The sequence below is a fragment of the Pseudomonas veronii genome, assembly GCF_002028325.1.
In the GTDB taxonomy this organism is placed as follows: Bacteria; Pseudomonadota; Gammaproteobacteria; order Pseudomonadales; family Pseudomonadaceae; genus Aquipseudomonas; species Aquipseudomonas veronii.
The window spans coordinates 5,251,374-5,363,890 of the sequence record NZ_CP018420.1; the positions used below are offsets into that span (position 1 = coordinate 5,251,374).

Consider the following 112,517-nt stretch of genomic DNA (forward strand, 5'->3'; position numbering starts at 1 on the left):
GGATCTTCGTGCGGTCCACGTTGACCCCGGCCAACAGCGCGGCTTCCGGGTTGCCGCCGATGGCCATGGTGTTGCGCCCGTAGGTGGTGTAGTTGAGCAGCCAGCCGAAGAACAGGAAGCAGACGATGGTGATCAGGATCGGCACCGGCACGCCCAATAACTGGCCGTTGCCGAACACGAAGAACTGATCCTGGGACACCCCCACCGCCTTGCCGTCGGCAAAGATATAGGCCAGGCCGCGTACGATCTGCATGGTCGCCAAGGTGGTGATCAGTGCATTGACCCGCAGCTTGGCGATGACGATGCCGTTGATCAGCCCGACAATCAGGCCCATCAGCAGCGCCGCGCCGATGCCCAGCATGACGCTGTCGGTGTCGCGCATCACAATCGCGGCCACCACCCCGGCGCAGGCGATCACCGAGCCCACCGACAAGTCGAAGTGCCCCGACGCCAGGCAGAACAGCATGGTGCAGGCGGCGATGCCCACGGTGGAAATCGCCAGGCCCAGCCCGCGCATGTTCAGCGGCGAGAGGAAGTTGTCGATCAGCAAGGCACACAGCAGGAAAATCGCCAGCGCCGCGAGCAGCATCGCCCAGTTGTCGAGCAGCGCGCGCAGGTCCAAGGGTTTGCGTGCCGTCGGCAACGCGTTGTGTTGGGTCGTCATAGTCGTCTCTCAGTTCGCCAGGCCACGCGGCAAGGCCAGTTGCAGCAAGTTGGATTCAGTGGCGTGTTCGCGCCGTTGTTCGCCGCGCAAAGCGCCTTCACACAGCACCAGAATGCGATCGGAAACCCCCATCACCTCCATCAAGTCGCTGGACACCACAATCACCGCGATACCGCTGGCCGCCAGGTCATGGATGATCTGGTAGATCTCCGACTTGGCGCCGATGTCGATGCCCCGCGTCGGCTCGTCCAGCAGCAGCACCTTCATCGGCATCGACAGCCAGCGGCCGAGAATGGCCTTCTGCTGATTGCCGCCGGACAGGTACATGATTTTCTGCGCGGCGCTCGGCGTCTTGACCTTCATCCCGCGGATTTGCTGCTCGGCGTTGCCCTGCTCCCAGCCCTCGCGCAGCAGCCAGCCGAACCGGGAATGGGCGCCGCGTGCGCTGATGTTGATGTTCTCCGCCACGCTGCCCAGCGGGATGATGCCTTCCTTCTTGCGGTCCTCCGGGCACAGCAGCACGCCGGCGGCAATGGCGTCGCGCGGCGAGCGCAATTGCAGCGCTTGCCCGCACAGTTCCAACTGCCCCGCCGTGGCGCGCTGCAAGCCGCTGAGCAGGCGAAACAGCTCGGTGCGCCCGGCGCCGACCAAGCCGAACAGGCCGAGGATCTCGCCCTTGCGCACCTCAAAGCTGACCGGTTCACGCAAGCCCGGGCCGAGCAAACCGTCGACCTTGAGCGCCACCTCGCCGTGCTCGCGCGGCCGATAGTCGTAAATGTCCTGGATATCGCGACCGACCATGCAGGTGACCAACTGGTCGTGACTCAGCGCACGCATGTCGTCGAAGGTACGCACGTAGCGGCCGTCCTTGAACACCGTGACCGCGTCGCAAATGCGGAACACTTCTTCCATGCGATGGGACACGTACAGCACCACTTTGCCCTCGTCGCGCAGGCGCGTGATGATCGCCATCAGCCGGTCGATCTCGCGAGCCGACAGGCTGCTGGTCGGTTCATCGAAGGCAATCACATGCGCGCCACGCGACAGCGCCTTGGCGATTTCCACCAGTTGGCGCTGGCCCAGGGACAGGCGCCCAAGCTTTTTCTGCGGGTCGATTTCATCGGCCAGGCCCTTGAGGCACGCCAGCGCCCGCTGGCGCAACTGGCCGCGGTTGACCACGCCGAAACGCGCCGGTAAATGCCCGAGGAACAGGTTCTCGGCGACGCTCATTTCCGGCACCAGATGCAGCTCCTGGTGGATCACCGCGACGCCGCTGGCAATGCTGTCGGCCGCGCATTTGAAGGCCATGGTCTGCGCGCCGATCTGCACGCTGCCGCTGCTCGGGATGTAGGCGCCGCCGAGGATCTTCAGCAGCGTCGACTTGCCCGCGCCGTTCTCGCCCATCAACGCGTGTACCTGCCCCGGGTGGGCAGTGAAACTGATGTTGTCCAGCGCCTTGACCCCGGGGAAGGTTTTGCCGATGCCGTCAAAGCGCAGTGCCGCTGCGGTCATTTCCACAGCCCGATCTTGGTCAGTTCTTCCTGGAAGTTGGCGCGGGTGATCAGCGTCACTTCGTCCATCGCGGTGTACTTCGGCGGTTCCTTACCGGTGGTGACCCACTCGTACATCATCAGCGCGGTGTTGTAGCCCTCGATGTGCGGGCTGGGCAGCATCGAACCGAAGAAGCCGCTGTTGGCTTTCTTCAACTCGCCGATGGCGTCGGTGCCGTTGATGCCGATGCCGATCACGTTGGCGGCTTTGAAGCCGGCGCTTTCGGTGGCGCGCACGCCGCCGAGCACGGTGTTGTCGTTCATGCCGCCGATGATCAGGTTCTTCGCGCCGCTGGGCAGCTTGACCAGCGCCGAGTTGGTGGCGTCCATGCTGCCGGGCACGTCGAGGGTCTTGAGCGCGGCGGTGAGGATATGGTCTTTGGGGATGCCGGCTTCTTCGAGGGATTTGATCGAACCGTCGGTGCGTTTTTTACCGGTGTCGAGTTCGTTGAAGGTGTTAATCACCGCGTAGGTGTCCTTCCAGTCCCAACCACGTTTCTTCGCCTCGGCGGCCATCGCCGCGCCTTGCTTCTGGCCGACTTCGAACGCGGCCATGCCCAGGTACGGCACGTCTTCCATGAAATTGCCCTTGGCGTCGACGAAGCGATCATCCACGGCCATGACTTTCAAGCCGTTGACCTTGGCCTTGGCGACAATGGCCGGGCCGAGGGACACGTCCGGCGGGCAGATCACAAAGCCCTTGGCGCCGTTGGCGGCCAGGCTGTCGATGGCTGAGAGGGTCTTCTCGCCGTCGGGCACGGCGATCTTGATCACAGTGAAACCATGTTCCTTGCCAGCCTTTTCGGCGAAGGCCCATTCGGTCTGGAACCAGGGTTCTTCGGCTTGTTTGACCAGGAAGCCGATTTTTACGGGTTCGGCAACGGCCAGGCTGCTGAAGCCGCTTAACGCAATGGCGGCGGCGAGTACGCGGAGTGTTTTTTTCATGAACGGCACCTCTTGTTGTTATTGGAGAGTGACAAGTTCTAGTCGTGGTACATCACCGACCGTCCGCCATCGATCATCAGGCAGGTGGCGTTGATAAAGGGCGCCTCATCGGTGGCCAGAAACAGCGCGCTCATCGCCACCTCCACAGGCTGGCCGATGCGCTTGGGCGGGTGCAGGTCGAATGCGCGCTGGCGCTCGGCGTGGGGGTCGGGGAAAGTGTTCCAGTAGTCAACGTTGAGTTGGGTTTCGATATAACCCGGGGCGATGGCATTTACGCGGATGCCCTTGGGCGCGTATTCGATGCCGAGGGCGCGGGTCAGGCCGAGCAGGCCGTGTTTGGCGACGGGGTAGGGAAAACAGCCGGGAATGATGTGGCTGGAATGGGTCGAGGCGATGTTGATGATGTTGCCGATGCCCTGCTCGATCATGTGCGGCAACACCGTGCGGCAGCCATACCAAGCGCCGTCGAGGTCGATGGCGAAGCAGCGCCGCCAGTCTTCGTCGGTCATCTGCAACGGGTCGCGGAACACGTTGACCCCGGCGCAGTTGACCAGCACATCGACACGGCCGAAGCGCTCGATGGCCAGGTTGACCAGCGCCTGCCATTGCGCCTGGGACGTGATGTCGACCGGTTGCGCGTAGATCTCGGCGCCGCGTTCGCGCCAGTGGGCGGCGACTTGCTCGACCTTTTCGCCCTGGATATCGGCGATCACCAAACGTGCCTGCTGCGCCTGGAAGCAGGCCACGATCGCCTCGCCAATGCCTTGGGCCGCGCCGGTGACGATCACCACCTTGTGCTTGAGCCGCTCGCCATAAGTCGGTTCGGGCACGGCGGGGAGTGACAGAGGTTGTGCCTGCATCGCTTCACCTGTTTTATTTTTGGTAGTGAGTGCTGATGCAGCCGACTATAAACCCAGACCTTGAAATATCTCAATATATAAATTTACATCCCATATAGTGAGAATACATATAAAAAAACCGGCGTCGGGACGCCGGTTTTCACCGGGTACCTGATCAGCCCTGGGCGAAATCCCGTAGCGCATCGCCCTCCATGCGGTAGCGCACCCACTCTTCCTGGGGCTGGGCGCCGATGGATTTGTAGAAGGCAATCGCCGGTTCGTTCCAATCCAGCACGCTCCATTCGAACCGCCCGCAACCGTTGTCGCAGGCGATCTTCGCCAGGTGGCGCAGCAACTTCTTGCCGGCCCCGCCGCCGCGTTGCTCGGGGTTGATGTAGAGGTCTTCGAGGTACAGGCAGTTGCTGCCCAGCCAGGTGGAATAGCTGAAAAAGAACACCGCGAAGCCGATGGGCAAACCGTCGCGCAGGCAGATCAGCCCATGGGCGGTGGCGCCTTCGCTGAACAGGCTGCGCTCGATATCCGCCACACTGGCGATCACTTCATGACGGGCTTTTTCAAACTCGGCAAGCTCGGTGATGAAAGTCAGGATCTGCGCAGCATCGCTGGGCACGGCGGGGCGAATCTCGATGGTCATGGGCGCGCCTTGGGCAAATTCAAAGGCCACATACTAAGACGGTTTGATGACAGATTGCAGTGCAATTTCGGGATCGCCAGGCCACCTTACTCCGTTGCGGGCTAAAGCAAGCACCAGCAACCACAGAACAATCCGCCCTGACACGCATGGTAGAACGTGGCCATAACTCCAATGATTCCAAGGCGTGCTCATGAACTCCACACCTCCGGTGGGCGGAAAACTATTCGTCCTGTTTTGCCTGGCCAGCTTCCTGTTGTCCTTGTCCTACGGCTCGACGTTTCTGCTGTCGTTGCTGATTCACTCGCGCGGTGGGAATGAGCATGACGCCGGCAGTGTGATTTCCACGGCGATGCTCAGTACCTTCGTCGCGGTAGTGCTCTCCGGGCATTTGGCCGATGCATTGGGCGCGGCACGGGCGATTGCGGGAATGGGCGTGTTGCTGGTGGTGGCCTGCCTCGGTTTTGCCCTGACACCGGGGTTTGGCCAAGGCTTGATGCTGTTCGGGCTGGCCCTCGGCTTGGGTTGGGGGGTGTTCTACACGCTGGGCCCGATCATCGTGACCTTGCTGGTCGAGCCCAGGCAGCGGGCCAAGTACTTTGCGCTGCTGTCGGGCAGCATGTTGAGCGGGATCGGTTCCGGGCCCTTGCTCGGACGAGCCACCAGTGCGCTGGACCTGCCCCTGACGACCGCCTTCTATATCGCTGGGGCGGCCAGCCTCGTTGGGGTGCTGATGTTCTGGCGACTGGGCGCACAACTCAAGCACCATGCGAATGCGCCGACGTCGAGGATTTCCCTGGCCGCCAGCCGCCGGGTGCTGTCGTCCAGGGCGGCGTTCGCCATCCTCATGGTCGGCCTGGGCGGTTGCGTGTTTGGCGGGCTTTCATCGTTCCAAACCAGCTACGCGGCCGCGCATGGGTTGGATTATTCGCTGTTCTTCGCGGGGTTCCTGAGCGCCGCGATCACCAGCCGTCTGTTGATCGCCGGCTTCGTGGTCAAGCGTGATGCCTACCGGGCCGCCTGTGTGTTGTCCGGGATCATGCTCGGCTCGATTGCACTGTTTGCTTTTGGTGTGAGCGGTAACCTCAGCTACCTGCTGGCGGCTGCCACGCTGGGGGTGGGTTACGGCCTGACGTATTCGGTGATCAATGGGCTGGTCGCGCACGAAGCGCCGTCCGGCACGACGTCCCAGGCGTTGCTGCTGTTCAGCCTGGCGTATTTTGTCGGCGTCTTCGGGTTTCCCTGGCTGGCAGGCAGGATCATCGTCGACTACGGCCTGTCGACATTGATGATGGGCGTACTGGCCATCGCTGCACTGAACTGGATGATCACCGTGGCACGCCTGATAGCGCGCCAGCTCTCGGCGCACAAAACCTTACAGGTGTCCTGATACCGCTCGTCGGCATCCAGGCGCGATCATCGACAACGGCGCCGACCCGCACATCGATAGCCAGGCGAACACCGCTCAAAATGCGGGGGCTTATCCAGCGAGGAATGCGTCGACTTCCGCGGCGCCGGGAGCAGTCGCCGGCCCCCAGCGCGTCACCGCCAGGGCTGCCGCCGCATTGGCACGGCGCGCCGCGTCGAGCGGTTTCAAACCATTGGCCAAACCGGCGATGAACACGCCGGCGTGGGCATCTCCCGCGCCATTGCTGTCGACCGCTTGCACCTTGAAGCCGGGCACAGGCTCAAGCGTATTCGCCCGCCCGACCCAGCAACCGTTCGGCCCGTCGCGCACCACCCGCAGTGTGTCGGCGGGCAGATACCGGTTGAGCTTGATCAGCGCCTCGGCCATATCCGCCGCGCCGGTGAATGCCAGGGCTTCCGGGCCGTTGCTGGTCCAGATGTCGATACGCGGCAGCAGCGCGCGCATCAACGCCGAGTCGGGCGCCTTGACCAGCGGGCCCGGGTCGAACACCACCGTAATCGCCCGTGGCAGCGCCAGTAGCCAGTCGATCAGCGCCTGGGCCTTGCCGTCGAGAAGCAGGCTGTAGCCACTCACGTACACGTAGTCATCGGCACGTGGCGCGACGTTGGCCAAGTCCCCGGCGCTCAGCTCGCCCTCGGCGCCCAGATGGGAGATGAAGGTGCGCTCGCTGCTGGCTTCGGTCAGCGCCACGCACAGGCCGGTGTCCTTGCCGGCGCTGGCGGGCAGCGCGATGTCGATGCCTTCGGCGTGCATCGCCGCACGGGCCAGGTCGCCGAAACGGCCGCTGCCGTGGCGCCCCAGGTAGACCACCGGCAGCCCGTTGCGCCGCGCCGCCGCCATCACATTAAAACCGCCGCCGGCTTCGAAACGGGCCGATTGCGCCAGCACGTCGCCGCCGCTCGCCGGCAATTGATCGAGGGCCATGACCAGGTCGACGATGACCTGGCCGGTGTGCAGCAACCTAGGCATTGGCACGCTCGACCAATGCCGGACGCCGGTCAGCCGCGCCGCCGAGCAACGCATATATTCCGCCGGCCACCACGAAAGTCACGATCCAGCCCAGGCCGTTGTGGCCCAACCAGGAATCGGACAACGGCCCGGCGAACCAGATGTTGTCGGCGGTGGTGCCGATGGTAGTGAAACTGAACCCCAGCCCGATCGCCACGGCCCACGCCCCCAACGCGCGCCATTCCACGCCGCCGCGATACCAGTAGGCGCTGCTTGGGCTGACGTTCAGCAGGTCGTCAGGGCTGTAGTAATGACGGTGAATCAGGTCGACCACGAAGATCCCCACCCACGCGGTGATCGGCACCGCCAGCAACGAGATGAAGGTGATGAACGGGCCGTAGAAACTGTCGGCGATCAGCATGAAGTAGATCGAACCGGCGAAGATCGCCACGATATCGACGATCACCGCGTACACGCGCTTGACCTTCAAACCGAGGGTCAAGGTAGTGAGGCCGGCCGAATACACCGACAGGTTATTCGACAGCAACAGCCCGCCAAACGCGGTGATCAGGTACGGCACGGCCATCCAGGTGGGCAGCATGTCGCGGATCGCGACGATCGGGTCGGTCGCCGCCGCCAGGTCGTTGTTGCCCACCGACAGCAGGCCGCCGAGGGTGATCAGCAGCACCAGTGGAATGCCCGCGCCAAACGCGGCAGACGCCACCAGGCGCACGGCCGTGACGCTGCGGTGTTGGTAGCGCGACATGTCGGCGCCGGCGTTGGCCCAGCCGATCCCGGTGCCGGCGGCCATGGTGCCGATGCCGATGAGCATCGCGCTCAAGGGCGCCGGGGTGGCGTTGAACACTGCGCTCCAGTCGATGGTGGCGCAGAGGAAGCCGCCGACCAGGAGATTCAAGGCGCCGAATACGTAGGTCGCCCACTTCTGGATCACCAGCAAAGTCGCATGCCCCAGGCCGGAAACGGCCAGGGTCAGCAGTACGAAAATGGCGATGAACAGCAGCGTCAGCAGCGGCGCACTTTTCGCCGCGACCGGGGTGTGGAACAGCAGCGTACACAACGACAGCAGCACGAACGCAGCAGTGGTGGTGTTGACGGTCTCCCAACCGAGCCGCGACATCAGCGACACCAACGTCGGCCCGATATTGCCGCGCACGCCGAAGATGGCACGGGACAGCGTCAGACTCGGCGCACGCCCGCGCCGCCCGGCGATCGAGATAATGCCCACCACCGCGAAGGAGCCGGCGGCACCGAGGATGGCGACGATGACCGCCTGCCAGATGGCCAGGCCGCGAAACGCAACCAGGGTGGCGCCCAGCGGCAACCCCAGGATGCTGATGTTCGCGGCGAACCACACCCAGAACAGTTGCAGCGGATGGCCGTGGCACTCGCCTTCGGGGACCGGTTCGATGCCGCGCGTTTCCAAGCGCCCGGCGCTTGGGCCGGAAGTGGACGTACTCATGTGCGGGTGCTCCTGGTGCCAGTATTGTTAGGGTTGTGGCAAATTCGCAAATCGCAATGTTGACTCGGTCAGTGCGCGAGCGCGCTGGCCTGTAGCGCCTGGCGCAAGCTGAGCAGCCCTTCAACCAACGGCTGCAGCGCCAGCCCGTTGACCCGCTGGACCTGTTCGATCATCGCCGCCGGCCAGCATTGCATCCCCAGGCACGCGCCCAGCATCGCGCCGAGGATCGCGGCGATGGTGTCGGTGTCGCCGCCCAGGCTGGCGGCCACGCACAAGGCCTCGAAGGCGTTCATCTCGCCCACCGCCACTTGCTGCGCGAGGGCGAACGACACCACCACCGATTCCTGGGAAGCGACCGAGGTGCCAATCAATTCATAGAGCAAGTCGGCGAACAGCGCCTTGTCGCCACTGGCGACGCTCAAGGTCCGCGCCCAACCGATGCGCGTGGCAATACGGCCGCCGGCCACCCAGTGTCCATGGCGTTCGGCCTGCTGGGCGATCTGGCTGCCGATGTTCAGCGCTGTGCCCAGGTCCGCGCCGTTGATCCCGGCCGAGACCACCGCCGCCACTGCCGCGGCACTGGAGATGCCCAGGCTGGTGTTGTGGGTCACCTGGCACGCCTGGATCACCGCACGGATGAACGGCGCGGGGTCGCTGACATCGGCGGCAATCCCCACCGGCGCGATACGCATCGCCGCGCCGTTGGTGGTGCCGTAGCGCCCGGACTCTTCAGGCGTATGCCCGGCGAGGATCATGTCGATGGCGCGCTTGGTCGACGGGCCCAGCAGGTCCTGGGAGCCTTTGGCGCGCATTCGCGCTTCCCAGTCGATCAGGCGTCGCGCAAGTACGCTCGGCTCGATCGTGCCCTGGCCTTCCACCAGCAACTCACCGACGAGGATCGCCTGCTCGGTGTCATCGGTGATGGAGCCGGCGGGCATGTTCGGTGCGATGGGTTGGTCGGCGTCGGCATCTTCCAGGCCGGTGATGGCACCGAAGCGCGCCCGGACCTGCTCGCGGCTCAAAGACTGGGTGGGCATGCCCAGGGCATCGCCCAACGCCAGACCGTAGAAGGCACCGAGGGCACGATTGTGCGCGCTCATTTCGTCGCGCCAAACTGCAAGTGCAGACGAAAATGCAGCGGGTCGAGCAGACTCTCCACGTATTCCATGAAGCGTTCGCGCCGGTCGTAAGTGGTGCGCGACGCCTTGAGAAACACCGTGCCCACCGGACGCTCGAGCAGCTCGGCGTCTTCATCGGTCAGAGGCTCGGCGCCGATCCATTGATCGCCTTCGGCGCCGACGTAACCGTAGGCGGCCAGGGTGATGGTCAGGGAGTTGTCGATCAGCCCGACCCGGGGCAAGCCTTCCAGGCCTCCGGAGGCCGGCATCAGCGAGCGCTCCAAAGACACGGCGCGGCCATCGGCGGCGCGGCGGCGACGGTCGAGGGCGATGAATTGGTCGCTGCCGAAGCGGCTGAACAGGTCTGGGCGGGTCACGGCTTCGAAGCGCAGGATGTCGGTGCTGACCAGGGCGCCGGTGTCGGCCAGGGCCTGGGCCCAGCCATTGCGTTGGTCGAGCACCATGCCGTCATAGGTGACGATGGAGCCGACGCCGCCCTGGGTGGCGATGTAGTTGCGGCGCTTGAGTTCGGCCAGGGCTTCGCGCAGCGTGCCGCGACTGACCGCAAACTCTTCGGCCAGTTGATGCTCACCCGGCAGCAGGAAACCATCGGCCATCACCCCACCTTCGATACGGCGGATGAGTTCGTCGACGACGCGTTTTTTCTTATCGAATCGGACATGTCTAATCATGTACAAATTGATAACCGAAAGCAGCCGTTTACAGCAAGCGAATTATTTCAGGGAGAGGAAAAAAAACCTTCTCAGGGCTCCAGGCCAATCGGGAAGAACGTCCCGCCGCTCCACACGCCGAGCCAGTTCTGACCGTCGATCGGACGGCTCACCGCCAGCTCGACCAATTGGTAGAACACATTGCGATGCACCAGGGCTTCGAGGTTGGCGCGCACGCGCAGATAGGGCGAAGGCTCCTCGGTGTCGGGGTCGATCACCACCCGCAGCGGGTGTTCAAGATCGGCCTCGACCTGCTCGTCGACTTGCGTGGTGAAGCGCAACCGCTGGCTTTCGCCCTGCCCTTCGACTTCCAGGGTGACCGCGACAAACGGCGCATCCTCGACGGTGATGCCGACCTTTTCCACGGGGGTGACCAGAAAGTACTCATCGCCATCGCGGCGGATGATGTTGGAGAACAACTTGACCATCGGCTTGCGCCCGATCGGCGTGCCCTGGTAATACCAGGTGCCGTCGCGGGCAATGTGCATGTCGATGTTGCCGCAGAAGTCCGGGTTCCACAGATGCACCGGCGCCGGCCCCTTGCCCTTGGGCAGTTGGGCCAATAGATCATTGGCCTTGGCGGAATCGGTCATGGGCTTCTCCTCTGGCTTACTGATCGCTCATGCCCAGCAGGCCTCGGGCGTACTGCGCCAGCGGGCGGGCGATCAGATCTTGGGGCGTATTGTCGTGGAACGTCAGTAAACCGCCACGACTGCGAATCCGTGCAGTATCAATCAAATACTGGGTGCTGGTCTCGATCAACATGATCTGGATAACGCCGCTGTCCAGGCCGACACGGTCGAGGGCCTGCTGATCGGTCCACTCATCGGCGTTGCCGATGCGGTCATCCGCCTTGGCGAAGCGGCAGTACAGCAAGTAGTGAGCGCCGGCCGCACGGGCTTCGGCCATGGCTTGTTCGAGGCTTTCGGGCTGGCGGGCGCGGCGCACCATGGGGAAGTATTCGACGAAGCCGTTGAAAGCTTCTTCGGCGACCACGTTCGGGCGCGGATAGGCGCTGCCGGGCGGCACGAAGGCGCCCTGGGCGATGAAGACAAAGGAGTCCGGCTGCACGCGAATCGACGCGGAGCGCCGGGTGTCGCTGTGGTCCAGCAACCCGGCGTCGCTCATCTGATAACGGGTGCCTTCGGCCATATCGCTGACGGTCATGCAACCACTCAGCGTCAACGACGCCAGCAACAAAACCAGACTACGCATCCTAATCCTCCAGAAGCCGGTGACGGAAAACCGGCGAATGGGCATGAGATGCAGAATCCGCGCCATTTGGGGAGGGGGCTTGCTCCCGATTGCGGCGAGTCGGTCAGATTATCTGGGACTGACACATTGCAATCGGGGGCAAGCCCCCTCCCACACTGGATTGTGCGCAATCTTGAAAACCGGGTTAGCCGCCGATGATTTTCATGATGGTCGCACCACCGGAGAACGCCACTTCCTGTTTGTCGCCCAGGGCCTTCATCAGCAAGCCTTGCAAGGCCGGCAGCGCCTGGTGGCGCGGTTTATCCAGCAGGTCGCCGACATAGTGACGATTGCTCGACGACAGGCAGCCATGCAACCAACCGGTGGACGACAGCCGCAACCGTGAACAGGTGCGGCAGAACGGCACGCTTTCGTTGGCGATCACCCCAAAGAAACCCTTGCCCGGCACTTCGTAGCGCACCGCCGTGGCGTCCACGGGAGCGTTGGCTTGCAGGTATTCGTGGTGTTCGCCGATCAGGCTCAGCAGTTGCTGAAGGCTGACGAATTGCTGCAGGAAGGCATTGGAGTCCTTGGCCAGGTGGCCCATTCGCATCAGTTCGATAAAGCGCAGCTCGTAGCCCCGTTCCAGGCAATAGTCGAGCAGCGGCATCACCTGATCGAGGTTCTGGCCGCGCAACGGCACCATATTCACCTTGATCTTGATCCCGGCCGCGCGCGCCTGATCCATGCCATCGAGCACCGTGGCCAGGTCGCCGCCACGGGCGATGCTGCGGAAGGCCTCGGCGTTCAGCGTGTCGAGGGACACGTTGATGCGCCGAATGCCGGCGTCCACCAGCAGCGGCAGTTTGCGCGCCAGCAGTTGGCCGTTGGTGGTCAGGCTGATCTCACTGAGGCCCATCCCGCCCACGGCGCCCATGAAGGCTTCCAGCTTGGGGCTGACCAACGGCTCACCACCGGTGATGCGCAGGCGCTCGATACCGGCGGCTTCGATCAGGTAAGCCACGCCACGGGCCATGGCCTCGGCCGAGAGTTCGTCCTGGGCAGCCACCAGCCGCTTGCCGTTAGGCACGCAATAGGTACACGCGTAATTGCAGGCTGAGGTCAGGCTGATCCGCAAATTGCGAAAACGCCTGCCTTGACGATCAACGATCATGGATCACTCCGGCAGAGGATAATTCAGACGCAGCAAAAGCCGACTCATAAATCAGCTTTTAGCAATAGCCTTACCTGAGTATATTCCTGGGTTACTGCACCTGGCAGCAAATCATTACGCGGCAGGCGTGCCAGCAGGTGCAGCGTCAACGGGTGGCAGCTCGCTGCTGTGCTTGCGCTTGTTGCCCATACGCACGCCGATGTCCATCAGGAACTGGAAGAAACCTTCCTGATCTTCCAATACATTGCTCCAGAACGGCGAGTGGTACAGCGCCACTGCGCCATGCACCAACGCCCAGGCGGCGCAGTAGTGGAAGTACGGCGGCACGTCTTCCAGCTTGCCTTCGCTGATGCGGCCCTTGATCAGCAGGGTCAGGCGTTCGAAGTTCGAGGCGCGGATCTTGTGCAACTCCTCGACCATTTCCGGCACCTGATGGCCCTTGACCACCTTCTCTTCCAGGCGGTCGAACAGGCGGTAGCGCTGCGGGTCACGCATGCGGAACTCGAAGTAGGCCCGCGACAGGGCCTCCTTGTCCTTGTCCACATCGGCCGAATGCAGCAGCTCGTTCAGGTCGCGCTCGTAGTCGAGCATCAGGCGCAGGTAGATCTCGGCCTTGGACTTGAAGTGCTTGTAGATGGTGCCTTTGCCGATACCTACGGCATCCGCGATCATCTCGACGGTAACGCTGTCTTCACCTTGTTCGAGGAACAACTTGAGGGCGGTGTCGAGAATTTCCTGCTCGCGGCGGCGAAACTCACGGACCTTACGGGGTTCTTTTTGCATGAGGAAAAGGTCTGCAGAGGTCGGTATAGGGAGGGTTGCGCAGGGCCAAGGAGACGTGGCGATACGATTTACCCGGTACGAGGGATTATCCCGACTGAACGGTCGTTGGGCAACGCTTATGTGAACCGCTCACACACATTACTTTCAGCATGCCGACGAATTCATGGCGTTCAGTCAGAAATAATACGTGACGTCTACGCCTGTACATCCGCTCAATGAGAACTCAAGCGAAGCGCGCGTATTCCAAATCTGTTTAAAAAACGACCAGACGCGACTGGACTGAATCGGATACTGATCAATACTTCAACTGTCGGCGCGACATCTCCCCCAAGTGAAGCGTCGACCTGGGTACCGACGGACTGCGTGCCCTTGTTTTACTCCTAATGGTCTTAACCCGGATTCCCCCCCCAGAACCCGGGTTTTTTTTGCCTCGGATTTGGTCGCGTCAACCCGCGACGTGCGCCAGCGGGAACAGGCGCTTGAAGTTCTCGGTGGTCTGTTCGGCAAAGCGTTCGTAGGACTCACCGCGTAGCATCGCCAGGTAATCCGCCACGTCACGCACATACTCCGGCAGGTTCGGCTTGCCGCGATGGGGAATCGGCGCCAGGTACGGCGAGTCGGTTTCCACCAGCAGCCGGTCGGCCGGCACTTGTCGCGCCACGTCACGCAGGGCGTCGGCATTGCGAAAGGTGACGATGCCCGACAGGGAAATATAGAACCCCAGGTCGAGGGCCGCCTTGGCCATGTCCCAGTCTTCGGTGAAGCAATGCAGCACGCCGGCCTGGGGCAATGCGGCTTCGCGCAGCAGGCTCAGGGTGTCGGCGCGGGCGCCGCGGGTGTGGACGATGACCGGTTTGCCGGTCTGCTCGGCGGCGTGCAGGTGCAGGCGGAACGACGCTTGCTGCAATAGCGCGGCTTCGGGCTCGTAGTGATAGTCCAGGCCGGTTTCACCAATCGCCACCACCCGTGGGTGGTTGAGTTCGCCGAGCAACCAGTCGAGGGCCGGAGCTTCGCCAGGCTTGAGGTCCAGCGGGTGGATACCCACCGAGCAATCCACGTCCGCGTAGCGATCCGCGAGGGCTTTGACGTCGGCCGCATTGTCGGCGCTGACGCCGATGCACAGGAAGTGCCCGACCCCACGCTGGCGGGCCGCTTCCAGGGCGGCGTCGAGGGAACCGCCGTGTTGGGCGAGGTCGAGGCGATCAAGGTGGCAATGGGAATCTACGAGCATAGGAAATGACAACTTCAATCACGGGAAGGGTCTGGCCGACGATACACCCGTCGGCCACGGAAATTAACGCCGGCCGAGCAAACCGACCCACTGCACCAGCAGCGCTTCGAGCAACAGCACGCGGTTGAGGTTGGCCTTGCCGAGGACCTTCTGGCGCTGGGCGAGAATCCAGTCCTGGATATTCAGCACCTTGTCCTGTGCGCTTTTCTGCGCGAGGTATTGCACGACCTTGCGCATGTCCGGCAGGCCCAGGCCATTTTCATCCTGGGTCAACTGGTAGCGCAGGATCAGGCTCGACCAGTCGCAGAACCAGTCGAACAGCAGCAGCAAGGGGATGTCCTTCCAGGCGGTTTCCGCCAACTGGGTGGCGGACAACTCCTGCTTGAGCAGCTTTTTCACCCCGTCCACCACCAGTGCGCGTTGCTCGCGCACGCCCTGGGCCTGCAGCTTCACGGCGGCCAGGGGGGAACCGGCGGCCAGGGTCAGCAACTCGACGCGTTCGGCTTCGGAACAGTCCGGCAAAGCCTGTTCCAGCCATTGCAGGCTCATCGCCTCGCTGGGCAATGGGCACGCCTGCTGCACGCAACGGCTGCGAATGGTCGGCAACAAGCGGCTGGACTGGTGGCTCACCAGCAACAGCACGGTATCGCCGGAAGGTTCTTCGAGGCTTTTGAGCAAGGCGTTGGCCGCGTTGATGTTCATCGCCTCCACCGGCTCGATCAGTACGACCTTGCGCCCGCCCATCTGCGCGGTTTGCACCACGAAGCTGACGAGGTCACGCACCTGGTCGACCTTGATCGCCTTGTCCGCTTCCTCGGGTTCCAGCAGGTAGTTGTCCGGGTGGCTGCCGGCCTTGAGCAGCAGGCAGGATTTGCACACGCCGCAGGCTTCCAGGTTGACCGGGCGTTGGCACAGCAGGCTGGCCATCAGGCGCTCGGCGAGTGCGCGCTTACCGATACCCGCCGGGCCGTGCAACAAGTAGGCGTGAGCGTGCTGGGCACGCCCCGCCAATTGCTGCCAGAGACTGTCCTGCCAAGGGTAGGCTTCAGCCACGGGCGCGCTCCAGCAATGTGGGTAGCAGCGCATCGATGGCCTGCTGCACCTGGGCCAGCGGCTGCGCGGCGTCCAACAGGTAGTAACGCGCCGGCTCGGCCTTGGCCCGGGCGAGGAATGCGCTGCGCACGGCGTTGAAAAACGCCTGGCCTTCCAGTTCGAAGCGATCCAGGCGGCCGCGCGCACTGGCACGGGCCAGGCCGACTTCCACCGGCAGGTCGAACACCAGGGTCAGGTCGGGGCGCAAATCGCCCTGGACGAAGGTCTCCAGGGTGGCGATGCGCGCCTGGGACAGGCCACGGCCACCGCCTTGGTAGGCATAGGTGGAATCGGTGAAGCGGTCACAAATCACCACGGCGCCGCGGGCCAGCGCCGGGCGAATCACTTCGGCCAGGTGCTGGGCGCGTGCGGCGAACACCAGCAGCAGCTCGGTGTCCGGGTTCATCTGTTCTTCACCTGGGGCCAGCAGCACTTCACGGATGCGCTCGGCCAACGGCGTACCGCCGGGCTCGCGGGTCAGCACCACCTCGACGCCCGCAGCGCGCAAACGCTCGGCCAGGTAATCGCGGTTGGTGCTTTTGCCGGCGCCTTCCGGGCCTTCCAGGGTAATAAACAAGCCAGTCACAGGCAGTCCTTAGTCAGAGTCATTGCGGGCTTAGCGGTGCGGCGGCGTCCGGCGCAGGCTCGGCGGGGGCGTCGGGGGCATCGTTCGTCGGCGCGGGGTCTTCCAACGGCTTCACCTGCGGCGCCGGGCTGGAACGGTAATCGGCGCGACGCTTGAGCTGGAACTCACGCACCGCGGCATTATGTGCATCCAGGTCGTCCGAGAAAATATGACTGCCATCGCCCCGGGCAACGAAATACAGGCTGCTGCCCGGCACCGGGTTCAGCGCCGCATGAATCGCCTCGCGGCCGACCATCGCGATGGGTGTCGGCGGGAGCCCGGCAACCATGTAGGTGTTGTAGGGGTTGGCTTCCTTGAGATGGGCGCGCGTCAGCTTACCGTTGTAGCGCTCGCCCAGGCCGTAGATCACCGTCGGATCGGTCTGCAGCAGCATGCCGATCTTCATGCGACGCACGAATACCCCGGCGATCTGCCCCCGCTCCTCCGGCACACCGGTCTCTTTCTCCACCAGGGAGGCCATGATCAGCGCTTGGTAGGGGTCGGTGTACGGCGCGTCGGCGGCGCGTTTGCTCCACTCCTGGGCGAGCACATCGTCCAGGCGGTTGTAGGCTTTCTTGAGGAACTCGACATCCGTCATGCCGCGCACAAAGCGATAGGTATCGGGGAAGAACCGCCCCTCGGGGAAAACCCCTGGGTGGCCGAGCTTGTCCATCACTTCGCTGTCACTCAGGCCGGCAAGGCTCTGCACGATCTTTTCATGCTTGGCCAGCGCCGAGCGTACTTGGCGGAAATTCCAGCCCTCCACCAGGGTCAGGCTGTATTGCACCACTTCGCCACGCTGCCACAGGCCGATCAAGCCTTGGGCGGTGAGGCCGGGAGTGAGGCGGTATTCGCCGCTGTGCAATGGCTGGCCTTCGAGGTTGAACCGCCAGTACAGACGCAACCAGAAGGCGCCGTCGAGCACACCGTCGGCTTCCAGGCGATTGAAAGTGCCGGTCGGCGTGGCTCCGGCGGGGACGTCGAGCAGTTGCTCCTCGGTCAGGTGCAAGGGCTGCTTGAGGGTTGAGTCGAGCTTCCAGGCCGAAAACCCCAACAGCAACGCCGCCGCGAACAGACCGATCAGCAGCAGTAACAACAGTTTTCGTATCAACTCAAATATCCAATAGCGCGCGAACAATGCTCTGCAGTTTACGGGTGAGCGGCCCAACCGACCAGCTCATCGCAGCGCAGCCGCGCACCGGCCAAATGCCATAAACGCTGTTGCAGACAAAAACCTCGTCGGCCGACTGCAACTGCTCAAGGCTGATATCGGCCACGACCACCGGGGTGCCGAGCGCCTGCGCCTGGGCCAGCACCTCGGCACGCATGACGCCGGCCACGCCGCAACGATTCAGATCAGCGGTCAACAACACGCCGTGACGCACCAGGAACAGGTTGCTGAACACGCCTTCGATGACGCGCCCGGACATATCCAGCATCAAACCTTCGGCATGCTCGGTATCTTGCCACTCGGCGCGCGCGATCACTTGTTCGAGGCGATTGAGGTGCTTGAGACCGGCCAGCAGCGGCTGTTCGGACAAACGGGTGGCGCACGGAAACAGGCGGATACCGTCGTTGCCATGGGCCTGGGGATAAGCAGCAGGCGCACTGCCCTGCAGGATACGGCGCACCGGGGCGCCGGGGTTGATGCCATAACCGCGCAGGCTGTCGCCTCGGGTGAGGATCAATTTGAGTACGCCGTCGCCGAGAGCGCTGGCATAAGCGAGCACTTCGCTGCGGACCAATGCCGGGTCCACAACCAATGCCAACCGCCTGCAACCCTCGGCCAGGCGTTGCAGGTGGCGGTCGAGCAACACGGGTTGCCCGGCCTTGACGGCGATGGTTTCGAACAGGCCATCGCCATACGCCAGGCCACGATCTTTCAGGGGCACGCTGTCCGCTGGCTGACCGTCGACCCAGCTGTGCATTACTCGGCGAACCGGCGGAACACCAGGGAGCCGTTGGTGCCACCGAAACCGAACGAGTTGGACAACACCACGTCGATCGGCATCTTCTGCGCTTCATGAGGCACGAAGTTCAGGTCGCAGCCTTCATCCGGCTCATCGAGGTTGATGGTCGGCGGAGCGACCTGATCCCTGATGGCCAGCACGCTGAAGATCGCTTCGACCGCGCCCGCCGCACCCAACAGGTGGCCGGTCATGGACTTGGTGGAGCTGACCGCCAGCTTGTAGGCGTGCTCGCCGAACACCGACTTGATCGCTTCGGCTTCCGCCAGGTCGCCGGTCGCTGTCGAAGTGCCGTGGGCGTTGATGTACTGCACCAGGTCCGGGCTGATCTTCGCATCGCGCAGGGCGTTGGTGATGCAACGCGCAGCACCGGCGCCGTTGGCCGGTGGCGAAGTCATGTGGTAGGCGTCGCCACTCATGCCAAAGCCGATCAGCTCGGCGTAGATCGTCGCGCCACGCGCCTTGGCGTGTTCCAGCTCTTCCAGCACCAGCGCACCGGCGCCGTCGGCCAGGACGAAACCGTCACGGCCCTTGTCCCACGGACGGCTGGCACGAGCCGGCTCGTCGTTGCGGGTCGACAGCGCACGCGACGCGCCGAAGCCGCCCATGCCCAGGCCGCAGGCCGCCATTTCAGCGCCGCCGGCAATCATCACGTCCGCTTCGTCATAGGCGATATTGCGCGCGGCCATGCCGATGCAATGCGTGCCTGTGGTGCAAGCCGTGGCAATGGCGTAGTTAGGTCCCTGTGCTCCCAGATGGATGGACAGGAAACCGGAAATCATATTGATGATCGAACCCGGCACGAAGAACGGTGAAATTCGACGCGGACCGGACTCGTGCAACGTGCGACTGGTTTCTTCGATATTGGTCAAACCGCCAATACCCGAACCCATGGCCACGCCGATGCGTTCACGGTTGGCGTCGGTGACTTCCAGACCAGCGTCACGCACTGCCTGAAAACCGGCTGCCAGGCCGTATTGAATGAACAGGTCGAGTTTGCGGGACTCTTTGATCGAGAGGTATTGCTCGACATTGAACCCCTTTACCGAGCCGCCAAAACGGGTGGAATAGGCAGAAAGGTCCGTGTGTTCGATCAGACCAATACCACTGCGGCCAGCCAGAATGCCCTGCCAACTGCTCGGCACATCCGTGCCCAGTGGCGACAACATACCCATACCGGTGACTACGACGCGTCTACGCGACACAGCACTCTCCTTTTTCTAATGACGACACTTTGCTTCAGAATCACTTTTCATCAGAGCTAAAGAAAAAACCGCACGCCGTTACAGCAGTGCGGTTTTTCCCTGACAGCAAGCGACGACTACAAACTATTACGCCTGGTGGCTGGTAACGTAGTCGATTGCAGCTTGAACGGTAGTGATTTTTTCAGCTTCTTCGTCCGGGATTTCGGTCTCGAATTCCTCTTCCAGAGCCATCACCAGCTCAACGGTGTCAAGGGAGTCGGCACCCAGGTCTTCAACGAAGGAAGCGGTGTTGACCACTTCTTCTTCTTTAACGCCCAGTTGCTCGGCAACGATTTTCTTGACGCGCTCTTCGATGGTGCTCATACCTTGTTTTCACTCCTAATGGACAAATTCAGGCAGCTGGCCAGTGGGTAAGTGTATAGAAAGCCATTTCAGCTTTTCAACTGAAAGGTTCACCCCGTACCCGGTCGGCCACCCGCGTATAAATTAAGTTGCAGCTTTATAACGGATTTTAGACAGCTCGTATGACATTTTTTTGAAGCGATCCGTCACAATTTAACTCATGTACATCCCGCCGTTAACCGGGATTGTAGCCCCAGTCACGTATGCCGCACCGTCGGATGCCAGGAAAGAGACCACATTCGCAATCTCTTGAGCCTGGCCCAGACGGCCCAGCGGAATCTGCGTCAGCAAGGCTTCACGCTGTGCTTCCGGCAGTTCGCGGGTCATATCGGTGTCGATGAACCCAGGGGCCACCGAGTTGACCGTAATCGACCGCGAGCCGACTTCACGCGCCAGTGCGCGGCTGAAACCTTCCAGACCGGCTTTCGCCGCGGCATAGTTTACTTGGCCTGCGTTGCCCATGGCACCCACTACGGAGCCAATATTGATAATTCGCCCCCAACGCGCCTTGGTCATGCCGCGCAAAACGCCCTTGGACAGGCGAAACAGACTGTTCAAGTTGGTGTCGACGACGTCATGCCACTCGTCGTCTTTCATCCGCATCATCAGATTATCGCGGGTGATACCGGCATTATTCACCAGAATCGCCGGCGCGCCGAACTGTGCGGTGATCTCGGCCAGTACGGCAGCCACGGACTCATCGCTGGTCACATTCAGCTCAAGGCCGGTGCCCTGCACGCCGTTTTCCTTCAAGGTCGCGGCGATACGCTCGGCGCCCGCGGCGGAAGTGGCGGTGCCGATCACGACGGCGCCCTGACGGCCCAGTTCCAGGGCAATCGCCTGGCCAATGCCACGGCTTGCGCCGGTAACCAGTGCAACTTTACCTTGCAGACTCATGCAGGCTTCTCCTAAGTTCGGGGTTCAGGCCAGTGCCGCGCGAGCGGCCGCAAAGGCATCCGGGGTATTGAGGTTGGAGGTCGACACGCCGTCGGCGCAGCGCTTGTTCAGGCCGGCCAGGACTTTGCCCGGGCCGCACTCGACCAACTCGGTGGCGCCGTTGGCGGCCAGGGTCTGCACCGATTCAACCCAGCGCACCGGCTTGTAGAGTTGTTCCAGCAGGTCGCGCTTGAGGGTGTCGAGATCCGCGGCAACCGCCGCGCTGACGTTCTGCACCAGCGGGATCTGCGGCGCCTGCCAGTTGATGGCGGCGATGGACTCGGCAAAACGCTCGGCCGCCGGGCGCATCAGCTCGCAGTGCGACGGCACGCTCACCGGCAACGGCAAGGCACGCTTGGCGCCACGGGCCTTGCAGCCTTCGATGGCGCGCTCAACGGCGGCCTTGGCACCGGCAATCACCACCTGGCCCGGCGAGTTGAAGTTCACCGCGCTGACCACTTCGCCCTGGGCCGCTTCGGCACAGGCGGCGATCACCACCGCATCATCCAGGCCGAGAATGGCGGCCATGCCACCCTGCCCGGCCGGAACCGCTTCCTGCATCAACTGGCCACGACGCTCGACCAGCTTGACCGCTTCAGCGAGGGTCAGGCTGCCCGCGGCGACCAGGGCACTGTATTCGCCCAGGCTGTGACCGGCGACGAACGCCGGACGCGCGCCGCCTTCCGCCAGCCACAAGCGCCACAGGGCGATCGAAGCGGTGAGGATGGCCGGCTGGGTTTTATCGGTTTGATTGAGTTGCTCTTCCGGCCCCTGCTGGGTCAGCGCCCACAGGTCGTAACCCAGGGCATCGGAAGCTTCCTTGAAGGTTTCCAGGATCAGCGGATATTGCGCGCCCAGCTCGGCCAACATGCCGAGGGACTGCGAACCCTGCCCAGGAAAGACGAATGCGAGGGATGTAGACATGTAACAAGCCCCTAATGATCTGGTCGTCGGATATAGGCGCTCCTACGATGGGAGCGCACGAAACTGACAGATTGGATGGTCAATTGAACCGGCCGGTCACATTTAAGCATTCCCGGGCCGATTCGCCTAAGGCAACAGATCTTCCAGGCGGCCGTGCAAGCGTCGCGGCAGATTTTCCTGGATCTCGATCAACGCCCGTGCAATCGCACTCTGAAAGCCTTCCACCCCCGCCGAGCCATGGCTTTTCACCACGATGCCCTGCAAGCCGAGAAAGCTTGCGCCATTATGCCGCGCCGGGGCCAAGTCCTCCTGCAGGCGGCGCATCAGCGGCAACGCCAGGGCGCCGACCAGGCGTGTCGCCAGGTTGCGCTTGAACAAGGCCTCGATCCGCGTGGCAATCATGGTCGCCAGGCCTTCGCTGGATTTAAGCAGGATATTGCCGACAAACCCGTCGCACACCACCACATCCGCCTCGCCGCGATACAAACCGTCGCCTTCGACAAAGCCGATGTAGTTCAACCCCCGCGCGCCTTGCAGCAAAGCGGCGGCGAGCTTGACCTGCTGGTTGCCCTTGATGTCTTCGATGCCGATATTCAGCAAGGCCACGCGCGGACGAGCCACACCCAACGCCTCGGCAGCCACCGAGCCCATCACGGCGAACTGGAACAGATGCTCGGCACTGCAATCGACATTCGCGCCCAGGTCGAGCAACTGGCAATAGCCTGTCTGCGTCGGTATCGCCGCGACTATCGCCGGCCGGTCGATCCCCGGCAAGGTCTTGAGCACATGCCGCGACAACGCCATCAGCGCGCCCGTATTGCCGGCACTGACACAGGCTTGCACCTTGCCATCACGCAACAACTCAAGGGCGACCCGCATTGAAGAGTCGGGCTTGCCACGCAGGGCTACCGCCGGTTTTTCATCCATGCCGATGGCTTCGCTGGCGGGCGTAATCGTCAGGCGCGCGCGATCCACCGCCGGATGGCTGGCAATCAGTTCTTCAAGAAGGGAAGGTTGACCGACGAGGGTCAGGTGCAGCGAGGGCGTAGCAGACAGGCTGGCAATACAAGCCTGAACAATGCTGCGGGGACCGAAGTCCCCGCCCATTGCGTCAATCGCGATGACTTGAGCAGACAAGTGATTACTCGTCAGCGCCCTTGTCGATCACTTTACGGCCACGGTATACGCCTTCTGGCGATACGTGGTGACGCAGGTGAATTTCACCGGTGGTTTTTTCTACAGACAGAGTGCTTGCCGTCAGGGCGTCGTGCGAACGACGCATGTCACGGGCAGAGCGGGATTTTTTGTTCTGCTGAACAGCCATAATTGATTAACTCCTAAACGTTTGGGTCACGCTTTAACTGCGCCAATACACTGAACGGGTTGGACCGCGTTACCTCGTCCTCGCTCGGTTCGGACTCGTCATCGAGGCCCGCCGGCTGCTGGCATTCTTCCGGATGATGAGCAGGCACAATGGGCAAGGCGAGCAAAAGCTCCTCCTCGATCAGTGCATGCAGATCCAAAGGATCTTCGCCCAGTTCCAGCACGTCATAACCTTTCGGCAACGACTGGGTATTCGCACCCTCCTTTACCACAGCGTAACTGCATTCGCTGTGAATCGGCAGGGTGACCAGCTCAAGACAACGCTGGCAAACCATTTTGACCTCGGTGTCGATAAAGCTGTGAATAACCACAGATTTACGTTCATCTCGTTCAAAAACGAATTTGGCCTGCACCGTACCGACAGTGTCGGAAAGCGGGTCGCAGAGTCTCTCCAAATCGGCCAGCAGCAATTCACCTTGAAGGGAAGTGCCACGATCAGCCAATTTGCGCGGGTCAACGTGAGGTGGAATCGGGTCATTCAACATAGGCGCAGCATTATAGGGATGCCCCCAGCCATGTCAAAGGAAATTCAGCCCTGTGCGTCAGCCGGTCGTCCCGCTAGAATCCCCGGTCGCCCTGAGGAGACGCCCATGCTGCCTTTATTACTCGCATCCAGCTCGGTCTATCGCCGGGAATTGCTGAGCCGCCTGCACTTACCGTTCATCTGCAGCTCGCCGGATATCGATGAAAGCCACCGCGCAAATGAGTCAGCCGTCGAACTGGTCAAGCGCCTGGCCGAAGAGAAAGCCCGCGCCCTCGCCGCCCGCCATCCAGGGCACCTGATCATCGGCTCCGATCAGGTCGCCGCACTCGAAGGCCGGATCATCGGCAAACCCCACACCTTCGAGAACGCCCGCGAGCAACTGCTGGCGGCCAGCGGCAAGCGTGTCAGCTTCCTCACCGGGCTGGCGCTGCTGAACAGCGAGACCGGGCACTGCCAGGTCGACTGCGTGCCGTTCACCGTACACATGCGCGTGCTGGACGCGGAGCGGGTCGAGCGCTACCTGCGGGTCGAGCAGCCCTATGACTGCGCGGGCAGTTTCAAGGCCGAAGGGCTGGGCGTGAGCCTGTTTCAAAGCACCGAAGGCCCGGATGCGACCAGCCTTGTCGGCTTACCGCTGATTCGCCTAGTGGATATGCTGCTGGCCGAGGGCGTGCAAATCCCTTAAACCAGCGCAAAACCAAATGTGGGAGGGGGCTTGCTCCCGATTGCGGCGGGTCAGCTACAGATAAGCTGGCTGATCCACTGCTATCGGGAGCAAGCTCCCTCCCACATTTATCTACGCAGACCTTGGGATCTCAGCGCAGGGTCGGGCCCTGGAAGCCCATGTACAAGGCCAACTTCTCCGCCACGCTGGCGCCGAGCTTCTTGGAGAAACGGTCAAACGGCGACTCCTGAACGGTGAAGTCCACCAGTTCCTTTTCACCAATCACGTCCCGCGCCACCGAACTGGCACTGCCCAGACCATCGATCAAGCCCAGCGGCAAGGCCTGCTCGCCAGACCAGACCAGCCCGGAGAACAGCTCCGGATGGTCCTTGTCCTTCAAACGATCACCGCGCCCTTGCTTGACGCTGGCAATGAACTGGCGATGAGTGGTGTCGAGCACGCTCTGCCAGAACTGGGTTTCATCGGCCTTTTGCGGCTGGAACGGGTCGAGGAACGCCTTATGCTCGCCCGAGGTGTAGGTGCGACGCTCCACACCGAGCTTCTCCATGGTGCCGACAAAGCCGTAACCGGCCGCCGTGACGCCAATGGAACCCACCAGGCTGGCCTTGTCGGCGTAGATCTGGTCAGCGGCACTGGCGATGTAATACGCACCCGAGGCGCCCAGGTCGGAGATCACCGCGTACAGCTTGATCTGCGGATGCAGCGCGCGCAGGCGGCGAATTTCGTCATACACGTAGCCCGATTGCACCGGGCTGCCGCCTGGGCTGTTGATGCGCAGGATCACGCCCTTGACCTTGGGGTCTTCGAACGCGGTGCGCAGACTGGTGACGATATTGTCGGCGCTGGCGGACTCCTTGTCGGCAATCACCCCGCGCACTTCGATCAAGGCGGTATAGCTGGAGCCACGGGTCGCGGTTTTTTCCATGTCCACCAGCGGGCTGAACAGCACCAGCATGCCGAGCAGGTAAACAAAGGTCAGCAGCTTGAAGAAAATCCCCCAGCGCCGCGAACGACGCTGCTCTTGCACGCTGGCCAGAAGGGTCTTCTCCAGCAGCTTCCAACTCTTGTCGTCACTGCTGTCGGCCTTTTCGGGCGCTTTCCACTCATCACTCATGCCATCTACCCCAGCAAAGACTCAGTGGGCCCGGCTGAGCCAGGCCTGCAATTCAGAAAAATGATCGATCGTCAGCCTGGGCTCGTATGCCTGCAGCACCTCGGCAGCCTGTGCACCGTAGCTGACCGCCACGCTGTCCATGCCGGCATTGCGCGCCATCATCAGGTCGAAGGACGCGTCGCCGACCATCAACGCCTGGCGTGGCGACACGCCGCAATGGGCGAGGATCTGCTCAAGCATCAGCGGATGGGGCTTGCTGGCGGTTTCGTCCGCTGCGCGGGTAACGTCGAAATAGTCTTCCCAGCCGTGGGCCTTGAGCACCCGGTCCAGGCCGCGGCGGGCCTTGCCGGTGGCGACCGCCAGCTGATAACCCTCGGCGCGGAACGCTTCCAGGGACTGCACCACGCCATCAAACAGCGGCGAAGGCTCGGCCTCCAGCGCAATGTAGTGATCGGCATAATGCTCGCGGAACGCGACCAATTCAGCGTCAGCGATGTGCGGGTACAAGGTGCGAATCGCCTCAGGCAACCCCAGGCCGATAATGCCCTTGACCGCCAGATCGCTACACAGCTCGAAGCCAGAACGCGTCGAGGCCATGTGCATGGCCTCGACGATACGGCCAATGGAGTTGGCCAGCGTGCCGTCCCAATCGAAAATCAGCAGTTTGTAGTCAAGGTGCGGCACTCAAACGCTCCACGGTCTTGGCCCACATCTCATCGACCGGCGCCTGCAATTTCAATTCGCCACCATCGGGCAGCGGTACGGTGAGCATGTAGGCGTGTAGGAACAGGCGTTTGCCGCCCAGGTCGCGAATCTCCTTGGAGAACGCCTCGTCGCCATACTTGGTGTCACCGGCAATGCAGTGGCCCGCATGCAGGGTGTGCACGCGAATCTGGTGAGTGCGCCCGGTGACCGGCTTGGCCTCGACCAGGGTGGCGAAGTCGCCGAAGCGGCGCAGCACCTTGAACAGGGTCAGGGCTTCTTTGCCCTCCTCGTCCACTTCGACCATGCGCTCGCCGGAGCGCAGGTTGCTCTTCTGCAACGGCGCGCGCACGCTCTTGATCGAGCTGGCCCAGTTGCCGCGCACCAGCGCCATGTAGCGCTTGTCCACGCCATCGCCGCGCAGGGCGGTGTGCAGGTGGCGCAACATGCTGCGCTTCTTGGCGATCATGAGCAGGCCGGAGGTGTCGCGGTCGAGGCGATGGACCAGCTCCAGCTCCTTGGCATCCGGACGCAACTGACGAAAGGCTTCGATCACGCCGAAACTCAGGCCGCTGCCGCCGTGAACCGCAATGCCGCAGGGCTTGTTGATCACGATCAGCTTGCTGTCTTCGTAGACAATCGACGCTTCAAGGCGCTGCAACAGACCCTGGGCCAGCGGCACAGGTTCGTCGCGCTCAGGCACGCGCACCGGCGGCACCCGGACGATATCGCCCGCCTGCAGCTTGTACTCGGGCTTGATGCGACCCTTGTTCACGCGCACTTCGCCTTTACGCAAAATGCGGTAGATCAAGGTCTTGGGCACGCCTTTGAGCCTGGCCAGGAGAAAATTGTCGATGCGTTGGCCGGCATATTCCGGCGAGACCTCGAGCAGCTGGACGCTGGGGGTCTGGGGGGCGGTAGTCGTCATGTCGGCGATGATAACAATTTTTTATGGAATTGAAGCACTTAATCATTACTGCTATAGTCGCGAACGCCGCCAAAAGCGGCCTGGACAGAGGACTTGCGGCAAATTGCCGGCCCTGACCTTCGCAATTCATCAGGACGCGAGGCCGTCCTACGGGGCTTTCGTTACCTTGGAAAGCCCGAGATTGTAACAAGCGCAGGTGACATGAGGCCTGAAGCGAGTGCAGAAAGCAGAGTGAATACTCGCATTTTGCGCCGATATTTACGGCCAGTTCACAAAGTGCAGTCAGTCTTGGGACACACCATGGCGAATGCTTCGGAAACAACGCCTGTTAAGAGCCGAGTGAGAGCGCAATCGCCCACACTTGGTCTTGTTTAGCCATGAGCGTGGACTCCCCATTGGAGAACACGGTAAATGCCAACCCGCTGCGGATTCTGCGCGCGGCAGCACCCGAATTATCAGGGATACGTGTAGGGTGGAGATGCACAACCGTCGGACCGTGTAGCACTAGGCTTATATATAGACGCTTCATCTCGTCCACAGTCGCCGGTTGATTCCTCCTCCTGACCTTAGCTTTTGTTGAAGTGGTGCCTTTGTCACCACCGCTAACAAGCAGGACGCGTCCGTCGCGATACCAGCCCAATTCGCCGGTTATTGCTGGACACTGGAGTGGCCAACCACTCTTGACGCACCTGACACCGACCGTGAGAAGTCGTGTGTGCCGAACGCCGTTTCCGGCAGCCCGGAAACCGACGGTACAACATGAAAAGAATGCTGATTAACGCAACTCAACCCGAAGAGTTGCGTGTTGCGCTGGTAGATGGCCAACGCCTTTACGACCTGGACATCGAGTCCGGCGCACGCGAGCAGAAGAAGGCCAACATCTATAAAGGCCGTATTACTCGCATCGAACCAAGCCTTGAGGCTGCCTTTGTCGATTTCGGCTCCGAGCGCCACGGCTTCCTGCCCCTCAAAGAAATCTCCCGCGAATACTTCAAGAAAGCCCCCGAAGGCCGCGTGAACATCAAGGACGTCCTGAGCGAAGGCCAGGAAGTCATCGTCCAGGTCGAAAAAGAAGAACGTGGCAACAAGGGCGCCGCCCTGACCACCTTCATCAGCCTGGCCGGTCGTTACCTCGTACTGATGCCGAACAACCCGCGTGCCGGCGGCATTTCCCGTCGCATCGAAGGCGAAGAACGCAACGAACTGCGTGAAGCGCTGAACGGCCTGGTCGCTCCAGCCGACATGGGCCTGATCGTCCGCACTGCCGGCCTGGGCCGCAGCAGCGAAGAAATGCAGTGGGACCTCGACTACCTGCTGCAACTGTGGACCGCCATCAAAGAAGCGTCCCTGGATCGTTCCGCGCCGTTCCTGATCTACCAGGAAAGCAACGTGATCATCCGCGCCATCCGCGATTACCTGCGCCAGGACATCGGCGAAGTGCTGATCGACAGCGTCGAAGCCCAGGACGAAGCCCTGACCTTCATCCGCCAGGTGATGCCGCAGTACGCCAGCAAGATCAAGCTGTACGAAGACAGCGTTCCGCTGTTCAACCGTTTCCAGATCGAAAGCCAGATCGAGACCGCCTTCCAGCGCGTGGTCGAACTGCCTTCCGGCGGCTCCATCGTGATCGACCCGACCGAAGCCCTGGTGTCCATCGACATCAACTCGGCGCGCGCCACGAAAGGTAGCGACATCGAAGAAACCGCCCTGCAGACCAACCTGGAAGCGGCTGAAGAAATCGCCCGCCAGCTGCGCCTGCGTGATATCGGCGGCCTGATCGTGATCGACTTCATCGACATGACCCCCGCCAAGAACCAGCGCGCCGTGGAAGAGAAAGTCCGCGAATGCCTGGAAGCTGACCGTGCCCGCGTGCAAGTCGGCCGCATCTCGCGCTTCGGCCTGCTGGAAATGTCCCGTCAGCGCCTGCGTCCGTCCCTGGGCGAGAGCAGCGGCATTGTCTGCCCGCGTTGCAACGGCACCGGCATCATCCGTGACGTTGAATCGCTGTCCCTGGCGATCCTGCGCCTGATCGAAGAAGAAGCCCTGAAAGACCGCACCGCCGAAGTCCGCGCACAAGTGCCGATCCCGGTTGCCGCGTTCCTGCTCAACGAAAAACGCAACTCGATCACCAAGATCGAACTGCGCACCCGTGCCCGTATCGTCATCCTGCCGAACGATCATCTCGAAACGCCGCACTTCGAAGTGCAGCGCCTGCGTGATGACAGCCCGGAAGCCCACAGCGGCCAGTCCAGCTACGAAATCGCCGCTGCCGCTGCCGAAGTGGAAGAAGTCCAGCCAGCCGCTGCGACCCGCACCCTGGTTCGCCAGGAAGCCGCCGTGAAGACCGCTCCGGCGCGTGCCAACGCACCGGTTCCGGTTGAAGTGGCTGCCCCGGTTGCAGCCCCGGCCGCCCTGCCTGAGCCAAGCCTGTTCAAGGGCCTGGTGAAATCGCTGGTCAGCCTGTTCGCCAGCAAGGAAGAGCCTGCGGCACCGGTGGTGGTCGAAAAACCTGCCACCGAGCGTCCGGCGCGTAACGAAGAGCGTCGCAACGGTCGCCAGCAGAGCCGTAACCGCAACGGTCGCCGTGACGAAGAGCGCAAGCCGCGCGAAGAACGGGCCCCGCGTGAAGAGCGCGCACCCCGTGAAGAGCGTGCGCCTCGCGAAGCCCGTGAAGAGACCCCGGTCGTAGCCCGCGAAGAACGCGCACCGCGCGAAGAGCGCGCACCACGCCCACCACGCGCACCGCGTGAAGATCGCAAGCCGCGTGGCGAGCGTGAAGAACGTGTGCGTGAACTGCGCGAGCCGCTGGACGCTGCGCCAGCCGTTGCCGTTGCCGCCGCTGCTGTTGCCGCCACTACCGAGGAAGAACGCCCGGCTCGCCCGCCGCGTGAAGAGCGTGCGCCACGTGAAGAGCGTCAACCGCGCCCACCGCGTGAAGAACGTCAACCACGTACCGAGCAGGCGGCTGCCGCCAGCGAAGAAGAAGTGCTGACCGGCGAAGAGCAACTGCAGGAAGACGGCCAGGACAACGCCGAAGGCGATCGTCCGCGCCGCCGCTCCCGTGGCCAGCGTCGTCGCAGCAACCGTCGCGAGCGTCAACGTGACGCCAACGGCAATGTGATCGAAGGTTCGGAAGAAGCCGGCGAGAACGCAGAAGCCGCTACCAGCGAATCAACCAGCACCGAACTGGCTGCCGGCCTGGCCGTTACCGCCGCTGTTGCCAGCTCGGTCATCAGCGCACCTGCCGAAGCCCAGGCTCACGAGCAGGCTGAACGCGCCACTGCCGCCGTCGAAGAAACCGTTGCGGTAGAAGCGCCAGTCGCCGAGACCCCAGTGGTTGAAGCACCGGTCGTAGAAGCAACCACCCCGATCGAAGCCCCCGCGGCTCCGGAAGTGGAAGTTGCGCCGGTTCGCGAAGCCCAGCCGCAAGAAGAAGTGGCTGCCGCCGAGCCTGCCCCGGTGGTTGAGCCACAGCCAGTGGTTGAAGCTGTTGTAGAAGCTCCGGTCGTCGAAGCCGCCGCCCCGGCCGTGCGTGAAGTTCGCGAAGAACAGACCGCCTTCCAGTGGACTGCCGAACCTGCCGCCCCGGTTGAAGCGCCTGCCCCCGTGGTAGAAGCCGCATCGGCCCCGGTTGCCGAAGTGGTTGAAGCCGCTCCGGTAGTGGTTGCCGAGCCTGCGCCCGTGGTTGAAGCGCCCGTGGTTGCCGAAGCCCCCGCCCCGGTGGTTGAAGCCGCACCGGCCAGCGCCCTGACCGAAAACGGCCGTGCGCCGAACGACCCACGTGAAGTGCGCCGTCGTCGCAAGGAAGCCGAAGCGGCCGCCGCTGCTGCCGCTGCCGCACCGGCTGTCGCCGAAGTGGTCGAGCACGCTGCCCCTATCGTCGACGAGACCCCGCGTTCCGTTGAAGAAGTGGCAGAGCACCACCCAAAGGCCCTGGAAGAAGAGCACGAGCCTAAACCCCTCGTCTGATTCCATCAGCCACTGAAAAGCCCCGCCTGATCACTCAGGCGGGGCTTTTTTATGCCAACAAATTCTGAAAACACCAAAGATTCAATGTGAGAGGGGGCTTGCCCCCGATGGCGGAGGGACAGGCACAGATGTTGAACCTGTCACTCCGCATTCGGGGGCAAGCCCCCTCCCACATTTCAGAGCGGTTTGAAATCCAACAGATGCGGCAGATCCACATCCCAGAGTACGCCAGGATCGTTTACCTGGATCTCGCGCACCTGCCCCTGGGCAAACAGCGGCTTGGCCCCGCGATCGCCCGTCAACGCCATCAACGCTGGCCCAAACGCTCGTCCAAACGCAACCGGATGCCCATATTGGCCGGCATGCACCGGCACGTTGATGCTGTCCACGTGCTCCAGCACCCGTTCAATGCTGGACGGCAGGATGAACGGCATATCACCCAGCACCACCAGCCAGCCATCACTGGAAGCACTGGCCGCGACCGCTGCCGCAATGCTGTCGCCCATTCCGGCCGAGCACAGCTGCACTACCTCGCAGCCATGGACCTGCGCCAGACGAATGACTTCAAGCCGCTCGGGCGACGTCACCAGCACGCGCTTTAGCGCCCACGCCGGCAAATTCACCAGCACCTGCTCGATCACCGGCCGCACCACTGCGTCCCGGCCGACGCACTCAGCCAGCAATTTATCCCGATCTGCCCCGGCTTCAGCGCGAAAACGACTGCCCTGCCCCGCCGCCAGCACAATCACCGTGACGGTCATTCAACCTGCACCGACAGCGGCTTTTTCTGCAGCGGCACCACGCCATTCTTGATCGCGACAATTTCCGCCAGCAACGACAGCGCGATCTCCGCCGGTGTATGGCTGCCGATATGCAAACCGATCGGCCCATGCAACCGCGCGATCGCCTGCGCAGACAACCCCAGCGCCGCCAGGTTTTCCCGGCGTTTACGCGTGTTGACCCGCGAACCCAGCGCGCCGATATAGAACGCATTGGAGTTCAGTGCCGTCAGCAACGCCATATCGTCCAGGCGCGGGTCGTGGGTCAGGCAGACGATGGCTGTGCGTTCGTCGGTCTGGATGTTCAGCACCGCTTCATCAGGCATGCCGGGCACAAAGCGGCCGTGCGGTTCTTCCCAGCCATACACGAACTCTTCACGCGGGTCGCAGATCAGCACTTCGAAATCCAGCAACCGCGCCATCTGCGCCACGTAGCGGGACAACTGCCCGGCGCCGATCAACAGCAGGCGCCAGCGCGGGCCATAGATGGCGCGCAGGCGCTCGCCGTCGAAGCTCACCACGTCGGTCTTGCTCGCGGGGCTCAAGCTCACGTCGCCGGTGGCCAGGTCCAGCTCCCGAGCGACGATTTCATGGGCGTCACAGCGCGCCAGCAACTCGGCCACCCACTGCCACTCCGTCACGCGCTCTTCGGTCAGGCGCAGGGTGCCGCCGCACGGCAGGCCGAAACGCGCCGCTTCATCGCGTGTCACGCCGTAGGTCACCAACTGCACCGCGGGCCCGTCGTCCGCCAACCGACCATCCTGCAGACGCGCAATCAAGTCGTCTTCAATGCAACCGCCGGACACCGAGCCGATCACCACCCCGTCGCCGCGCAAGGCCAGCATGGCCCCGGGCGGACGCGGCGCGCTGCCCCAGGTCTGGACCACGCTGTACAACACCACCCGCTGCCCCGCGCGGCGCCATTCGAGCACGCTGCGCAGGACATTCAGATCCACACTGTCCATCAAGCCTTCGCCTCCTGCCAGCCTTGCAACTGATAACGCACGGGCAGGTTGCGAATACGCTTGCCGGTGGCGGCAAAGATCGCATTGCACAGCGCCGGCGCAATCGGCGGCACGCCGGGCTCACCGACACCGCCCAACGGCACCTCGCCCTGTGGGGTGACCAGGTGGACCGCGACAACCTTGGGCGCCAGGGACATGCGCGCCACTTCATACATATGGAAGTTGTCCTGCTGGACCTTGCCGTCCTTGAAGCTGATCTCGCCCAATACCGCGTTGCCCAGGCCCATCACGCAGGCGCCTTCGAATTGCGAGCGAATGCGTTCCGGGTTGATCTGCGGGCCGCAGTCCACAGCGATATCCGCCTTGTGGACGATCAGCGTGCCGTCGTCTTTGACTTCCACCTCGATCACCGCCGCCACATAGGTGACGAAACTGTAATGCACCGCCAGCCCCAGGCCTCGCCCCTTGGGTAGCGTGCGCCCCCAGCCGGCGGCTTTGGCGGCGGTTTCGAGGACGCCGCGCAGGCGGGCGGTATCGATCGGGTAGCGCTCCGGGGATTCGCCGTAGTTCCACTCATCGCTCAGGGTTTTCGGATCGATCTGACGGTCCGGCCCAAGCAGTTTGAGTTGGTACTGCAACGGGTCCTGGCCGGCCTTGTGCGCCAGCTCATCGACAAAGCTCTGAATCGCAAAGCCATGCGGGATGTTCGACACCGAGCGGCACCAGCCAACCCGGGTGTGGGCGGCGGCTTCGGGGTTTTCCAGGCGCACGTTGGGAATCGCGTAGGCCATGTTGGTAAAGCCCATGCCCAGCTCGAACGCCGCCTCGTGGTTCATCCCCGGCGCAAACAACGCGGTGATGCTCGGCGCGACGGTGCGGTGCAGCCAGGCGGAAGGCAGGCCGTCCTTGTTCAGGCCGGCCTTGAGGTACTCGGCGGAAACCGTGTGGAAGTAGGAGTTGTGGATGTCATCTTCACGGGTCCACTGCACGCGCACGGCCTTGCCGGGGAACTCCTTGGCGAGGATGGCCGCCTCGACCACGAAGTCCGGCTTGGACTTGCGACCGAAACCGCCGCCCAGCAGCGTGACATTGATCGTCACGTTATCGAAAGGCAGGCCCAGGCGCTCGGCGACGCGCTCACGGGTCACCTGGGGCGCCTGGCTGGGGGCCCAGGCTTCGCACTGGCCCTTGTCGAAACGGGCAACGGCAACCATCGGTTCCATCGGTGACTGGGCCAGATGCGGCAAATAATAAGCGGCGTCCAAAGTGCTGTCGGCCTCGTTCATCGCCTGCTCGAGGGTGCCGGTGTTGCGCACCACTTTGCCCGGTTGCCGCGCGGCCGCTTCCAGTTCCTTGCGGTAATCGATCGAGTTGTAGCCGGCGTTGACGCCGTCATCCCAGACAATCGCCAGCGCTTCGCGGCCCTTGATCGCCGCCCATGTGTTGCTGGCCACCACGGCCACGCCGCCCAGCGGCTGGAACTCCGAGGGCAGAGGCCGGCTTTCGATTTCGAGGACCCTGATCACCCCTGGCACCTTCAACGCCGCACTGGCATCGAAGGATTTGACCTTGCCGCCATACACCGTCGGCCGTGCAATGGTAGCGTAGAGCATGCCGTCGAAATGCACGTCCGCGCCGTAGACCGCGCGACCGTTGACGATATCGGCGCCGTCGATGGCCTTGACGCCCTCTTTGCCGATGTAGCGGAACTCCGACGGCTGCTTGAGGCGCAGCGTGTCGCGCGCCGGCACCGCCAATGCTCCGGCAGCGGCGGCCAGCTCGCCATAGCCCAAGGTGCGACCGCTGGGCTGGTGAACCACCTTATGCAGCTGCGCACGGCACTCGCCCAGCGGCACCTTCCACTGTTCGGCAGCCGCCTGTTCCAGCATCGCGCGCACACTCGCGCCGCAACGCCGCATCGGTTCGAACCAGTGGCGCATGCTGCGCGAGCCATCGGTGTCCTGGTTGCCGTAACGCACTTCGTCAGCCGGCGCCTGCTGGACGCGCACGTGGGCCCAATCGGCGTCCAACTCATCGGCGACTACCAGGCTCAGGCTGGTACGCACGCCCTGGCCCATTTCCGAACGGTTGCAGATCACTGTCACGGTGCCGTCGGTGGCAATGCTGACGTAGACCTTGGGGTCATCGATCAGCCCATGGGGCATGGCATCGCCGCCATACTTCTTGGCGGCATCGGCGGCAAACGCTGCGGGCAGGCCCCAACTGGCGGCGATCACCAGCGCGCCGGTGGCGCCGACGCCCTTGAGGAAACCGCGGCGGCTGAGGTTATCGAGGACGAAATCAGCGGGTAAGCGGTTCATGCCTTGGCCCCCTGCAGGTGTGTCGAGGCCTGGCGGATCGCGGTCTTGATGCGGTTGTAGGTGCCGCAGCGGCAGATATTGCCGACCATCGCCTCCTCGATCTGCTCGTCGCTGGGGTTGGGGTTGGTTTTCAGCAGCGCGGTGGCCGACATGATTTGCCCGCCCTGGCAGTAACCGCACTGGGCCACGGCACTGTCCAGCCAGGCTTGCTGCACGACCTGGCCGATGGGGTCGGTGTGCAGGTTGTCGATGGTGCTCACGGCCTGGCCCTTGACCGCGCCGATCGGAGTGATGCAACTGCGCGCCGGGGCGCCGTCGATATGAATGGTGCACGCGCCGCACAGGCCCATGCCGCAGCCGAATTTGGTGCCGTTGTAACCCGCCACATCGCGAATCGCCCACAACAGCGGCATATCCTCGGTGACGTCCAGTTGATGGTCTTGACCGTTGAGTTTCAGGGTAATCATTGGGCACGCCCGCCTTTTTTTGCATTTAGGGGCGAGCCATCTGCTGCGAAAGGTATCGCTGGTTCGGGTGCACGCAGATGGGCTCAGGCTGAGGAGGCTCTCTTGCGAAGACGGATCTTCACCGGGCCTTTGATGGAGCATTGACTAACTGTAAACCAAAAAATTCGAATTTGGCCGCGCAGAAACGCAAACGCCCCGAACCAGTCGGGGCGTTTGCGGATTGCTGTGGGCGTCAGTTCACGCCATCAGCGGGTTACTTGACCACCGGCGCAGGGCCTTCGGCCACGCCCAGGTCATCTTCTTCACGGGTGTCGGAGATCCCACGACCACCGGAAGCCAGCTCGACTTGCAGCGTGTCTTCGTCCAGCTCCTTGACCCACTTGGCGACAACCAGGGTCGCCACGGCGTTACCGACCAGGTTGGTCAGCGCACGGGCTTCGGACATGAAGCGGTCGATACCGAGGATCAGCGCCAGGCCGGCAACCGGCAGGTGACCCACGGCCGACAGGGTCGCGGCCAGCACGATGAAACCACTGCCGGTCACGCCTGCAGCACCTTTGGAGGACAGCAGCAGCACCAGCAACAACGTGATCTGATGGGTGATGTCCATGTGCGTGTCAGTCGCCTGGGCGATGAACACGGCAGCCATGGTCAGGTAGATCGACGTACCGTCGAGGTTGAACGAGTAGCCGGTCGGGATCACCAGGCCAACCACGGATTTCTTCGCGCCCAGACGCTCCATCTTGATCAGCATGCGTGGCAGTGCCGATTCAGACGAGGACGTACCCAGAACGATCAACAGCTCTTCACGGATGTAGCGGATCAGTTTCAGCACGCTGAAGCCGTGCGCGCGGCAGATGGCGCCGAGCACCACCACCACGAACAGGACGCAGGTGATGTAGAAGCAGATCATCAACTGGCCCAGTTGCACCAGCGAGCCGACACCATAGGCACCGATGGTGAACGCCATGGCGCCGAGGGCACCGATTGGCGCGAGCTTCATGATCATGTTGATGATGTTGAACATCACGTGGGCGAAGCGATCGATGAAGTCCAGCACCGGCTTGCCGTAGGCACCCAGGCGATGCAGGGCGAAACCGAAGATCACCGAGAACATCAGCACTTGCAGGATGTCACCGTTGGCGAATGCGCCGACGATGGTGTTTGGAATCACATTGAGGATAAACCCTACGATGCTCTGGTCTTTACCAGCTGTCACGTAGGCCGCCACTTTGGATGCGTCCAGGGTGGCCACGTCGATGTGCATGCCGGCGCCCGGCTGCACAACGTTCACCACGAACAGGCCGATCAGCAGGGCGATGGAGGACACGACTTCGAAGTACAGCAGCGCGTAGCCGCCGGTTTTGCCGACCGATTTCATGCTCTGCATGCCAGCGATGCCGCTGACAACGGTGCAGAAGATGATCGGGGCGATGACCATTTTGATCAGTTTGATGAACCCGTCACCCAGCGGCTTGAGCGCCACACCGGTCTGCGGGTAGAAGTGACCGAGCAAAATACCGATAACGATGGCAACGATCACCTGGAAATACAGGGATTTGTACAGTGGCTGACGAGTCGTCATTGCAAAGTTCCTCAATCGTCCCGTGTGGCAAATATCCGCCATTGCCCACGGCACTTGAATTGCGAACCCTCCTGCACTGGAGGGATTTGTTGTTTGCGAGACCTGTAGGACCAAGCCTGCGCTGTAATCCTTATCGCAAACGTCGTGCCACTTTGCTGAAACGGCCTGAAGCCCCTTAGACATCAGGGCTGGAGGGATCAAGGCGCGCCTGAGCGCCGTCCATTGCATGGCGGGTTTCCGCCAACTCGCCGTGTCTCGTCCTACAATTTGGCGGATATCCGCCTTGTCGCTGTAGCGGGTGATGGCTACCATCCGCCCTTCCATGGACGAGGCCCTTGCATGCGCGAACGTACCATCGCCAGTCACTACGCCCGAGCGGCCCTCGGCGGTGCGCGCCGGGCCGGCTACGACTACTCGGGCCTGTTGCAGCAGGTGGGCATCACCCCGGAACTGCTGAACGAACCCCGCGCCCGCATCGCCCCGGAACAATTTACCCGGCTGTTGCAAATGCTCTGGCTCGCGCTGGACGACGAATACCTGGGCTTTGCCGAAGGTCCGAGCAAGCGCGGCACGTTCGCCATGATGTGCCACGCGCTGATCCATTGCCGTACCCTGGAGAAGGCACTCGAACGCGGCTTGTTGTTTTACAGCCTATTCCCACAAGGTCCGCGTTGGCAGCTGACACGGGAAGGCGAAATGGCCCGCTTGAGCCTGGACGATTCCCAACTCGGAGACCCGGATCACTTTCTCAGCGAATCCCTGCTGCTGATCTGGCATCGCCTCGGCAGTTGGTTGATCGGCCAGCGCATCCGCCTGCAGCAGGCCACATTCAGCTACCCGATGCCGGCCCACGCCAGCGAATACGACCTGTTGTTTCCCTGCCCGCAGGTGTTCGGCGCACCGAACAGCAGCCTGGTGTTTCCTGCCCGTTACTTGAGCCTGCCGCTGCTGCAGGACGAGCGCACCCTCAAGCATTTCCTGCAGCGCTCCCCCGCCGACTTGTTGTCGCGGCCCGATGAGGGCGACAGTTTGAGCAGCCAGATCCGCCGCCTGCTCAGCCGTGACCGCACACCCTGGCCGGACCTGGACGCCGTTGCCCAGCACCTGCACATCAGCCCGCAGACCCTGCGCCGACATCTGCGTGAAGAAGGCAGCAGTTTTCAAGCGCTCAAGGATGAGCTGCGGCGGGACATCGCCATTTACCACCTGGGACGCGCGGATCTGTCATTGCAGGAAATTGCCGAACAGCTCGGGTTCTCCGAGCCGTCGGCGTTTCATCGGGCGTTCAAGAAGTGGACGGGATTGACGCCGGGGGCTTATCGGGCACAGGAGAGTTAGGCAGGCGCCACTCAAGGAAGGTCAAACGGCCGGAAAGTGGATCTTGAACGCCGCGCCCCCCAAAGGCGAGTCGCCCAGGGTCAGGCGCGCGCCGTAGCTTTCAATGATGTCCTTGACCACCGCCAGGCCGATCCCCTGCCCCGGGTGCTGACGGTCCAGCCGCTCGCCCCGTTGCAGAATCCGCGCGCGCTGGTCGGGCGGCACACCGGGGCCGTCATCTTCGATGCACAGTTCGATGCCATCCAGGCTTTCCACCAGGCTGATACGCACTTCGCTCAGGCACAGGCGGTAGGCGTTTTCCAGCAGGTTGCCGAGCAGTTCCAGCAAGGCGCCTTTTTCGATGGGCACATCGCACGCGTCCGGCAATACGAAGCTCACTTTGACGTGCTTGTCGCGGTAGACCTTGTCCAGCGTGTCGCACAGGCTTTGCAGTACCGGCTGCAGGCGTACCTGATGGCGTACCAGGCCGCTTTTACGCAGGCTGGCACGCTGCAACTGGTAGCTGATCTGCTGGCTCATGCGTTCGATCTGCGATTGCAGCACCCAGGCCTGGTCGCGGTCTTCGGGGCGCTGGGCCATGTCTTCGCTCACGCCCTGCAACACCGCCAGCGGGGTTTTCAGGCTGTGGGCCAAGTCGTCGAGGGAGTCGCGGTAGCGGGTACGCTGCTCGCGTTCACTGTGCAGCAAGCGGTTGAGAGACCCGGTGAGGCGCAGCAGTTCGCGCGGGTGTTCTTCGCTGAGGCTTTCGCGGGTGCCGCCTTCGATCTGGTCCAGCTCCTGGCTCAGGCGCCGCAACGCTTGCAGGCCCCAGGTCAGGCCCAGCCAGAGCAACGTCAGCAACACCAGCAACGCCGCGCCGAAGCCCAGGTAGAGGTTTTCGCGCAGGCCTTCGAGGGTCAACTGGTATTCGCGCACCGGTTGCAGCGCGACGATGCTGAACGCCGCACTCTTGCCGCCGAGCAGTTTGACCTCGACGTCATACACGAAGAATTCCTGGCCATTGCCCTCGCGAATCCGCGCAAACTCATTCCCGCGCCCGTCATAGCGCGGCCTGTAGTTGATGTTTTCTTCCTGGGTTGCCCGCGAGCGCCACACCAGATGGCCTTCGCGGTCGTAGATATAACCGAGCAACCGGCTATCGGTGAGGTTGAAGCGTTCGTCCGGCAACTGCGCCGGCATCTGCAGGCGGTTGTTTTCGACCCGCGCCGCCGAAATCAAGGTGGTGACGTCCGACGCCAGGCGCTGCTCGATCGAGTCCTGCAAGGCCAGGCTGAACGCGCCCTGCATGGCCGGCAACAAACCCAGCATAAACAGCACGGCCAGGGTGGCGGCCGCCAGCATCAAGCGCACACGTAACGAGCGAATCAACGACAGCGCTCATTGAACAGATAGCCCAGGCCGCGCACGGTGTCGATCGGCTTGAACCCGCCCGGGCCTTCCAGTTTACGGCGCAGGCGGCCGACCAGCACTTCGATGACATTCGGGTCGCGCTCGTCGTCATCGGGGTAGAGCTGCTCCATCAAGCGGTCCTTGGGCACTACCTGCTGATGGTGACGCATCAGGTACTCGAGAATCCGGTACTCGTAGGCGGTCAGCGCCAGGGGCTGCTCGTCCAACGAGGCCTGCTTGCGGTTGAGGTCCAGCAGCAAGGGGCCGGCGACGATGGTCGATTGGGTAAAGCCGCTGGAACGACGCAGCAACGCGTTCATCCGCGCTTCCAGTTCTTCGAACTGGAACGGCTTGACCACGTAGTCGTCGGCGCCAGCGGCCAGGCCTTCGACCTTGTCCTGCCAGTTGCCGCGAGCGGTGAGGATCAGGATCGGGAAGGTCTTGTCCTGGGCGCGCAGTTGGCGGATCAGATCAAGACCGCCCATGCCGGGCAGGCCGAGGTCGATGATCGCCAGGTCATGGTTGAATTGGCCAGTCTGGTACAAGGCCTCCTCCGCGTTGGCCACGGCTTCGACCACGTGCCCGCTGTCGGTCAGGCGGGTATACAGGTGATGACGCAACAGAGCCTCATCTTCCACGACCAGCAATTTCATAAGGCTCTCCAAAGCAAATCAACAGTCCGACAGAGGGATATCATAGCGGCCCTGCAGGTCTTGCGGGCGCAGTTTAATGCCATTGTATTGGCCACCAAGATGCTCATAGCCGGCACGATACGTCGCCTGCGGGCTGCTCGAACCCAGCGACTGGCCCCAAGGCGCGGCCTGGCTGCGCACCGCCTCGAAGCTCACACGCTGCATCAGCGTGCTGGATTTCTTGGTTCTCTCGCTACCGAATGCCGCAAAGGCGCCATCGCTGGCCTGCGCCCCGGCGGTGGCACTGAACATGGTCAACGCCAACATCAGCTTCTTGATTGCAGTCATGGTACTTACCTCCACGTAGGCTGTAGGCCCACACTACGCAAGCGCCCCTGAACTCCCCCTGAACAGGCTCTGAACCTGGCCTGAACCGCTACGGACTATCCACTGGCGCGCCAACTCGGCAAAATACCGCCCATGACGCCCCTACCCGCTTGCTGCACCCCACTCGACGCCCATTGGCCACTGCCCGATCCCTTGCCGGGCACGGTGTTGCTCAGTACGCGCTTTGATCCGGCCCTGTTGATCCCCGGTGATTTCCAACGCAGCGCGGTGCCGCCGCCGGCGAGCATCCAGCGTTCGGTGGCCAAGCGCCAGGCGGAGTTTCTCGCCGGACGGTTATGCGCCCGCGCCGCCTTGCAACAACTCGATAACCTGGACTGCGTGCCGGCAATCGGCGAAGACCGGGCGCCGGTGTGGCCGCCGCACATCAGCGGCTCCATCACCCACAGCAGCGGGCACGCGGCGGCAATCGTCGGGCACAAGGCGCAATGGCGCGGGCTGGGGATGGACCTGGAAAATGTCCTGAGCCTGGAGCGCGCGGAACGCCTGGCGGGGGAAATTCTCACCGCCGATGAGTTGCAGCGCATGGCCGGGTTGCCGCGTGAGCAACATGCGCAGCTGGTGACACTAACGTTTTCGGCCAAGGAGAGCCTGTTCAAGGCGCTCTACCCGATCGTGCAGAAGCGCTTCTACTTTGAGCATGCCGAAGTGGTGGAATGGTCCGAGCACGGCCAGATGCGGTTGCGGCTGCTGACAGAGTTGTCCGGCGAGTGGTGCCACGGCAAGGAGTTGGTTGGGCAATTTGCGGTGGATGGGGAACAGTTGTTGAGCCTTGTAGCAATCGGCGTCTGATCGAGCGTCATCGGGGGCAAGCCCCCTCCCACACTGGAATGCACTCCAAGAGGGGCGGTGCGAGGGTTCGGCTTGCTCCCGATAGCAGTATCAGGATTTATCCTGGTCCCGTGGCCAACTCAGGCTGAAGCACGCCCCTCCCAGGTTGTTGCTCTTGCTGATCAATGCCCGCCCGCCATGCCAATGGATAATCCGCCGCACAATCGACAAGCCCAGGCCATGCCCGCCCGAGGCGCGGGTGCGGCTGTCGTCCAGGCGCAGGAACGGCGTGAAGATGCGTTCCCAGGCGCTTTCCGGTACGCCAGGACCATCGTCTTCCACATCGATGCGGCAGCGCACCTGGCCGACCTGGTAACTGATCAGCACCCGGCCCTGGGCATGGCGCATGGCGTTGCTCACCAGGTTCTGCAGGGCGCGGTGCAGGTAGCGCGGTTCGGCATCGACCCAGGCATCGTCCCAATGCACCGATGACAGGCAGATACCACGGCTCACGCTGACCTGCGGGCGCAGTGGCGATAATTCGCCGATCACCTGGTCGAGCAACGCATTGAGGTCGACCCGCTGGAAATTCAGCTCCGGCGCGCCCTGCTCCAGGCGCGCGTAGGTGAGCATTTCGTCGACCAGGCCGTCGAGGTCCTGAATATCGCTGTCCATGCCTTCGAGGTATTTGCGCCGGGCCTGCGGGGTGGCGGCCTCGCCGATCATCTCCAGGCCGAAACGCAGGCGCGCCACCGGGGTGCGCAACTCGTGGGACACCGCGCGCACCAGTTCGCGCTGGATCGCGAGCAACTGCTGCAGGTGCTCGGCCATGCCATTGAAGGCGGCGGCCAGGCGCCCCACCGAGTCGGCGCCGCGCGCGGGCACGCGCACTTCCAGGTTGCCTTTGGCAATACGCGTGGCAGCGGCCTCCAGGCCTCTGAGCCGGCGCTCGAGCTGACGCACCAACAGATAGACGATCAGGCCAATCAGGGTCAGGCCGATCAATGCGATCAGGATCAACCATTGCGCCGGGTACGGGTTCATTTGATACAACGGGCCGATTTCAAGCACCCAGGGCGTGCCGACCATGCCGGCAAACACCCGAATCGAGTCGCCGCCCTTGCCCAGCGCCATCACCGTATCGCCCTCCGACACGCGGCGGCGCTGGTCGTCGTCCATATCGGCCTGATCGAGGGCCATCAGGTGCATCTCGAAGCCAAACCCTTTGGCTTCCTTTATATCCGCCAGGCGTTGCGGTTGCTCGGCCACCGGAAAACGCACCAACTCGTCGGCCAACAGGTAGATCGTCGCCCGCGCCAATTGCTCGCTGATCTGTTGCACTTCACCTTCCAGCACCAACTGATCCTGCTCGCTGACCAAACGCAGGACCCGCGCCGCATGGGGGCCGGTCTGTTGCACCAGCACCTGGCCATGCTGCAGGCGGGTGCGTTGGCCGAGGTCCAGTTGGGCATCGGTGTACGTGCGCAGCATCAGGGGAATGCCCAACAGGCGCTCCCACACCGCCAGCGCACGCTGGCGCTCGATCGCGCTCATGGGTTGCAGGTTGTCGCCCATCAAGGCAAAGGTGCCGTGGGCCAGACGCTCGCGGTACTGCCCGCTGCGCACGTCGTTGAGCAGGTGCAACGCCAGCACGCCCAGCAGCGCCACCAGGATCAGCGCCGCGCACATGCCGCCGTAGATGCGCAGGAAGATCGAGTTCACAGCGGTATGTCGCCAGCGGCTTCGGGGACGAACAGATAGCCTTTGCTGCGCACGGTCTTGATCAGGCGCGGGTGGATCGGATCGTCGCCGATCTTCGGACGGATGCGCGAGATACGCACGTCGATCGAGCGGTCCTGGCCGTCGTAGCCGATGCCGCGCAGGGCGATGAAGATTTCTTCGCGCGACAGGATGCGCCCGGCATTCGCCACCAGCAGCCACAGCAGGTCGAACTCGGCGCTGGTCAGTTCGATGCCGTCGCCCTGCAGCCAGGCTTCGCGCAGGGCGTTATCCACGAGCAGCGGGCCGAATTGCAGGCGGCGCTGGTTTTGCGCGACGGCCGGTTCCGCCGGCTCGCTGCGGCGCAACAGGGCCTGGATACGCGCCAGCAGCAGGCGCGGGCGCACGGGTTTGCACACGTAGTCGTCGGCGCCCATGTCCAGGCCCAATACCTGGTCCATGTCGTCGGTACGCGCGGTGAGCATGAGGATCACCCCGTCGTAGCGCTCGCGCACCTTGCGGCAGATGCTCAGGCCATCTTCGCCGGGCAGCATCAGGTCGAGGATCACCAGGTCCGGCTGTTCGGCGATGATCCGCGCCGCAGCCTGGGCGCCGTCGCTTTCCACCGACACGCGCAGGCCGTTGCTCTCCAGGTAATCACGGGTCAACTCGGCCAATCGCTCGTCATCCTCGACGATCAGGATTTGCCAGGCTTCATGCTCCACAGGTAATCCTCGTTGTTATTAGGGGATTGGTTGGTCTGCTTGATCAAATGTGGGAGGGGGCTTGCTCCCTCCCACATGTTGATCTTCGCCAGCCACACCTTATTTGTAATGTTGTGAGGGCATAACAATGATCGATTGTAGCCATGCCCCAACCCTCGAACACAAGCCAGGAAATGCATTCGGTGATGAGGTTTTTTTGTGATAGGGTTCGCGCCCTCAAAAATCCAAAGAGCCGTTTTTTTCTTGGAATATTCAGTGACAAACGGCGCGGTCCCGCAGTACTGCGGCCTACACGGGCATTCTACGTTTCATACACATTTTACTCACAGCGTTATCCACAGCCCCTGGATTGCTAAGCCTCCAAAAACGCATTATCTTGTACCTCGGCGCCAAAAAAACCCTACATGTAGGGTTTTGAACTAAAAGACCAAACACAAATCAGACAAGAAACTCAAGCCCTTTCTTGCTCCTGTTTGGTCCAACTCCAGCATTTTTTGAAAGCCCAAACCGCTCATGCGGATGGCAACCGTTTTAGCGCTCCAACAGCGCAAAACGGTACGGGTGTTGCAGTGCTTGAACCGGGCAACTGTCACCCACCAGGAATACGGCGAGGCGCTTTTGAGCGCCAAACCGAAGACTTCGGCATGGAAGCGGCGCGATAAGCCCCCCTTCCTCCTGTCCCGAAGTTGTTATGCCAGGCCAAGGCCTGCTGTAAGTGCTTCAGGACGGAACGGTGGGCACCGTGATGGTGCCCAAATAAATATAGAATGTGGAGACAACCCCCCATGCAAACCGACACAACTCGCGAGAACCCGCAGGGCTCCGTGCCGCAGGCCGCTGATTCGAATATGGATCTGTCCGCCACTGCACCCGGCCAACTGCGCGTGATCAAGCGTAACGGCACTGTCGTTCCTTACACCGATGACAAAATCACCGTCGCCATCACCAAAGCGTTTCTTGCAGTTGAAGGCGGCAACGCTGCCGCCTCGTCGCGCATCCACGACACCGTTGCCCGCCTGACCGAACAAGTCACCGCGACCTTCAAGCGTCGCATGCCTTCGGGCGGCACCATCCACATCGAAGAAATCCAGGACCAGGTCGAACTGGCCCTGATGCGTGCCGGCGAGCAGAAAGTCGCCCGCGACTACGTGATCTACCGTGATTCGCGCGCCAAGGAACGTGCCGTTCGCTCCCCGGCCGACGAAGCCGCCGTACACGCGCACCCATCGATCCGCATCACCCTGGCCGACGGCACCTTCGCGCCGCTGGACCTGGGCCGCCTGAACACCATCATCACCGAGGCCTGCGAAGGCCTGGAAGAAGTCGACGGCGACCTGATCCAGCGCGAAACCCTGAAAAACCTGTACGACGGCGTGGCCCTGACCGACGTCAACACCGCCCTGGTGATGACTGCCCGTACCCTGGTTGAACGCGAGCCGAACTACTCGTTCGTCACCGCGCGCCTGCTGATGGACACCCTGCGTGCCGAAGGCCTGGGCTTCCTCGGCGTAGCCGACAGCGCCACCCACCACGAGATGGCCGACCTGTACGCCAAGGCCCTGCCGGCCTACATCGCCAAGGGTATCGAATACGAATTGCTGAACCCGGTCCTGGCCACCTTCGACCTGGAAAAACTCGGCAAGGCGATCAACCACGAGCGCGACCAGCAGTTCACCTACCTGGGCCTGCAAACCCTGTACGACCGTTACTTCATCCACAAGGACGGTATCCGCTTCGAACTGCCGCAAGTGTTCTTCATGCGCGTGGCCATGGGCCTGGCGATTGAAGAGAAGCACAAAGAAGACCGCGCCATCGAGTTCTACAACCTGTTGTCGTCCTTCGACTACATGTCGTCCACGCCGACCCTGTTCAACGCCGGTACCCTGCGTCCACAGCTGTCGAGCTGCTACCTGACCACCGTGCCGGACGACCTGTCGGGCATCTACCACGCGATCCACGACAACGCCATGTTGTCCAAATTCGCCGGCGGCCTGGGCAACGACTGGACCCCGGTGCGCGCACTGGGTTCGTACATCAAGGGCACCAACGGCAAGTCCCAGGGCGTCGTACCGTTCCTGAAAGTCGTCAACGACACCGCCGTAGCGGTCAACCAGGGTGGCAAGCGCAAAGGCGCTGTATGTGCCTACCTGGAAACCTGGCACATGGACATTGAAGAGTTCATCGAGCTGCGCAAGAACACCGGCGATGACCGTCGTCGCACCCACGACATGAACACCGCCAACTGGATTCCTGACCTGTTCATGAAGCGTGTCTTCGACGACGGCAAGTGGACCCTGTTCTCGCCATCCGAAGTGCCGGACCTGCACGACCTGACCGGCAAAGCCTTCGAAGAGCGCTACGAGTACTACGAAGCCCTCACCGAGTACCCAGGCAAGGTCAAGCTGTTCAAGACCATCCAGGCCAAAGACCTGTGGCGTAAAATGCTGTCCATGCTGTTTGAAACCGGCCACCCATGGCTGACCTTCAAAGACCCGTGCAACCTGCGCAGCCCGCAGCAGCACGTAGGCGTGGTCCACAGCTCGAACCTGTGCACCGAGATCACCTTGAACACCAACAAGGACGAGATCGCTGTTTGCAACCTGGGCTCGATCAACCTGCCGAACCACATCGTCAACGGCAAGTTGGACACCGCCAAGCTGGAGCGCACTGTCAACACCGCTGTTCGCATGCTCGATAACGTGATCGACATCAACTACTACTCGGTGCCACAGGCGCAGAACTCCAACTTCAAGCACCGTCCGGTTGGCCTGGGCATCATGGGCTTCCAGGACGCTTTGTACCTGCAGCACATTCCTTACGGTTCGGACGCAGCGGTCGAGTTCGCCGACAAGTCCATGGAAGCGGTCAGCTACTACGCGATCCAGGCTTCCTGCGACCTGGCCGACGAGCGCGGCGCCTACGAGACGTTCCAGGGCTCGCTGTGGTCCAAAGGCATCCTGCCGCTGGATTCGCAACAGATCCTGATTGCGCAACGTGGCCAGAAGTACATCGACGTTGACCTGAACGAATCCCTGGACTGGGCACCGGTACGTGCCCGTGTGCAGAAAGGTATCCGTAACTCCAACATCATGGCCATCGCACCGACCGCGACCATCGCCAACATCACTGGCGTGTCGCAGTCGATCGAACCGACCTACCAGAACCTGTATGTGAAATCGAACCTGTCGGGCGAATTCACCGTGATCAACCCGTACCTGGTTCGCGACCTGAAAGCCCGCGGCCTGTGGGACTCGGTCATGATCAACGACCTGAAGTACTACGACGGTTCGGTGCAGCAGATCGAGCGCATCCCGCAAGAACTCAAAGAGCTCTACGCGACTGCCTTCGAAGTGGACACCAAATGGATCGTTGACGCCGCCAGCCGTCGCCAGAAGTGGATCGACCAGGCGCAGTCGCTGAACCTGTACATCGCCGGCGCTTCGGGCAAGAAGCTCGACGTGACCTACCGCATGGCTTGGTACCGTGGCCTGAAAACCACTTACTACCTCCGTGCCCTGGCCGCGACCAGCACCGAGAAGTCGACCATCAACACCGGCAAGCTGAATGCGGTTTCCAGCGGCAACCACGGTGATGACTCGGTGCTCGCCGCACCGGCCGGCCCGGCCCCCGTGCCGAAAGCCTGCGCGATCGACGAGCCGGATTGCGAAGCCTGCCAATAAGCTGAGCACGTTCCGGGCTTGATGGCCCGGGATTGGAAAACCCCGATAACCCCTTGCTGCAGTTGGGTTTATCGGGGTTTTCTTTTGCCTGGGCAAAGGCTCGTCAGTCGTCGAACAATATGGTCGCAATCCCCGACCGGGGCACCCCACCCCGCTTGCCCCATAGTTCAATCCGGCCACCGATCACCGCCATCGAATGACCGCCATACTCCACCGTCCCCACCTTGCCGCTTCGCAAGTCGGCATCTGTGGCCTGCCGGTAATTTTTGCGCAAGCCCAGACGGTCCAAGCCTTCCCGGCTGTACTCGCCATCATTGAGGGTACGTATGCCATCCAGAAAGCTGCGTCCGGCAGTGCCGTCGTTGTTTTCCAATTGCGCCCGTTTTGCGCTGACGGCAAACATGAAATTGGCGTTGGTCATCATTTTCGGGTCATCGCCCTGGAAACGTGCATGGGTGGCAGCCAGCCGCACTTCATCCTTGGTCAGGTCAACCTTGACACCATCGCGCATGGTCACAGAGTAGCCATTACCCGTCTCCTTGACCTCTTTGAAGACGTCGGTGGGCTTCTCGCCAAATTGCATCATGGCGGCTTTAATCGCTGAAACCGTCACGCAATTGCCGTCCGGCCCCTGTCTGAAACCGCTCCAGATATTCTCCGGTTTTTTCCCCGGCTCGCTGTCATCGGGCTTGTAGTCGAAATGCTTCGCGCCTTCGGTAATCGGCTTGTCGCTCATGGACTCGCTGGGGCCGAAACCACCGCCGCCACCGCCACCGCCTCCACCGCCTCCGCCGCCCCCCCCGCCACCCCCGCCCCCACCGCCGTCCGGGGAGGGGGATGGAGACGGTGCTGGTGACGGCGGCGCATCCGGGCCATCCGGAAATTCCTCCGGGAAGGCTCTCTTCATGAACGCCTGAAAGCCCTCAGGCGCGTCTTTCTTCACCTCTTCGAGGATCTCCTTGAACTTCTCTTCGCCGAGCTCCTTTCGCTTTTCATTCAGCTTGTCCCGCAGCTCCTGGGCCGTCTGGTTCTTGGAGGTTTTTTCGGCATCTTCAAGCTCCTTGATCAGCTTCGTGATACTGTCCTTGACGGCCCCCTTGTCGTCCTTGGTGCCATCAGACTGGTTGACCCCCTTCAGGTACTGCCCTCCCCCCCCATCCTCGTAACGCACCCCCCCAGCCCTTTGGCCGGATATCGATGAATTCCACATACCGCCTCTCCCAGGTAATGAAACAACCCAACGCCTCTCGGCTAGATAGGTGGAAAGACAGGTGTGGCGCGTTCCAACAAAGGCATGTCATCTCGTAACCGCATCGGGGATGGGAAAAGGTCCTGATGCCAAATAAAACGCAAAAAAAAGCCCCTCGATCGAGGGGCTTCTTGTGCAGCGTTAGCGCATCAGGTCATCTGGATGATGGTCTGCATGATGGTGCTCTGGGTGGAGATGGTCTTGGCGTTCGCCTGGTAGTTGCTCTGGGCCTTGATCAGGTCTACCAGCTCGTTGGTCAGGTTGACGTTGGAGTTCTCCAGGGAGTTGGCCACGATCGAACCGAGGGTGCCGGCTTGAGGGGTGTCGTATCCCGGTTGGCCCGAGGCAAAGGTCTCTCTCCAGGCCGTGCCGCCTGCCGGTTGCAGGCCTTGTTCGTTGTTGAAGCTGGCCAGGGAGATCTGGCCAATGGCCTTGCTCTGCTGGTTGCTGAAGGTGGCGAACAGTACACCGCTGCCGTCGATTTTCAGCCCGGTGATCTGGCCGGTGGCATAGCCATCGGTGACCGGCGGGTTACGATAGCTGGCCGAATTGTACTGGGTGATATTCGCCATGTTGACCGCAATACCGCCGGTGTTGGCCGCGGCGCCGTTAGCAGTCCATACACCGTTGGTCACGGTGCCCGGTTTCCAGTTGGAAATGGTCAGGGTGGTGTTGGAGACTGCGCTGGGCGGGGTGACCACGCCAGCGAGCTTACCGGCCGTGTCGAACGTCAGGGTCGACGCGACAGGTGCCACCGCGCCTGCGCCACTGATCGGGGTACCGTCAGGGTTACGCCCGTCGATCAAGGTGTAGGACTTCCATTGGTTGGAGTCCGTCTTCACCAGGTACTGCACCATCGGGTGAGCGTTGCCTTGGGTGTCGTACAAGGTGGTGCTGTACTGGGTGGTGAAGGTCTTGGTGTCGGTTGGGTTGAATGGCTTGGCCACCTGGTCGATCACCGGCTCCGAGGAGTTCAGGTTACTGCTGGAATCGACGGTGCTGGAGGCTTTTGGCGGCAGGTTCGACAAGTTGAGTTGCAGGTCGACCAAGCCACCCTTGACGATCTTGCCGTTGTCATCCGCCGCGTAGCCTTGCAGGCGCGAAGTACCGGTGTTGTTGGTGATGTAGCCGTCTTTGTCCGCACGGAAAGCACCGCTACGGGTGTATTCCAGCGAACCGTCGCTACCCTTCTGTACGAAGAAGCCACCGCCCTGGATCGCCATGTCCAGGATGCCGCCACTGTTGTTGACGTCGCCCTGGGTGAATTGCTGGGACACGGCCGCCAGGTTCACACCGTTACCGATGCTGTTCTGGCCGGTGCCCAGCTTGGACGCCGCGTAGATGTCCGCGAATTCCGCACGGGACGATTTGAAGCCAGTGGTCGCGACGTTGGCGATGTTGTTGCCGGTCACGTCCAGTTGTTTGTTGGCCGCATAGAGGCCGCTCAGGCCGATGTTAAAAGACATGTTTCTCTCCCTCTGCCGTATCTAGCCGGCTCTATGTACCGATAGTCTGAATTTGCGACAGCTTGACGCTGCCCATGCCGCCTGCAAGGTTGAGCAGCATTTCGCCGCCGGTCTTGCTCAGGGTCACGCTGGTGACCGTCGCCGGCAGCGAAGTCGCCAGTGCCACTGCGTCGCCCGCGTCATTCTTGGTGGTGGCCGTAAAGGTGTAAGTCCCTGCCGGGGCGACCTCACCGTCGGCGTTCTTGCCATCCCAGATGAAGTCGGAACTGCCCGCGCTCTGTGCGCCCATATCGAGGGTACGCACCACAACGCCGTCTTTGTCGGTGATCTTGACCGAGACGTTGCCCGTTGCCGCCGTCACTGCGACCGAGCCGGTCATGCTCTTGCTGGTGTCCACCAGCGCCTTGTCGGTCTGGGTAATGATCGAGCGACCGACCAGCGACGAAGCCTGCAATGCTTGCGACGAGCTGAAGTTGCTGGAAATGCTGTTTACCGAGTCGTTCAGGGTGTTGATGCCTTCCAGGCTACTGAACTGCGCCAACTGAGCCACGAACGCACCGTTGTCCTGAGGCGACAGCGGGTTCTGGTTCTTCAGTTGGGTCACCAACAGTTGCAGGAACGCATCCTTGCCCAGCGACTGGTTGCCCGTCGCCGTCTTGGTGGCGGTGCTGAGGCTGCTGTTGTCCGTCGCAGTCTTGACCTTGCTGTTGAACAGGTCCTGGACTGCCGAGTTGTTCGTCGTATCAACAATGGCCATTGTTTGGCGCCCCTTATCACTGACCCAGGGTCAGGACCTTCTGCATCATGGTTTTGGCGGTGTTCATCATTTCCGCGTTGGTCTGGAACGAGCGACTGGCAGAGATCATGTCAGCCATTTCCTCGACCACGTTGACGTTCGGGTAGTACACGTAGCCTTTTTCGTTCGCCGCAGGGTGATTAGGCTCATAGCGCGCTTCCAGATTGCTCTGGTCTTCAACCACGCCGAGTACCTGCACGCCTTGCCCGGCAGCGTCCTGATTCTGGAACAGCGAATCGCCGCCGCTGCTCTGGCCGCCCTGAAACATGGTGGCGAACACCGGGTGACGGGCGCGGTAGGTCTGGTCGATGCTCGAAGACACCGTCTCGGCGTTGGCGATGTTACTGGCGACGGTGTTCAGGCGCGTGGTCTGCGCGCTCATGCCACTACCGGCAATATTGAAAACACTGGCTAAGGACATGGCTTACTCTCCACGCAGGGCTGACATCAGCCCTTTGAATTTGCTGTTGAGCAGGGTGAAGCTGGCCTGGAAGTTCACCGAGTTCTCGGCGTAGGCCGATTGCTCCAACTGCGCGTCGACGGTGTTCTGGTCTATCGACGGCTGCATCGGCGTGCGATACAGCAGCGATTCGTCGCCACTGCTCAGGCCTTGCGCTTCGATATGACGGCTGTTGGTCATGTTCAAGGCGAAGGTGCCGTTCTTGGTCTTGTCCTGCTGTGCGGCGAGCACGGCGGAGAAGTCCAGGTCCCGAGCCTTGTAGTTCGGGGTGTCGGCGTTGGTAATGTTGTTGGCCAGGACTTCGGCACGCTGGGCGCGAAAGCCGAGGGCTTGTTCGTGGATACCGAGCGCTTTATCGAAGCTGATGCTCATGGCGGAAACCTTTAGGCTGACCTGCTGTTCGTTAACAGGGTTATAGCAAGGTGCATGCCAATCTGACTAAAGCCCATATATCAAGGGGTTACGCAGAGATTGCCGGCGGCAATGCCAGAAAAGCGGCAAGCGGTTTCCGCGTGGCGCCAGTAAAGCGGCAATCGGGAGTTGCCGCTTTTACCTTGCCGCAAAACAAATGTGGGAGGGGGCTTGCCCCCGATAGCGGTGGTTCAGTCATAGATACTGAGACTGACACACCGCTATCGGGGGCAAGCCCCCTCCCACACTTTGACTGCGTGCGACTTACTTGGCCTGGTAAATGATCCCAGGACTGCACTGCACCATCTGGAAATGATCCGGCAGGCCGTTCAGCGCCTCGGATGCACCGAGGAACAGATACCCCCCGCGCTTGAGCGTGCCGTGGATGCGTAGCAAGATGTCTTTCTTCACTTCGGCCGAGAAGTAGATCAGCACGTTACGGCAGAACACCATGTCGAACTTGCCCAGGCTGGCGTAGCTGTCGAGCAGGTTGAACGAGCGAAACTCCACCCGGTTCTTGATCGGCGCCTTGACCGCCCAGCGCCCCGCCCCTTTCGGGTCGAAGTAACGCTGCAGGCGTTCCGGGGACAAACCGCGGCCCAGGGCCAGGCTGTCGTACTCGCCGGTCTTGCAGTTGGTGAGCATGGTGCCCGACAGATCGGTGGCGACAATTTGCGCGCCGGCCTTCAACTGGCCCATGTTCGTCCGCTCGAACTCGTCGATCGCCATCGAAATCGAGTACGGTTCCTGCCCCGAGGAACAGGCTGCCGACCAGATCCGCAAACGCTGACCCGGGCTGGCCTTGATCGCCTCCGGCAACACTTTGCTCTTGAGTACCTCAAAGGGGTAGGTGTCGCGAAACCATAGGGTTTCGTTGGTGGTCATGGCATCGACCACCATTTCCTTGAGCCCGCTGCGCGGCTGGCTCTGAATCCGCTGGACCAACTCACCGAGGGACTTGATGCCCTGCTGTTCCATCAGTTTGTTGAGACGGCTGGATACCAGATACTGCTTGTTTTCACCGAGCAATATGCCACAGGCTTTTTCCAGGAAGACCCGGAACTGTTCGAAATCCAAATTACCCGTAGACAATGATACCGCCTCTTAAATCGTGTGACCGCCAGGGAAATTCCCCTAGCCGTGATCTGCTGCCTTGATCCGGTCGACTACCCGGGATGCCAGGTCATCAGGGCGGAACTTAGCCAGGAAGTCGTCAGCACCGACCTTCTTGACCATCGCCTGATTGAATACGCCCGACAACGAAGTATGCAGGATGATATGCAATTTTTGCATGCGTGGATCGTTGCGTATTTCAGCCGTGAGGGTATAGCCGTCCATTTCCGGCATCTCGATGTCGGAAATCATCATCAAGAATTCTTCTTCCGGCTTCTTGCCTTCATCCACCAGTTTGCGCAGGTAATCCAGCGCCTGGCGGCCATCGTTGAGCGCCACCACCTCAACGCCGATGGTTTGCAGGCAACGGGTCACCTGTTTACGCGCCACCGAGGAGTCGTCCACCGTCAGCACCCGCAGCGAAACCGCCTTGTGCGCCGTTTCGGCATCGACGACGCCAACCGAAATCGCTTCGGAAGTCGGTGCGACTTCGGCGAGGATTTTCTCCACGTCGATGATTTCGACCAACTGGTTGTCTACTCGCGTCACCGCCGTGAGGTAGTGATCGCGACCGGTGCCCTTGGGCGGCGGATGGATCTCTTCCCAGTTCATGTTGACGATACGTTCCACCGAGCGCACCAGGAAACCCTGGGTCTTGGTGTTGTATTCGGTAATGATCACAAACGGGTTTTCGCGGTCTTGCAGGCCGGCCGAACTCGTGGCCAATGCCAGGTCGAGAATCGGGATGGTCGCGCCACGGATGTTGGCTACGCCACACACCACCGGGCTCGACTTGGGCATGATCGTCAGCTTGGGACACTGCAGCACTTCCCGCACTTTGAACACGTTGATGCCATAGAGCTGCTTGCCGTCCAGGCGAAAAAGCAACAACTCCAGGCGATTCTGCCCTACCAGCTGTGTGCGCTGGTTTACTGAATCCATTACACCTGCCATGCCCAGACTCCTACGCTAAAACCTTTGGGGGTACGACGCGCACCCAACACTAAACGGCACGAGCTTTGCTTTTTATTGGCTATGGATATGAAAACGACAGTTTCCCGACGCACTCGCCACTCACGGTATCGCAGATTGCTCTGCGCCTGGATGGCGTTGTTTGCCGTGGGCGCAGGCATCACTGCCCGCGCCGCCGACGTCACCTTGCCTGATCTACTTATCGGCGTCACCCAAGGCTTTCTTGAATTCACTGTAGAAGATTATCTGGCAACCACCCAGACGCCAGGACGCTATGAAATCCAGGTCAACCAATTGGATCCGCGCCTGCGCATGCCGATGTGCGACAAGGAATTGACAGCCAGCCTGGAAAGCCCGGCCCAACCCATTGGTCGCGTGACGGTCAAGGTGCGCTGTGAAGGGACCTCGCCCTGGACCGTGTTCGTGCCCGCCCAGGTCAAACTGTTCCGCGATGTCGTCGTGGTGTCGCGGCCGCTCAAACGCAGCGGAATCATCGGCTATGAGGATGTCATCTTGCGCGAGCGGGACATCAGCCTGATCAATCAGGGTTACCTGACGTCAGTGGACCAGGCTGTCGGGCAACGATTGACCCGACCAATGGTCGCCGACCAGGTCATCACCCTGGTCCATCTTGAACAGGCAGAAGTCATTCGCAAGGGCGACCAGGTCATCATTTCCGCCAGCAGCGGCGGGCTGAATGTGAAGATGCCGGGCGAAGCGCTGTCCAACGGCGGCATGAGCGAACAGATCCGGGTCAAGAACCTCAATTCCAACCGCGTCATCAAGGCACGGGTCACCGCGCCGGGCCAAGTCGAGGTGGCTTTATAGATCACTGGAATAGGACGCCAGCTTTTCCTACACTGTACGCCTGACGTTCGTGCATGCAGGTTTATTGTCAATCGCGCCTAAAGTTTGTCCGGGTATGGCCGAAACCATGGCAAGCGTCCAAATACCCAGAGGTTTTTTATCATGGTCATCGATTTCAGCCGTTTGAATAACGCCCCGGCTTTGCCAGGCACTACGCGCACCAGCGGCACCAAGGACAGCGTAGACGCCAAAGCCCAGCCTCTGCCCGCCAAAGCGGAACAGGCCGGCGCCAGCCAAAGCGGGGAATCCGTACACCTGAGCAATGAGGCTCAACAGTTGCAGAAGGTCACTGACTCGCTGCGCGATCAACCCGTCGTCAATCAAGCCCGTGTGGCCGAATTGAAACAGGCAATCGCCGATGGCAGCTATAAAGTCGACAGCAACCGTGTAGCCAGCAAGCTGCTTAACTTCGAAGCCGAGCGCTAGGCAAAGGCCTGCGCCAGGCTTTTGGACGCTTAAAACCCAAGGCCAGCCATGCACCACGACGAAAATCTGCTTCAACTGATCATTGATGATCTGGCGCCGACGCAACAATTGCTCGAGCTGCTCAAAGAAGAATCCCTGGCCCTGTATGGCCGGGATATGCCGCTGCTGGAAGAAATCCTGGCGCGCAAGCAGTCGCTGATTGTCCTGCTGGAACAGCACGGCAAGAAGCGTAGCCAGATTCTCGTCAGCCTCGGCCTACCGGCAGATCAAGACGGCCTCGCACAGTTGGCCAGTCATTCCTCGGTCGGCGATCGGTTGCTGGCCCAGAGCAAAGAACTCAATCAATTACTCACCCAGTGTCAGGAAGCCAACCTGCTCAACGGTCAGTCGATCCAGCTTCAGCAAGCCACGACCGCCAATCAGTTGCGCATACTCCATGGCGGCGAACCTCCGGCCCTGTATAACGCCCAAGGCTCTACCTCGCGCATGGTCAAGCCAAGCACCCGCAGCCAAGCCTGACGTCGGTTTAACGTGCGCCCTATCCAAGGCGTGCGACATACTGGCAAAATGATGGTTCTTGCGTGTAGTCGTATATTGTCTGGAGATGGAAGAACCGTGTTCAACGCCCTTAATGCGGAAGAAGCTCCGCAGCCACCCAAGGTGTTCACCACGCCTCTGGAAATCGCTGGCACCTTGCGCATGCTGCAAGAAAGCCATGACCCGCTGATCATCACCTTCCATGAACGCAGCCAGCGCTTTCAAAGCTACCTGGTCGACGTCGACCGGGACAGCAAGACCCTGGCCCTGGACGAAATGATCCCCCGCGATGGCGAACGCTACCTTGAGAATGGCGAACCCTTCCGCATCGAAGGCTTTCACGACGGCGTGCGCGTTGCCTGGGAAAGCAACGGCACCCTGAGCATCAGCGAAAAAGGCGGCCACCGTATCTACAGCGGCAACATGCCGGACGAAGTGGTCTACCATCAGCGCCGCAATGCGTTCCGCGCCGCGCTGAAACTCGCGCAATTGGTGAATATCGAGTTGGGCGGCGAGAAACTCAAGGCGCCGGTCAGCGGCAAGCTGCTGGATATCTCCGCCACCGGCTGCAAATTGCGCTTTGAAGGCGATATTTCCGAGCGCCTGCAGTTGGGCCAGGTCTACGACCGTTTTATCGCCGCACTGCCCTTTGGCAGCATGACCACCTCGGTCGAACTGCGTTACCTGCACTTCGAAGAGAAGATCAATACCACCTTCGCCGGCGTGCGCTTCCACAACATGAGCGGCCTGGTGCAGCGCCAGGTCGAGCGTTTTGTGTACCAGTTGCAACGCGAAGCACGACGCTTCGACAAAGACGACGATTTTTAAGCATTCAGATCGCGATAAAAAACGGGCAGACCCTTTGGGGATCTGCCCGTTTTTGCATTCAGGGGCGCGCCCTGCTCAGGCCGTGGGGATGCTCATCCGGGCCCGGTGGTTCCGGCGGCCCTTCGAAGAGCGGCTCATCCGCCGATGATTCCGCGTCGGTTTCAGGCTCGGGCTCGACAACCGCCGTCTGCATCTGCTCCTGCACCATCTGCTCATCGACCCGCGGATCGAGGGCCGCCACCAGCGGCGAGCTGGACATGCTGTCAGGCATTGCCACGTGCTGCAGCGGTGCATCGTCGACCTGATGCAGGTTGGTCACCGCTTTAGGCCGGATACGCCACACCAGGATCAGCGCGCACAGGCTGAAAAACGCGTACAGCATCTGGCTGCCAAACAGCTTCATCACCACACCGGCCAGCAACGGCCCGATACTGGCGCCCACGCCATAGGTCACCAGCAGCATGGCCGTCAGCGATACCCGACGATCGCCTTCGACGTGGTCGTTGGAAAACGCCACGGCCAGCGGGTACAGGCAGAACTGCACCAGCGAACACAGGAACCCGGCCACGAACAGCACTTCCAGCGGCACCTTGCTCAGGATCGCCAACGGCAATGCCGCCACCGCCAGGCACAGGGCGAAGCAGCGAATCAACAGTGCGCGATCGTAACGGTCCGACAGCCAGCCCAACGGCCACTGCACCACCAACCCGGCAAAAATGCAGCTACCCATGAAGAGACCGACCTGCTCGGTACTCAGCCCCTGCTGGGACGCATAGAGCGGCGCCAAACCGTAGAACGAACCGACGATCAACCCCGCCCCCAGCACCGTGCTCAACGACTGCGGCACCCGCTGGATAAAGAAGCGTGGCTCCATCGGCGCCGGACGCAGGGGCGCCGGGTGAATGCGTCGGGTCATCGCCACCGGCACCAGGCACAGGGCAAAGCACAGCGCGACCAGCATCAGCAACTCGGGGCCGAGCTGGGGATGCATCACCAGGATCAACTGCCCCAGCACCAGGCCAAGGTAGGACGCAATCATATAGCCGCTGAACACTACGCCACGCTGCTTGGCATCCGCCTGCTCGTTAAGCCAGCTTTCGATGACCATGTACTGGCACATCATCCCCAGGCCCACGATGACCCGCAGCACGATCCAGGCCGGCAGCCAGTCGATCAGGCCATGGCCCAACACCGCCGCGCCGACGATCCCGGCACAGGTGGCATACGCGCGGATATGCCCGACCCGGGCGATCAGGCGGTGGCCGATCTTGCCGCCCAGTACCAGGCCGGAATAGTTGGCCGCCATCAGCGCGCCGACCCACAGGCTGTCGACGTTGTCGGCCGCCAGGCGCAAGGCCAGGTACGTACTGAGCAGGCCGGAGCCGATCAGCATCATCAAGGAGGCGAAATAAAGGGCTCGAAAAGATTTCCAGATCTGGCGCATCGGCGTTCCGAGCGGCTCCTTGCAGTGAGGGTCAGGGCTACCGGCATGATAGTCCCGGGGGTCGGGTCCGGACAGGCACCAGGCGCTGTTTCCGGGGAATATTTTGTGTGAAAACGATGGACTACAGCTCAGACGCTACTGGGTGACACACAAGGTACAAGGTTGCGCGAAATACTCGCCGCACCACCTGTGAACCTCGATCACGCGCAAGGTTCGACCGAGTGTTGAAAAGACCGAGCACGCCCCAAAAGCCCCCCCCGCCGCGCCAGCACATGATTACCCGCACGCCGGCGTCGCCGATGCGTATCGCCGCTAATTGTTACTGTTTTATCAACATTGTTTTCCAGTCTTATGGATTTATCCAAAAAACCAGCGCTATAGACTGGTCTACGCGTTAATCCACCGCGATTAACCAGCGAATCAGTCGGAGTAAAGCATGTAACCCGAACAAGGCCGACAGAGCCTTCGGAACGATTCACTCGCGACTGAGCACGTGGACAGTCGTCAAGCGGGCGTAATACAGCCGCCAACGTTTTCGTTATCCCTCCTGCCGAAACTCAATCAGCCTCTATTAAGCATCCCGTTCGTTATCGAACGGCGCTTTCAACGTGGAGGGCTGGGGCGAAAGAGTGTCGGCATCCAGACCATGAATACGGGGATGGCCAATTATTACGCTGATTTCCAAAGCTCGCTTGCCGTCGGCAAGCCAGCCTATCGGGATCATGGAAGAACCGCACCCGGCCAACTAAAGGCCGAACTCAATATTCGGCCAAGTTGTTGGTAAATAGCGCAAGCCGTTACGTATTTCCCCAACTGAGCATATACAAATATGACAGACGATCATCGATCTCACTCTGGAAGATCCTCAATGAGCACTATTGCAAGGGGACTGTTTTCCCTGCTTGTTTTTGCCGTGGCACTGGCGTTGATTTATGGCGGATTCAAGCTGGTAGCACTCGACGGGTCGAGTTATTACTTGCTGGCTGGCCTCGCCTATCTGTTGTTGGCGGCACTGTTTGTCTTGCGTAAACCTATCGGCATCGCCCTCTCCGTCGTCGTATTCCTCGCCACCTGTGTGTGGGCGTTCTACGAAGTGGGTCAGTTCAGCTACTGGCAACTGCTGCCGCGCCTGGTGGTGCCGGCGATCATCCTGACCCTCAGCTTGTGGGTCGGTGCCGCATTCCCGGAAACAGCCTTGAGCACCCGGCGCACGGCGAACCGATTCGGCTTCGCCGTATTCCTGGCCTTGATCGCCACCTTCATTGCGGCGTTCTACCCGCACGGCGGGATCTCGAACCCTGTGGCCGCGACTGACTCGAGCAAGGCCACGAGCCCCGCCAGCGCACCTGAAAACTGGGAGTTCTTCGGGCGCAATGCGTCAGGGACGCGGTTTGCGCCTTACACGCAGATCACGCCGGGAAACGTCAAGGACCTGCAAGTAGCCTGGACCTACAGAACCGGACGTAGGACCACCGGCGCCGGCGCTGGCGTTGATGAAAACACCCCGCTGCAGATCGGCAACGTGCTGTATTCGTGTACCCCGGAAAACCTGATCACCGCGCTGGATGGCGATACGGGCAAGGCGATCTGGACGTTCGACCCTCACGCCAAAAGCGAAGAGCATGTGACGTGCCGTGGCGTGGGCTATTACGACATCGATAAAGACGACAGCCTGAGCGCGGCGGTCAAGGCCTCGTATACCGATCAGCAGCAATGTCGCCAGCGTATTCTGGTGTCGTCGGTGGATGCCCGCCTGTTTGCACTTGACGCGCACACCGGCGCCTTGTGCCAGAGTTTTGGTGACAACGGTTATGTCGATCTCAAGAAAGGCATGGGCCCGACCGAGAACAGCAAGCGCTACCACCCGACCTCCCTGCCTGTGGTCATGGGCCACCTCACGGTGGTGGGCGGTTGGGTACGCGATATTGTGGCAGGCGAACCTTCCGGCGCCGTGCGCGCCTTCGACGTGCTGAGCGGTGCGCTGGTGTGGGCATGGGACGTCGGCGCGCCCGAAGGCACCGACCCGACCGCGGCCGATCACCAGTTCACGCTGGAAACACCTAACGTATGGACGATCCCGACCTACGATAAAGAGCTGAACCTGGTCTACTTGCCGACCGGCAATGGCCCGCCCGACTATTGGGGCGGTGATCGCAACGCCGTCAAAGAAAAATTTGGCTCGGCCGTCGTGGCAGTCGATGCCTCGACCGGCAAAGCCAAATGGGTCTACCAGCTCATTCACCATGATGTATGGGATTACGATCTGCCATCGCAGCCGGTTCTCTATGACATCAAGAATGCCCAAGGCGTGAAAACCCCGGTCTTGATCCAGACCACCAAGACCGGCCAGATTTTTGTGCTGGATCGTCGTACTGGCCAGCCGGTCACCGAGGTGCAGGAGCGTGCCGTTCCGACTTCTCCTGCGGCAGAAGGCGAACACTTGTCGCCGACGCAACCGTACTCGGCCGGCATGCCGGTGATCGGGGCCGACCCTCTGACTGAAAAGTCGATGTGGGGCGTGTCGACATTCGACCAACTGTATTGCCGGATCATGTTCAAAGATTCGGTTTACGCGGGGCCGTTTACGCCGCCAACCGAAAAGCCGTACATCGAATGGCCTGGCTTGCTGGGCGGGATGAACTGGGGTGGCATCTCCATCGATGAGAACACCGGCACGATGTTCGTCAACGATATGCGGATGCCGCTGCGGATGTCATTGGTGACCAAGGAAGAAACCAAGAAGTTCAAGGTGTCGACCGATGAAGTGCCGGGTTTCATGGGCACCATTCGCCCGCAAGTCGCGGGTATCTATGGCGGCGTGAAAATCGACATCCTCCAGTCGCCACTGGGCGTGCCGTGCAACTCCCCGCCCTTCGGCAGCATGAGTGCGATTGATCTCAATACGCAGAAACTGCTCTGGCAGGTTCCCATGGGCACCGTGCAGGACACCGGCCCGCTGGGGATCAAGACGCACCTGCAGATTCCGCTGGGCATGCCGACGCTCGGCGGTCCGACGTCGACAGCCTCTGGCCTGGTGTTCTTTGCGGGCACCCAGGACTACTACCTGCGCGCGCTCGATTCGGCCACCGGCAAAGAAGTCTGGAAAGCCCGCCTGCCGGTTGGCGCAGTTGCCGCCCCACTGATCTATCAGTCACCCACCACCGGGAAGCAGTACGTGGTCATCTCCGCCGGTGGCATGAGCCATTCGCCTGACGTCGGTGATTACATCATTGCTTATGCATTGCCGGACAACATCAAGCCGTAATGCGTTAGTTGCCACTGCATGAAAATAACCCCCGTTTACGGGGGTTATTTTTCCAAGTCACAAAAGAACGGTGCAACCGATAAACAACGCGGGCCGTTGAGCTATTCCCCCACTTTCTCTGTAACGGAGCACATCCAAATGCTTTTTTCTTTCCGCGCCATGCTGACCAGCAGCCTGTGCAGCGGTTTGTCCCTATGCCTTTTCGCCCCATCCCCGGCACTGGCCGACGATCTGATGAACCGCTCTACACTCACTGGCGACTGGGGCGGTGAACGCCAAAAGTTGACCGACAAGGGCATCAAACTGACCGGTGACTACAGTTCCGAAACGATTTCCAACTTGCATGGCGGGATCAAGCGCGGCACCCGCTATTCGCAACAAATACGCATAGGCGCCCAGTTTGATCTGAGTAAATTGCTCGACAGCCCCGATGCGGGACGCGTGCAACTGCTGGTTAACGACCGTCGCGGCCACAGCGCCACCGAAGACTTGCTCGGAAACCGCCTGTCGTCGCAAGAAAACTATGGCGGCGAATACACCCGGCTGACCGAGTTCAGTTATCAACGCAACCTGTTTTCGCCGGACCTCTCCACCAAACTCGGCTTCATGGTGATGGGCACCGATTTCGGTGGTATGCCCATCTTGAGCAACTTTGTGAGCGCCGGTTTTTGTGCACACCCACTGACCATGTCGAGCGGCAGTGGCTGGGGCAACTACCCGACAGCACATTGGGGCGGCGAGCTGCGTTACGATGTCAACCCGTCGCTGACGCTGCAAACCGCCGTATTCCAAGTCAACCCGGAATACAACACGCGCTCGTCCAAAGCGTTCTCCATGCCCAGCAACGGCACTACGGGAGCGATTTTGCCACTGGAGGCGATCTTCAATAACAACGCCTTCCTGAACGGCCAATACAAAGTCGGTTGGTACTACGACACCTCCAACGCCCCCAAGATCGGCAGTACGCAAAAGAGCGACAACCGTACCGGCGCCTATGTGTTGATTGACCAAGCCATCTGGCGGGATGAGCAAGACCCGCAAAGCGTACTACGCCTCTTCGGCCAAGCGGCCAGCAGCAACGCGGCGACCTCGCCGATGCGCCGCTGGTATTCGGTGGGCCTGGTCAAACAAAAGCCTTTCGCGAGCCGCCCGAACGACTCCATCTCTTTTGGCTATGGGCGCGCCGTGCTCAACTCGCGCACACGGGATGTGCAAGAAGCCAAGGCGACCAACCTCGAAGACGCCGAGATGATCGCCAACCTCGACAACGGCGAGCAGATGCTTGAGCTCAACTACGGCGCACAGGTCACACCTTGGCTGCTGCTGCGCCCCGATCTGCAGTACTACATCGAGCCCGGCGCGTTCTCCGGCAAAAAGCGTGACAACGCGCTGGCGGCGGGGTTACAGGTCAAGGCGACGTTTTAACAACGTCGTTCGCACAGGGGGCATCCATTCGGTGCCCTTTCGCAATCGCACACGCGGTCGGATATCTCAGCTTGCAGCGCAATCAATACGTGCTCAAGCGCTACGCGGGCCGACTGTCCGACCTTCTCCGGCGCTCCGCGCCCGACCCAAGCTCCGCCTTTAGCCCCCGACTTACCCATCGACCTCTCCTGCCAGTGACGAATTCAGATCAGCGCCGGTATACACTTATTATTTTTATATACTATAATTTGACCAACTGAACAATTAGTGATCAATCGTATGCTCGAATCAGATCTCCAGCGGCTTCACGCCAACGCCGATGCTGCCAGCCAATTCCTCAAGGCTCTGGCCAATCCGGATCGCTTGATCCTGCTCTGCCAGCTATCCCAAGGCGAGCGCAATGTCGGCGATCTGGAGTCGCTGCTCGGGATACAACAACCGACGCTTTCTCAGCAGTTGGCGGTGCTGCGCCGCGAAGGCCTGGTGGATACGCGCCGAGAAGGAAAGCAGGTGTTCTATCGCATCTGCAGCCCGGCGGCATTGGCAGTCATTCAAACCTTGTATCAACAATTTTGCGCTGGAGAAGCCTCATGAATATCGACTGGCTCAACTTCACTCCCTGGTCATCCCTTGCAGGCGGCGCATTGATTGGCCTGGCGGCCAGCCTTTTCGTCGTCGCCAACGGGCGTATCGCCGGCATCAGCGGTTTGATCGGCAGTCTTTTACAACGGGGCAGCGAAGGTGCGGGTGAGAAAGCGCTGTTTCTCCTCGGCCTGCTCGTCGCGCCGCTTCTATGGGGCTTGTTCGCCGCGCTGCCGCCGATTGAATTCCAGAGCGGCGGGGTCGGGCTGATCGTCGCCGGTGTATTGGTGGGTATCGGTACACGCTACGGTTCAGGTTGCACCAGCGGCCACGGCGTGTGCGGCATATCGCGCCTTTCGCCGCGATCGATGGTCGCCACTGCCTGCTTCATGTTCAGCGGTTTCCTTAGCGTATTTGTCCTGCGTCATCTGCTGGGAGCCTGGATATGAACAAACTGACCGCATTCATTGCTGGCCTGCTGTTCGGCCTGGGACTGCTGCTGGCAGGCATGGCCAACCCGAGCAAAGTATTGGCTTTCCTGGATCTGGCCGGTGCCTGGGACCCTTCCCTCGCGCTGGTCATGATCGGGGCGATTGGCGTCGCCATTGGCCCGCTGACCTGGGCGCGCCACCAATCCCGCTCGCTGCTGGGAAAGCCAATGCAACTGCCGACCAAGCGTGAGTTGGACCCGCGCCTGATCGGCGGCAGCCTGCTGTTCGGCATCGGCTGGGGAATAGCGGGCATCTGTCCAGGCCCTGCGGTGGCAATTCTGCTGACAGGACGCTGGCAAGCAATCGTGTTCATGTTGGCCATGCTGGCCGGCATGTTGTTGTTTACTGCGCTGGAGACCCGGCGCAACCACTGATCGGGAGATCGTCATGAAAGCGAACCTTGGAACCATTGACCGTAGCCTGCGCATTGTCGTCGGCCTGGTTCTCATTGGCCTCAGTCTGTCGGGCGTGATCGGCTGGTGGGGCTGGATCGGCTTAGTGCCACTGGCTACCGGTATTTTCCGTTTCTGCCCTTTGTACAGGTTGCTGGGCATCCAAACCTGTAACCGTTGCTGAGCAAAAAACCCATAGCGTTCACGTGCACGAGGGCATTGGCGCAGCCGATTTTGTGGCTATGCGCCAAGCACGGGACGCTACGCTGGGCATATGTGCGTTGATCCCAACAGCTGGATCTATCAACGAACACGTCGAGTGGTTTTGTTTAAAGCTATTCTGCGTGGCGTCGTTTCAAAAGCTGTGTGAACAAGGAAATCTCAATGTCCGACCTGAACGATCCGCGCGTGTTCTTTGCCGCCGAGCGCACGTTGCTGGCATGGAACCGAACCAGCCTTTCGCTGATGGCATTTGGCTTTGTGATTGAACGATCCGGGCTACTGCTCCAGATGCTGAAACCGGACGCTCCGGGCTCTCCCGGAAAACATTTTTCGTTCTGGATCGGGCTGGCCTTCCTGATGCTGGGCTCCTGGGTTGCCTGCTGGTCATCCTGGCAATACAAAAAGGTGGTCAAGACCCTCAAACCCGTTGAGATCCCCCTTGGCTACAGCGTCAATACCGGCCCTGGCATCAATGTCATTACTGCAATTCTTGGCGTTTTGCTCATGGCCTATTTGTTCATGATGTGAGCAAGACTGGCCTGCATGACTTCACTCGACCTCCCCGATGGGCGGTAGACGGGTGCAGTCGAACATCTCTCGACGAGCAAACGAACGAGTGTAACCCTGGCTCACCGTTGGACCCTGATTAAGTGAGTCGCCCATTCAAAAACAAAAAAGCCCCGCCGGAGCAATACCCGGCGGGGCTTTTTGTTGGCCACGGCATCCGGCAACCCGGTACCGCTCTGCTACGGCAAGCGGCGGGCGGGCGGGCGGGGCGATCATCAGCGCCGCTATCTATGCAGAAGACAGGATTTAACTCGCCGAACCTACTCAATCGCGAGAATGTGAACGTCAAGTGGGTAGTTCAAAAGAATAATTCTGCGGAAGCCGCACGTAGCTAAGGAAGCAGTATGCGGGACAGTAAAGCGTCCCGCTGCGGTGGTTCTATCTATCACAAGCAGGAGATCCACGCTGTCTGCCTTCTTCCGGTACGCATTCAAGCAAAGGGCTTTTTTCTCGATCGCCAGCTCCACCGCTTCTATCCCAATTTCCCGCACAAACCCTGCGTCTGCTACCTGCCATCTCTCATATCGATGAAACTCTTTCTGATCAGATGGTAGCGGGAGCACCCACATCTTCACATTCTCGGAATTGATGATGACCTCAGTGAGGCCTAGTGCTGCACCCTCACGCAGAAGACAGTCGGCAATGGTTTCAGGATCGGACAGATCACCTAAGAAATTTACACGCACAGGACGTCCGCCACTGTCGTAGTACTTCCTAACAATCTCGCGCAAATTCCACTGCTGCCTACCTCGCGCCTCCATGAGCGATGAACCGCCACCATCAAGCGGGCTGTCGTTCAGCTCCGTAACCTCAAGTCCAAACGACGCGCCGCCGGCTGGATGAACGATGAAATCCAACGGTTCAGCGATATTTTCTAGGTGCCAAGCTTCGCCCAGCCCTTTTGAGGCGGCCTCAGCGAATGAACGCTCCCTATTTTTTTTGGACAGTCGAGTCATCTGTTTCGTCCATGAAGTAAAGCGTCAGATTACCGTATGGCCAAGCGGACCTATCTGTAGGAGCTAGATTCGTTCACCAATCCAATGCAAATGAAACAACCTCGAAAATCGAAATCACACAAAATAAATAAAGTCAACAATTAGCTTGACAATAATTTGAATATAGTGGATAATTTGTCACATAGGTAGCAAGGACCGCTAAACGAATATGGTAGGGAAGGGTTCGACCCCCTTGGTGGCAATAACTGCATCTATGTTGCTGATTTCATTTGTTTTTTTTACCTTAGACAGTGTGAGAAGTGACGTAAAAAATAGTGTAGTGCCTGACGAAACCAATAAAATGGAGGATAAACCTATGAGAAATATGCTTAGAAAAATTGTTAATAATGCCGTAAAGAGTGTTCTTTCAACCCTAAGCAACATAGGTGCAGGTATTGTCGCTGGTTTGTTACTCGTGGATTGTGACCTACCACTGCATAACCGTTAACTTGAGTTAACAAAAAAAACGGCCCTGAGCCGTTTTTTTTTGCCTACGCGAAAGACTATAAAAAATGGGTGTACCTGGAGAACGCCAGCGGCGCCACCGCAGACCGGCCTGAGCTGCTGCGCCTGCTCAAGGATGCACGCAAAGGTGACGTGTTGCTGGTGGAGTCGATAGACCGCCTATCCCGCCTCCCAGTAGAGGACTGGCAAAAGCTCAAGGCCGCGATCGACTCCAAGGGCCTGCACATCGTCGCGCTCGACCTGCCGACCAGCCACCAAGGGATGCAGGACACCAAGGGCGACGAGTTCACCGGCCGGATGCTGGGAGCCATCAACTCAATGCTGGTGGAAATGATGGCGGCCATAGCCCGCAAGGACTACGAGCAGCGCCGCGACCGGCAGGCCCAGGGCATCGAGAAGGCCAAGGCCGCCGGCAAGTACCAGAGTCGACCGGTGGACGCCGATCTACACAAGCGCGTTCGGGAATTGCTGGCGGCGGGTCTCGGCATCCGCGCCACCGCAAGGCACGCCAACTGCTCAACCACCACGGCGCTCCGTATTAAAGACAGTCTCGCCCACTAACACCCATGCGCGTATGATCGCATTCTGCCACCAACCAACCAGGGATCGATAATGGCTAAGCACGAAATAAACCTCACTTTGCACACCAAGGTAGTGCAGCGAAAGGACGTAGAAATTGAGGTGCGGAAAGACGATGCGAAGCTTGGCGAATTACTGATCAGCCAGGGAACCATTGACTGGAAACCGCGCGGTGCTCAGCACAAGCTGAAACTCAGTTGGACGCAGTTCGCTGAACTGATGGCCCAGCACGGGCGACGAGTCAACGACTAACGCCTGCTACAAGTTATAAGAACAAAAAAAGCCCCGCCTGAGCATCGCCCGGCGGGGCTTTTTATTGGCCTGCTGCTGCCACCCTGCTGTCACGGAAAAAGTGAACTGTCAGCGGATAGGCGGGAGAGGCCCTAATTATATGGTGTCCCAGGGCCGGTTCGAACGGCCAACCTTCCCCTTAGGAGGGGGATGCTCTATCCAATTGAGCTACTGGGACAAATGACAACCATCGGGCCAACGGCGCTGCGACGGACGGCGTGCATGTTAACGGCCGAGGTGGGTTTTGTCATGTCGTCCGTGGGCTTTTTGAGTGTAAGCCAATGCTTGCGCCACGGATCACGGTTTCGCCCAGCAAACCCGGGCATTCGAGGCCATCGTGCAAAATGCACCACACCAAAATGCCAGCATTGCAAATTGCAACCCGAGCGCTGTTTAGATTAAACTCAAACCATTGATTTTATTGAAATAAAACATTGGCACGGCATCTGCAATACATCTCCTACAAAACCATTCGGCTGGACCCGTTGCGGAGAAGATGACGATGAACAGCACCCTTCTGTTGGCTCTCAATACTGTCGCCCTGGCCGCACTGGTGATGTTTCATTTTCAGTCGAACGGTAGCGATGACACCGCGCAGATCCGCCAGCCCGTGCCGCATCATCTGCAACAACGTCCGCAATTGGCGGTGATGACGGCCAACCCGCAATCGCCCGTGCGCCTGGCCCAAAGCACTCAGGCCGCGCCCGCAACTGAACACTGGGTTTTCTGAGGAAGCCTTCCATGTCCAAAGCCGCCTGGCTGTTTTTGTGCCTGACCGTCGTGACTGCCGTGCTGGGCATGTCTACCTCGTCCCAGGACGCTCGCACCACCGCCCTCATCACCAGCGTCGTGTTCGGCAGCTTCCTGCTGTTGACGCTGATCGTCGGCCGCCGAATCAGATTCGACCCCGTGCTGCGCTGATTTTCGCTCGCTGGCACACCTACCTTATGTCGCCTCGCACTAGCAAATCGGCAAATTGCCACTAGTCTTAAAAACAAGGGCAAAAGGCCATATCACGATACGATATGCGCCCCAAACCCCTTGGCAGCAACGGCTTGCGGGACGATGAATTGTGACGATCGCTCGCAAAAAAGTTTTCCAACCAGTCCGCAAAAAAGCAAATCAGTACTGGCATAAAGCCTTTAGGCAGTTCAATATTTGTCACAGAATTGACGCCAAGGAACCGGCAAAACTGAGGCATGATGCGGCCTCTTTGCAATTCAGGTTGAACTTTGGTCGTGAGCCTTGTCTTAACACTCATCTTGCGGCCAATTCCAATAACCGCTCCCCTGAACTAACCGGTTAAATATATGCGCCCATTGAAACAGGCAATTTATTCCAGCCGTACGGCTGACAAGTTCGTCGTACGTCTGCCAGACGGAATGCGGGAACGCATTGCCGAGGTGGCTCGCAATCATCACCGCAGCATGAACTCCGAAATCATCGCGCGCCTGGAGCAGAGCCTCATTCAGGAAGGTGCGTTGGGCGAAGAGCTAAGCATGCGCCTGGACAGCCCTGAGCTGTCACTGCACGAACGCGAACTGCTGCAGCGTTTTCGTCAGCTCTCCCACCGCCAGCAAAATGCCCTTGTCTCGCTTATTGCGCACGACGTTGAGGCGGCCGCAGAAGCCGAATGATTTGTTCCTGAAAGCCGAAGCCAGCCATGTGCTGGCTTTTTTTTGCGCGCAATTCGGGAAGGCAGTACTGGGCGGGGGCTGGGTTGCCCCCGCCGCGAGGGGTCAGAGCAGGAAGATCGTCGCCAGGCCAAGGAAGATGAAGAAGCCGCCGCTGTCGGTCATGGCGGTAATCATCACACTGGCGCCCATGGCCGGGTCGCGACCAAGGCGTGCCAGGGTCATGGGGATCAGCACCCCCATCAAGGCTGCCAACAGCAGGTTGAGGGTCATGGCGGCGGTCATCACCACCCCCAGCGACCAACTGCCGTACAGCAAGTAGGCCACGATCCCGATCACCCCGCCCCACACCACGCCATTGATCAGCGCCACCGCCAACTCCTTGCGCATCAGGCGCGAGGTGTTGCCGGTATTGACCTGGTCGAGCGCCATGGCGCGCACGATCATGGTAATGGTCTGGTTGCCGGAGTTACCGCCGATGCCGGCAACGATTGGCATCAACGCCGCCAGTGCCACCAGCTTTTCGATCGAACCTTCGAACAGCCCGATCACCCGCGAAGCGATGAACGCGGTGATCAGGTTTACGGCCAGCCACGCCCAGCGGTTACGCAGGGAGCGCCAGACCGAGGCAAAAATATCTTCCTCTTCACGCAGACCCGCCATGTTGAGGACTTCGGTTTCACTTTCTTCACGGATCAGGTCGACCATTTCATCGATGGTCAGACGGCCGATCAGCTTGCCGTTCTTGTCGACCACCGGGGCCGAGATCAAGTCGTAACGTTCGAAGGCCTGGGCGGCGTCGTAGGCGTCTTCATCCGGATGGAAACCCACCGGATCGCTGGCCATCACGTCCGCAACCTTCTTCTCCGGGTCGTTGACCAGCAGGCGCTTGATCGGCAGCACGCCCTTGAGAATGCCTTCGTAGTCGACCACGAACAGCTTGTCGGTGTGCCCTGGCAGCTCTTTCAGGCGGCGCAGGTAACGCAGTACCACTTCCAGGCTGACGTCTTCGCGGATGGTGACCATCTCGAAGTCCATCAGGGCGCCGACCTGATCCTCGTCATAGGACAGCGCGGAGCGCACGCGCTCACGCTGCTGGCTGTCGAGGGCTTCCATCAGCTCATGGACAACATCACGGGGCAGCTCGGGGGCCAGGTCGGCCAGTTCGTCGGCGTCCATCTCCCGGGCCGCGGCCAGAAGCTCGTGATCATCCATGTCGGCGATCAGGGTTTCACGGACGGAGTCGGATACTTCGAGCAGGATGTCGCCGTCGCGGTCGGCCTTGACCAACTGCCAGAGGGTCAGTCGATCATCCAGCGGCAAGGCTTCAAGGATATAAGCGACGTCGGCGGAGTGCAGATCATCGAGCTTGCGTTGCAACTCGACGAGGTTTTGCCGATGAACCAGGTTTTCGACGCGGTCGTGGTGCGGACCTTCCTGGCGGTGCGTGAGCTCTTCGACCACGCGCTGGCGCTGCAGCAGCTCAATGACTTGAGCCAGGCGATCCTGCAGGCTTTCTTGTGTTTTCTTTACTTCTACTTCGGTCATAGGCGAGCTCCACTCCCAGCAGCGGGGCACGCCGGAAGGATCAATCAGTCAATTCATGATTGGTAAAACGGGGTACTGAGTAACTACTGGGTAAGTCCATGGAGGTGTTCCACAAGCCCCGGCGGGGCTGACGGGCGCAATGATACACCGCCCGCCGCTTTTAACGTCAAAAAACTGGTAAGAACAAGCGCTTGCGAGCCAAAGCTGAGAATTGGCCGCATCTATGAATTGCGACGCTGCCACGCGAATGGAAAACACATGGCGCGGGAAGAAAAGGTTTAATCCTACAAACCCCAGACGGCAAAAAGCCCGCACTAGGCGGGCTTTTTGTTTGTATGGTGCACTCGACAGGATTCGAACCTGTGACCGCTCGGTTCGTAGCCGAGTACTCTATCCAGCTGAGCTACGAGTGCAGATTGTGTTTTTAGACCAGATCACAACTGGTTGTAACCGAATCACCTGCATTACTGCAACTGACTCTTAAATGGTGCACTCGACAGGATTCGAACCTGTGACCGCTCGGTTCGTAGCCGAGTACTCTATCCAGCTGAGCTACGAGTGCATTTGTTGCCGCGCATTATAGGCCGTTCAATCTCTATGTAAAGCGATTTTTTCGATTAATTTCAACAACTTATCGATAAATCCAGATTGCAACGTACTAAGCAAATAATGGCGGAGAACGGGGGATTCGAACCCCCGACACCCTTTTGAGGTGTACTCCCTTAGCAGGGGAGCGCCTTCGGCCACTCGGCCAGCTCTCCGCAACACGGGGCGTATATTAACCACGTTCATCCCCGTTTGCAAACATAAAAAACGATAAAAATTAAAGGCTTGGTTCTTCGTCCTTCTCTTTCTTGATCCGCAGATAGATTTCCTCGCGGTGGACCGCTACCTCTTTCGGAGCATTTACCCCAATACGCACTTGATTGCCTTTGACGCCGAGCACGGTCACGGTGATTTCTCCATCACCAATAATCAGGCTTTCTGCGCAACGACGAGTCAGAATCAACATACCTTTCACCTCACGCACTTCAGTTCAGGAACAACAGTCTGCAAAAAAAGGCCTTCGACCTACGGCTCAGCGGCCATAGCCCTACCAGCTAAGTATTGTCGAGCCCACGCAAAACAACATGCGCCCTACAAAAAAATGAAAGGCGCGGTAAACCGCGCCTTCCTGGCCTTGCATCACTCGCCCTGTCGGGCCGGAGCGTCCAGCTCAAAAGCGGTATGCAGTGCGCGTACAGCCAGTTCCAGGTACTTCTCTTCGATCACCACCGAGACTTTGATTTCCGAGGTGGAGATCATCTGGATGTTGATGCTTTCCTTGGCCAGGGCCTCGAACATGCGGCTGGCAACGCCGGCATGGGAACGCATGCCCACACCCACGATCGACACCTTGGCGATCTTGGTATCGCCGACCACTTCACGCGCGCCAATCCCGCTCGCAGTGTTCTGCAGGATACGCTCGGCCGCTTCGTACTCGTTGCGGTGAACGGTGAAGGTGAAATCGGTGGTGTTATCGTGCGAAACGTTCTGCACGATCATGTCGACTTCAATGTTCGCGCCACTGATCGGGCCGAGGATCTTGAATGCCACGCCCGGGGTGTCTGGCACGCCACGGATCGTCAGCTTGGCTTCATCGCGGTTGAAAGCGATGCCGGAAATGATCGGCTGTTCCATGGATTCCTCTTCATCAATAGTAATGAGGGTGCCCGGACCCTCTTTGAAGCTGTGCAATACGCGCAGCGGAACGTTGTACTTGCCGGCGAATTCCACCGCGCGGATCTGCAACACCTTGGAACCGAGGCTGGCCATTTCCAGCATCTCTTCGAAGGTGATCTTGTCCAGGCGCTGAGCCACGGATACCACGCGCGGATCGGTGGTGTAGACGCCATCCACATCGGTGTAGATCTGGCATTCGTCAGCCTTGAGCGCGGCCGCCAGGGCCACACCGGTGGTGTCCGAACCGCCACGCCCGAGGGTGGTGATATTGCCGTGCTCGTCGACGCCCTGGAAACCGGCGACGACTACCACACGACCGGCCTTCAGATCAGCGCGAATCTTCTGATCATCGATCTGCAGGATGCGCGCCTTGGTGTGCGCGCTGTCGGTGAGGATACGCACCTGACTGCCAGTGTAGGACACTGCCGGCACACCGCGCTTGTTCAGCGCCATGGCCAGCAGGCCAATGGTCACCTGCTCGCCGGTGGACACGATCACATCCAGCTCACGCGGCAGCGGTTGTTGATCGCCGCTGATAGCCTTGGCCAGTTCGATCAGGCGATTGGTTTCGCCGCTCATGGCCGACAGCACCACGACGAGGTCGTCGCCGGCATCGCGGAATTTCTTAACCTTGTCGGCGACCTGCTCGATTCTTTCGACAGAGCCGACCGAGGTGCCTCCAAATTTCTGTACGATCAAAGCCATTTCTAAGCCGCCTCAGCCCGTAAAGGGGCGCCCAATAAACCAATCTTCCAGCAACCGAGCGAGCCCGCGACTAGACCACGGGCTCATTCACAGCGCCTTAAATGCCAGCCTCGACAAACGGCACGGTCAGGGCCAGGGCCGCGTCCAGGGCACCGGCGTCTACACCACCGCCTTGTGCCATGTCCGGACGACCACCGCCCTTCCCGCCCACTGCCGCAGCGGCTTGTTTCATCAAATCACCGGCTTTGAGTTGGCCAGTCAGGTCTTTGGTTACACCGGCAACCAGAACGACCTTATCCTCATGGACACTGCCGAGCAGGATCACTGCGCGGCCGAGCTTGTTCTTCAACTGATCGACCAAGGCCAACAACGCCTTGCCATCCTGGCCGTCCAGGCGCGCCGCCAGGACGTTCACGCCCTTGACGTCCTGGGCGGAAGCCGACAGATCGTCGCCTGCCGCGCTGGCCGCCTTGGCCTGCAACTGTTCCAGCTGTTTCTCCAGGGCGCGGTTGCGCTCCAGCACGGCGGACAGTTTGTCGATCAGGTTGTCACGGCTGCCCTTGACCAGGCTGGCCGCTTCCTTGAGTTGTTCTTCACCCGCATTGAGGTAGGCCAGGGCCGCAGCGCCGGTCACCGCTTCAATACGACGCACACCGGACGCCACACCGCCTTCGCTGATGATTTTCAGCAGGCCGATGTCGCCGGTACGGTTGGCGTGGATCCCCCCGCACAGTTCCACCGAGAAGTTGCCGCCCATGCTCAGGACGCGCACGTTGTCGCCGTACTTCTCGCCGAACAGCGCCATGGCGCCCTTGGCCTTGGCGGTCTCGATGTCGGTTTCCTCGGTTTCCACCGCGGTGTTCTTGCGCACCTGGGCGTTGACGATGTCTTCCAGGGCCTTGATCTGCGCAGGCTTGATCGCTTCGAAGTGGCTGAAGTCGAAACGCAGGCGCTGGCTGTCGACCAACGAACCCTTCTGCTGGACGTGCTCGCCCAACACCTGGCGCAGTGCCGCGTGCAGCAAGTGGGTGGCCGAGTGGTTCAGCGCAGTGGCGTGGCGCACGTCGGCGTCCACCTGGGCGTCCACTGGCGAACCGACGATCAGGCTGCCCGACGCCAATACGCCGTGGTGCAGGAATGCGCCGCCGGTCTTGGTGGTATCACGCACATCGAAACGACCGGAAGACGCCTTGAGGAAACCGCAGTCGCCGATCTGACCACCGGATTCGGCATAGAACGGCGTCCGGTCCAGGACCACCACGCCGTCATCGCCTTCATTCAGGACGTCGACCGACTGGCCGTCTTTATACAGCGCGATCACTTTGGCCGAACCGTGGGTGGCCGTATAGCCGGTGAACTCGGTGGCCACGTCAACCTTGACCAGGCTGTTGTAGTCCATGCCGAAGGAACTGGCGGAACGGGCACGCACGCGCTGGGCTTCCATCTCGCGTTCGAAACCTTCCTCGTCGAGGGTCAGGTTGCGCTCACGGGCGATGTCGCCGGTCAGGTCCATCGGGAAACCGTAGGTGTCGTAGAGTTTGAACACCACATCGCCCGGCACCACGCTGCCCTGCAGGCCGGCGAGGTCTTGCTCGAGGATTTTCAGGCCCTGTTCCAGGGTCTTGGCGAACTGCTCTTCTTCGGCCTTGAGCACGCGCTCGATGTGCGCCTGGTTCTGGGTGAGTTCCGGGAAGGCTGCGCCCATCTCGGCGACCAGCGCCGCGACGATCTGGTAGAAGAAGCTGCCGTTGGCGCCCAGCTTGTTACCGTGGCGGCAGGCGCGACGGATGATACGGCGCAGCACGTAGCCACGGCCTTCATTGGACGGCAGCACGCCGTCGGCAATCAGGAAACCGCAGGAACGGATGTGGTCAGCCACCACTTTGAGCGATGCCTGGTCTTCATTGGCACAACCGATGGCCTTGGCCGCAGCGGCCAGCAGGCTCTGGAACAGGTCGATCTCGTAGTTGGAGTGAACGTGCTGCATCACCGCACTGATCCGCTCCAGGCCCATGCCGGTATCCACCGACGGTGCCGGCAGCGGGTGCAACACGCCATCGGCGGTGCGGTTGAACTGCATGAACACGTTGTTCCAGATCTCGATGTAACGGTCGCCGTCTTCTTCCGGCGAGCCCGGTGGGCCGCCCCAGATATCGGCGCCGTGATCGTAGAAAATCTCGGTGCATGGGCCGCACGGGCCGGTGTCGCCCATGGTCCAGAAGTTGTCGGAGGCGTAAGGCGCGCCCTTGTTGTCGCCGATACGCACCATGCGCTCAGGCGGCACGCCGACTTGCTGGGTCCAGATGTCGTAGGCTTCGTCATCGCTGGCGTAGACGGTGACCCAGAGCTTTTCCTTCGGTAGTTTCAGCACGCCAGTGAGGAAGGTCCAGGCGAAGTTGATCGCGTCTTTCTTGAAATAGTCGCCAAAGCTGAAGTTGCCGAGCATTTCGAAAAACGTGTGGTGACGGGCGGTGTAGCCGACGTTTTCCAGGTCGTTGTGCTTGCCACCGGCGCGCACGCATTTCTGGCTGCTGACCGCGCGGGTATAGGCGCGCTTTTCCTGGCCCAGGAAGCAGTCCTTGAACTGGTTCATCCCCGCGTTGGTGAACAGCAGGGTGGGGTCATTGCCTGGGATCAAGGAGCTGGAGGCGACACGGGTGTGGCCTTGCTCTTCGAAGAAGCGAAGGAAGGCTTCACGGATTTCTGCGCTTTTCATTAGGTTCTTCCACGGAGTCTGAGGCCAAAGGCCAGTGCGCAACATCATCAGACGGAGCGACGGCAAAGGGCCGCATTATATCGGCCCTTTGCCGGTGGTACAGCGTGTTTATGTGATAGAAACAGTCAATTAGACAGTCTGCACGGTCATTTCCGAGAAAACTCGACGAATGCCTGCACCACTTGCTCGATCTGCGCACGGCTCACGTCCAGGTGCGTGACCATGCGCAGGCGCGGTGCGGCGCTCAACTTGATGCCGCGCTCGGCGGCAAACGTCTTCAGGGCCTGCGCCCGGTCGCCGAGCTGCACGTAGACCATGTTGGTCTGCACCGGCTCCACCGCATACCCGGCCTTGCGCAGTTCATCACCCAGCCATTGGGCGTTGGCGTGGTCGTCGGCCAGGCGCTGCACCTGATGGTCAAGGGCATACAGCCCCGCCGCCGCCAGGGAACCGGCCTGGCGCATGCCGCCGCCGACCATCTTGCGCAAACGCCGCGCCTTGGCGATCAGCGCCGTGGAGCCGCACAACACCGAGCCAATCGGCGCGCCCAGGCCCTTGGACAGGCACACCGACACCGAATCGAAATGCTGGGTGATCTCCCGCGCGTCCACGTCGAGCCTGACCGCCGCGTTGTAGAGCCGCGCGCCGTCCAGGTGCAGGGCCAGGCCATGTTCACGGGTAAACGCACGTGCCCTGGCCAGGTACTCCAGCGGCAGCACCTTGCCCTGCATGGTGTTCTCCAGCGCCAACAGGCGGGTGCGGGCGAAGTGGAAATCATCGGGCTTGATCGCTTCCAGCACCTGATCCAGGTCCAGGGAACCGTCCGCCTGCACTTCCAGTGGTTGCGGCTGGATCGAACCCAGCACCGCCGCGCCGCCGCCTTCGTACTTATAGGTGTGGGCCTGCTGACCGACGATGTATTCCTCGCCGCGCTCACAGTGGGCCATCAACGCCAGCAGGTTGCTCATGGTGCCGGTGGGCACGAACAACGCCGCGGCGAACCCCAGGCGCTTGGCCAGTTCCGCCTCCAGGCGATTGACGCTAGGGTCTTCGCCATACACGTCATCGCCGCTGACGGCGCTGGCCATCGCATCGAGCATGCCGGGGGTGGGTTGGGTCACGGTGTCGCTGCGCAGGTCTATCACGGTCATCAAACTGGCCTCTGATGGGTTGGGCGTTCTTTCGTACTGACGATTACTGCGGGTAAAGCCACGGAATATCAAGCCCTATGCTGCGTCAATCGAATATCAATCAAACAAACCGATATAGGCTATCGATACGGCAATCGTGCAGTTTCTGAAAAACCATGTTAAAAACTCTCCGCCGCCAGGGTTCTGGCGGCAACGTTCTCAGGGCGGGGTGCAATTCCCCACCGGCGGTAATTGCGCGCAATGTGCATAGCCCGCGAGCGCTTGGCGCCTCGAACTGCTCCGGCAGGACGGCGACAAGGTCAGCAGACCCGGTGTGATCCCGGGGCCGACGGTCATAGTCCGGATGAAGAGAGAACGGGATTGGCGCAAAAGGGCCGCGCGCTGAGTTCATGCCTGCATGACCCAGCTGTTCGTACCCTTAAATCCCATTCGATTCATAACGCCCTGTTTTTTTCTTAAACAGGAGTCAGAACATGCAACCCACCGCAATCGACAGCAAAAGCAAAAACCATCACGGCGAGCGCGTCGCGTTTATCCAGGCCTGCTGGCACAAGGATATTGTCGACCAATCGCGCAAAGGCTTTCTCAGCGAAATGATCGCCCTGGGTTACCAGGAATCGGACATCGATTTCTTCGAAGTCGGCGGCGCCTTTGAAATGCCCCTGCACGCCAAGCTGCTGGCCAAGACCGGCCGTTACGCCGGCATCGTCGCCGCGGCCCTGGTGGTGGACGGCGGCATCTACCGCCACGAATTCGTCGCCCAATCGGTGGTCAGCGGCCTGATGCAGGTTCAGCTGGAAACCGAAGTGCCGGTGTTCTCGGTGTCTCTGACCCCGCACCACTTCCACGCTGGCAGCGAGCACCACGCCTTCTTCCATGATCACTTCGTACACAAAGGCCAGGAAGCGGCGCGTACCTGTGCCGACACCTTGCACAAGGTGCGTGCGATCCGCCGCAGCGAGCCGCGTGCCGTAGCGGTTTAAGCAACACCGCAAAACAAAATGTGGGAGGGGGCTTGCCCCCGATAGCGGTCTGTCAGTTAAAAATTTTCTGACAGTTACACCGCAATCGGGGGCTAGCCCCCTCCCACATTTGGATCCGGTTAAGGCTGAGATCTACGCCAGCCCGGCGTCCGTGGTCGGCACGATCAATATCCCTGCGCGCAAGCCATTCTTCACCTTCGGGTTCGGGAAGATGATGCGTGCGCCCTCCTCCTCGATCACCCAGCGGGTCTTGGCGACGTCTTCGGCGAGCAGATAGCCCTGGGCCAACGGCGAAAAGTTTTCCACGTCCGCCGGCAGGTGCAACAGAAATGCATCGCTGTGCTTGATGACTTCGCGGGACACGGCAAACAGCTGCAGGCCATCCAGGCTGCCGGTGTCCGGCTCGGTGCCTTCGATGATCTGCGTCAGCCGGGTTTCCAGGCGCGACACGTCCACATCCTGGTTCTGCCCGAATGGCCGCGCCTTGCCCAATTCCAGGGTAAAGGCCTCGGCACCCAGTTGTTCATAGGTAAAGGCGGAGAAGGTGATCGAAGCTTTGTTCTGCAGCAGCACCGCCTGCATACCGGCGGCGCGCAAGCGGGCCAGTTCGTGGCGCGAATGCTGGCGCCCGTCCTTCCACGGGTAGAGGGCGAACTGCTCGACCTTCGAACCACGAATGGCGGTGTGCAGGTCGTAATGCAGGCGCGAGCGGCCAGGCAGGCTGAAGAAGCTGCGGGCCAATTGTTCCAGCTCGGCGGCGCGCATGGCTTCAGGGCCGATATTTTTTTCGTGACGACCGTTGAACAGCCGGTTGACGTCCAGTTCGAGGTAACGCTCGCCGCGGCGCATGGCCTCGGGGTTGCCGAACAGGAACAGAATACGGGTGCGGGGTTTGATCTGCCCACGGGCAATGCCATGCAACAGGCGGTCGAGCAGTTCGATCGGCGCGGTCTCGTTGCCGTGGATACCGGACGACAGCAGCACATCGCTGCCGTTGTCCCGCGCTTGCGGCGGGCGCACTTCGAGCGCGCCTTCGCTGAGCCAGCGCATCTGCACGCCGTCGACAGTCAGTTGAATTTTTTGCGCCGGTTCACGACCGGCGAGAGTCAGTTCAAGGAGTTTGCCGAGGGCGAGCATAAGCAGCTTCCTTAGTGGTTGCAGCCTGGGCCGTGGACGTGATCGTCGTCATCACCCTCAACGTCGGCCGGTTCCATTTCCAGTTGCAGGCTCATCAGGTTGGTGGCCAGTGGGCGCATCAGCAGGTTGGCGTACTCGGCGTCGCCTTCTTCCACGTCCACACCGATCAGCAGTTGGCCACGGCCGTCGTGCTGAATCCAGACTTCCTTGCCCTGCCAGATCACGGCAACGCGGGTGCAGGAGGTTTGCAGCTGGGTGCCGTCGGTGTCTTCAAGGATCAGTTGCAGGGTATCGGTGCTCATAAATAGCTCTCGGCCGTGTGGCGTTAATTGATCTGGAAAGGATATACCGCGCCCAGTTTAAGGATTTGCGTCAGTTCATCCAATGCCGTCCGGCATTCAAGCAGCAATTGCGGGTCAGCCAGGTCGCTTTCGCGCAGGCTGTCGCGGTAGTGCTTGTCGACCCACTGGGTCAGCGTTTCATACAGCGGCGCGGTCATGATAACCCCTGGGTTCACCGCCGCCAGCTCGGTTTCGTTCAACGCCACGCGCAAACGCAGGCACGCCGGGCCGCCGCCGTTCTGCATGCTTTGCTTGAGGTCGAAGACCTTGACCTCGCGGATCAAACCACCGGCAGCGGTCAGACCTTGCAGATACTGCCAGACACGTGCGTTGGCGCGGCACTCTTCCGGCACGATCAACAGCATCGAGCCGTCGGCGCGGGTCAGCAATTGGCTGTTGAACAGGTAGGAACGCACCGCGTCTTCGACGCTGACCTGGGCACGCGGCACGCACACCGACTGGAAGTTGCCGCCCAGTTTGCCCAACTTGGCCTGCAACTCGGCAAGCATCGTCTCGGTGTTGAGGAACGCGTCCTCGTGATAGAACAGCATTTCGCCATTGCCCACCGCGATCACGTCGTTATGGAACACGCCGGCATCGATCACCGCCGGGTTCTGCTGGGCGAAGACCACACCAGCTTCCTTCAGGCCGTGCAGGCGGGCAACGGCCTGGGAGGCTTCGAGGGTCTGGCGCGCCGGGTACTTCTGCGGTGCCGGGTAACGGGTGTCGAACGCGCTGCGGCCGAACACGAAAAACTCCACGCCGGCCTCGCCATAGTCACGGCAGAAACGTGTGTGGTTGGCCGCGCCTTCGTCGCCGAACTGCGCCACCGCCGGCAACGCGGCGTGGTGGGCGAAGTGTTTCGCATCGGCAAACATCGCCCCCAATACGCGGCTGGTGGTCGGGTGTTCGATGCTGCGGTGGTATTTGCAGTTGAGGTTGGCGGCGGTGAAATGCACGCGGCCATCCGCCGTGTCGGCGCTCGGGCTGACGGTGGCGGCGTTGGCCACCCACATGCTCGACGCCGAGCAGCTGGCGACCAGCAATGGCATGGCGTGCTTGGCCGCGTGCTGGATGACCTGGGCATCGCTGCCGCTGAAGCCGAGGTTGCGCAAGGCAGCCACGTCCGGGCGTTCCTGCGGCGCCAGCACGCCTTGCACAAAACCCATGTCCATCAGCGCTTTCATTTTCTGCAGGCCCTGCAACGCCGCTTCCTTGGGGTTGGAAGCTTGCTGGCTGTTGCTCTGGGACGCGACGTTGCCGTAGGACAAACCGCCGTAGTTATGGGTCGGCCCCACTAGACCGTCAAAATTGACTTCATAGGATTTCATCGGCGAGGCTCCACGAACATCTGTTTTTATAGGCAATCTTCAACACACCCCGGGTCAAGTGTGGGAGGGGGCTTGCCCCCTCCCACCTTTAGATCAGTGTAATGCCGGGGGTGAGTGTGGCTGGCAGCACCAGGCTTGGGGTTTCCAGGGACGCCACCGGGTACGCGCAATAATCCGCTGCGTAATAGGCGCTGGCGCGATGGTTGCCCGAAGCCCCGACACCGCCGAACGGCGCGGTACTGGCGGCGCCGGTCAGTTGTTTGTTCCAGTTGACGATCCCGGCGCGGCTTTCCAGCCAGAATTGCTGGTAGCGCGCTTCGGAGTCCGACAACAAACCGGCGGCCAGGCCATATTGGGTGTTGTTGGCCTCGGCAATCGCCGCGGCGAAATCAGCGTAGCGGATCACCTGCAACAGCGGGCCGAACAGCTCCTCATCGGCGCGCTCGCTCACTTCGGTCACGTCAATGATGCCCGGGGTCAACAACGCGGCCTGAGCCTGCGGCTGGGTCATTTCCAGCAGCGCCACGGCGCCGTTGGCCAACAGCAGTTCCTGGGCGTCCATCAAGGCTTTCGCCGCCGCCAGGGAAATCACCGAGCCCATGAACGGCGCCGGTTGCTGGTCGAATGCACCGACCGTAATCGTCGCGCTGACCGCCACCAGCCGCGCCAGCAGCGCATCGCCCCAGGCGCCTTCGGGCACCAGCAAGCGACGGGCACAGGTGCAACGCTGGCCGGCCGAGATAAACGCCGATTGGATGATGGTGTAGACCGCCGCATCCACGTCGGCCACTTGATCCACCACCAGCGGGTTGTTACCGCCCATTTCCAGGGCCAGGATCTTGTCCGGGCGCCCGGAGAACTGCTGGTGCAGGTGGTTGCCGGTGCGGCTGGAGCCGGTGAAGAACAACCCGTCGATACCCGGGTTGGCCGCCAGGGCGATCCCGGTTTCCCGCGCACCTTGCAGCAGGTTCAACACGCCCGCCGGCAGGCCGGCTTCGATCCAGCATTGCACGGTCAACTCGGCGACTTTCGGGGTCAACTCGCTGGGTTTGAACAACACGGTATTGCCCGCCAGCAACGCCGGGACGATATGCCCATTGGGCAGGTGGCCGGGGAAGTTGTAAGGACCAAACACCGCCACCACGCCGTGAGGCTTGTGGCGCAGCACGGCGGTGGCGTCGCCCAGCGGGCCGCTCTTCTCGCCGGTACGCTCGCGGTAGCTTTGCACCGAGATTGCGATCTTGTTGGCCATGCTGGTGACTTCGGTGGCCGATTCCCACAGGGGCTTGCCGGTTTCTTCACCGATGCAGCGGGCAATTTCATCGGCGCGGCTTTTCAAGGCATTGGCGAAGGCTTCGAGCACGCCGATGCGCTCTTCCAACGAGCGCCGGGCCCACGCCGGAAACGCCTGGCGCGCCGCCTGCACGGCGGATTCGACCTGTTCGGCGCTGGCGCCATTGCCGGCCCACAGCACGTGCTGGGTCACCGGGTTGCGCGATTCGAACAACTCACCCTGGCCAGCCAGCCAGCTACCTGCGATATACAGCGAATTCATTATTTCGACTCCCGAGCAGCAGACAACGGTACGGCACGCACTTGATCGCCCACCACCAGCTGCAGGCGCTTGGCGGTCAACGGATCGACCACCAGCGTGCCTGCCGCCAGGCGGGCCGGTGCGGCGGTGATGCGGCACTCTTCGCGTTTGCGGTTATGGATCAGGAACGGCGTGGCGTCGTCGCCTGGCGTGCCGATGGCCAACACCAGCGACTGGCTGTCGCGCACCGCACGGATCTTGCTGGTCTCACATTCCACCGCCGGGCCGGCGTCGAAAATGTCGACATAGCCCTGGTAGCTGAACCCTTCGCTCTTGAGCATGCTCAGCGCCGGCTCGGTATCCGGGTGGACCTTGCCGATCACGTTGCGCGCATCCTCCGACAGGAAGCAGCTGTACAGCGGAAATTTCGGCATCAACTCGGCGATAAAGGCTTTGTTGCCCACGCCGGTGAGGTAGTCGGCCTGGCTGAATTCCATCTTGAAGAAGTGTCGGCCCAGGCTTTCCCAGAACGGCGAGCGCCCGGCTTCATTGGACACGCCGCGCATCTCGGCGATGATCTTGTTGCCGAACAACTGCGGGAACTCCGCGATAAACAGCAGGCGCGCCTTGGCCAGCATGCGGCCGTTGAGGCCGTTGCGGTAATCGGCGTGCAGGAACAACGAACACAGTTCGGAGTTGCCGGTGAGGTCGTTGGCCAGGAACAGCGTCGGGATCTCACGGTAGATATTCAGCTCCTGGGAGGCGCTGACGGTCAGGCCGACCCGGAAGTTGTACCAGGGCTCGCGCAGGCCGACGGCGCCGGCGATGGCGGAAATCCCCACCACGCGGCCTTCGTCGTTTTCCAGCACGAACAGGTAGTCGGCATCCCCGCGCCCGGCTTCGCCGCGGAAGGTTTTTTCGGCCCAGCCGACCCGGTGGGTCAGGCGCTCTTCGTTGGCCGGCAAGGTGGTCAGGCCGGTGCCGGTGCTGCGCGCCAGATCAATCAGGGCCGGTAAATCGCTGCTGCGTACGGGACGAACGATCATGCTATCTCCTCAGGCGGGCCGCCCGCTCAGGCCACCCGCAAAACTCTGCGTTAAACCGCAACCAAACGCACGCTGGCGCCTTCGCCGACGCCCAGGGCTTCGGCTGCTTCCAGGTCCAGGGTCACCGGTTTGCCGGGCGCGTAGTCCAGCTCCAGCAGCACCGCGCGGTAATCCTGCAACTGCGCGTTGCTCACCAGGTACTGGCGGCCGACACCCTTGACCCTCTCGCCGATCTTCACCGGCACCACGCGGCTCTGGGCGATCGAGCGAATGCCCGAGACCCGTGCGTGCAGCGTCGGGCCGCCGTCGAAGATGTCGATGTAGTGATCGGTCTCGAAGCCTTCGCGCATGAGGATGTCGAAGGTGATCTGCGCACGCGGATGCACCTGGCCCATGGCTTCCTGGGCTTCGTCCGGCAGCAGCGGCACGTAGATCGGGTAGTGCGGCATCAGCTCGGCGAGGAACGTGCGGCTTTTCAGCCCGCACAGGCGCTCGGCGGCGGCGTAGTTGAGGTCGAAGAAGTTGCGCCCGATGGCGTCCCAGAACGGCGAATCACCGTTCTCGTCGCTGTAGCCGACAATCTCGGTCACCACCGAGTCGGCGAAGCGCTCGGGATGGCTGGCGACGAACAACAGGCGGCCGCGGGAATTGAGTTCCGACCACGGCGAACCGACCAGCTCCGGCACCACATAGAAGCTGGTGAGCAGGCTGTTGCCGGTGAGGTCGTGGCACTGGGAAAGCACGTGGATCTTGTTGTGGATCTTCAGCTCGCGGGAGGCGTGGACGAAGGTCTCGTTACGGAAGCTGTAGAACGGTTCCGAGTAGCCGGCCGAGGCGACGATGGCCGAACAGCCGACGAGCTTGCCGGTCTCGGTGTCTTCGAGCACGAAGAAATAGCTTTCTTCACCGTTGAAACTGACCTCGGCTGCGAAGGACGCTTCGCTGGCGGCGATCTTGTCGCTCAGGCGTTCCACATCGTCCGGCAAGGAGGTGACACCAATCGGGCTGTCCGCAGCCAGACGCTGTACCTCGCCCAGATCAGCCATTTGCGCGGGGCGCATCACCAGCATGGTGTCACTCCTTAACTCGAAAAACTCATAGGAAAAAGTACCGGACAGGTCAGGAACAACACATATCCAATGTGGGAGGGGCGGTGCGACGATTCGACTTGCCCCCGATAGCGGTGTATCAGTCACCAGATGTATCAACTGACAGACTGCTATCGGGGGCAAGCCCCCTCCCACATTTGACCCAGTCCGACAGATAAATGTGTATCAGGCTTGGGTCAGTGTTTTAACGGCACGTTCGAAGCGATCCAGACCTTCATTGATGTCCGCATCCTCCACCACCAGGCTCGGCGCGAAACGCACCACGTCGGGGCCGGCTTGCAGGATCATCAGGTTTTCTTTCTCGGCCGCGTTGAACACGTCCTTGGCCTTGCCTTTCCAGGCGTCGCTCAACACGCAACCGAGCAGCAGGCCGAGGCCGCGCACTTCGCTGAAGATCCCGTATTGTTTGCCGATCTGTTCCAGGCGGGCCTTGAACAGGTCGTGCTTGGCGTTGACGCCGGCCAGCACTTCAGGCGTGTTGATCACATCGATCACCGCCCCCGCCACCGCACACGCCAGCGGGTTGCCGCCGTAGGTGGTGCCGTGGGTGCCGACCACCAAGTGCTTGGCCAAGGCTTCCGTGGTGAGCATCGCGGCAATCGGGAAACCGCCGCCCAGGCTCTTGGCGCTGGTGAGAATGTCCGGCACCACACCGTAGTGCTGGTAGGCGAACAGATGGCCGCTGCGGCCCATGCCGGTCTGCACTTCGTCGAACACCAGCAGCGCGTCGTGGGCGTCGCACAGTTCGCGGGCGCCTTGCAGGTAGGCCAGCTCGGCCGGCAGCACGCCGCCCTCGCCTTGCACCGGTTCCAGCACCACGGCGCAGGTCTTGTCCGACACGGCAGCTTTCAGCGCGGCCAGGTCATTGAACGGCACATGGGTGATGCCGGTGATCTTCGGCCCGAAGCCGTCGGAGTACTTCGACTGGCCACCGACGTTGACGGTGAACAGGGTGCGGCCGTGGAAGCTGTTAAGGGCGGCGATGATCTCGTATTTCTCACTGCCGAAGCGGTCGAACGCCACGCGACGGGCCAGCTTGAACGCAGCCTCGTTGGCTTCGGCGCCGGAGTTGCAGAAGAACACACGCTCGGCAAAAGTGGCGTCGATCAACTTGTGGGCCAGGCGCAGGGCCGGCTCATTGGTGAAGACGTTGGAGACGTGCCACAGCTTGTGGGCCTGTTCGGTCAACGCACCGACCAGCGCCGGGTGGGCATGGCCCAAAACATTGACCGCGATGCCGCCGGCAAAGTCGATCAGCTCGCGACCCGCCTGGTCCCACACGCGCGAACCTGCGCCGCGCACGGGGATGAATGCGGCAGGTGCGTAATTGGGCACCATGACCTGGTCGAAATCGGCACGTTGCACCGGGGCTTGCTCAACGGACATCGGAGTCTCCTGAAGAGGAACGCCTGCCTGGAACTGGCGGGCGATGCAGGGATTGTAAGGACAGTTTTCAGCGCGGCCTTGCCGCCAAGCGACAACTTCTTATAGCGCCAACCCGCGATTTTGGCGGGTTTACGCCAATGCGACAAATAGCATCGCAATGGCGCAGTTTAAACGCTACCGGGGCACAGCGGCAGGTGGTCGAGCAGGATAGGCGTAACTTGGCCGGCGGCCGGCTATCTATCTACCGCAGGGATCGCGCGAGTGAGATCAACCGCGTTCGGACGGCACCGACGACAACTCGAACGGGCTGCTGCTGCGTCGCTGGTTGCGGTCTTCGCGGGGGGTGGCGCCGAAGAAATTGCGGTAGGCGCTGGAGAAGTGCGGCCCCGAGGAGAAGCCGCAGGACAGGCCGATCTGGATGATCGACTTGCTGGTTTGCATCAGCATCTGGCGGGCCTTGTTCAGGCGCAGTTCCAGGTAATACTGGCTGGGGACGCGATTGAGGTATTGCTTGAAGATGCGTTCCAGTTGTCGTCGCGACACGCAGACATGCTGGGCGATTTCGTCGGTGGTCAGCGGTTCCTCAATGTTGGCCTCCATCAACAGCACCGCCTGGGTCAGCTTCGGATGGCTCGAGCCCAGGCGGTTTTGCAGAGGGATGCGCTGGCGCTCGCCGCCTTCGCGGATGCGCTCCACCACCAGTTCCTCGGACACCGCACCGGCCAGCTCGGCGCCGTGATCACGGGCCAGCACCGCCAGCAACAGGTCGAGTACCGACATGCCGCCACAGGCGGTCAGGCGATCGCGGTCCCAGTCGAACAGATGGCTGGTGGCGATGACCTTGGGGAAGCGCTCGGCGAAATCGTCCTGCCAGCGCCAATGCACGGCGGCGCGGTAGCCGTCGAGCAGACCGAGATGAGCCAGCGGGTAGACACCGGCCGACAAGCCGCCGATCACACACCCGGCGCGCACCAGTTGCTTGAGCGCGGTGCTGAGCTGCGAAGCGATCGCGGTGGGCGGTTCGTCGGCCAGCAGGAACAGTTTCTGGAAGCCTTCGAGCTTGCCGGCCCACGGCCCGCCGGGCAGTTGCCAGGCGCCATCGGTCTGCGGTTCGGCCTGCAGAAACGACAGCTCGTAGACCACCTCCGGATGCACCCGCTGAGCAACGCGCAAGGCCTCCTCAGCCAGCGCAAGCGTCAGTGCTTTTGTGCTGGGCCAAATCAGGAAACCAATTCGATGGGCAGTCATGGAGGGCTATCCGAAGCAAAAACAGTGAAAGAAGCCGTGGGCCAATGCTAGCCCGTAAACGAACACAAATCTCAAAAACGATGAACATCCAATGTGGGAGGGGCGGTGCGACGATTCGACTTGCCCCCGATAGCGGTGTATCAGTCACCAGATGTATCAACTGACAGACTGCTATCGGGGGCAAGCCCCCCTCCCACATAAAAGGAGTGGCTACTTCAAGCTGCCGGAGAGGAACTGCTGAAGCCGCTCGGACTGGGGATTGACCAGCACTTCGCGCGGGTTGCCGCGTTCTTCGACGATGCCTTTGTGCAGGAATACCAACTGGTTGGACACTTCACGGGCAAAGCCCATTTCGTGGGTCACCACCACCATGGTGCGGCCTTCCTGGGCCAGGTCCTGCATGACTTTCAACACTTCGCCGACCAACTCCGGGTCCAGCGCCGAGGTGGGTTCGTCGAACAGCATCACCTCCGGCTCCATCGCCAGCGCACGGGCAATCGCCACGCGCTGTTGCTCGCCACCGGACATATGGCCGGGGAACGCATCCTTACGATGGCCCACGCCGACTTTGGCCAGGTAGTGCTCGGCCTTTTCCCGCGCGTCCTTTTTCGACATGCCCAGCACATGCACCGGGGCTTCCATCACGTTTTCCAGCGCGGTCATGTGCGACCACAGGTTGAAATGCTGGAACACCATGGACAGCCGCGAACGCATGCGTTGCAGCTGTTTCGGGTCGGCGGCCCGCAGGGCGCCGTCTTTGCCGGCCACCAGTTTCAGCTCTTCGTTATTGAGCAGGATCTTGCCGGCGTGGGGCTGCTCCAGCAGGTTGACGCAGCGCAAAAAGGTGCTTTTGCCCGAACCGCTGGAGCCGATGATGCTGATCACATCACCCGCCGCGGCGGCCAGGGACACGCCTTTGAGCACTTCATGACTGCCATAGCGTTTATGCAGGTCTTGGACTTCAAGCTTGTACATGCGGTCGGTTCTCACAAAAACAGGTGGTCAGTCGTTGAGCAAGCGCCCGTGACGCAGCGCTTCGCGCCCCGCCACCTTGGCCAGCCAGAAACCCGCTTGGGCATAACGTAGCCGTTCAACGGCAAACAGCACCCCCGAAGTGCCGGCGCAGATGATGCTCACGCGGTCTTCCAGAGGGTCGATCACTTCAAAAACCGGCTCGCCGGCGTCCACCCAGTCACCGGCTTTACGCAGGTAACTGATCACGCCAGCGTGGGGTGCAAACAGCAATTCGGTGCCTTCGAAGGGCACGCCTTCGCAGGGTTCGTGACGTGGCGCCGGCCACTCACCTTTAATCAGGCCCTGCTCGGCGAGGAACGCGAGGATGCCTTCGGCGTGGAAGATCGCTTCGTCGCGGCCGGTATCGGCCTGGCCGCCCAGTTCCAGGGTGGTCGCCAGGCACGCCAGCGGAATCTGCGCCTCGGGGAACGCCCGCGACACACGCAGCCAGGGCAGCGAGCAGGCTTCATCGAACGAGCTGCCGCCGGAGTCTTCCGCCAGCAGCCCGACTTTCACGTTCAAATGCGCCGACAGCGACCGCCACTGCGGCCAATGCTGGGGCAGCGCGTACATGTGCAGCGCGGCTTCGGCGTCGCAATGCAGGTCGAGGACGATGTCTGCGCTGCAGGCGTGGCTCAGCAGCACCCGCTGCATGCCTTGCAACTGGCTGGCCGGCGCGGGCAGCGCGTCGAGCGTATCGCGCATCGCCTGGCGGATCACGCGCACGTTGGCATGGGGATCATCGCCGAGCTTGCCGTGCAGTTGTGCGATCAGCGGCTCGCTCAACTCGACGAAATCGCGGTTGAAATTCTTGCCGCTGCCAATCTCGAAACGCCCTTGATGGCTGCCTTGCAACAGCTGGCCCAGACCCATCGGGTTGGCCACCGGCACCAGCTCGATCACGCCGTTGAGCGCGCCTTGCTGTTCCAGTTCGGTCAGGCGCTTTTTCAGCTCCCACGCGGCACGCATCCCCGGCAGTTCATCGGCGTGCAGGCTGGCCTGGATGTAGGCCTTGCGCTCGCCGCTGCCGAAACGGAACACGCTCAGTTGGCGCTCGCAACCCAGGTGGCCCCAGGGCAACAGGTGATCGATACGTTCCATATCAGTGCTTCCGTGGAGCCAGGTAGCTCAGCCAGCGGCGCTCGGCCAACTTGAACAGGCGCACCAGGATGAAGGTCAGGCACAGGTAGAACGCGCCGGCGGTGATATACGCTTCGAACGGCAGGTAGAACTGTGCGTTCACCGTGCGCGCGGCGCCGGTGATGTCGATCAGGGTGACGATGGATGCCAGGCTGGTGGTCTGCAGCATCATGATCACTTCGTTGCTGTACTGCGGCAGCGCCCGGCGCAGGGCCGATGGCAGCAGGATGCGGCGGTACAGCTTGTAGCGCGACATGCCCATGGCCTTGGCCGCTTCGATCTCGCCGTTGGGGGTGGCCTTGAGGCTCCCGGCGATGATTTCGGCGGTGTAGGCGCTGGTGTTGATCGCAAAGGCCAGGCACGCGCAGAACGTGGCGCTGGACAACAGCGGCCACAGGAAGCTCTCGCGCACCGCCTGGAACTGGGCCAGGCCGTAGTAGATCAAGAACAGCTGCACCAGCATCGGTGTGCCGCGGATCACATAGGTGTAGAGCCAGGCCGCGCCGTTGACGATCGGCTGCTTGGACACCCGCATCAAGCCCAGGGGCAAGGCGGCGAGCAGGCCGAAGAACAGCGAGATGGCGAGCAGTTTCAGGGTGGTCAGCAAGCCGCCGAGGTACAGCGGCATGGCGTCCCAGATGACGTTGTAGTCGAAGATCATAGATCAGCCGCCCTTACGCCTACCGAGTAGCGCTTCTCAAGATGACGCAAGGCCAGCAACGATACGCTGGTGATCACCAGGTACATCGCCGCCACTGCGAGGAAGAAGGTAAAAGGCTCGCGGGTGGCATCCGCCGCCTGCTTGGCCTTGAACATCATGTCTTGCAGGCCCACCACCGAAATCAGCGCGGTGGCCTTGGTCAGGACCAGCCAGTTGTTGGTAAACCCGGGGATCGCCAGCCGGATCATCTGCGGCACCATCACCCGGAAAAACACCTGGAAAGGGCTCATGCCATACGCCAGGCCGGCTTCGGCCTGGCCCTTGGGGATGGCCATGAAGGCGCCGCGGAAGGTTTCCGACAGGTAGGCGCCAAAGATGAAACCCAGGGTGCCGATACCGGCGGCCAAGGGGTTCAAGTCGATATAGTCGTCATAGCCGAGCATCGGCGCGACGCGGTTGAGCAGGTCCTGACCGCCGTAGAAAATCAGCAGGATCAGCACCAGGTCGGGAATCCCACGGATCACCGTGGAGTACAAGTCACCCAGCCAGGCCAACCAGCGCACCGGCGACAGGCGTAACGCGACCCCGATCAGACCCAGAACGATGGCCAAGGCCATGGACGACAAGGCGAGCTGAAGCGTCAACCATGCGCCATCGAGGATGACGGCCCCGTAGCCTTTCAACATGATTCAGGTCCTCGAAAAGGGGGATGAAAAAATGGCGCAAACCTCAGGAATTCTGTTGCTTGCGCCATTCTGGACAGACCGCTGCGACGATTTACTTGGCGTCTGGGCCGTAAATATCGAAGTTGAAGTACTTGTCCTGGATAGCCTTGTACTTGCCGTTGGCACGAATCGCAGTGATCGCAGCGTTGATGCGGTCCAGGTTTTCCTTGTCGCCTTTACGTACCGCGATACCGATGCCATCGCCGAAGTATTTGCTATCGGTAAAGGCCGGGCCGGTGAACGCGTAGCCTTTACCCGCAGCCGTATCGAGGAAACCTTCCTGCAACAGGGTGGCGTCAGCCACGGTGCCGTCGAGGCGACCGGCTTCCACGTCCAGGTAGATTTCGTTCTGCGAGCTGTAAGGAACAACCGTGGCACCTTTAGGCGCCAGTACTTCCTTGGCGAAACGGTCGTGGATCGAACCGCGCTGCACGCCGATCTTCTTGCCTTTCAACTCATCCAGGCTGTCGCTGACGGCCGTGCCTTCCTTCAACACCAGGCGCGCCGGGGTCAGGTAGTAGCGGTTGGTGAAGTCCACGGACTTCTTGCGGTCGTCGGTGATGGACATGGACGACAGGATCGCGTCGATCTTGCGCACTTTCAGCGCGGGGATCAGGCCGTCGAACTCTTGCTCGACCCAAGTACACTTGACCTTCATCTCTTCGCACAGAGCGTTGCCGATGTCGTAGTCAAAACCGACGATGTTGCCATCCGGCGCCTTCGAGGCAAACGGAGGGTATGCCGCTTCGATACCAATTTTCAGAGGCTTGCCTTCAGCGAAAGCCTGCATGGACAGCACGGACAGCGCCAGGGCGCCCAACAGCACGAGTTTCTTCATCTTGGGACTCCATCGGTATAGGGCAAAACAGCAGTATGAGCCATGGCCCACGATGCGACTGAGTGAAACCGAATAGCGGTGCTGCGTCCTACGCCGATTCAACAGCGGCGACGACGAGCGAGTGATCGGCATTCTAACGACAGGCCGGAAGCCGATATTTCCTCAATGCGACAACAATTTACAGAAGCACCGAGAAAGCGGTTCCAGCACATTGACAGTCCCTGTTTTTTATGCAGAGACAAAAGATATTAAACCTGTTGATACTGCAAATAGCGGGCCTATTATTCGCAAACCCTTCTAGCACGGCAAGTCTGGCGTTTAATCTAATACTGGGAGCTGTCTAAAACGCGGCTTTTCGGTGCAAACCCGTAGCACTTTGCCTCATGTTCGGGCGAAGGGTTACACATTTGCGCCGCTCGGTAACATTCAGAAACGTCCTGACGAAGAAGTCGATATTTATTGGCCTGGGGTTATGCAGGTCCATGTGGGAGGGGCGGTGCGACGATTCGACTTGCCCCCGATGGCGGTCTTCAGCCAACTGATCAGTGACTGATCCACCGCCATCGGGGGCAAGCCCCCTCCCACATGGGATCTTCAGTGGTTTTGAGAGACCACAAACATGGGATCTTCAGTGGCTTCGAGAGACCACAAACATGGGATCTTCAGTGGTTTTGAGAGACCACAAACATGGGATCTTCAGTGGCTTCGAGAGACCACAAACATGGGATCTTCAGTGGTTTTGAGAGACCACAAAAAAGCCCCACCCGGCTCACGCCGAATGGGGCTCTGTCCCACCTACCCGTCTTACGCGACGTTCATGGTCTTGTGGGTCTCAATCAAATGCGCCACCACACTTGGGTCGGCCAGGGTGGAGATATCGCCCAAGCCATCGTACTCAGCCGTGGCAATCTTGCGCAGGATACGTCGCATGATTTTGCCCGACCGCGTCTTCGGCAAGCCCGGTGCCCACTGGATCACGTCCGGCGAAGCGATCGGCCCGATTTCCTTGCGCACCCAGTTCTTCAGTTCCAGACGCAGCGCTTCGGTCGGTTCTTCACCATTTTTCAGGGTGACATACACATAGATGCCCTGGCCTTTGATGTCGTGCGGCACACCCACCACCGCCGCTTCGGCGACTTTCGGGTGGGCGACCATGGCGCTTTCGATCTCGGCGGTCCCCATACGGTGGCCGGACACGTTCAACACGTCATCCACACGGCCGGTGATCCACCAGTAGCCATCTTCATCGCGACGGGCGCCGTCACCGGTGAAGTACATGCCCCGGAAGGTCTTGAAGTAGGTATCGACGAAACGGTCATGGTCGCCGTACAGGGTACGGGCCTGGCCTGGCCACGAATCGAGGATCACCAGGTTGCCTTCGGCAGGGCCTTCGATGATGTTGCCCAGGTTATCCACCAAGGCCGGCACCACGCCGAAGAACGGCCGCGCCGCCGAACCCGGCTTGAGCGCATGGGCGCCCGGTAGCGGGCTCATCAGGGTGGCGCCGGTCTCGGTCTGCCACCAGGTATCGACGATCGGGCAACGGGATTGGCCGACGTTCTTGTAGTACCAGTCCCACGCTTCCGGGTTGATCGGCTCACCCACCGAACCCAGTAGGCGCAAGCTGCTGCCATCAACGCCTTCGCAGGCGGCGGTGCCGGAAGCCATCATCGCGCGGATCGCCGTCGGCGCGGTGTAGAGAACATTGACCTTGTGCTTGTCGACGATCTTGCCCACCCGAGTGATGTCCGGGTAGTTAGGCACGCCTTCGAACATCAGCGTGGTCGCGCCATTGGCCAGTGGCCCGTAGACGATATAGGTGTGGCCGGTGATCCAGCCGACGTCGGCGGTACACCAGAAGATTTCGCCCGGGCGGTAGTCGAACACGCGCTCATGGGTCAGGGCCGCATACAACAAGTAGCCGCCAGTGGTGTGCTGCACGCCTTTAGGCTTGCCGGTGGAGCCGGAGGTATAAAGGATGAACAGCGCTTCTTCGGCGCCCATCTCTTTCGGCGCGCACACGGTGCCCGCCACTTTCATCAGGTCTTCGTACCAGATGTCGCGATGCTGGTTCCACTTGATGCTGCCACTGGTGCGCTTGCAAACGATGACTTTCTGGACGCTGTTGGTTTCCGGGTTGGTCAGAGCGTCGTCGACGTTGGCCTTCAACGGAATCTTCTTACCGGCGCGCACACCTTCGTCGGCGGTGATCACCACTTTCGACTTACAGTCGATGATGCGACCGGCCAAGGCCTCCGGCGAGAAACCGCCAAACACCACCGAGTGGATCGCACCGATGCGGGCACAGGCCAGCATGGCGACCGCAGCTTCGGGGATCATCGGCATATAAATAGTCACCACGTCGCCGCGGTGTATGTCCTGGCCACGCAGGGCGTTGGCGAACTTGCAGACTTGTTCGTGCAACTCGCGGTAGGTGATGGTGCGGCTGTCGGCAGGGTCATCGCCCTCCCAGATGATCGCCGCCTGGTCGCCGCGCTCGGCGAGGTGACGGTCCAGGCAGTTGTAGGAAACGTTCAAGGTGCCATCGGCAAACCACTTGATGTCGACATGGTGATCGTCGAATGAGGTCTGCTTCACCGTGGTGAAAGGCTTGATCCAGTCAAGACGCTTGGCTTGCTCACGCCAGAAACCATCGGGGTTGACCACCGACTGCTGGTACATGGCCTTGTAGGTCGCCTCGTCAGTCAGCGTGTTGGCTACTGTTTCGGGGCGAACGGGGTACAGGGAAGCCGCACTCATCTTTCTTACCTCGGTGAAATAGTTGTTTTTGTATGACCCCAGTTGTAGCCGGGGTCAGCCTATAGAACCATTCGACGATGGTAGTAACAAGACCCTACAAATTGCCCTGTTATCTCCTTCCCCCCTCTGGCCCGTAGCCTGCGGCGCTTGGCGGACACGTAAAAAAACCTGCGAGGGGGGATTATTACAAAAACCACCAATAGTGTTTATCAAAAGCACGGGTATATGAATATAACCCGCAGGCCTAAAATCGACTCCGCCAACAAGGCAACCAGATTAACAACGTAACAGCCCCCACGAAGGCACGTTAATCCGAAGTAAACACCCCTAAGTTACACACGAGGCCTCCAAAGGGCCCCGTGACCCCTTTCGCACTGAAGAAGGTAAAAAGAGAAATGAAAGCTTTATTAGTTATGGCCCTCAGCAGCTTGTGCGCCACCGCCGCCCTGGCCGAGGAAGCCCCGACTGACGTAGCCGGCCAGAACGCTCCGATTGTTGAAGACTACACCTACAGCACTCACCTGGACGTCGCCAAAGTAGTCTCCATGAGCACCATTCCAGATGTATGCGAAGTCGTACCGGTAAAAATGGAATATGAAGACTCCAAAGGTCAGCGCCACATTCTTAACTACCATGTGATGGGTAACGGTTGCTCTAACGGATAACAACTTCGTTAGTTCACATTGACCGTGATCTTATTCGCCGCAAGAAATTGTTCTTGCGGCCAAAAACCCGCCTCCCGCTCCCCCGCTCAAAAAACCTCGCCAGCCCCCGCAATAAATAGCCCACCGTCCGTCAAAAAAATCCTCCTGCACCAACCCCCTGTAAACCCTCGCTCTGGCTCGAATACCAGGCGTTTTGTCAGCAATCCGAGCGCATCTGCCACAACACAAAGCCGTTTTTTTCCCTATAATGCGCGGGTAAATCGGGCCTGCAATATCCCTTTACACTGGGATGAAGAGCCGACCTGAGGCCTCCGCAGGAGCATGCATCTATCGCTCCGCCCCTCAAGCCTCACGCAGAGCACCCGTTCACCCCATTGCGTTTAATGCCTGCGCTAGCTGTTGCAACAAACGATTCCTTAAGATCCACCGCGGCCCGAGGGCCGTGTGAACCCCCAACCATCCGGTTTCACACGGGCACCTTCGAGCCCTCACGCAGGAGACGACACGTCATGCTGAGCTGGGACGAATTCGACAAAGAAGAAGACGGCGAAGTCGCCGTCAAAGGCGCCAACGCCGGCCACGCCACCGAAGCCAACATGGACCGCCTCGACGGTGCCGGCGCCGCTGCCGCCATCGAAGCCCGCGCCGTCACCGCCAACGACTCCGCCGCGATCATCCGCGCCAAGGCTGCCCTCGACAAACTCGACATCGCCGAAGGCCTCGCCGAGCTCGAAGGCGCCTCCGCCCGCGTCGCTGTCGACGAAAAGCGCATGATCAACTGCCGCGCCGACCTCAACCAGCTCGTGCCCTTCAAGTACGACTGGGCCTGGCAGAAATACCTCGACGGCTGCGCCAACCACTGGATGCCGCAAGAGGTCAACATGACCGCCGACATCGCGCTGTGGAAAAACCCCGAAGGCCTGACCGACGACGAGCGTCGCATCGTCATGCGCAACCTCGGCTTCTTCTCCACCGCCGACTCGCTGGTCGCCAACAACCTGGTCCTGGCCGTGTACCGCCTGATCACCAACCCGGAGTGCCGCCAGTACATCCTGCGCCAGGCCTTCGAAGAAGCGATCCACACCCACGCCTACCAGTACTGCATCGAATCGCTGGCCATGGATGAAGGCGAGATCTTCAACATGTACCACGAGATCCCATCGGTCGCGAAAAAAGCCGCCTGGGGCCTGAAATACACGCGCTCCATCTCCGACCCGAAATTCGAAACCGGCACCGTCGACACCGACAAAGAACTGCTGCGCAACCTGGTGGCCTACTACTGCGTATTGGAAGGCATCTTCTTCTATTGCGGCTTCACCCAGATCCTCTCCATGGGCCGCCGCAACAAAATGACCGGCGTGGCCGAGCAGTTCCAGTACATCCTGCGCGACGAGTCGATGCACCTGAACTTCGGCATCGACGTGATCAACCAGATCAAAATCGAAAACCCACACCTGTGGGACGCCGAGATGAAGGAAGAAGCGACCCAGATGATCCTGCAAGGGACCCAGCTGGAGATCGAATACGCGCGCGACACCATGCCACGCGGTGTACTTGGCATGAACGCGGCGATGATGGAGGACTACCTCAAGTTCATCGCTAACCGTCGTCTGTCGCAGATCGGTTTGAAGGAAGAGTATCCAGGGACAACGAATCCGTTCCCATGGATGAGCGAGATCATGGACTTGAAGAAAGAGAAGAATTTCTTTGAGACCCGTGTGATCGAGTACCAGACTGGCGGTGCGTTGAGCTGGGATTGATTTTAACGGTACAAAGGAGCTGCCCATTGGCAGCTCTTTTTTTTGTAAAAAACTCAGTGATTTGGAACAGCAGATGGATTACCTGTAATCCGGCCAAATCCCCTTCAAAACGCCAGCATCAAGGGTGACGGTGCCCGCGTATTTGTGCCAACGAAGCCTCTATGCCACCCTCTTTGGCCCTCGCACTTAAACCAAGTCCGCAGGCTGCATCGTCAGGATGATTTTTCCAACGTTTTCAGACGACTCCATTCGGCGATGGGCATCGGCCGCGCGTGACAGCGGGAAAGTACTGTCGACGACCGGCTCCAAACTTCCAGCGCCATCGAAGCCCTCGGGAATAGCCGCGGCATGCATGATCAGTTTTTCTCCGGTTCGGTAAACGTGGCATTAGCGATAGCAGAGGCGGTAATGGCGCCTGGAAAGCCTACGTAGAACGCCAGGTGAGTGATCGCGGCGGCGATTTCGTCATGGGTCACCCCGTTGCTCAGCGCCCGTCGCAGATGCGCGGGCAACTCTTCAGAGTGACCACCGGCAATCAATGCGGCCACCGTGATCAGGCTGCGGTCGCGTGGGGACAATGCCGGATCGCTCCAGATCTGCGGATACAGCGTCGAATCAACGAATTGCGACAGCTTTGGGGTAAACGCCCGGGCCGCTTCACGAGGACTGCTGAAATTGAGATTGGACATGATGCTGTCTCCTTAAACCTGGCTGATGAATTTGTGGGTGAGGTAGTGCTCGATGCCTTCAATGCCACCTTCCGAACCGTGGCCGCTTTCTTTCATGCCGCCGAAGGGAAGTTCTGTGGCGACGATGCGGTATTGGTTGATCCCGATCATCCCGGCCTCTAACCCGTCAGCGACGTCAATGGCCGTTCGAGCACTCGACGTGAACGCGTAGGCTGAAAGCCCGTAAGGCAGACGATTGGCCTCTTTCAAACCATCAGCCAAGTGATCGAATGGCATCAGCACGGCGATAGGCCCGAACGGTTCTTCATGCATGACTCGGGCATGCATAGGCACATCCGCCAACACGGTGGGCTCAAAAAAGTAGCCGCTGCATTCCAGGCGTTTACCACCGGCCAACACGCGTGCGCCTTTGGCAACCGCATCTGCCACCAGCTCTTCCATCTTGGCCAACTGCCGTGGATTGGCGAGCGGCCCAACCTGGGTGCCGGGCGTCAGGCCATCGCCAATATTCAACGCGAGGGTGGCCGTCACAAAGTGCTCAACAAACGTTTCATAGACGCCACGCTGAATCAGAAAGCGCGTTGACGAGATGCAGACTTGGCCAGTCCCGCGGAACCGATTGGCAACGCCTTCGACGGCTGCTTTTTCGATTTCTGCGTCATCGAATACCAGCACCGGCCCGTGTCCTCCCAGTTCAAGGGTGATGGGCTTGACGCCCTCGGCAGCACGAGCGGATAGCAGCCGACCGATGGGAACCGAACCGGTAAAGGTCACCTTGCGAATGATGGTAGAAGCGATCAGGTGGCTGGAAACTTGGTCCGGCACACCAAAGACCACTTGCAACACGCCTTTAGGCAATCCTGCATCGTCGAGAGCACGCGCCAGGGCCAGCGCGGTGGAGGGGCTTTCTTCCCCTGGTTTGAGGATGACACTGCAACCTGCGGCCAAGGCTGCCGAGAGCTTGCGGGCGGGCGTAATGGCCGGGAAATTCCAGGGCGTGAACGCAGCGACCGGGCCGATGGCTTGGCGTTTTACCATTTGCAGCACACCGGGACGATTGGCCGGGACTACACGCCCATCGATACGGCGCGCGCTTTCGGCAAACCATTCGAAGTATTCAGCTGCACGCGTGACCTCATCCAGGCTTTCCGCAAGCGGTTTGCCTTCTTCCAGCGTCATTTGCTCGGCGATGTGTGGGGCCCGTTCCAGGATGAGATCGGCAGCGCGTTTGAGAATTTTTGCGCGCTTGTCGGGTACGGTCTGGCGCCATTGTTCAAAGCTCTGTTGAGTCACTTCGAGCGCGTGATCGAGGTCGCCTGCGGTGGCGAGTGGAACACGCCCGATCTCACGTGCAGTTGCGGGGTTGACGACAGCGGCGGTCGCGCGTCCTTCGGCACTGATCCATTCACCACCGATAAAGAGATAAAGCGGGTCGTAAGACGTGTTCATGAGGTTGCCCTTCGGTTGGTTTATCAACAAGTTCGTACAAGACTCAGCGCCTGGGTTGCCGTGTTCAGGCGCCCTGTGCAACCAAGTCTATGGAGTACGAACCGTTTGATTTAGCCGACCAGAAGGGAATCATTGTTGTGCCTGGAGGTAATATCGAGCACCGCCAGGAGCGTGTAGCATCTGCAAATACCGCCCACGTCATGCGGCAATGACAGCCTGGCTTGTCGTTCCAGGCTCGATTGTTTTTTGGGGTGGGGACTTCGGCAGTGAAGAACGTTTGCAATCAGATCGACAGGTAGAGTTGGATGGATAAGCTTACGAACATGTCCGTGTACGTCAAAGTTGTTGAGATGGGCAGTTTTACTGCGGTGGCTAATCATCTGGACTCTACGGTCGGCAATGTCTCGCGTGCGGTTTCCGCGCTTGAAAACGTGCTCGACGCCCGCCTGTTACAGCGCTCGACCCGCCGCCTTTCGGTGACAGACGCTGGCCGGCGCTTTTATGAGCGCTGTACCAAAATTCTGGCAGACCTTGAAAATGCAGAAGCCGAAGCAAGCAACGCCGCGCTGAAACCCAGGGGGACGTTGCGTGTGCATTGTGTGCCGGGGCTAGCACGGCAGTTGGTTACTTCAGCCGTGCTGGATTACCGCCGGGAATTCCCCGATGTCACCGTGGACTTAATGCTTTCTCAGCGAATGCCTAACCTCCTGGAAGACCAACTGGACGTCTCGATTCTGATTGCCCGAACGCTGCCAGATTCAGCGTATGTCAGCCAAAAGATCGGCATCAGCCATTGTGTGCTGGTGGCGTCTCCAGCATATCTGGAGCAACACGCTGCCCCTGTAACGCCAGAAGATCTCAGCGATCATCAGTGTTTGCTGTTGGGCACCGTCGATTATGTGCGGGATGAATGGCAATTAAAGAGCAAGACCGGGGATGCGCTATTTACCCCGAAGGGTCCGAGTTTCAGCGTCAATGATATGGACGCAATGGCAGTCGCCATTCGAGAGGGAGCAGGCATAGGTTTGCTGGCCGGTTTTTCAGCCATTGAGGACTTGCGTTCAGGCAGGCTCGTGCGTGTTTTGCCCGAGTACCATACCTACGAGCGTAATGTTTACGCCGTCTACACATCACGTCAGTTCATCGATGCAAAAGTTACTCGATTCATCGATACGTTAAAAAATCGGGTCGGTACTGAGCTGATGATGACCGCTCAGGAGCTCATTGCTTGAAGGACGCCAATTAAGGCCCTGCGGGGAGGTTGTATCAGGATGGGTGTCTTCCTCATTTCGAGGCATTTCGAAACAGAAGACGCTAAAGACAATCAGGCGGGCTAAGGTTCGGTCATACCACTTGGAGTGTTTGTTTTGCCATTTTTTGCAGTCCATCACGAAGGGTTCGGATCGCATCACCAATGCTGTAGCCTTGTCCGCCAATTGCTATCAGCGCTGTCACCGCTCGAATGACCGGGATGAATTCACCGCCGGGCTCTACTCGACAATCGGCCGATTGATACAGGAGTAAACTCTTGCGGTCGCAGCTGATGCATTCTCAATCAATACTAGCCAGGACCGAGGCCACCCCGTGAACCCAGATATGCTCGAAGCCGGCCCCGTGGATGCCAAAGTACTTTCCGTCTTTGACTTCGACGGCACCCTGACCCATCACGACAGTTTCGTGCCCTTCCTCAAGTTTGCCTTTGGCGCCGGCGAGTTCTATGGCCGGATGATCAAGCTGGCGGTGCCTGGGCTGCGGTTTCTGGTGCGGCAGATCAGCCGGGACGAGTTGAAGGCGCAGTTGATCCGCACCTTTATGACCGGGGTGGAGAAGGCGTGGGTGCAGCAGAAGGCCGAGGAGTACTGCCAGCGCAGTTGGGCGCGGTTGATGCGGCCGGCGGGGGTGTTGTCGGTGGAGCAGGAGCTGGGCTCGGGGGCGGTGGTGACGTTGTGTTCGGCGTCGCCGGCGTTGGTGTTGCAGCCGTTTGCCGATCGGCTTGGGATCAAGTTGATCGGGACCGAACTTGAGGTCGTCGACGGCGTGTTGACCGGCAAGCTCACCGGGAACAACTGCCGGTGCGAGAACAAGGTGCTGCGACTTGAAGCGGTGTATGGCGACCTGGGGGAGTATCGGCTCAGGGCCTGGGGCGATACGCGTGGGGATCGGGAGTTGTTGGCGGCGGCGCAGGACGCGCATTTTCGGCATTTTCATGGGAAGAAGCAGCAGGCCAGGTTGCAGCGCTGATAGGGGCGGTGGGGATGCCATCGCAGCCTCGCTGGGATACGCGAGGTTGCGGTTTCCTAGCGACATCTGCGTAATATCCGGCTATCAATAGCCAAACCTCTCACGGACCCGAGCCCATGAAATTCGACACGGCCTACAGCCTGAGTCTCGACGACAAGCTGTCGATCTACGACGTGCGAGAGTTGAATTTCGACGAAACCGACGCCTACGACTCCGACACGGACCGTTTCCTCTGCCCCAACGACACATGTCGCGCGGCCTTTGACGCAGGCAATGTGTTGAGCACATTCAACGCAAAAAACGTCAACTACCGACGCACCCCGCATTTCAAGAACACCCCAGGCACCCGGCACATCGAGGGTTGCCGTTACGCCAGCAGCCACAAGCCTGCCACGGGCGAAAGTGAGGACGAGCGCGAGGAACACTTCCCATCGGAATTCGTCCTGACCCGGCGCACCTACCCGCGTAAAACCCCGCAGGCCGGCACTGACGGGCAAGTCCCACAAGCCCCGGCGAAGCCGCCTTCAACCCGCACCAGCGCGTCTGTCGGCGCCAACGACACCACCCCGGATAAAACCAGCGTGTTCGCACACCCGGTGGAATGTTATGTGTCGAACCTCGACGACAAGGACAAGCTCAAGGCGATGCCCTTGAAGATCGGCGACCATACCGCGACGTACTGGACGTTTTTCAAGAAGATCGAGTACCTGCAGGACAATCAGGGCCTGATCTACTGGGGCCGGATCAAAGCGATCAAGGACTACACCAACAGCTTTCGCATCGACTTCGAAAAGAAGGTTTGGCTCGACAAGAAGCCCTATTCGGTCAACGTCTACCTGAGCAAGAAACTCATCGAGAATTACCGCAAGCGCACAGCATTCCTCGAGCAGATCAAGGCCGCGGCCAGCAGCGCACGGCCGTTATATTGCTTCTTTTACGGGGTGACGCCGGCACTTAGACAGGTGCCCAGCAAGAAAAACCCCGAGCAGACGTTTGGGGTGTTCAGCGCCGATATCGAGAATCTGGATCATTTGATTATTCGCGAAGTGCCGGCGGCTGAGGCGGGTTAGCCGAGACCGTGCCCGACCTCGCACACGAATACCCTCGTGCAAGCCTCAAAATAGAACGGTGTCGGCGCCGGAGAACATTCCAGTTGATGAGCGGTCAAAACAACTGTACAAAAACACAGTATAGTTTGTCCTCCCCGTCGAACCCTGGAGACACCCCATGTCCTCTCTGGCAATGAGCTCTTTCGTAGAACAGCAGATCGTCCTGCATCAATTCACCGCCAAGCACAGCGTGCAGGCCCGCGTCATGCTCGGCTGGAGCCGCGAAGAGCTGTCGCGCCAGGCCGGTGTGACGGTGGATGCGATTCAACGGTTTGAAACCCAGGGCACCGTGGAGGACGACGTGCGCCTGACCCTGGCGTTTCGCCTGGAAGCCGAGGGGTTGGCGTTTTTCCCAGGGTTTGCGCCTGGCTGGGGGATGCGTGCGCGCAAGTTGGGAGCCGCCGCAACGGAACCCGCTGCACAAAACATCCTGTCTCGATTGATGGGTTCAACAGCGACGTCAATTGATTCACCAACCCCGCAGGCGCAGTAAGGCGCTGAGTGCGAACCCCAACGTTGGCCACGCCAGGGTGTGAACATTGCCTGACGGCTTAGAGGCGGGGCTTGGCGACCTTCTGTGCCGCCTGCTCATAGCCATGGCCCACAGCAAGCAGTGTGGGTTCAGACCCACGGGCACCAAAGAAGTACGCACTGGTCGGCACGCCGTCCTCATTCTTCCCGGATGGCACGCTGATCCCTGGGTAACCGGCCACCGCAACCGCGAAGTAGCTGTTCGTATCAAAGTCCGACACCATGGCGTCGAGGTTTTCCCGCGCGATCAGTTCATCCACCGTGCCACGAAAATCCTCGATCATTGCGTCCCATAACGGTTGGCGCTCATCGGCTGTGAGGGTGGACGCGTTGATCTCCTTGAGTGTCGGTTGGTGATCGGTGTCGGTGCCATCGCGCTTTTCATTGAACGCGATCAACTCGGACACCGACTTGACCGGCAACCCCTCGCGCTTGGCCAGGTAGTCGTTCAACTCATCCTTCACATCGGCGTACAAGAGTTCGCCATAGCGTGATGCGTCGGCCAAGCGCATATCGACCGGCACCAGAACCGCGCCTTGCGCGCGAAGCACTTCAAGCGTCTTGCGAAATTGCGGACTATTGTCCACCGGTAAGCTTTCGCCATTCGCGGAAAAGGTCACGGGATAGCCGATACGTTTGTCCTGCAACGCACCGGGCTTGAGCAACGCGGTGTAATCAATCCCTTGGGGCGCATCCACACTGGCGGCATCATGAGGGTCCCTGCCCGACATCGCGTTAAGCATCAACGCAGCATCAAACACCGAACGCGTCATCGGGCCCGGCGTGTCCTGCCGATGGCTGGCTGGAATGATGCCGCTGCGGCTCAACAAACCCACGCCGGGCTTGAAACCGACCACCCCGTTGAACGCCGCCGGCACGATGATCGAACCATTGGTCTCGGTGCCCACCGCCAAGGGGGCGAAGCCTGCGGCGACCGCGGCAGCCGACCCCGAACTCGAACCACCCACCTCTGCGCCCGCTTGATGCGGGTTACGCGTCTGCCCGCCCCGCCCACTCGAACCATCGGGGCCACCGCGAAAGCCCGCCAGTTCAGTCAAGTTGGTTTTACCCAGGATCACGGCCCCCTGCTCGCGCAAGCGCTCGACGATGAAGGCATCCTTGGGCGCCGCACTGCCCACCAAGCCAAAGGCGCCAGCGCTGGTTTGCTGGGTATCTCCCGTCTCGATAGTGTCCTTGAGTAACACGGGAATGCCATGCAGCGGGCCACGCACCTTGCCATTGGCGCGCTCCAGATCGAGCTCGCGGGCGATCTGCAAGGCCTCGGGGTTCAGTTCAATGATCGAACTCAATTTGGGGTCCAGCTTATGAATGCGCTCCTGCAGGTAACTGACCAGATTCGCCGAAGTGAGCCCACCCGGCCGGGCCATTTGCTCGCCGAGCTCACGCACACTGGCGTATTCCGTTCCCGGGGGAACCGGCGCTGAAGCCCCCGATGAAGACTGCGCAGGCAGCACTCGCTGCACCTGGTGAACAAACACACCCATGCCATAACCAATACCCAACATGAAGCACCTCCCGGAAGGCGTAAGAAGTGATGAAGGACCCACATTGATCCGTACACCAGTCTAAAAACCCCCCTCCTTCCAGGCTGCGCGACGCAGGTTGTTCAAACCGTGGGATTGTTCAGCGCAGTTGGTAGCTTTGCCTACCTATTAGTCAGGCCACGGGCGTTGCGATAGCCCTGCACCAGCACCTTCAGCGAGTCTTTCGACCACTGTGCGCCATAGAACCACAGCGTCGCCCCGTCCCCCAGCGGCTCACCAAGGCTCGGGTAGCCACTCCAGCACGCGGCATGGAATGCAGCGCTATGGCTCTCGGACACCAGCGCATCCAGCCGATGCTCACTCACACGCTCATCGATTTCATTGCGCGAATGCAGGGTGAAGCGCAGGCCGTCATCAGCCCGCTCTGCCGGCACCGCCACCAGTTGGGCACCGGCCTGACGCAGGAAGCCCAACGCTTCCAGGAAGGATGCGCTGTGTTCAATCGGCTCCTGATCATTGCCACGCACAAGGCGGTCGGCGAACCCCACGCGAGTGCCCGCCAACGTGTAGGGGACGGCGCAATTGCTGGAGTGCTGCACCAAGGCAGCTTCCACCTTGCCCGATTCAGTGGGCTCGACACCACTCAAGGCGATCAATGACAGCGCGGGGTCGCGCACAGGTTTCAGAGGCAGGGCCGGCACGTTATAGCCAGGGATTACAACGCCGGCACCAAGATGTGCATCGGGGACGTAGCCGATACCCAGTGCCGTCGTGGTCCCCGTTTCGATGTGAGCGTTGGAGGGCGCCTGCGCCAAACAAACCGGTTCCGCAGAGGGGGGTAAAAACGCTTCCCGCCGACAAGACATAGGCGATAGCAAAGACTTCCCACATTTATTGTCCATCAGAGCCGACTCCCGGAAATTGACCTTCCCGAGATCATCGCACTCTCATCTGGCGTTTGTCGTAGGCCTGCAACACCTTGAAAATTCCTTTTTTTCCGTTTTTCCCAACCGTCAGTTCACAAGCGCTTCCTTACCGCTCTGAACCTCCACCTCCAACCACCACGCGACACCTCGCGCGGGCTGGCTCAAACTGAACGCCTGCCCCATGGCCGGTGTGGTAATCGACACGTTACGCTCCCACGCCAACGCCATGATACGGTCGAAAGGCTCGTGCCAGGCATGGAAGGCCAGGTCGAAGGTGCCATTGTGAATCGGCAGCAGCCAGCGACCTTTGAGGTCGATGTGCGCCTGCAGGGTTTGCTCCGGTTGCATGTGTACATGGGGCCAGTCGACGTTGTAAGCACCGGTTTCCATCAGCGTCAGATCAAACGGCCCGTACTGTTCGCCGATGCGTTTGAAGCCGTCGAAATAACCGGTGTCGCCGCTGAAAAATACGCGACGCGCGCCATCGATCATCACCCAGGAACACCACAGCGTCTGGTTGCTATCAAACAAACCACGCCCGGAAAAATGCTGCGCGGGAGTGGCGACAAAATGAATGCCATCGACTTCGCTGCCCTGCCACCAATCCAACTGCCGCACTTGGCCGGCGTCCACACCCCACTTCACCAGGATGTCGCCGACGCCCAGCGGCGCAAGGAAGTAGCGGGTCTTGTCGGCCAGTTGGATGACGGCCTTGCGGTCGAGATGGTCGTAATGGTTGTGGGAAAGAATCACCGCTTCCAACGGCGGCAGGTCTTCGAGACTGATCGGCGGGGCATGGAATCGCTTGGGGCCGGCCCAACTGAACGGCGAAGCGCGCTCGGCGAATACCGGGTCGGTCAGCCAGAATTTGCCGCGCATTTTCAGCAGCACGGTGGAATGTCCCAGGCGGAACACACTGTGGTCGGGGGCGGCCGACAGCTGTTCGCGGGTCAGCGAATGTACCGGAATCTCCCCCACCGGCCGCGTACTGCGCGGCTTGTGAAACAGCATCTTCCAGAAAATGCGCAAGGTTCTGCCGAAGCCGGCGCGCTGTACGGGAGCATGGTTACTGAAGGTGCCTTGCTCCTGTTCGGCAGCTTTGCGTACCACAGGCGAGGGATCGAGACGGGTTGAAATCGTGGCCATTACAAGGTGACTCCTACGGACCGCTCATGGAATTACACTGCACAGTGTAGTTTCAAGATTGCAACAAAACCCGGAGCAAGTAAACTACCGAGTGTAATTTTCCTTTTAGAGTCGATCACTGTTCATGACTGCGCCTCAACGCCTCACCCAACGCAAACGCGAAGCCATCCTGGCCGCCGCCATCGCAGAGTTTCGGGTCAATGGGTTCGAGGTCACCAGCATGGACAGGATCGCCGCCACCGCCGGCGTTTCCAAGCGCACGGTGTACAACCACTTCCCCAGCAAAGAAGAGTTGTTCGCCGAAATTCTCAACCAACTCTGGGCCAGCAGCGTCGCGCAACTCGACGTGAGCTACGCCGGCGACCGCCCGTTGCGTGAACAACTGCGCGGGTTGCTGGAAGCGAAGATGAAGATGATGTCGGACGTTAACTTCCTCGACCTGGCCCGGGTCGCCATCGCCGCCACCATTCACTCGCCGGAACGCGCCCAGGACATGGTCAACCGCTTGAGCATGCGCGAAGAAGGTTTCACTCAATGGGTGCGCGCCGCCCAGGAAGACGGCCGGCTCACGTGTGCCGACCCGGCCTTCGCCGCGCACCAGATTCAAAGCCTGCTCAAGGCATTCGCCTTCTGGCCGCAGATCACCCTCGGCCAACCCACCCTCGACGCCGCCGACCAAGCCCGCGTGATCGAGTCGGCAATCGATATGTTTCTGTCCTGCTACGACGCCGATACTCGCCGCCCGCAGTAAACGACCGTTGCAGACGCGACATACCTGGTCGTTTTTGGCCTATTTGCCCTCTGTTTTGCGCGAATGGCCTGGAAGGACACTGATTATTCCTACATGAATAATCGACAATATTCACACACATTATCCGATCAACGGTTATCCCTGCACACGCGCGCGGCTGAATCTGTGAAAAAGAGCTGACCTGGGAATCTATGGAAAACAGACGAGGCAAAGGGCTTTCATTTGCCAGGCGTATTTACAAGCCAAGGATCATCGGCCTGGGTATCGGCTGCATCAGTGTCATCGGCGGCTTGTACCCGCTCGCGATGCCGGGCTGGGTGTGGGCGTTCCTGCTGTTCAATGGGTTGGCGTGGGCACATGTGGCGTACCAACTGTCAATCCGCTCACCCTTCCCCTACCACGCCGAACAGCGCAACATTTTGTATGACTCGTTGTGCGGTGGTTTCTGGGCCGCCGCTGCCCAGTTCACGCCGCTGACGGCCGTGACCATCCTCTCGATGATGACCATGAACAACTTCGCCGCCGGCGGCAAGCGCCTGTTCCTGCGCGGTTTGCTCGCGCAAGGGGTGGGGATCGGGGTGGCATGGGCGCTGTTCGGCGTGCGGTTCAACCCCGACGTCAGCCTGCTGCAGGTCTACACCTGCCTGCCGATGTTGACGTTGTACCCCATGGCCATCGGCATGGTCTGCTACGAGTTGGCGATCAAACTGTCGGAACACAAACGTGCCCTCAGCGCCCTGAGCCGCACCGACAGCCTCACCGGCCTGCTCAACCACGGTTCCTGGAAAGATCTGCTGCACCTCAAGTTCCACAAGTGCCGGCAACAGCAAAGCCACGCCACCATCGCGCTGATCGATATCGATCACTTCAAACAAATCAATGACACTCACGGCCATATCGTCGGCGATGCCGTACTGCGCCAACTGAGCCTGGAGATACGGCGCAACCTGCGCGAAAACGATCTGGCTGGACGCTACGGGGGCGATGAGTTCTGTGTGATTCTTCCGCAAATGCCCTTGGAAGAAGCCGCACGGGTGATGGAGCGTATCCGCGAAAACTTCAGTAATTATCGCAACCCGCAGATCCCCGAGTTGCGCGTGAGCCTGAGCATCGGCCTCGCCGATTTCCAACGGATCTTCACCGATGCCGCCACCTGGCTGAACGCGGCGGATCGCGCGCTGTACGCCGCCAAGGACACCGGGCGCAACCGGGTCAATGCGAGTAACTACGCGGTCGCCCATTCCGCCTGAGGCGGTCATACGGCATCTCGTAGGCACCCCAGGTCGTCCTCGGGTTATTCATGTGTAAGACAGGTCGCCAAGGCTATAGTGGCCGCCTGTCTTAAACATTGATGACCCGAGTTTGCCATGAGCCCAACCCCCGACAAACCCAAAGCCGTCCCCGTCGATCATCTACGTTTCCATCGACGCCACGCGCACCTGGCGCCGACCTTTGGCAACGACACCTTCGCCCTCAAGGCCGAGGCTTTCGCACGCTTCTTCGGCACGCCGATGTTCCTCGGTGCGCAAACCTTGATCGTGGCCGTGTGGATTGCGCTCAACGTCAGCGGCATCACGCACTTCGACGTCTACCCGTTCATCCTGCTCAACCTGGCCTTCAGCCTGCAAGCGGCCTACGCGGCGCCGCTGATTCTGCTGGCCCAGACACGCCAGGCCGCGCGCGACAAAGCCCAGTCCGACGCCGACGCGCAGCACCGTGAAGCGCTGGCCGTCGCCAATGCCGAGCGCCAGGCCGAGGCGCAGAACACCAGCAAACAGCTGCTGGAACTGCTGGAGCAGAACACTCGGCTGACGGAAATGACCAAGCAACTGACCGAGCGCATCGAGACCCTGACGTGTGAAATGCACGCGCAGTTTGTGCGAAAACCTTAAGCACCCCATGCCCGCCGGTCTCAGGGGCTCAGTCGGACATGCCGCCCCAGTTGATCAAACAGCGTCACCACCGAGCGCAATGCCCGGCAATCGGGGCGCGTCAGCAGCCATAGCGCCGTGTCATGCCCCGCCAACGCGGGGCCCAGCGGTTGCAGGTGTTCATCCAACAGGAAATCCGGCAGCGCCGCCACGCCCAGCCCTGCCCGCACCAGTTCGGTGACCGACAACATGCTGTTGCAGCGATAGCCGGGACGCACACCCGGCAGCTGCGCGCGGCGCCAGACGACGGTGGGATGATCGGGCAGGAAATCATCCGGTGCGATCCAGGCCAGCTCTGCCAGCTCGCGTCCTGCGTGTTGACGCGCAAAATCTGTGCTCGCGCACACCTGATACCTCACGGTGCCGAGGCAACGTCCGACCAGATGCTGCGGCGGTGTCCGGGTCAGGCGCAAGGCGATGTCGGCATCGCGGCGGCTGAGGTTGGCGAAGTCATTGGAGGTGCTCAGCTCCAGGGTCAGTGCCGGGTAATCCGGCATGAACTGCGCCAGCGCCGGCAACAACAAGCCTTGCAGTACCGAGTCGGTGCAGGTCAGGCGCACGGTGCCGCTGATCACTTCACCGCCTTGCTCGACGCCGACCCGCGCCGCTTCCAGGGCTTGTTCGGCGCGTTCGGCCTGTTGCGCCAGATGACTGGCCAGGCCGGTGGGCAGGTAACCGGCGCGGCTTTTTTCAAACAACGTCTGGCCCAGCGCGGCCTCCAGGCGCCGCACGGCGCGGAACACCGTCGACACATCCACCCGCAACAACGCGGCCGCCCGCGCCAGGGTGCCACCGCGCACCAGGGCGAGGATCAGCGACAGGTCGGGGTAATCGATTCGATAGTGCGTGAGTGCATTGAACATGTGGGCAAACGCCAATATTGATTGCGTGAACGCCAATCTATAGTGCGCGCCAGGACACAACAAGCCAGGGGATGCCTAAGATGAACGCCAGCACGCTGCACCTCGCCCTGATCGGCGATTACAACCCCGATGTCATTGCGCACCAGGCCATTCCCGTGGCGCTGCAACAGGCCGCCGACGCCTTGGGCCTGACGGTTCGCACGCAATGGCTGGAGACCGACACCCTCAACACCACCTCCGCGCTGCAGGGTTTCGATGGCTTTTGGTGCGTGCCCGCCAGCCCGTACCGCGACATCGACGGCGCACTGCGTGCGATCCGTTTTGCCCGCGAGCAGCGGCGCCCTTTCCTCGGCACCTGCGGCGGTTTTCAACACGCGGTGTTGGAATATGCCCGCAATGCGTTGGGCTGGGCCGATGCCGAACATGGCGAACTGGCCCCCAACGCCCCACGTGCGGTGATCGCGCCACTGAGCTGTTCTCTGGTGGAAGCCACCGACACCGTGCGCCTGGCCGCCTACACGCGCATCGCCGACGCCTACGGCACACGCGATATCCACGAAGGTTATCGCTGCCGCTACGGCATCAACCCCGACTTCGCCAGCGCGCTGCTGGACGGTGCTCTGATCCCCTGCGGCCACGACTCGGCCGGCGACCTGCGCGCGGTGGAGTTGCTGGACCATCCGTTTTTTGTCGCCACGCTGTTCCAGCCCGAACGCGCCGCCCTCAAGGGCATCACGCCGCCGCTGGCGATCGCTCTGCTCAAAGCCTGCCAGGAGACCTCGGTATGATTGCCCACACCCCCGCTCCGCCTTACTACGCAGTGATTTTTAGCTCACTGCGCACCGCCGGTGACCACGGTTACGCTGAGGCCGCCACGCGCATGCTGGAACTGGCGCGCGAGCAGCCGGGCTTTCTCGGGGTTGAGTCGGCGCGGGAGGATGGCCTGGGGATCACCGTATCGTACTGGCGCAGCGAAGCCGACATCCTCGCCTGGAAACAACAGACCGAGCATCGGGCGGTGCGCGAGCAGGGGCGTTCCACTTGGTACTCGGCGTTTCACACCCGCGTATGCAAGGTGGAGCGGGCCTACACATTCCAGAACTGAACGGCAGCCAGAAGCCCTCCCGCCGTTGATCTTCATCGATGCCAAAACGCCGCTCAGGCTAGCTGACGAGACTGCGCAACGCACTGATCTGCGGGATCTCCACCCGCCGCATGTACACGCGCAGCGGCTCGGTGATGTTGATGCGGTCGTCGATGTTCTGATCGAGCAGCAACTGCAGACGTTCACGGGACAACGTCATGACGTGCTCGGGGGCCGGCAGCCAGACAAATTCGGCAGTGGGGATGATGCCGTCATCGGCGACATCCATACCGAAGGAGTCTTCGCTGAACCGCACGATGTACTGGCCGGTCTTGCGGTTGAGGCCGACAAAACCGTGAAGCTGGTCGGCGGCCTGGCAGATAAGCTCGGAGGTGATTCGCATGGTAAACCTCACTGAAAAGTCCCACATGGACTGGAAAGATGGTTTACACGCGTGGCGGAAAGTACTGCCCTCTTACGGGGCGGTTCGCGGCAAGAGTACTGCAAAGCCACGCAAAAAAAACCCAGAAAATTGGCGCGCACACACGTTAATGTCGGTTTGGTGATAGCGCCTTTCGTTATCAATTGTTAAAAAGGAAGCCTTCTCAAAGCTCCCTCCACGAAAGGACTCCATATATGCCTGTCACGTTCACCAAGAGTGCCTTGCTGCTCGCCCTGATGCTTGGCCTTGGCCAGGCGCAGGCTGCCGACCCGATCAGCCCGGCTGAATTGGCAACTAACGAAGGCATTCCCTACCCTGCGGTGATCGCCCACCGCGGTGCGTCCTACGACGCCCCCGAGTCCACTGCCGCAGCCTACAAGGTCGCGCGCGACCTGGGCGCCGACTACCTGGAGTTGGACCTGCAGCGCAGCAAGGACGGCGTGCTGTTCGCCCTGCACGACAACAACCTGCAACGCACCACCGACGTGGCCACCAAGTTCCCCGAGCGCAAAGACGCCCCGGCCAACGAGTTCACCTGGAAAGAACTGCAAACCCTCGACGCCGGCAGTTGGTTCAACGCCGCCTACCCGGACCGCGCCCGCCCGGGCTTCGTCGGCCTGAAAATCCTCAGCCTGGACGACATCATCAAGATCGCCGAAGGCAACCCGCAGCACAAACCGGGCCTGTACATCGAAACCAAAGAACCCAAGCAATTCCCGGGCATCGAAGCCGACCTGAAAAACAAGCTGCTGGACAAAGGCTGGTTGAGCTCCGCCGGCTCCAAGCTGGGCAAGAGCAACACCGGTGTCGGCCAGGGCAAGGGGCGCGTGGTGCTGCAGACCTTCGAAACGGCCAGCCTGAAAGAGCTGCAGAAAGAAATGCCCAACACCCCGAAAATCCTGCTGCTGTGGGTGGGTGAAGGC

Annotated in this window: 107 protein-coding genes, 4 tRNA genes, 3 pseudogenes and 1 riboswitch (2 of these 115 cut by a window edge); of the genes and pseudogenes, 36 read left to right on the forward strand and 78 right to left on the reverse strand. The window is 60.9% G+C overall.

All coding sequences use genetic code 11. From position 1 onward, the window contains the following. The 5 genes from araH to PverR02_RS23930 all read right to left on the reverse strand — a co-directional run. Positions 1-664 carry the 5' portion of an L-arabinose ABC transporter permease AraH gene (gene araH / locus PverR02_RS23910; RefSeq protein WP_079444527.1) on the reverse strand. It extends 305 nt beyond the left edge of the window, so the window shows 664 of its 969 coding nt (coding positions 1-664); it begins with the start codon at positions 662-664; the stop codon falls past the left edge of the window. A gap of 9 nt (positions 665-673) precedes the next feature. Then, entirely contained in the window at positions 674-2,176 is a 1,503-nt protein-coding gene (gene araG, locus PverR02_RS23915) for an L-arabinose ABC transporter ATP-binding protein AraG (protein ID WP_079443549.1), read from the reverse strand. After that, positions 2,173-3,159: a substrate-binding domain-containing protein gene (locus PverR02_RS23920; RefSeq protein WP_046489315.1), complete on the reverse strand. Its 987-nt coding sequence runs from the start codon at positions 3,157-3,159 to the stop codon at positions 2,173-2,175. Before PverR02_RS23920 ends, araG begins: the two co-directional genes overlap by 4 nt. Before the next feature lie 38 nt (positions 3,160-3,197). Beyond that, positions 3,198-4,019 (reverse strand): SDR family oxidoreductase, encoded by an 822-nt coding sequence (locus PverR02_RS23925; protein WP_046382383.1) that lies wholly within the window; start codon positions 4,017-4,019, stop codon positions 3,198-3,200. Between the two features lie 154 nt (positions 4,020-4,173). Then, positions 4,174-4,653, reverse strand: coding sequence for a GNAT family N-acetyltransferase (locus PverR02_RS23930; RefSeq protein ID WP_057005494.1), 480 nt, complete (start codon positions 4,651-4,653; stop codon positions 4,174-4,176). Positions 4,654-4,843: 190 nt separating this feature from the next. On the opposite strand from PverR02_RS23930, the gene PverR02_RS23935 reads away from it, so the two are divergent. Then, positions 4,844-6,040, forward strand: a complete 1,197-nt coding sequence (locus PverR02_RS23935) for an MFS transporter (protein ID WP_046382381.1) — start codon at positions 4,844-4,846, stop codon at positions 6,038-6,040. A gap of 90 nt (positions 6,041-6,130) precedes the next feature. Here the strand turns inward: PverR02_RS23935 and PverR02_RS23940 are convergent, their stop codons facing one another. The 20 genes from PverR02_RS23940 to PverR02_RS24035 form a co-directional block, all read right to left on the reverse strand. Continuing rightward, the gene (locus PverR02_RS23940) at positions 6,131-7,048 is read right to left on the reverse strand and encodes a PfkB family carbohydrate kinase (protein ID WP_079444528.1); all 918 of its coding nucleotides are present in this window, start codon (positions 7,046-7,048) and stop codon (positions 6,131-6,133) included. Then, a complete protein-coding gene (locus tag PverR02_RS23945; protein ID WP_046489304.1) occupies positions 7,041-8,507 on the reverse strand; it encodes a purine-cytosine permease family protein in 1,467 nt (488 codons plus the stop codon). The genes PverR02_RS23940 and PverR02_RS23945 overlap by 8 nt, the downstream gene beginning before the upstream one ends. 68 nt (positions 8,508-8,575) lie before the next feature. Then, a complete protein-coding gene (locus tag PverR02_RS23950) occupies positions 8,576-9,607 on the reverse strand; it encodes an ADP-ribosylglycohydrolase family protein (protein ID WP_079444529.1) in 1,032 nt (343 codons plus the stop codon). After that, positions 9,604-10,317 (reverse strand): GntR family transcriptional regulator, encoded by a 714-nt coding sequence (locus tag PverR02_RS23955; protein WP_046382376.1) that lies wholly within the window; start codon positions 10,315-10,317, stop codon positions 9,604-9,606. The genes PverR02_RS23950 and PverR02_RS23955 overlap by 4 nt, the downstream gene beginning before the upstream one ends. 71 nt (positions 10,318-10,388) lie before the next feature. After that, complete coding sequence (locus PverR02_RS23960) at positions 10,389-10,949, reverse strand: DUF1285 domain-containing protein (RefSeq protein WP_046489303.1); 561 nt, start codon at positions 10,947-10,949, stop codon at positions 10,389-10,391. A gap of 16 nt (positions 10,950-10,965) precedes the next feature. Then, positions 10,966-11,571, reverse strand: coding sequence for a DUF4823 domain-containing protein (locus PverR02_RS23965; protein WP_046382374.1), 606 nt, complete (start codon positions 11,569-11,571; stop codon positions 10,966-10,968). 184 nt (positions 11,572-11,755) lie between these two features. After that, on the reverse strand, positions 11,756-12,724 hold the full coding sequence (locus tag PverR02_RS23970; protein WP_046382373.1) for a GTP 3',8-cyclase MoaA: 969 nt from the start codon (positions 12,722-12,724) through the stop codon (positions 11,756-11,758). A 114-nt stretch (positions 12,725-12,838) separates the two neighbouring features. Continuing rightward, on the reverse strand, positions 12,839-13,507 hold the full coding sequence (locus tag PverR02_RS23975; protein WP_046382372.1) for a TetR/AcrR family transcriptional regulator: 669 nt from the start codon (positions 13,505-13,507) through the stop codon (positions 12,839-12,841). 445 nt (positions 13,508-13,952) lie between these two features. Further along, the gene (locus tag PverR02_RS23980; protein ID WP_046382371.1) at positions 13,953-14,738 is read right to left on the reverse strand and encodes a TatD family hydrolase; all 786 of its coding nucleotides are present in this window, start codon (positions 14,736-14,738) and stop codon (positions 13,953-13,955) included. Between the two features lie 63 nt (positions 14,739-14,801). Beyond that, positions 14,802-15,791, reverse strand: coding sequence for a DNA polymerase III subunit delta' (locus tag PverR02_RS23985; protein ID WP_046489299.1), 990 nt, complete (start codon positions 15,789-15,791; stop codon positions 14,802-14,804). Next, complete coding sequence (tmk, locus tag PverR02_RS23990) at positions 15,784-16,416, reverse strand: dTMP kinase (protein WP_046382369.1); 633 nt, start codon at positions 16,414-16,416, stop codon at positions 15,784-15,786. Before tmk ends, PverR02_RS23985 begins: the two co-directional genes overlap by 8 nt. Before the next feature lie 19 nt (positions 16,417-16,435). Continuing rightward, positions 16,436-17,566 (reverse strand): endolytic transglycosylase MltG, encoded by a 1,131-nt coding sequence (gene mltG, locus PverR02_RS23995; protein WP_079444530.1) that lies wholly within the window; start codon positions 17,564-17,566, stop codon positions 16,436-16,438. A 1-nt stretch (position 17,567) separates the two neighbouring features. After that, positions 17,568-18,383: an aminodeoxychorismate lyase gene (gene pabC, locus PverR02_RS24000; protein WP_079444531.1), complete on the reverse strand. Its 816-nt coding sequence runs from the start codon at positions 18,381-18,383 to the stop codon at positions 17,568-17,570. After that, on the reverse strand, positions 18,383-19,627 hold the full coding sequence (gene fabF, locus PverR02_RS24005; protein ID WP_046382366.1) for a beta-ketoacyl-ACP synthase II: 1,245 nt from the start codon (positions 19,625-19,627) through the stop codon (positions 18,383-18,385). Before fabF ends, pabC begins: the two co-directional genes overlap by 1 nt. 126 nt (positions 19,628-19,753) lie before the next feature. Then, positions 19,754-19,990 (reverse strand): acyl carrier protein, encoded by a 237-nt coding sequence (gene acpP / locus PverR02_RS24010; protein ID WP_003175607.1) that lies wholly within the window; start codon positions 19,988-19,990, stop codon positions 19,754-19,756. A gap of 192 nt (positions 19,991-20,182) precedes the next feature. Then, entirely contained in the window at positions 20,183-20,926 is a 744-nt protein-coding gene (gene fabG / locus PverR02_RS24015) for a 3-oxoacyl-ACP reductase FabG (protein ID WP_046382365.1), read from the reverse strand. A 24-nt stretch (positions 20,927-20,950) separates the two neighbouring features. Continuing rightward, positions 20,951-21,889, reverse strand: coding sequence for an ACP S-malonyltransferase (fabD, locus tag PverR02_RS24020; RefSeq protein WP_046489281.1), 939 nt, complete (start codon positions 21,887-21,889; stop codon positions 20,951-20,953). Between the two features lie 126 nt (positions 21,890-22,015). Then, positions 22,016-23,026 (reverse strand): phosphate acyltransferase PlsX, encoded by a 1,011-nt coding sequence (plsX, locus tag PverR02_RS24025; protein WP_079444532.1) that lies wholly within the window; start codon positions 23,024-23,026, stop codon positions 22,016-22,018. A 4-nt stretch (positions 23,027-23,030) separates the two neighbouring features. Further along, positions 23,031-23,213 carry a 50S ribosomal protein L32 gene (rpmF, locus tag PverR02_RS24030; RefSeq protein WP_008152339.1) on the reverse strand — a complete coding sequence of 61 codons (183 nt, stop codon included), beginning with the start codon at positions 23,211-23,213 and terminating at the stop codon, positions 23,031-23,033. Positions 23,214-23,226: 13 nt separating this feature from the next. Beyond that, complete coding sequence (locus tag PverR02_RS24035) at positions 23,227-23,757, reverse strand: YceD family protein (RefSeq protein WP_027607804.1); 531 nt, start codon at positions 23,755-23,757, stop codon at positions 23,227-23,229. A 105-nt stretch (positions 23,758-23,862) separates the two neighbouring features. Between PverR02_RS24035 and PverR02_RS24040 the strand changes: the two genes are divergently transcribed. Next, the gene (locus PverR02_RS24040) at positions 23,863-24,441 is read left to right on the forward strand and encodes a Maf family protein (RefSeq protein ID WP_079444533.1); all 579 of its coding nucleotides are present in this window, start codon (positions 23,863-23,865) and stop codon (positions 24,439-24,441) included. Positions 24,442-24,571: 130 nt separating this feature from the next. Here PverR02_RS24040 and sppA read toward each other — a convergent pair whose 3' ends face one another. Genes sppA through rluC form a run of 3 tightly spaced genes read right to left on the reverse strand, consistent with a single transcriptional unit; the run spans position 24,572 to position 27,185 of the window. Beyond that, positions 24,572-25,555 (reverse strand): signal peptide peptidase SppA, encoded by a 984-nt coding sequence (gene sppA, locus PverR02_RS24045; protein ID WP_046382361.1) that lies wholly within the window; start codon positions 25,553-25,555, stop codon positions 24,572-24,574. A 21-nt stretch (positions 25,556-25,576) separates the two neighbouring features. Then, positions 25,577-26,239, reverse strand: a complete 663-nt coding sequence (locus PverR02_RS24050; RefSeq protein WP_079444534.1) for an HAD-IA family hydrolase — start codon at positions 26,237-26,239, stop codon at positions 25,577-25,579. Beyond that, complete coding sequence (gene rluC, locus PverR02_RS24055) at positions 26,226-27,185, reverse strand: 23S rRNA pseudouridine(955/2504/2580) synthase RluC (protein ID WP_046382359.1); 960 nt, start codon at positions 27,183-27,185, stop codon at positions 26,226-26,228. Before rluC ends, PverR02_RS24050 begins: the two co-directional genes overlap by 14 nt. 768 nt (positions 27,186-27,953) lie before the next feature. Between rluC and rne the strand changes: the two genes are divergently transcribed. Further along, a complete protein-coding gene (gene rne / locus PverR02_RS24065; RefSeq protein ID WP_079444536.1) occupies positions 27,954-31,154 on the forward strand; it encodes a ribonuclease E in 3,201 nt (1,066 codons plus the stop codon). A 176-nt stretch (positions 31,155-31,330) separates the two neighbouring features. On the opposite strand, the gene PverR02_RS24070 is transcribed toward rne, so the two are convergent. The 5 genes from PverR02_RS24070 to PverR02_RS24090 all read right to left on the reverse strand — a co-directional run bounded on the left by PverR02_RS24070 (position 31,331) and on the right by PverR02_RS24090 (position 37,271). After that, positions 31,331-31,915 (reverse strand): nucleotidyltransferase family protein, encoded by a 585-nt coding sequence (locus PverR02_RS24070; RefSeq protein WP_046382357.1) that lies wholly within the window; start codon positions 31,913-31,915, stop codon positions 31,331-31,333. Next, positions 31,912-32,898: an XdhC family protein gene (locus tag PverR02_RS24075; protein ID WP_046489265.1), complete on the reverse strand. Its 987-nt coding sequence runs from the start codon at positions 32,896-32,898 to the stop codon at positions 31,912-31,914. The genes PverR02_RS24070 and PverR02_RS24075 overlap by 4 nt, the downstream gene beginning before the upstream one ends. Next, positions 32,898-35,219: a xanthine dehydrogenase family protein molybdopterin-binding subunit gene (locus PverR02_RS24080; protein ID WP_079444537.1), complete on the reverse strand. Its 2,322-nt coding sequence runs from the start codon at positions 35,217-35,219 to the stop codon at positions 32,898-32,900. Before PverR02_RS24080 ends, PverR02_RS24075 begins: the two co-directional genes overlap by 1 nt. Further along, positions 35,216-35,686: a (2Fe-2S)-binding protein gene (locus PverR02_RS24085; protein WP_046382354.1), complete on the reverse strand. Its 471-nt coding sequence runs from the start codon at positions 35,684-35,686 to the stop codon at positions 35,216-35,218. Before PverR02_RS24085 ends, PverR02_RS24080 begins: the two co-directional genes overlap by 4 nt. Positions 35,687-35,939: 253 nt before the next feature. After that, positions 35,940-37,271: a dicarboxylate/amino acid:cation symporter gene (locus PverR02_RS24090; protein WP_079444538.1), complete on the reverse strand. Its 1,332-nt coding sequence runs from the start codon at positions 37,269-37,271 to the stop codon at positions 35,940-35,942. Positions 37,272-37,610: 339 nt separating this feature from the next. Here PverR02_RS24090 and PverR02_RS24095 point away from each other — a divergent pair, with 339 nt between their 5' ends. After that, on the forward strand, positions 37,611-38,609 hold the full coding sequence (locus PverR02_RS24095; protein WP_079444539.1) for an AraC family transcriptional regulator: 999 nt from the start codon (positions 37,611-37,613) through the stop codon (positions 38,607-38,609). Between the two features lie 21 nt (positions 38,610-38,630). On the opposite strand, the gene PverR02_RS24100 is transcribed toward PverR02_RS24095, so the two are convergent. Genes PverR02_RS24100 through PverR02_RS24110 form a run of 3 tightly spaced genes read right to left on the reverse strand, consistent with a single transcriptional unit; the run spans position 38,631 to position 40,978 of the window. Further along, on the reverse strand, positions 38,631-39,977 hold the full coding sequence (locus tag PverR02_RS24100) for an ATP-binding protein (RefSeq protein WP_046382351.1): 1,347 nt from the start codon (positions 39,975-39,977) through the stop codon (positions 38,631-38,633). Next, positions 39,974-40,651 (reverse strand): response regulator, encoded by a 678-nt coding sequence (locus tag PverR02_RS24105; RefSeq protein WP_046382350.1) that lies wholly within the window; start codon positions 40,649-40,651, stop codon positions 39,974-39,976. The genes PverR02_RS24100 and PverR02_RS24105 overlap by 4 nt, the downstream gene beginning before the upstream one ends. An 18-nt stretch (positions 40,652-40,669) precedes the next feature. Next, positions 40,670-40,978, reverse strand: coding sequence for a hypothetical protein (locus PverR02_RS24110; RefSeq protein WP_046382349.1), 309 nt, complete (start codon positions 40,976-40,978; stop codon positions 40,670-40,672). A 132-nt stretch (positions 40,979-41,110) separates the two neighbouring features. On the opposite strand from PverR02_RS24110, the gene PverR02_RS24115 reads away from it, so the two are divergent. After that, positions 41,111-41,827, forward strand: a complete 717-nt coding sequence (locus PverR02_RS24115; protein WP_079444540.1) for a 4'-phosphopantetheinyl transferase family protein — start codon at positions 41,111-41,113, stop codon at positions 41,825-41,827. A 90-nt stretch (positions 41,828-41,917) separates the two neighbouring features. Here PverR02_RS24115 and PverR02_RS24120 read toward each other — a convergent pair whose 3' ends face one another. Then, positions 41,918-43,528, reverse strand: coding sequence for an ATP-binding protein (locus PverR02_RS24120; protein ID WP_046489255.1), 1,611 nt, complete (start codon positions 43,526-43,528; stop codon positions 41,918-41,920). Next, entirely contained in the window at positions 43,525-44,250 is a 726-nt protein-coding gene (locus PverR02_RS24125; protein ID WP_046382346.1) for a response regulator, read from the reverse strand. The genes PverR02_RS24120 and PverR02_RS24125 overlap by 4 nt, the downstream gene beginning before the upstream one ends. 785 nt (positions 44,251-45,035) lie before the next feature. Here PverR02_RS24125 and PverR02_RS24130 point away from each other — a divergent pair. Then, complete coding sequence (locus PverR02_RS24130) at positions 45,036-47,930, forward strand: ribonucleoside-diphosphate reductase subunit alpha (RefSeq protein WP_046382345.1); 2,895 nt, start codon at positions 45,036-45,038, stop codon at positions 47,928-47,930. A gap of 103 nt (positions 47,931-48,033) precedes the next feature. Here PverR02_RS24130 and PverR02_RS32420 read toward each other — a convergent pair whose 3' ends face one another. The 7 genes from PverR02_RS32420 to PverR02_RS24170 form a co-directional block, all read right to left on the reverse strand. Then, positions 48,034-49,140 (reverse strand): hypothetical protein, encoded by a 1,107-nt coding sequence (locus tag PverR02_RS32420; RefSeq protein WP_193791660.1) that lies wholly within the window; start codon positions 49,138-49,140, stop codon positions 48,034-48,036. A 188-nt stretch (positions 49,141-49,328) separates the two neighbouring features. Then, positions 49,329-50,645: a flagellar hook protein FlgE gene (gene flgE, locus PverR02_RS24145; protein ID WP_079444543.1), complete on the reverse strand. Its 1,317-nt coding sequence runs from the start codon at positions 50,643-50,645 to the stop codon at positions 49,329-49,331. Between the two features lie 31 nt (positions 50,646-50,676). After that, entirely contained in the window at positions 50,677-51,402 is a 726-nt protein-coding gene (gene flgD, locus PverR02_RS24150; RefSeq protein ID WP_057005511.1) for a flagellar hook assembly protein FlgD, read from the reverse strand. Between the two features lie 16 nt (positions 51,403-51,418). Next, positions 51,419-51,862: a flagellar basal body rod protein FlgC gene (gene flgC / locus PverR02_RS24155; protein ID WP_046382341.1), complete on the reverse strand. Its 444-nt coding sequence runs from the start codon at positions 51,860-51,862 to the stop codon at positions 51,419-51,421. Positions 51,863-51,865: 3 nt separating this feature from the next. After that, positions 51,866-52,273, reverse strand: coding sequence for a flagellar basal body rod protein FlgB (gene flgB, locus PverR02_RS24160; protein WP_046382340.1), 408 nt, complete (start codon positions 52,271-52,273; stop codon positions 51,866-51,868). Positions 52,274-52,576: 303 nt separating this feature from the next. Further along, the gene (cheR, locus tag PverR02_RS24165) at positions 52,577-53,404 is read right to left on the reverse strand and encodes a protein-glutamate O-methyltransferase CheR (protein WP_026140309.1); all 828 of its coding nucleotides are present in this window, start codon (positions 53,402-53,404) and stop codon (positions 52,577-52,579) included. Between the two features lie 42 nt (positions 53,405-53,446). Beyond that, positions 53,447-54,379 carry a chemotaxis protein CheV gene (locus PverR02_RS24170; protein ID WP_026140310.1) on the reverse strand — a complete coding sequence of 311 codons (933 nt, stop codon included), beginning with the start codon at positions 54,377-54,379 and terminating at the stop codon, positions 53,447-53,449. Positions 54,380-54,460: 81 nt separating this feature from the next. On the opposite strand from PverR02_RS24170, the gene flgA reads away from it, so the two are divergent. From flgA to PverR02_RS24190, 4 genes are all read left to right on the forward strand, one after another. After that, positions 54,461-55,225 carry a flagellar basal body P-ring formation chaperone FlgA gene (gene flgA, locus PverR02_RS24175; RefSeq protein ID WP_032804943.1) on the forward strand — a complete coding sequence of 255 codons (765 nt, stop codon included), beginning with the start codon at positions 54,461-54,463 and terminating at the stop codon, positions 55,223-55,225. 141 nt (positions 55,226-55,366) lie between these two features. Beyond that, complete coding sequence (gene flgM, locus PverR02_RS24180; protein ID WP_017849175.1) at positions 55,367-55,690, forward strand: flagellar biosynthesis anti-sigma factor FlgM; 324 nt, start codon at positions 55,367-55,369, stop codon at positions 55,688-55,690. A 48-nt stretch (positions 55,691-55,738) separates the two neighbouring features. Further along, a complete protein-coding gene (locus PverR02_RS24185; protein ID WP_046382339.1) occupies positions 55,739-56,209 on the forward strand; it encodes a flagella synthesis protein FlgN in 471 nt (156 codons plus the stop codon). Between the two features lie 96 nt (positions 56,210-56,305). Beyond that, positions 56,306-57,055, forward strand: a complete 750-nt coding sequence (locus PverR02_RS24190) for a flagellar brake protein (RefSeq protein WP_017849177.1) — start codon at positions 56,306-56,308, stop codon at positions 57,053-57,055. Between the two features lie 58 nt (positions 57,056-57,113). On the opposite strand, the gene PverR02_RS24195 is transcribed toward PverR02_RS24190, so the two are convergent. Continuing rightward, complete coding sequence (locus PverR02_RS24195) at positions 57,114-58,499, reverse strand: MFS transporter (RefSeq protein ID WP_057005513.1); 1,386 nt, start codon at positions 58,497-58,499, stop codon at positions 57,114-57,116. Positions 58,500-59,367: 868 nt separating this feature from the next. On the opposite strand from PverR02_RS24195, the gene PverR02_RS24200 reads away from it, so the two are divergent. From PverR02_RS24200 to PverR02_RS32790, 8 genes and pseudogenes are all read left to right on the forward strand, one after another. Continuing rightward, entirely contained in the window at positions 59,368-61,764 is a 2,397-nt protein-coding gene (locus tag PverR02_RS24200) for a membrane-bound PQQ-dependent dehydrogenase, glucose/quinate/shikimate family (RefSeq protein ID WP_262381844.1), read from the forward strand. A gap of 138 nt (positions 61,765-61,902) precedes the next feature. Next, positions 61,903-63,189, forward strand: a complete 1,287-nt coding sequence (locus PverR02_RS24205) for a carbohydrate porin (RefSeq protein ID WP_046382336.1) — start codon at positions 61,903-61,905, stop codon at positions 63,187-63,189. A gap of 279 nt (positions 63,190-63,468) precedes the next feature. Then, positions 63,469-63,783 (forward strand): ArsR/SmtB family transcription factor, encoded by a 315-nt coding sequence (locus PverR02_RS24210; RefSeq protein WP_046385196.1) that lies wholly within the window; start codon positions 63,469-63,471, stop codon positions 63,781-63,783. Beyond that, a complete protein-coding gene (locus tag PverR02_RS24215) occupies positions 63,780-64,220 on the forward strand; it encodes a YeeE/YedE family protein (RefSeq protein ID WP_017849185.1) in 441 nt (146 codons plus the stop codon). The genes PverR02_RS24210 and PverR02_RS24215 overlap by 4 nt, the downstream gene beginning before the upstream one ends. Beyond that, positions 64,217-64,636: a DUF6691 family protein gene (locus PverR02_RS24220; protein WP_017849186.1), complete on the forward strand. Its 420-nt coding sequence runs from the start codon at positions 64,217-64,219 to the stop codon at positions 64,634-64,636. The genes PverR02_RS24215 and PverR02_RS24220 overlap by 4 nt, the downstream gene beginning before the upstream one ends. 13 nt (positions 64,637-64,649) lie before the next feature. Continuing rightward, the gene (locus PverR02_RS24225) at positions 64,650-64,838 is read left to right on the forward strand and encodes a YgaP family membrane protein (protein ID WP_017849187.1); all 189 of its coding nucleotides are present in this window, start codon (positions 64,650-64,652) and stop codon (positions 64,836-64,838) included. A gap of 200 nt (positions 64,839-65,038) precedes the next feature. After that, positions 65,039-65,404, forward strand: a complete 366-nt coding sequence (locus PverR02_RS24235) for a YidH family protein (protein ID WP_046382334.1) — start codon at positions 65,039-65,041, stop codon at positions 65,402-65,404. A 189-nt stretch (positions 65,405-65,593) separates the two neighbouring features. After that, positions 65,594-65,693: pseudogene (locus PverR02_RS32790) on the forward strand (tail assembly protein); the annotation flags it as partial. Positions 65,694-65,703: 10 nt separating this feature from the next. Here the strand turns inward: PverR02_RS32790 and PverR02_RS24240 are convergent. After that, complete coding sequence (locus PverR02_RS24240) at positions 65,704-66,399, reverse strand: hypothetical protein (RefSeq protein WP_079444546.1); 696 nt, start codon at positions 66,397-66,399, stop codon at positions 65,704-65,706. Between the two features lie 552 nt (positions 66,400-66,951). Between PverR02_RS24240 and PverR02_RS24245 the strand changes: the two are divergent. Continuing rightward, positions 66,952-67,464, forward strand: a pseudogene (locus tag PverR02_RS24245) (recombinase family protein); the annotation flags it as partial. Between the two features lie 51 nt (positions 67,465-67,515). Next, entirely contained in the window at positions 67,516-67,734 is a 219-nt protein-coding gene (locus PverR02_RS24250; protein ID WP_017529429.1) for a hypothetical protein, read from the forward strand. Between the two features lie 140 nt (positions 67,735-67,874). Here PverR02_RS24250 and PverR02_RS24255 read toward each other — a convergent pair. After that, positions 67,875-67,951 (reverse strand) — tRNA-Arg (locus tag PverR02_RS24255). A 324-nt stretch (positions 67,952-68,275) separates the two neighbouring features. Between PverR02_RS24255 and PverR02_RS24260 the strand changes: the two genes are divergently transcribed. The 3 genes from PverR02_RS24260 (at position 68,276) to PverR02_RS24275 (ending at position 69,410) form a co-directional block, all read left to right on the forward strand. After that, the gene (locus PverR02_RS24260; protein ID WP_017849198.1) at positions 68,276-68,503 is read left to right on the forward strand and encodes a hypothetical protein; all 228 of its coding nucleotides are present in this window, start codon (positions 68,276-68,278) and stop codon (positions 68,501-68,503) included. A gap of 11 nt (positions 68,504-68,514) precedes the next feature. After that, positions 68,515-68,694, forward strand: a complete 180-nt coding sequence (locus PverR02_RS24265; protein ID WP_017849199.1) for a PA3371 family protein — start codon at positions 68,515-68,517, stop codon at positions 68,692-68,694. 389 nt (positions 68,695-69,083) lie between these two features. Beyond that, positions 69,084-69,410, forward strand: a complete 327-nt coding sequence (locus tag PverR02_RS24275; protein ID WP_017849200.1) for an Arc family DNA-binding protein — start codon at positions 69,084-69,086, stop codon at positions 69,408-69,410. 102 nt (positions 69,411-69,512) lie between these two features. On the opposite strand, the gene mgtE is transcribed toward PverR02_RS24275, so the two are convergent. The 8 genes from mgtE to ltaE form a co-directional block, all read right to left on the reverse strand. Next, on the reverse strand, positions 69,513-70,955 hold the full coding sequence (gene mgtE / locus PverR02_RS24280; RefSeq protein WP_046382330.1) for a magnesium transporter: 1,443 nt from the start codon (positions 70,953-70,955) through the stop codon (positions 69,513-69,515). Positions 70,956-71,291: 336 nt separating this feature from the next. Beyond that, a tRNA-Arg gene (locus PverR02_RS24285) sits at positions 71,292-71,368 on the reverse strand. Positions 71,369-71,440: 72 nt separating this feature from the next. Next, positions 71,441-71,517 (reverse strand) — tRNA-Arg (locus tag PverR02_RS24290). Between the two features lie 108 nt (positions 71,518-71,625). Continuing rightward, positions 71,626-71,716: transfer RNA gene (locus PverR02_RS24295), tRNA-Ser, on the reverse strand. Positions 71,717-71,778: 62 nt separating this feature from the next. Beyond that, positions 71,779-71,967 carry a carbon storage regulator CsrA gene (csrA, locus tag PverR02_RS24300; protein WP_003175645.1) on the reverse strand — a complete coding sequence of 63 codons (189 nt, stop codon included), beginning with the start codon at positions 71,965-71,967 and terminating at the stop codon, positions 71,779-71,781. A gap of 173 nt (positions 71,968-72,140) precedes the next feature. After that, a complete protein-coding gene (locus PverR02_RS24305; RefSeq protein WP_017849202.1) occupies positions 72,141-73,382 on the reverse strand; it encodes an aspartate kinase in 1,242 nt (413 codons plus the stop codon). 97 nt (positions 73,383-73,479) lie between these two features. Continuing rightward, entirely contained in the window at positions 73,480-76,098 is a 2,619-nt protein-coding gene (gene alaS / locus PverR02_RS24310) for an alanine--tRNA ligase (protein ID WP_046382329.1), read from the reverse strand. A gap of 146 nt (positions 76,099-76,244) precedes the next feature. Continuing rightward, positions 76,245-77,249 (reverse strand): low-specificity L-threonine aldolase, encoded by a 1,005-nt coding sequence (ltaE, locus tag PverR02_RS24315; protein WP_079444548.1) that lies wholly within the window; start codon positions 77,247-77,249, stop codon positions 76,245-76,247. 190 nt (positions 77,250-77,439) lie between these two features. Beyond that, positions 77,440-77,609: riboswitch (FMN riboswitch) on the forward strand. Between the two features lie 113 nt (positions 77,610-77,722). Here ltaE and PverR02_RS24320 point away from each other — a divergent pair. Next, positions 77,723-78,232, forward strand: coding sequence for a 6,7-dimethyl-8-ribityllumazine synthase (locus PverR02_RS24320; RefSeq protein WP_017849205.1), 510 nt, complete (start codon positions 77,723-77,725; stop codon positions 78,230-78,232). Positions 78,233-78,364: 132 nt separating this feature from the next. On the opposite strand, the gene astE is transcribed toward PverR02_RS24320, so the two are convergent. From astE to acs, 14 genes are all read right to left on the reverse strand, one after another. Further along, positions 78,365-79,369 carry a succinylglutamate desuccinylase gene (gene astE / locus PverR02_RS24325; RefSeq protein WP_017849206.1) on the reverse strand — a complete coding sequence of 335 codons (1,005 nt, stop codon included), beginning with the start codon at positions 79,367-79,369 and terminating at the stop codon, positions 78,365-78,367. 11 nt (positions 79,370-79,380) lie between these two features. Next, positions 79,381-79,671 (reverse strand): hypothetical protein, encoded by a 291-nt coding sequence (locus PverR02_RS24330; protein WP_017849207.1) that lies wholly within the window; start codon positions 79,669-79,671, stop codon positions 79,381-79,383. Between the two features lie 23 nt (positions 79,672-79,694). Beyond that, complete coding sequence (gene astB, locus PverR02_RS24335; RefSeq protein ID WP_017849208.1) at positions 79,695-81,041, reverse strand: N-succinylarginine dihydrolase; 1,347 nt, start codon at positions 81,039-81,041, stop codon at positions 79,695-79,697. Between the two features lie 88 nt (positions 81,042-81,129). After that, on the reverse strand, positions 81,130-82,599 hold the full coding sequence (gene astD, locus PverR02_RS24340) for a succinylglutamate-semialdehyde dehydrogenase (RefSeq protein ID WP_165933344.1): 1,470 nt from the start codon (positions 82,597-82,599) through the stop codon (positions 81,130-81,132). Next, positions 82,596-83,621 carry an arginine N-succinyltransferase gene (gene astA, locus PverR02_RS24345; RefSeq protein WP_017849210.1) on the reverse strand — a complete coding sequence of 342 codons (1,026 nt, stop codon included), beginning with the start codon at positions 83,619-83,621 and terminating at the stop codon, positions 82,596-82,598. Before astA ends, astD begins: the two co-directional genes overlap by 4 nt. A 50-nt stretch (positions 83,622-83,671) precedes the next feature. Next, positions 83,672-84,691 (reverse strand): arginine/ornithine succinyltransferase subunit alpha, encoded by a 1,020-nt coding sequence (gene aruF / locus PverR02_RS24350; RefSeq protein WP_017849211.1) that lies wholly within the window; start codon positions 84,689-84,691, stop codon positions 83,672-83,674. A gap of 204 nt (positions 84,692-84,895) precedes the next feature. Then, positions 84,896-86,116: an aspartate aminotransferase family protein gene (locus PverR02_RS24355; RefSeq protein ID WP_046382325.1), complete on the reverse strand. Its 1,221-nt coding sequence runs from the start codon at positions 86,114-86,116 to the stop codon at positions 84,896-84,898. 267 nt (positions 86,117-86,383) lie between these two features. Continuing rightward, positions 86,384-87,364 carry a GlxA family transcriptional regulator gene (locus PverR02_RS24360; protein WP_017849213.1) on the reverse strand — a complete coding sequence of 327 codons (981 nt, stop codon included), beginning with the start codon at positions 87,362-87,364 and terminating at the stop codon, positions 86,384-86,386. A gap of 210 nt (positions 87,365-87,574) precedes the next feature. Continuing rightward, complete coding sequence (locus tag PverR02_RS24365; RefSeq protein WP_046382323.1) at positions 87,575-88,339, reverse strand: ABC transporter ATP-binding protein; 765 nt, start codon at positions 88,337-88,339, stop codon at positions 87,575-87,577. A gap of 27 nt (positions 88,340-88,366) precedes the next feature. Then, positions 88,367-89,479 (reverse strand): succinylglutamate desuccinylase/aspartoacylase family protein, encoded by a 1,113-nt coding sequence (locus tag PverR02_RS24370; protein WP_046487296.1) that lies wholly within the window; start codon positions 89,477-89,479, stop codon positions 88,367-88,369. A gap of 1 nt (position 89,480) precedes the next feature. After that, entirely contained in the window at positions 89,481-90,179 is a 699-nt protein-coding gene (locus tag PverR02_RS24375; RefSeq protein ID WP_017849216.1) for an ABC transporter permease, read from the reverse strand. Next, entirely contained in the window at positions 90,176-90,865 is a 690-nt protein-coding gene (locus tag PverR02_RS24380; protein WP_010566615.1) for an ABC transporter permease, read from the reverse strand. Before PverR02_RS24380 ends, PverR02_RS24375 begins: the two co-directional genes overlap by 4 nt. Before the next feature lie 91 nt (positions 90,866-90,956). Continuing rightward, the gene (locus tag PverR02_RS24385; RefSeq protein WP_079444550.1) at positions 90,957-91,742 is read right to left on the reverse strand and encodes an ABC transporter substrate-binding protein; all 786 of its coding nucleotides are present in this window, start codon (positions 91,740-91,742) and stop codon (positions 90,957-90,959) included. An 804-nt stretch (positions 91,743-92,546) separates the two neighbouring features. Next, positions 92,547-94,502 (reverse strand): acetate--CoA ligase, encoded by a 1,956-nt coding sequence (gene acs / locus PverR02_RS24390; protein WP_017849218.1) that lies wholly within the window; start codon positions 94,500-94,502, stop codon positions 92,547-92,549. A 395-nt stretch (positions 94,503-94,897) separates the two neighbouring features. Here acs and PverR02_RS24395 point away from each other — a divergent pair, with 395 nt between their 5' ends. Then, complete coding sequence (locus PverR02_RS24395) at positions 94,898-95,167, forward strand: DUF2790 domain-containing protein (RefSeq protein ID WP_017849219.1); 270 nt, start codon at positions 94,898-94,900, stop codon at positions 95,165-95,167. A 509-nt stretch (positions 95,168-95,676) separates the two neighbouring features. Then, positions 95,677-96,927: a ribonucleotide-diphosphate reductase subunit beta gene (locus tag PverR02_RS24400; RefSeq protein WP_079444551.1), complete on the forward strand. Its 1,251-nt coding sequence runs from the start codon at positions 95,677-95,679 to the stop codon at positions 96,925-96,927. A gap of 186 nt (positions 96,928-97,113) precedes the next feature. Here PverR02_RS24400 and PverR02_RS24405 read toward each other — a convergent pair. The 3 genes and pseudogenes from PverR02_RS24405 to PverR02_RS24415 all read right to left on the reverse strand — a co-directional run. Next, a pseudogene (locus tag PverR02_RS24405) lies at positions 97,114-97,254 on the reverse strand (zinc-binding dehydrogenase); the annotation flags it as partial. A 29-nt stretch (positions 97,255-97,283) separates the two neighbouring features. Beyond that, a complete protein-coding gene (locus PverR02_RS24410; protein WP_017847243.1) occupies positions 97,284-97,616 on the reverse strand; it encodes a carboxymuconolactone decarboxylase family protein in 333 nt (110 codons plus the stop codon). Between the two features lie 12 nt (positions 97,617-97,628). Next, a complete protein-coding gene (locus tag PverR02_RS24415) occupies positions 97,629-99,065 on the reverse strand; it encodes an NAD-dependent succinate-semialdehyde dehydrogenase (protein ID WP_079444552.1) in 1,437 nt (478 codons plus the stop codon). Positions 99,066-99,370: 305 nt separating this feature from the next. Here PverR02_RS24415 and PverR02_RS24420 point away from each other — a divergent pair, with 305 nt between their 5' ends. The 4 genes from PverR02_RS24420 (at position 99,371) to PverR02_RS24440 (ending at position 102,908) form a co-directional block, all read left to right on the forward strand. Further along, the gene (locus PverR02_RS24420) at positions 99,371-100,297 is read left to right on the forward strand and encodes a LysR family transcriptional regulator (RefSeq protein ID WP_046382319.1); all 927 of its coding nucleotides are present in this window, start codon (positions 99,371-99,373) and stop codon (positions 100,295-100,297) included. Positions 100,298-100,661: 364 nt separating this feature from the next. Further along, positions 100,662-101,306: an HAD-IB family hydrolase gene (locus PverR02_RS24430; protein ID WP_046489845.1), complete on the forward strand. Its 645-nt coding sequence runs from the start codon at positions 100,662-100,664 to the stop codon at positions 101,304-101,306. A 116-nt stretch (positions 101,307-101,422) separates the two neighbouring features. Beyond that, on the forward strand, positions 101,423-102,376 hold the full coding sequence (locus PverR02_RS24435; protein WP_079444553.1) for a hypothetical protein: 954 nt from the start codon (positions 101,423-101,425) through the stop codon (positions 102,374-102,376). Between the two features lie 157 nt (positions 102,377-102,533). After that, on the forward strand, positions 102,534-102,908 hold the full coding sequence (locus tag PverR02_RS24440) for a helix-turn-helix domain-containing protein (RefSeq protein WP_057004494.1): 375 nt from the start codon (positions 102,534-102,536) through the stop codon (positions 102,906-102,908). Between the two features lie 58 nt (positions 102,909-102,966). On the opposite strand, the gene PverR02_RS24445 is transcribed toward PverR02_RS24440, so the two are convergent. From PverR02_RS24445 to PverR02_RS24455, 3 genes are all read right to left on the reverse strand, one after another. Further along, positions 102,967-104,472 carry an amidase family protein gene (locus PverR02_RS24445; protein ID WP_079444554.1) on the reverse strand — a complete coding sequence of 502 codons (1,506 nt, stop codon included), beginning with the start codon at positions 104,470-104,472 and terminating at the stop codon, positions 102,967-102,969. A gap of 140 nt (positions 104,473-104,612) precedes the next feature. Beyond that, positions 104,613-105,266 (reverse strand): hypothetical protein, encoded by a 654-nt coding sequence (locus PverR02_RS24450; protein ID WP_079444555.1) that lies wholly within the window; start codon positions 105,264-105,266, stop codon positions 104,613-104,615. A 198-nt stretch (positions 105,267-105,464) separates the two neighbouring features. Continuing rightward, positions 105,465-106,523 (reverse strand): MBL fold metallo-hydrolase, encoded by a 1,059-nt coding sequence (locus PverR02_RS24455; RefSeq protein WP_079444556.1) that lies wholly within the window; start codon positions 106,521-106,523, stop codon positions 105,465-105,467. A 124-nt stretch (positions 106,524-106,647) separates the two neighbouring features. Between PverR02_RS24455 and PverR02_RS24460 the strand changes: the two genes are divergently transcribed. The 3 genes from PverR02_RS24460 (at position 106,648) to PverR02_RS24470 (ending at position 109,166) form a co-directional block, all read left to right on the forward strand. Further along, the gene (locus tag PverR02_RS24460) at positions 106,648-107,274 is read left to right on the forward strand and encodes a TetR/AcrR family transcriptional regulator (protein WP_046382315.1); all 627 of its coding nucleotides are present in this window, start codon (positions 106,648-106,650) and stop codon (positions 107,272-107,274) included. 191 nt (positions 107,275-107,465) lie between these two features. Next, positions 107,466-108,524 carry a diguanylate cyclase gene (locus PverR02_RS24465; RefSeq protein ID WP_046382314.1) on the forward strand — a complete coding sequence of 353 codons (1,059 nt, stop codon included), beginning with the start codon at positions 107,466-107,468 and terminating at the stop codon, positions 108,522-108,524. A gap of 117 nt (positions 108,525-108,641) precedes the next feature. After that, complete coding sequence (locus PverR02_RS24470; protein WP_079444557.1) at positions 108,642-109,166, forward strand: DUF1003 domain-containing protein; 525 nt, start codon at positions 108,642-108,644, stop codon at positions 109,164-109,166. Between the two features lie 20 nt (positions 109,167-109,186). Here PverR02_RS24470 and PverR02_RS24475 read toward each other — a convergent pair whose 3' ends face one another. Beyond that, positions 109,187-110,068, reverse strand: coding sequence for a LysR family transcriptional regulator (locus PverR02_RS24475; RefSeq protein WP_079444558.1), 882 nt, complete (start codon positions 110,066-110,068; stop codon positions 109,187-109,189). Between the two features lie 80 nt (positions 110,069-110,148). On the opposite strand from PverR02_RS24475, the gene PverR02_RS24480 reads away from it, so the two are divergent. Further along, positions 110,149-110,856 carry a CTP synthase C-terminal region-related (seleno)protein gene (locus PverR02_RS24480; RefSeq protein WP_079444559.1) on the forward strand — a complete coding sequence of 236 codons (708 nt, stop codon included), beginning with the start codon at positions 110,149-110,151 and terminating at the stop codon, positions 110,854-110,856. After that, complete coding sequence (locus PverR02_RS24485) at positions 110,853-111,173, forward strand: antibiotic biosynthesis monooxygenase family protein (protein ID WP_046382310.1); 321 nt, start codon at positions 110,853-110,855, stop codon at positions 111,171-111,173. Before PverR02_RS24480 ends, PverR02_RS24485 begins: the two co-directional genes overlap by 4 nt. Positions 111,174-111,231: 58 nt before the next feature. On the opposite strand, the gene PverR02_RS24490 is transcribed toward PverR02_RS24485, so the two are convergent. Continuing rightward, complete coding sequence (locus PverR02_RS24490) at positions 111,232-111,555, reverse strand: DUF2025 family protein (RefSeq protein WP_017847228.1); 324 nt, start codon at positions 111,553-111,555, stop codon at positions 111,232-111,234. 233 nt (positions 111,556-111,788) lie between these two features. On the opposite strand from PverR02_RS24490, the gene PverR02_RS24495 reads away from it, so the two are divergent. After that, on the forward strand, positions 111,789-112,517 hold the 5' portion of the coding sequence (locus tag PverR02_RS24495; RefSeq protein ID WP_017847227.1) for a glycerophosphodiester phosphodiesterase family protein. Its footprint extends 399 nt past the window's final position; 729 of the gene's 1,128 nt are visible here — the first part of the coding sequence; it begins with the start codon at positions 111,789-111,791; its stop codon lies off the right edge, out of view.

What these genes read in the sequence shown, in the direction of transcription:
- PverR02_RS24435 (WP_079444553.1), top strand. Translation starts at nt 101,423, where the DNA reads ATGAAATTCGACACGGCCTACAGCCTGAGTCTCGACGACAAGCTGTCG.
- PverR02_RS24260 (WP_017849198.1), top strand. Translation starts at nt 68,276, where the DNA reads ATGAACAGCACCCTTCTGTTGGCTCTCAATACTGTCGCCCTGGCCGCA.
- PverR02_RS24205 (WP_046382336.1), top strand. Translation starts at nt 61,903, where the DNA reads ATGCTTTTTTCTTTCCGCGCCATGCTGACCAGCAGCCTGTGCAGCGGT.
- fabD (WP_046489281.1), bottom strand. Translation starts at nt 21,889, where the DNA reads ATGTCTACATCCCTCGCATTCGTCTTTCCTGGGCAGGGTTCGCAGTCC.
- PverR02_RS24105 (WP_046382350.1), bottom strand. Translation starts at nt 40,651, where the DNA reads ATGAAATTGCTGGTCGTGGAAGATGAGGCTCTGTTGCGTCATCACCTG.
- PverR02_RS24220 (WP_017849186.1), top strand. Translation starts at nt 64,217, where the DNA reads ATGAACAAACTGACCGCATTCATTGCTGGCCTGCTGTTCGGCCTGGGA.
- PverR02_RS24090 (WP_079444538.1), bottom strand. Translation starts at nt 37,271, where the DNA reads ATGACGACTCGTCAGCCACTGTACAAATCCCTGTATTTCCAGGTGATC.
- PverR02_RS24420 (WP_046382319.1), top strand. Translation starts at nt 99,371, where the DNA reads ATGGATAAGCTTACGAACATGTCCGTGTACGTCAAAGTTGTTGAGATG.
- PverR02_RS24035 (WP_027607804.1), bottom strand. Translation starts at nt 23,757, where the DNA reads ATGTTGAATGACCCGATTCCACCTCACGTTGACCCGCGCAAATTGGCT.
- PverR02_RS24475 (WP_079444558.1), bottom strand. Translation starts at nt 110,068, where the DNA reads ATGTTCAATGCACTCACGCACTATCGAATCGATTACCCCGACCTGTCG.
- flgB (WP_046382340.1), bottom strand. Translation starts at nt 52,273, where the DNA reads ATGAGCATCAGCTTCGATAAAGCGCTCGGTATCCACGAACAAGCCCTC.
- PverR02_RS23925 (WP_046382383.1), bottom strand. Translation starts at nt 4,019, where the DNA reads ATGCAGGCACAACCTCTGTCACTCCCCGCCGTGCCCGAACCGACTTAT.
- fabG (WP_046382365.1), bottom strand. Translation starts at nt 20,926, where the DNA reads ATGAGTCTGCAAGGTAAAGTTGCACTGGTTACCGGCGCAAGCCGTGGC.
- PverR02_RS24305 (WP_017849202.1), bottom strand. Translation starts at nt 73,382, where the DNA reads ATGGCTTTGATCGTACAGAAATTTGGAGGCACCTCGGTCGGCTCTGTC.
- PverR02_RS24400 (WP_079444551.1), top strand. Translation starts at nt 95,677, where the DNA reads ATGCTGAGCTGGGACGAATTCGACAAAGAAGAAGACGGCGAAGTCGCC.
- PverR02_RS32420 (WP_193791660.1), bottom strand. Translation starts at nt 49,140, where the DNA reads ATGTGGAATTCATCGATATCCGGCCAAAGGGCTGGGGGGGTGCGTTAC.
- rne (WP_079444536.1), top strand. Translation starts at nt 27,954, where the DNA reads ATGCTGATTAACGCAACTCAACCCGAAGAGTTGCGTGTTGCGCTGGTA.
- aruF (WP_017849211.1), bottom strand. Translation starts at nt 84,691, where the DNA reads ATGCTGGTGATGCGCCCCGCGCAAATGGCTGATCTGGGCGAGGTACAG.
- acpP (WP_003175607.1), bottom strand. Translation starts at nt 19,990, where the DNA reads ATGAGCACCATCGAAGAGCGCGTCAAGAAAATCGTTGCCGAGCAACTG.
- araG (WP_079443549.1), bottom strand. Translation starts at nt 2,176, where the DNA reads ATGACCGCAGCGGCACTGCGCTTTGACGGCATCGGCAAAACCTTCCCC.
- PverR02_RS23940 (WP_079444528.1), bottom strand. Translation starts at nt 7,048, where the DNA reads ATGCCTAGGTTGCTGCACACCGGCCAGGTCATCGTCGACCTGGTCATG.
- PverR02_RS24445 (WP_079444554.1), bottom strand. Translation starts at nt 104,472, where the DNA reads ATGTTGGGTATTGGTTATGGCATGGGTGTGTTTGTTCACCAGGTGCAG.
- PverR02_RS24265 (WP_017849199.1), top strand. Translation starts at nt 68,515, where the DNA reads ATGTCCAAAGCCGCCTGGCTGTTTTTGTGCCTGACCGTCGTGACTGCC.
- PverR02_RS24075 (WP_046489265.1), bottom strand. Translation starts at nt 32,898, where the DNA reads ATGGACAGTGTGGATCTGAATGTCCTGCGCAGCGTGCTCGAATGGCGC.
- flgE (WP_079444543.1), bottom strand. Translation starts at nt 50,645, where the DNA reads ATGTCTTTTAACATCGGCCTGAGCGGCCTCTATGCGGCCAACAAACAA.
- PverR02_RS24085 (WP_046382354.1), bottom strand. Translation starts at nt 35,686, where the DNA reads ATGATTACCCTGAAACTCAACGGTCAAGACCATCAACTGGACGTCACC.
- PverR02_RS23965 (WP_046382374.1), bottom strand. Translation starts at nt 11,571, where the DNA reads ATGCGTAGTCTGGTTTTGTTGCTGGCGTCGTTGACGCTGAGTGGTTGC.
- PverR02_RS24455 (WP_079444556.1), bottom strand. Translation starts at nt 106,523, where the DNA reads ATGGCCACGATTTCAACCCGTCTCGATCCCTCGCCTGTGGTACGCAAA.
- csrA (WP_003175645.1), bottom strand. Translation starts at nt 71,967, where the DNA reads ATGTTGATTCTGACTCGTCGTTGCGCAGAAAGCCTGATTATTGGTGAT.
- acs (WP_017849218.1), bottom strand. Translation starts at nt 94,502, where the DNA reads ATGAGTGCGGCTTCCCTGTACCCCGTTCGCCCCGAAACAGTAGCCAAC.
- PverR02_RS23955 (WP_046382376.1), bottom strand. Translation starts at nt 10,317, where the DNA reads ATGATTAGACATGTCCGATTCGATAAGAAAAAACGCGTCGTCGACGAA.
- rpmF (WP_008152339.1), bottom strand. Translation starts at nt 23,213, where the DNA reads ATGGCTGTTCAGCAGAACAAAAAATCCCGCTCTGCCCGTGACATGCGT.
- PverR02_RS24490 (WP_017847228.1), bottom strand. Translation starts at nt 111,555, where the DNA reads ATGCGAATCACCTCCGAGCTTATCTGCCAGGCCGCCGACCAGCTTCAC.
- PverR02_RS24080 (WP_079444537.1), bottom strand. Translation starts at nt 35,219, where the DNA reads ATGAACCGCTTACCCGCTGATTTCGTCCTCGATAACCTCAGCCGCCGC.
- PverR02_RS23975 (WP_046382372.1), bottom strand. Translation starts at nt 13,507, where the DNA reads ATGCAAAAAGAACCCCGTAAGGTCCGTGAGTTTCGCCGCCGCGAGCAG.
- PverR02_RS24430 (WP_046489845.1), top strand. Translation starts at nt 100,662, where the DNA reads ATGCTCGAAGCCGGCCCCGTGGATGCCAAAGTACTTTCCGTCTTTGAC.
- rluC (WP_046382359.1), bottom strand. Translation starts at nt 27,185, where the DNA reads ATGACGACTACCGCCCCCCAGACCCCCAGCGTCCAGCTGCTCGAGGTC.
- PverR02_RS24115 (WP_079444540.1), top strand. Translation starts at nt 41,111, where the DNA reads ATGACGCCCCTACCCGCTTGCTGCACCCCACTCGACGCCCATTGGCCA.
- PverR02_RS23980 (WP_046382371.1), bottom strand. Translation starts at nt 14,738, where the DNA reads ATGCTCGTAGATTCCCATTGCCACCTTGATCGCCTCGACCTCGCCCAA.
- PverR02_RS24215 (WP_017849185.1), top strand. Translation starts at nt 63,780, where the DNA reads ATGAATATCGACTGGCTCAACTTCACTCCCTGGTCATCCCTTGCAGGC.
- PverR02_RS24470 (WP_079444557.1), top strand. Translation starts at nt 108,642, where the DNA reads ATGAGCCCAACCCCCGACAAACCCAAAGCCGTCCCCGTCGATCATCTA.
- flgM (WP_017849175.1), top strand. Translation starts at nt 55,367, where the DNA reads ATGGTCATCGATTTCAGCCGTTTGAATAACGCCCCGGCTTTGCCAGGC.
- PverR02_RS24365 (WP_046382323.1), bottom strand. Translation starts at nt 88,339, where the DNA reads ATGTACAAGCTTGAAGTCCAAGACCTGCATAAACGCTATGGCAGTCAT.
- PverR02_RS24275 (WP_017849200.1), top strand. Translation starts at nt 69,084, where the DNA reads ATGCGCCCATTGAAACAGGCAATTTATTCCAGCCGTACGGCTGACAAG.
- sppA (WP_046382361.1), bottom strand. Translation starts at nt 25,555, where the DNA reads ATGAGTGATGAGTGGAAAGCGCCCGAAAAGGCCGACAGCAGTGACGAC.
- PverR02_RS24185 (WP_046382339.1), top strand. Translation starts at nt 55,739, where the DNA reads ATGCACCACGACGAAAATCTGCTTCAACTGATCATTGATGATCTGGCG.
- PverR02_RS23920 (WP_046489315.1), bottom strand. Translation starts at nt 3,159, where the DNA reads ATGAAAAAAACACTCCGCGTACTCGCCGCCGCCATTGCGTTAAGCGGC.
- flgA (WP_032804943.1), top strand. Translation starts at nt 54,461, where the DNA reads ATGGATATGAAAACGACAGTTTCCCGACGCACTCGCCACTCACGGTAT.
- PverR02_RS24485 (WP_046382310.1), top strand. Translation starts at nt 110,853, where the DNA reads ATGATTGCCCACACCCCCGCTCCGCCTTACTACGCAGTGATTTTTAGC.
- PverR02_RS24225 (WP_017849187.1), top strand. Translation starts at nt 64,650, where the DNA reads ATGAAAGCGAACCTTGGAACCATTGACCGTAGCCTGCGCATTGTCGTC.
- PverR02_RS24410 (WP_017847243.1), bottom strand. Translation starts at nt 97,616, where the DNA reads ATGTCCAATCTCAATTTCAGCAGTCCTCGTGAAGCGGCCCGGGCGTTT.
- astE (WP_017849206.1), bottom strand. Translation starts at nt 79,369, where the DNA reads ATGCTCGCCCTCGGCAAACTCCTTGAACTGACTCTCGCCGGTCGTGAA.
- PverR02_RS24095 (WP_079444539.1), top strand. Translation starts at nt 37,611, where the DNA reads ATGCGCGAACGTACCATCGCCAGTCACTACGCCCGAGCGGCCCTCGGC.
- PverR02_RS23945 (WP_046489304.1), bottom strand. Translation starts at nt 8,507, where the DNA reads ATGAGTACGTCCACTTCCGGCCCAAGCGCCGGGCGCTTGGAAACGCGC.
- alaS (WP_046382329.1), bottom strand. Translation starts at nt 76,098, where the DNA reads ATGAAAAGCGCAGAAATCCGTGAAGCCTTCCTTCGCTTCTTCGAAGAG.
- PverR02_RS23930 (WP_057005494.1), bottom strand. Translation starts at nt 4,653, where the DNA reads ATGACCATCGAGATTCGCCCCGCCGTGCCCAGCGATGCTGCGCAGATC.
- astB (WP_017849208.1), bottom strand. Translation starts at nt 81,041, where the DNA reads ATGAAATCCTATGAAGTCAATTTTGACGGTCTAGTGGGGCCGACCCAT.
- PverR02_RS24380 (WP_010566615.1), bottom strand. Translation starts at nt 90,865, where the DNA reads ATGTTGAAAGGCTACGGGGCCGTCATCCTCGATGGCGCATGGTTGACG.
- PverR02_RS24130 (WP_046382345.1), top strand. Translation starts at nt 45,036, where the DNA reads ATGCAAACCGACACAACTCGCGAGAACCCGCAGGGCTCCGTGCCGCAG.
- PverR02_RS23950 (WP_079444529.1), bottom strand. Translation starts at nt 9,607, where the DNA reads ATGAGCGCGCACAATCGTGCCCTCGGTGCCTTCTACGGTCTGGCGTTG.
- PverR02_RS24240 (WP_079444546.1), bottom strand. Translation starts at nt 66,399, where the DNA reads ATGACTCGACTGTCCAAAAAAAATAGGGAGCGTTCATTCGCTGAGGCC.
- PverR02_RS24210 (WP_046385196.1), top strand. Translation starts at nt 63,469, where the DNA reads ATGCTCGAATCAGATCTCCAGCGGCTTCACGCCAACGCCGATGCTGCC.
- flgC (WP_046382341.1), bottom strand. Translation starts at nt 51,862, where the DNA reads ATGTCCTTAGCCAGTGTTTTCAATATTGCCGGTAGTGGCATGAGCGCG.
- PverR02_RS24235 (WP_046382334.1), top strand. Translation starts at nt 65,039, where the DNA reads ATGTCCGACCTGAACGATCCGCGCGTGTTCTTTGCCGCCGAGCGCACG.
- PverR02_RS24375 (WP_017849216.1), bottom strand. Translation starts at nt 90,179, where the DNA reads ATGATCTTCGACTACAACGTCATCTGGGACGCCATGCCGCTGTACCTC.
- PverR02_RS24385 (WP_079444550.1), bottom strand. Translation starts at nt 91,742, where the DNA reads ATGAAGAAACTCGTGCTGTTGGGCGCCCTGGCGCTGTCCGTGCTGTCC.
- PverR02_RS24395 (WP_017849219.1), top strand. Translation starts at nt 94,898, where the DNA reads ATGAAAGCTTTATTAGTTATGGCCCTCAGCAGCTTGTGCGCCACCGCC.
- PverR02_RS24320 (WP_017849205.1), top strand. Translation starts at nt 77,723, where the DNA reads ATGCAACCCACCGCAATCGACAGCAAAAGCAAAAACCATCACGGCGAG.
- PverR02_RS24370 (WP_046487296.1), bottom strand. Translation starts at nt 89,479, where the DNA reads ATGGAACGTATCGATCACCTGTTGCCCTGGGGCCACCTGGGTTGCGAG.
- PverR02_RS23970 (WP_046382373.1), bottom strand. Translation starts at nt 12,724, where the DNA reads ATGATCGTTGATCGTCAAGGCAGGCGTTTTCGCAATTTGCGGATCAGC.
- flgD (WP_057005511.1), bottom strand. Translation starts at nt 51,402, where the DNA reads ATGGCCATTGTTGATACGACGAACAACTCGGCAGTCCAGGACCTGTTC.
- PverR02_RS24360 (WP_017849213.1), bottom strand. Translation starts at nt 87,364, where the DNA reads ATGACTGCCCATCGAATTGGTTTCCTGATTTGGCCCAGCACAAAAGCA.
- PverR02_RS24040 (WP_079444533.1), top strand. Translation starts at nt 23,863, where the DNA reads ATGCTGCCTTTATTACTCGCATCCAGCTCGGTCTATCGCCGGGAATTG.
- PverR02_RS24480 (WP_079444559.1), top strand. Translation starts at nt 110,149, where the DNA reads ATGAACGCCAGCACGCTGCACCTCGCCCTGATCGGCGATTACAACCCC.
- PverR02_RS24415 (WP_079444552.1), bottom strand. Translation starts at nt 99,065, where the DNA reads ATGAACACGTCTTACGACCCGCTTTATCTCTTTATCGGTGGTGAATGG.
- PverR02_RS24170 (WP_026140310.1), bottom strand. Translation starts at nt 54,379, where the DNA reads ATGGCAGGTGTAATGGATTCAGTAAACCAGCGCACACAGCTGGTAGGG.
- astA (WP_017849210.1), bottom strand. Translation starts at nt 83,621, where the DNA reads ATGATCGTTCGTCCCGTACGCAGCAGCGATTTACCGGCCCTGATTGAT.
- PverR02_RS23960 (WP_046489303.1), bottom strand. Translation starts at nt 10,949, where the DNA reads ATGACCGATTCCGCCAAGGCCAATGATCTATTGGCCCAACTGCCCAAG.
- PverR02_RS24440 (WP_057004494.1), top strand. Translation starts at nt 102,534, where the DNA reads ATGTCCTCTCTGGCAATGAGCTCTTTCGTAGAACAGCAGATCGTCCTG.
- pabC (WP_079444531.1), bottom strand. Translation starts at nt 18,383, where the DNA reads ATGCACAGCTGGGTCGACGGTCAGCCAGCGGACAGCGTGCCCCTGAAA.
- PverR02_RS24200 (WP_262381844.1), top strand. Translation starts at nt 59,368, where the DNA reads ATGAGCACTATTGCAAGGGGACTGTTTTCCCTGCTTGTTTTTGCCGTG.
- PverR02_RS24250 (WP_017529429.1), top strand. Translation starts at nt 67,516, where the DNA reads ATGGCTAAGCACGAAATAAACCTCACTTTGCACACCAAGGTAGTGCAG.
- PverR02_RS24330 (WP_017849207.1), bottom strand. Translation starts at nt 79,671, where the DNA reads ATGAGCACCGATACCCTGCAACTGATCCTTGAAGACACCGACGGCACC.
- PverR02_RS24195 (WP_057005513.1), bottom strand. Translation starts at nt 58,499, where the DNA reads ATGCGCCAGATCTGGAAATCTTTTCGAGCCCTTTATTTCGCCTCCTTG.
- PverR02_RS24465 (WP_046382314.1), top strand. Translation starts at nt 107,466, where the DNA reads ATGGAAAACAGACGAGGCAAAGGGCTTTCATTTGCCAGGCGTATTTAC.
- PverR02_RS24355 (WP_046382325.1), bottom strand. Translation starts at nt 86,116, where the DNA reads ATGTCCGTTGAGCAAGCCCCGGTGCAACGTGCCGATTTCGACCAGGTC.
- ltaE (WP_079444548.1), bottom strand. Translation starts at nt 77,249, where the DNA reads ATGACCGTGATAGACCTGCGCAGCGACACCGTGACCCAACCCACCCCC.
- PverR02_RS24460 (WP_046382315.1), top strand. Translation starts at nt 106,648, where the DNA reads ATGACTGCGCCTCAACGCCTCACCCAACGCAAACGCGAAGCCATCCTG.
- mgtE (WP_046382330.1), bottom strand. Translation starts at nt 70,955, where the DNA reads ATGACCGAAGTAGAAGTAAAGAAAACACAAGAAAGCCTGCAGGATCGC.
- PverR02_RS24110 (WP_046382349.1), bottom strand. Translation starts at nt 40,978, where the DNA reads ATGACTGCAATCAAGAAGCTGATGTTGGCGTTGACCATGTTCAGTGCC.
- PverR02_RS24070 (WP_046382357.1), bottom strand. Translation starts at nt 31,915, where the DNA reads ATGACCGTCACGGTGATTGTGCTGGCGGCGGGGCAGGGCAGTCGTTTT.
- PverR02_RS23935 (WP_046382381.1), top strand. Translation starts at nt 4,844, where the DNA reads ATGAACTCCACACCTCCGGTGGGCGGAAAACTATTCGTCCTGTTTTGC.